Genomic DNA, 92304 nt, shown 5'->3' with positions numbered 1-92304 from the left:
GTAACAACCAAGTTTGACCTTTTGTTTTCACATCAATTGGAACTGGATTTGCTGGCATAGTTATCTCCTTAAAAATCTAGACGACAACTATGCTGACACAGGGGGTTCCGCGATTATCCGATCGCTTTTAACCTAACTCCGAAATCGGTGATCGGAATAGCGAAAACCGCGATCGGAAAGCCCGAAATCCTACCTTTTTCTCTTTTAAATCAATAGCTCGCTATTCTTTACTTCTTAAACAAGAAGGTAAGGAAGCGACAATGGCAAAAAAGAGAACTCCAATGAACAAAATCAAAGAGGTATTACGCCTTAAGTACGACTGCGGTCTTTCAAATCGCAGCATCGCTTCTTGCCTTAAACTCGGCCCTTCCACCATATCGGAACTCCTTACTCGCTTTAAACAAAGCCAACTTGGTTGGCCTCTACCTCAATGTTGTAGCGATGCTGACATCACTCAAGCTCTGTATCACGGCAAGAAAGCCAGTCGCGATAAAGTCATGCCAGACTTCACGCAATACGCAGTCGAACTCAGACGTAAAGGCATGACGAAGATGTTGCTCTGGCAGGAGTATCATGAGCAATATCAAGAGCAAGCTTACGCTTACACTCAGTTCTGCGAGCACTTCACTCGCTGGTTCAAAACCCAAAAGCGCAGCATGCGCCAGCTCCATGTTGCAGGTGACAAGCTGTTTATCGATTACTGTGGACCTCGACTTCAAGTGGTCAACCCTGATACAGGTGAAGTGCGCGAAGCAGAAGTGTTCGTGGCGACCTTAGGTGCGTCCAATTACACCTATGTTGAAGCCTTCCCGAGCCAAGGTAAGTCCTACTGGTTAGAGGCGCATGCAAATGCGTTCGAACACTTCGGCGGCGTACCACAACTCTTGGTTCCCGATAATCTGCGCAGCGCGGTCACCAAAGCTAACCGTTATGAGCCAAGGCTTAACGATAGTTATCAGAAACTGGCGAATCACTATCAAACTGCCGTAATGCCAGCTCGCCCCTACAAACCAAAAGACAAAGCCAAGGCCGAGAATGCCGTGCTCTTAGTGGAGCGCTGGATCATGATGCGGCTACGACACCAAACCTTCCATACCTTCAAGGAACTGAATCTCGCCATCCGTCAGCTTATGAACGACTTAAACCAACGTGAGATGAAACAGTATGGTGCAAGTCGTAAAGCGCTGCTCGACAAACTCGATAAGCCTGCGTTAAAGCCCCTCCCCAAACAGCGTTACCTGTATACCGAAACCAAACGAGCCAAAGTCGGGCCTGATTATCACATCGAATATCGCCGCCACTACTACTCGGTGCCACATCAACTTGTTGGTCACCATGTCGAACTGGAAGCCTCCAACCGTCTGGTGCAGATCTACCATCAAGGTAACTTGGTCGCCCAACATCCACGTAGCCAAAGAGAACGCGGAAACAGCACCCAGCCAGAGCACATGCCGAGTAATCATCAACATCAGAAGTGGTCGCCTGGACGCCTGCTCAACTGGGGAGCCAATATCGGTCCAGCTACACGAGAAGTCGTCAATAAGATGCTCAACTCCAAGCCTCATCCAGAGCAGTCGTATCGCTCCTGCCTTGGTCTGCTCAATCTGAGCAAAGCGCATGGCGAATCGCGCTTAGAGCAAGCCTGTAAAGATGCGCTGATGCTGACAAAACCGAACTACACCTTCATCAGCAATCTGCTGAAAAATAATCGTGAAGGACAGCTAAGCAAAGACAAGGCAAGCACGCCGAACCTTGTTCATAGCAATGTCCGTGGCCCGAACTGTTATCACTAGGAGAAAAGATATGAACGCACTGAACGACCAACTCAAAACCCTCCGCTTGAGCCATGCAGTGAAAGCGTTAGAGCAGCAACAAGAACAACTGAGCACCTACGCAGAGCTGGACTTCGAGGAAAGGCTAAGCCTGCTTCTGGAAAGTGAAATCTTGAATCGTAATCAAACCAAAATCCAACGCCTGAAACGACAAGCCAAGCTGAGAGTGGATGCGCAGCCAAGCCAACTCATCTATAAAGAAGGACGAAATCTCAATCGCAAACAGATGAGCGAACTTCTGACGGGCAGTTATCTGCACAAGCACCAGAACATCTTGATCACAGGCCCAACAGGTGCAGGCAAAACCTATCTTGGTTGCGCACTGGCAACCAGTGCCTGCGACCAACAACACACGGTCAGATACTACCGATTAACTCGCTTGCTTGATGACCTGACCGCAGGTCGTCTGGATGGTAGCTATCAAAAACAACTCCAATCGCTGGCGAAAAAAGCCTTACTGATCCTTGATGACTGGGGGATGGAAAAACTGACCCAAGAACATGCAGGTCACTTGTTAGAAGTGCTTGAAGACCGTTACCAAAACAGCAGCACAATCGTCATCAGTCAATTACCAGTAAAGGAATGGTACAACATGATCGGAAACGCCACAGTCGCAGACGCTCTAATGGATCGGCTGGTACACAATAGTCATCGAATAGAACTGGGAGGTGAGTCGATGAGAAAATTGGCGCAATCCGATCACTTAGAGTAAAAATAGGTAGAGAGAAAAACGGCAGGATCAAGTGATCGGAATAAACCGAAACGAGCGTTCGCAATCACCGAAATACGCATCACATTTACTTTGGAAGCTTAGAGAGGTTTATGAGTTTTGTTTTGTTACGAAAAACAAGAAGAAATATTTGGATGAACATTTTGTTGATTGTAATTGCGATTTACACATGTTTTATGCTGAAACACTATCACCTTGCTTGGCTTATGAGTCCCTTCTTCGCATTGGTGTTTTGGAGACAGGATATTCAGCAGATAAAATTAATCGATTTTTCATAACATTCATTGCAAATCTAAAAATGATTTTTGGCGGTTTACCTGATTACTATCATGGTATATCTGGAGACTTTAAGTTGAGTCTGCCGTATGACCATATTGAGAGTCTTGGTCTTCATCTTGAACACTTCAGTTTCCGTGAATTAACACTGCTCGGTGGCTATCAAACTGAACGCGCGGTAAGGAACCTAGCTTCACCTTCTACGCCAGAGCACCGCCGACTTTCAGTTATAAAGGAAGGAAGGTTTACCTACGTAACTCGCGAAGAAGCGATGAGATGGCTAAGTCGACTAAACCGCAACTAAAGCCAATACAGACAGGGAGGACTTATGGCTAATTCAAAACAACATGTGCCAACGAAACAAGTCTCAAAAGATGCTTCGCTTATTTTAAAAGCCTTAGGACTGAAATAGGAGCATATGATGAATTTAACTGAACATGCAAAACTCAGATCCGCCCAGCGAGGAATTTGTGAAGATGAAATTAATGTTTTGTCTTCTATAGGCCGACACTTTTATCAAAAAGGAGGTACTTCTCTATGTGCGATCTCGAACAAAGAGAAAAGCCGATGGCTGAACGCGCTCAAAGAAGTTTTGATTTACCTGCGGAGTTCAGATGAATATCCCCAAAGAACTAAAAAGCGAAAACTGAAAGTTATTAGACGCTTAATAGATAAGCTCAGTGCAAAGAATCCCCCTTATCTAGTCATCAGCGTTGATGGTAATTCTATGATCACATGTGGCTATTATTTTAGCGGAAAGATTAAACGAAACTAAGTAGGGAATTTATGGAATGCAACTTTGAAAGATTCAAATCATGCTTGTCAAACTATGTAAAAAATCAACCTTTCACTCCTGAGTTGAGAATGATGAGTGATGGTACGATAGACGTTTATTATTCCCCTTTTGATGCTATAAAACCGAGAGCCAAAATCTGCATCGTTGGAATCTCTCCCGGAAAGACCCAAGCAGAAAATGCGAATTTGTGCGCCAGTGAATTGATAAATAATGGCGAGACTTCATCGATCATCCTAGAGAAAGTAAAAGATACAGCCAGCTTTTCTGGCGCGCTTCGTAGTAACTTGATAAACCTTTTGGACTACCTAGGATTGAATACCCATTGGGGGCTAGAATCCGCAAGTCAACTGTTTTCAACAGATCAGCATTTACTGCACAGTACATCTGTATTTCGTTATCCAGTCTTGGTGAATGGTGAACCCATCAGCTCAGCCAAGCAGGGACTTACAAATCCTATCTTAAAACAGATGGTCGACACGTACTTAGCTAGTGAGTGTCAGCGCCTTCCTGATGACGTATTGTTTATTCCGCTCGGCAAAGGAACTAGTGACATCCTTGCATACCTAGCCCAGCAAGGTTTCATTAAGTCCGAGCAAATTTTGAAGGGGCTGCCTCACCCCTCGGGCGCGAACGCTGAACGATTGGCTTATTTCATGGAAAATAAAAGTAAAGAAAGCTTGTCGAGCAAAACCAATAGTAAGATATTGAATGAGATGAAATCGGAGTTATTCCAGCAATTAACAGATCTAGGTGTTAAATTGCCACGTGGTGACCGACCAATCCACCCGATGGTTGACCCTAGTCAGCATTCGTCAAGCAAACGAATTAGCTCGGTGGCCAGTGGGAGTAAAAAATCCATGCGAACTTTAAGTAAGGATGTGCAAGCTAGCGATCTGCGCTCACCAATTGACAAATTTATACGAGACGATGTGGAGCAACAGTTAAGGGCCTTGTTGGCTGAGATGGGTTTGGATACTAACCCCAACAAGTCTCGCACGTCGAAAGAACTTGCCGTGAGTTCAGATGGAGCTATTTTAGCTTACATCAGCAGGAAGACCGGACTCAAAGACGCTAGATTAACTGTTTGCGTGCATCCAAAGCATAAAAAAGAGATGGATCACCGAGTACAGCAGATCGATAACGTATCCATTAAAACGGGCAGGAATTCGCGTTATATATCCAGCTCAAACTATTCCGGCTTCAACAGTAAAGGTTACTGTGCTGACATTGATACCAATGAGCATATTGCTATTGCTTATATCATTGAAGTGTCGGGTGGTTATCAGCCGATAATTTCATTTTTTAATCAGTACCTTGAAGTGAAATAAGTCATCATCATGAGTAGAAAACCCTAAGCAGACAACTGTGAATGACCTGCCTAATTATGACGACCTAGAAGAAATTTTTCTTAGTCACTGAGCTAGCTATTTTAGCTAGCTCGGAAATGATGTGATGGACGCCCCCATTAACGGCTTCGATGAGCCAGAATTAAGGTGTTAGCACTTAATTACGAAGGAGCATCCATCATGAACATTAAAGTTGTTGGTATCGATTGCCAAATCCGTCTTTCAGGTTTGTGTTCTACTTCATGATAACAAGGTGGCATGGAACAGAAAGATCACCAGAAGCGATTTGATGACTAAGCTGACTCAGCTTCCAGAGAACACTCTCATCGCAATGGAAGCTTGTGCATCATCCCACCACTGGGCTCGGCAAATGAAGCAGCACGGGTTTGAAGTTATGCTAATACCAGCTCAATTCGTTAAACCGTTTGTGGGGCATCAGAAGAACGATGCTAATGATGCAAGAGCAATATGCGAAGCTTCCCAACGACCAGACGTTCACCCAGTACAAGTAAAAACTATTGAGCAGCAAGATATCAAAGCATTGCGAAATGTCCGTCAACGCCTCGTCGATAATCGCATTGCTTTAGTTAATCAATCTCGTGCTATGGCCGCTGAATACGGAGTGATATTTCCTAAGCATGTGACTAAGTTTCAAGAACTTTTACCATTAGCTATTGAAGATGCGAGTAATCAGCTATCCCATATTATGAGACGTCTATTGATTGAAAACTACGATGAGCTTAGGCAGTTAAATCGAGATATTCAGCAAGTAGAACACGACCTAATTGAGCTGTGTAAAACCAACCACCGTTTTAAGGCATTACAAGAAGTACCGGGATTTGGCCCCATTATCAGCTCTGCATTAATCAGTGAACTCGGTACCGGAAAACAATTCACTAATGGCCGTCAGTTTTCTGCTTGGTGTGGTTTAGTCCCTAAGCAGCATAGCTCAGGAGGTAAATCCTGCCTGAAAGGTATTACCAAAAACGGCAATAAACAGCTACGAACGCTAATCTTGCATGGCGCACGAGCGGTTGTTCGGTATGCAGATAAACGTCAGGATAAGATGGGAATGTGGTTACGGGAGCTTATTGCCAGAAGAGGCAAAGTCAAAGCTGTTGTCGCCTTGGCTAATAAGCTATGTCGAATTGGATGGCATCTTCTAAGCTCAGGTGAACAGTTCAATGTGAATAAAGCCTTTGCGTAACAGTTAATATATAGAATTTTCTACAGTTAAACAGCAGTACCCGAGTTTGCAAGTATTGATGAACTAACGGTCAACGTCTCTGCGAAAACCTAGTTTTGGACAAGGCATTACTGATGCCGTGGAAATGTAAAGGAAGTAGAGAGCAGATTACATCATGGCGCGAGCAGTAAAAGCTCATAGAGACGTCGGATATATGTCAGCGAGCCGAACCTAATCAGTTCTTGCAATCACAGGGGCGTCCATATATGTCCAAAAGTTTCGGTCGGCTTACTTTTGTGACAGTCTGAAATAAATGTTACGAAGGTCCAATTAATGTGCATCGTCATTCTTCAGAAGGAAGACTGGCGATAATCTCGGCAATTTTCTTCTTCTGGTCGGCAGAGAGTTTAGAGATTGCAATTGCTAACTCTGCTGACGCCTCATCTTCACAAAAAAAGTAATTCAGTGGCACATCAAGCGCATCAGCGATGAGCTTCAACGTTCGCACATCTGGCGTGTGTCTTCCTTTCTCGTATTGGTTCATTCTCGCACTCGCCGTACTTTCATCCATGCCTATACAGACACCCAAGGCTTTTTGGGACAAGTTCGCTTGCTTACGGGCCTCTCTGAGGCGCTGTGGAAATGGGTTTTGGAATGGCACGTAGTCATCATACTGGTAGTCTTTATCTAACTAAGATTTTCTTAGTTTTACTGATTTGCGCATACTAAGCAATCCTTAGTTTTAGTAGTTGTTTGAGTTACCAATGAGACGATCTAGAAAAATTGATGCGTTAATGCACAAGCTATTGATTGAAAAAAGAATGGATGGCTTTTCAGTCGTCGAATTACGGGATGCATCCTTGCCTTATGTTGAGCAAACTTGTGATTTAGCGAATCTGCGTTTGCGGCTCTATCGTCAATTGCTGCGCTTTGAACGTAACAATTGGTTGAGAGTTGAAGGCTCACGAGCCAACAAGCGCTATTTTCAAACGGAGTTGTTACATGTTTATGAGTTTGCACCTAAACCTACGTCTGTCGAGGTAATTGAGGCAGAAGTACTCACTTGGTCGGTATTAGCCAGTGAGCGGAATGAGTCGCGTGGCGAGTTGGAGATTGCACTTGGTGAAGTGGGAGAATACCAGTCATTAATTCAACGCTTTCCTGAGCTTGAGCCTAAACTTGCTCTGTTGCTGAATCAAGCCAGAGAGCGCTCTGCACAGTTGTTAGGTAAGGTGAATGTGTTGACGACGGTCCTTGATACGATCGCGAGTGAGCAAAAGGCATGTTGAGGGGGTGGCAACAAGAATGCGCAACAGCGGCCATCAATAAATACCTCAGTGGAGAAAGCCATTTCTTCTGTCAGGCAACGCCAGGAGCAGGTAAAACAGTGCTTGCTGCTACCATAGCATCAAGGCTTCTGGAACTGAATTTTGTTGACCTCGTTCTTTGCTTTTCTCCTTCACGGACTATATCGGATGGGATGAAAACAACCTTTTCAGCAATATTACAGCGACCTTTTAGTGGCACATTGGGTTCGGTAGGTCAATCAATGACCTACCAATCACTGCAGTTTGTTGATGATGAATTCTTGCATGCTCTTAAGCGTTATCGAGTATTCGCTATTTTTGATGAGATTCATCATTGCGCAGGCTCAGAAACCGGTGCGGGAACGTATGGGGCAAACAAGTTCTAGCGAAAATCCAAAACCTAGCATCTTACACCCTCGCATTATCAGGTACTCCATGGCGATCCGATACCTTACCGATCGCAATGGCTGATTACACCAATGATCTTGGAACCTTGCGTGTAGATTATCAATACTCTTTAAAACAAGCTGTTGCCGACAATGTATGCCGCTCTCCAAAAATTGTACTGGTTGATAGCAATCAACTGTCGGTGGTTGGTAAAGAGACCTCTCAATCATTTACTTCTATCGCAGAAATGTTGAAGCGAACAGGTAATTCATACCTGCATGTCATCCACAATCATGATGCGATGGAATACTTGCTGAGATTAGCCTGTGAGAAGCTAGAGCATTTGAGATCGCAAACTCCAAACGCAGCAGGTCTTGTTGTTGCAGCGTCAGTTGAGCATGCCTTACATATAAAGCAGCTACTCACCAATAAGTTTGGGCAATCTACAGCAATCGTCACTTACAAGCACGAGCAGCCATTAGCGGAAATTGAGCGATTTAGAAATAGCAATCAGCAGTGGATCGTCAGTGTCGGGATGATCAGCGAAGGTACCGATATTCCAAGACTTCAGGTTTGTTGCCATTTAAGTGCAGTAAAGACGGAATTGTATTTTAGGCAAGTGCTTGGCCGAGTGCTACGCGTTAATAGTGCTGCACCGCAAGAGGCTTGGTTGTTCACGTTTGCAGAGCAAAGCTTGATAGAGTTTGCGGAACGTATCGAGCAGGATATTCCAGAGGCGTGTGTATGGATGGAGCGAGAGGTTAGCGCAAGTACAGGCGCTGACGAGTCGGTGTTTAACTTGGTCACCGGTAATGCAGCTAGCGAAAATGATCCAACAGGCATTGTCGCTTGGAAAGCAGGTAGTAGCGATTTATTGTCGAAGCAAGATGGCAAACATTCCGATGAACTCTCACTTCAAGCGTTCAAGCAACGTGTTATATCTGCGTTTGGTTAGGTTGCGTAATGCTTGTATAGCCCATTTATGCCCCAGACACATTGTGTACGCACATAATCATGATGAGATTTATTTGGGCAACAATCTGTTGCCCAATTGTGTAAGAAGGTCTCGAACAATAGCGAAACTAGTTGTTTCGTCAATTTACTTGATACTTCTAGTAGAGGATGTCGAGCACGCCATTTCTACCCTCCAAAAATCAGACTCAGGTTGTGATCAGGAAATCCTAACACTCTGATACTTTCATCCTCGCAGATAATGATCTCAACCTCATTTTGAAGTTGTTGATTCTGTTGCTCCCGTGAATTCAATGGGTAGAGTAATTTTTGGTTATCTGAGCCTATCCATTGCTGTTGGATATTTCTCTGGTTAATATCAAAGCGCCCTATGGCCGCGATATCACATAGCGACTCAATTTTGTGCATGTTTCCTTGCTCGGTCAGCTCTTCTTCTTCATAACCAGTAAACAAAAATATGGTCAAATCAGAGTGTTGCCTGATTTGCTCCATTAACCACCAGAGGTTTTCTGATTGATGTAGCGGCTCGCCGCCAAGAAAAGTGACGCCTTGAATCTCTGTCTCAGACAGGATCTGTTGTAGTAATGCAGTTCTGTGCACTTTTTCTTTAAACGAAAACGACCACATGTCGGTATTCCAGCATCCTGGGCAGGCCAATCGGCAGCCCTGTAGCCAAACAACAAAACGCTGACCAGGGCCATAGATATGTGACAATGGCTCCACATGAGCCAGATTAAAATATTCGCCGTAATTTACCGCCATCATTCAAACCGTCCGCACCAAAACCAACTGGATTTGATTTCCTTTGAGCGTTTCTTTGACTGAGTAGCCCTGTGCTTTGGCTTTTTCAATCGCCTTTCGTTTCGTTGCTTCTACCCGAGCTTTACGCTCTTCTTCTAGGCGGATACGTTCTTGCTCGGCAACTTTTTCTAGGTGCTGCTCGTAATATTTTAAATAACAAGATGAAAGTTCATGCAGGAAGTTACGAACAGGTTTGTAGTGACTATTGTTTAAATTTTCCACTCGCCCGTTCATCTCACTTGAGTCGTGGCGTAAAAGCCACTTTCCATTTTCTTGCCGGAAATGTTGTCTCCCATAATAGTCTGAACGGTTGGTCAGAATATCACCGATAACCAAGCCGCCACTATGGTGGGTTTGCGCGATATTCTGTTGATTAATTTTAACCGGCTCTGCTCCAATCGACTCCAAAGCCTGAAATAAAATCTCCTCCATGACAAAAGGGGTTGTGGTTTTAATCACTGCACTCATCGGTTATCTCCGCTTTACTTCAAGCTTATTGCGCTGGACTAAAGTCTGTCGCTGGTGATACTCATCTGTCTTTTTGACACTGCTAACATTACTCTCCAGATCCAACAAATCATCTAGGGCTTCGAGGCAACTTTCGCCTTTAAAGCCACTGGTTTTGGCTGTAATAGCCCCCTCTTCATCAATGAGCAGGGTGATCTTCTGTTCAGGCATGTTCACTCTCCTTGTGACACACAATTTCAGCGTTTAAACGTTGAGCGTCTAACTTAGCTTGATCAATCTGGTGGTACTCAAAGACCACTAGATACCGTTTCTGTTGGTGTTCGCGCAGTTCTGTACCATTGGTTGGTAGCTCATCAGATGGCCATTGAAATTCACTGTCTCCTGATTTACTCTCGGAAAGTCCTAGTTGTTTGGCAAAGGCATCGGTTGCTTGTTTAGATTTATACACAAACGATGAGCCATGCTCATCGAGCGCTTTTTTTGAATGGCCTTGTTCCGCTTTGATATTATCTAAAGCCTTTGTCGCCGCCTGAATCTCACGTTCGACTTTGTTAAGGCCCTGTTCATAAGTCGCTATGCAGCGCTCAAAGTTTTTATAGTGCTTTCTCCAAATCTTATCTTTAATCGATGCTTTCCAATGGTTTGCCTGATCAAGCGTCATATTACGAATCGACAGACGTTTGGCTTCGCGCCAACCTTGTTGGGCTGCTTGGTGGATTTTTTCCCTGTCTGCTTGTGCTTGATTGATCGCTTGCTGATTTGCTTGCTTTGTTTCCTGATCCGCATTTTTGGGGCTTGGCTCGGGGAGTGCGGGCAGTGTATCTGGCATAAACTGTTCGAGCGTTAAACCACCTATCTGAACCGAATCCAGTTGTTGGTCAGTCAATTTCTCTGTTTCGGATACCCAGTTCGAGTGAAATTCTTCGGTAACGCGGCCGCGGGCTTCTGACTCATTGTCTTTCAACTGTTTAAGCTCAGCAGTTTTCTCGTTCAACTGGTCAGTGTTATTATCAACATCTTGCTGAAGATTGGATCGCTGTTGCTCCCAGCGCTGATTTTGTTCGGCCATATCCATATTCCGGGCGGTATCAGTCCCTCGCTTACGAATATTCAATGCTAAGGTTGTTAGACGTTGACGATATTCTGTCCGCTCTGCTGGTGTCGCGGTAATGACAGACCAAGCCTTAAGGGTGTCGATTTCTCGATTCAGCCCTTTGGTAGATTGCCCTTGTCCTAGTAAGAAACCCTTGATGAAACCTTTCAATTTATCTGAGATGCGGGCTTGCTGTTGATCAATGTTTGACTGTTCATTGAGTAAATCATCCAGTCGCTTCTGCCAGTCTCTTTCGGTATTTTCCCATAACTTATACAAGTTATCTGGCTTTGCCTCATTCGGACAGTAGGGTGGATGTATCAGCACGTTGTAGTGAATTGCATGGGCTAATTGCTCATATTTCCACGCTGTAAATTCTGATGCGAGTGCATTGGCATCGTCATTCAAAAAGCTATCTATGCTTTGGGTATGGATAGCATCAAGTTCGATTTCACGATTATCCTCAACGATGCATTCGAGCTCGGGGTGTGCGGCAAAGCGCAATCGCTGTTGAGAGGCAAACTCACCGATTGCCGTTTCATCTTGATACTGCCAGGCGGCGTCTTCAAATGCCTGATCGTAAGCTTGCTCGAGCTTTTCGCTTTGAGTTACTGATAACTTTAGGCACCAGTTGGTAACGGCAAAGTCGGTTTCATCGGGCAAAAGCCAGTGGCCATCGCTTGACAACAACAGGGATGGAAGAGGCTTGTTGGTCAACGCAACACCATGGCGTGCCAACGTTGCTATTTGATTTGACTGGCTATCCAATAGTAAGCGCCAGTTATCGCCATCAGCGCCAAACCCAGAGTGAGTCGCGGCACGCAACTGATCCAGCGTATCGCTCAGACAATCTTTTAATGTTCCACCCAAGTGATGAGAGTGGTTTGTCAAAACCGCTCCATCAGGATGTTGAACACTGGATTTAGGTTGGTTTTGATGCAGATATTCTTCGCTGCTGGATTGCCAAAACAACTTACAGAAACTACGAAAACTGTCCTCGATTTGCGGCAACTCCAGTTGAATACCCCAGGCATATTCACTTTTCGTCACCAAAGGCGAATGCGACATTAACAGAAGGCCTTGCGCGTCGGTGGTGGCGTGATCGACTAGTATCAATGCCCCTTGTTGTTGAACGCCAGTGCGAATGAGGCAGCGGCCGGATAGGGCATCAATTGCTGCTTTGTTCATCGCTTTGGCACCTAATAACAGGTAAACACGAATGCCTTTGTCTGCTTGCGCTTTAATAGACTGAATCAGAGACTCTTCTTTCAGCTGTTCACTGGCAATCAAGACGGTTTGGCGCGAGTTTGATACTAAAGCGTTTAAATGGCCGGAATCATGCTGAGGTAAACTTTCACTGATATCAGCATCGGAATACTGCTTTTTGAACAAAGCGGGTAGCTGCTCGTGGTGATAGGTCGTCGTGAAGTGTTCATGACGAGGTGCGATCCGTGTCATTAGAGAGCCTCCGCTGCGATGTTTTTTCTCATACTGTGTACATGACTAATCTGATGTTGGAGATATTGAGGGAGTTCAGTGATTTCTTTCGGGGTGAAAGTTGGGGAGCCATCAACGTAGAAAGTCGAGTCAATATCACGAATAAAATCCAATCCGCTGCTGCATTCCCAACACCAAGTCTGCTTGCTACCAATCAAAATCCAGTACCTCCCGTGGTTGTCACTTTCCTTACGCAAGGTTTCGTGAGACCAATTAGTAGGCAGTTTTGCTATTTTTCCATGCGGCTTGTCTAGGGTCAGGAGCAAGCCGTCAGCGTGTATTAGGCAATCGGCAATGGACTTTAAGTTACGACTGTGACGTGGTGTATGAACATAGCGATCAGAGTAAATGACTTGATAGATAGGCCCCTCATTCGTCAATTTTTGCAGCAACATGTTGATGTCTAGCGTATCACCATTGACCAAACTGATTGGCATGCGTAACTTGCTGCTGCTAGATGGAGTCAAATCCGCCATGGTAGCAATATGCCAGTAAGCTTCTGGTTGAGTTTCTCTTTTTAGCTCAGATAACAAAGAGTGATGTTCTTTTAATGGCAACTCGAAATCATTCAAGGCCGTGTTATTCAGCCATTCAGATTGTTGTTTTCGGGCAGTTTCTGATGAGTGATATTGTTTACGGTAAAACTCTTGCAGCCAGAAGCGATGCCAATCTTCAGCATCGTTTTGATCAACAGGTTGAACCGGAATGTACGTGGCTTGGATAGAGCGGAACACATCCATACTCGTGTTGAGGTTCGAACAACTAAAACGGTTAATCTGAAATTTCTCTACCGCGGCGGGATCGTGGTCAATTTGATTTAGCGGAGCCGTCAGACATTGTTTTTCTGGCTGCCACTGGCCATTAAACTCACTGGCAACAGCCATCATGACATCATTGATACGATCACCAAAATCATTAATGGAGAGTTCAAGAACTTCTGGACGAGGGCTGGATTTGTGATAGCCATTTTGGGCTTGAAAACACAACATATCCAACGAACCTTTCAAATTGACCGTTGAATTCGATATCCCCAACTGCCATATAAGCTCAATCTCTGCTGATTTTTCAGATGAACAAATCACTTCAGGCTCTAGTGAGGACAAGGGTAAGGTAATACTTTTCAATGCAGATCGGTTGCGATCGGCAAAGGACTCTTCAAGTACATTCAGCTGCAAAAGCTGATCGACTCGGAATTCTGACCGAGCGGCATCAACCCCTTTCTTCCAGCTTGCCTTACTCGGCTCAAAAATTGCGGTATCCCTTTGCATCATCACTGGGCGAGTTCCCAGCAACCGGTCGTTGTTTGTGTACCAGATATGATATAGGCCACGTTCTTTGGCTTCGAACAGGCCAGTATCAATGACGCGTTGACCCTTTTCAGTGATTCCTGACGGATCCCATAATGCTTCTTGTTTGAGATAGGCTTTCAATCGGGGGGGCATATCTGTTGGGTTATGCAAAATAGCATTTAATAAGGTCTGAAGGTCTGGCCGCTCTCGCAGGAAAGTGACTTTAGCAATCACGGGATAGCGTTTAAGACTGACGGTTCTGCTGAGTGTTAATGCCAGTGAGCCTGTATTGCCGTCGAGGTTTTTAACAGATGCCGTGCGACGGTTAGCCCCTTTCTCCGACTGATTCTGGCGGGAGTGTTTGTTTCTTGATTGATTCTTCATCGACGAGACTTCCGTTTCTTGTCAGCATTTTTGCTAGAGTGACTTTGGGTGCTTGGCGCGATAACATGACAGGATTTAGCGAGATTATTTAACTCCGGCGTTCGCGAACGCTGAGAGAAATATTCATGGTGGCCTACAATCACAAGCTGGTAACGGGCGCGGGTAATGGAAACATTAAGACGATTCGGTGAGTCCATAAAGCCATCACGATGTGTGTTCACCATTGACAGAAAGACCACATCCGCTTCTTGGCCCTGGAAATAATCCACCGTGGCCAGCTTTATCGATATGCCCTTGACGTTAAATCTTGCGTATCGTTTGGCGTTACCTGGCAAATTTTGCAAAGCTTCCCTTAAGGCTTTTTCTTGGCCTTTGTAGAAAGTTAGAATCGCCACATCAAAGGGCTCACCTTTTTTGTTTTTACTATTACTTTCCGCCCAAGTGCAGAAATCCTGCAACTCGCGAATCAAGCCTTGTATTTCTTGTTTGTTACTGTTGCCCCGCAAAGTGGTTCCACGGACATCCAGCCAGATATTACGGGAATGGTACTTCTGATAGTTCCATGCTCGATCTGATCGCGTTTTACCGCCATCATCCAGTACACCTTTTGGATAAAATTGCTGTCGAGGGAATGCCGAAATATCCGGATGCATACGGTGTTGAAAGGTTAGTGTCGTATAACGTTGACGTTTCTCAGCCGAATCAAAACCCTGGTTCAATGTCGTTGGCTCATCGTGTTTGCGTTTTACCAGTCCATCCCCAGAAAGTGCCTCCAAAATGGATGGAAAAGCGATGTTTTTAAGTACGTGGATCCGGCCATCAGCCGATACAGACTTTGGAAACAGGCGTTCTAGCGTATCGCGTAGATAACCCGTTTTCCTGTTTCGATTGGCGGATAACCGCAGCCAATACTCTCGCTCCAGACGCCAGCACACCTCTTCAGACCATTTGGTGCTATCGAGACGCTCGAATAACTCGTTATGGATTATCTTGGTGTCAGTATAATCTGTTGTTTTAACCTTGAACCGCTTGGTCGAAGTCCCTAACCGCCGATGCTGCGCTGCCTGCGATGTACGACTCCAATCCGGATGCAGGATCAACATATCATTCGGAACCCAGTGAGACAGAGCTCCCAAACAGCTTTCTTCGACAAAATACACATTGTAGTGATAAAGCAGTTCAGGGCTTTGTTGAACCTGACGTAAGCCAAAACAGTACAGGTTACCGTCACGACAGGCGTTGTCCATTATGACCTGTAACTTGTCCATACCGTTAGCCATGGATTGTATTGAAGCGCGTGTTCGAATTTCTGCAGCCAAAGCGTTGGCGACATCACGTGTTACAGGTACCAGCATTGGCTGGGAGTAGGGAGCGTCGTGATCTCCACGTAGTTCTTCTAATAAAAAACACGCTTGCTGAACTGCAGCAGCAAGGTTCTGACTTGGAGCTTTGCCTTTTGGCGGGACGAGCATCAGATTATCGAGATTGGCAACGATTTGCTCTCGGTCGGTAAAAGGCGATAACTGGCGCACGTCACCTACCAATACCCAGCGTTTGGCAAAGCGTGCAGGAACAAGAAACTCTTGAAAGGTGGTTTTACTGCATTCATCGATGATCATCACATCAAACGGCGGTTCGCCGGTCTCCAGAGAGATATCGCGTTCGTTAAAAAGTCTCAAAATGCCGATGGTGGTACCGCAGACCAGATTGGAAGAGTCCACCATTAACTGCTTACTCAGTTGTTCACAGCCCTGAACTTGTTGAAGTTCATTTAGCAGGTTATCGAACTGGAATTCCTCAACGCCAATGGCGTTGTTTTCATCACCGATACGTAAGGGAAAGATTTTTGCTGAGAGTGCCGCATTTTCTTTGATACGTTCTAGAACATTGTTTATCGCAGCATGAGTCGAGGCCGATAACAGAATACGTTTGCCTTGTTGCACCAACTGCATAATTAACTCTAGAATTGTGGTGGTTTTCCCCGTCCCTGGAGGGCCATCAAGAATAGTGAAATCTCTGTTTGCCAAGGCCTTGAGAACAAACTCTCGCTGGCGATCACAGCCATCAAAGTTTGGATCTGTGAGTACCGTCCAACTTGATTCAGGGAGCTGAGCTGCGGTTACCTCTGGCCAACGCGTTTGCTTGCGTGTCTGCAACATCTGGATCAGCGGCCAATGACCTGCAGAGGGTCTACTCATCAGCTGGTTGATAGCATCTTTCTGACGCATCAACTGACTCGTATCCACACTCACTCGGATCTCGCAGGATTTCCCTTGTTGAGATGGGTACTCACTAAGCGAGTTTCTCTTCCCTTTGATATTTCTAGCCAGAAGTATTTGACGTTCATCAGGACGAGCTTTGAGGACACGAAAGCCATCGTCAAACTTACGCTGAGTCGAATCCAGTATCTTGATGTTCTGGTTATCACCAAAGAAGTAATCCAGATCGGATTTTCCAGTGTCGTCGCCATTGTTTTTTTCTATAAGCTGAATCCATTTTTCTTCGACTGAGGTTTTTTCCAGTTGCCAGTTTAGTGCGGGAAATGCATTGCAGGTAAGTGAGCCAGAATCCTTTAGTACTTTATTGATATGACTTTCAAGTATCAGGCTTTTCGCTTTTTGTGTACCCTCTATCCGCAGCTCCCACTGATCACTTTGCAAAGGGTGCCCATGCAACTGAAAGTGACCACAACTGAGCTCAGCAAGTCGCTTGTCGGTCACATCTTCCAGTTTATGGCCATCTAGTTGTGGAGGTGACTCAGAAAATAGCAACCAGCCATTGTTTTCTGTCTTGGCTTGCCATTGTTTCAGGCCGGATTCATCCAATCCTTTCTGCAACAAGAAAGAGGTGTCTTGACCCTTGATAGAAAGTTTACTGTCCGCTTTAACATGCCCTTGTAGCATGAGTTGATTATTAATCTGATGGGTGACTTTGCACTCTTGACCGTCAATATGAACCGAATCCAACCGATCCAGTTGCACTGCTAAAGGCCGTAGTTCGAGGTGGTAACCGCTCCATGAAATTGGTTCATCATCTAACTCAAGATCAGGCAAATAAAGTTGATAATCAAGGTCATTATAACCACCATCGGGTATGCTAGTCTTGCGCCTACCCTTGCCTTTCCCTTGCCAAATAGGGTCGTCTTCATCAGGGAAAAAATTTGTGTCAGGTAGCTCACCATCAACCGACAGGATCTGGTAATAGTGTTCCTTTCCAGCGGCAACCTCAATCTCGCATATCGGCATGAATTGCCAGATACGTTTGTCCGGTCGAAGCTGGTAGCGTTTATTGGCGACAGGTTTCCATTCACAACTGACTTCTTTGTTCTTTAGCGCCTCAATACTGTTGTTGAGATAATGTCGAAAAGGCATAAGAACTTTCTGAGTCTGATCGGCCAAAGTTTGCGAATCAACGCCATTGCCCGCAAGGGCAGTAAAAAACGGATTTTCCATATTTTACACTCAATCAATGAAAGGATTTTCACCCTCTTGTTTCAGACGAGGTTTTTTGCTGGATGTTTTCTCCATAGCCTCCGGCTCCGCGCTGCTTGCAGGGACAGCTCGACCTTTTGCCCACGCACGTGTTTGGTGGATCATCTCTTCCATGGTTTGTGACAGAGGCGTCGTTAACTCAATAGCACGGCTAATGTCTTCTTTATTGAGTGGGTGGCCATCATCAAAGGCGATAAACATCGCTTCTTTAATTGCTTCTTCGAGCTCTGCGCCGGTAAAACCTTTACTCTCTGTGGCAAGTTGGTTCAGCTCTTCATCCGTAAAGTCATCACGTCTATTTCGTCGTTGTAGATGAATCGAGATAATGTCTTTTCTGTCAGCATGCACTGGCAGATCAACAAAAAAGATTTCATCAACCCGGCCTTTTCTCAGAAGCTCTGGAGGGAGTTGTGCTATATGGTTTGCCGTCGCCACGACAAAAACAGGTTTTTCTTTTTCCTGCATCCACGTAAGAAAGGTACCCAATACGCGAGATGTCGTTCCACCGTCGGTTGATCCGGAGCTTTGCATTCCCGACATGCCTTTTTCAATCTCATCTACCCATAGAATGCTGGGTGACAGAGCTTCGGCCATATGTAGCGCCGAGCGAATATTTTCTTCAGACTGCCCGACTATCCCACCGTATATTTTCCCCATATCGAGTCGCAGCAGTGGGAGCTGCCATGCATTGGCAACCGCTTTAGCCGCTAGGCTTTTGCCCGTTCCAGGCAGACCGAGAAGCAGAACACCTCTAGGTGTTTCTAGCCCAAATTCTCTTGCGTGTTCGCTAAACGCCTGTTGGCGACGACCTAGCCAAGCCTTGAGATTATTGAGGCCACCAATATCGTTCAGTGTGGCTTTAGGGTGAAAATACTCCAAGTGACCACTTTTTCGGATGACTTGTTCTTTCTCTTTGACGATAAATGGAATTTCGGATTCTGTCAGGCGCTGAAACTGACAAGCGGCTTTGGAAAAGGCTAGCTGCGCTTCACTGGTCGATAAGCCCAGTGCAGATTCAAGAAGGTTCGGTGTAGGGTTATAATCACGCTCATCAATGTCGTAGCGCTGTTTAGCCTGCTCAAGAATTTTGTGTAGATCGCCTGTATCCGGTAGTGGCATTTCGAGGATCTGAGTTTCTTTATCTAATTCTGGCGGCAGCAACGCTATTGGTTGTGACAGTACTATGGAGCAGCCAGAGATTTCCCGCCCCGCAACGGCAACGGCAAAAGCTCGCAGCCTGCCAATAAGTCTGTGATTATCAGATGTTAAAAATGGGTGAAAATCTTCAAGTAGCAAAATGAAGCCTTTCCGCTCGACCTCTTGGCTGTGCTCTAACAGCCAGTTAAGAACTTCATGGGGCTCTTCATGATCATCTATCTCATTCAATTCGCCGTTATGAAAATGCTGAAGGCCAGATTGACTGTTCCAGATATACAGTTCACGTTCAAGCTCTTCAGCAACACGATTGCAAGAGGCTCTGATCCTGAGCGTCTCATGACTGATGATTTGGTTTATAGCGGCTGAAGACTCGATATTCGTTTTCAGATGATCGTGAAAATCCAGTTTGCCATTTTGGGTAGTGTCCATTCTGTCAATTGCCTGTAAAAAATTCCATTTAATCAACTTATTAAAATGACGTATCGCATTTAAGAGATCAAGCTTTTAGAGTGAATCTAACGCCTATTAGTGAACCTGACACGCAATAAGAAATCCATTTGCTAACATATTCCGACAAGTTGCAACGTAACCGCAGTTTTGGTCTGCAAACTTTTGGCCATACTACATATGATTTTTAAAACAAAATTACGGCAATAGATTACAGTCACATACAAAGCAATGAGATGTACGCGCGTCTCTTTTTGAATGACTTTATGAGCGAGTGCAATACTCAGCTCAAGGCTTTTGAGGCGGGAAAGTATTTTTTGCCCATTGGCGAATTACATTTTTACACTATTCGCAATGTAAATATTCGTGATTACACTCAAGTGCAAGTAGAATAATCGGTTTTAGCTGAATTCTAGCCCTTCAGTTCGGAGCCCCTTGCTAATTATTAGCTTCACCATGCAATTTAGCCAAGCTAAATCACATTAGCTTTTATAGGAAAGTTGCGTATATGGGCGATTGCGATCACTCGATTTACGCAACAAAGCAGTAGTAATGGTTAAGTCGCTGAATCGGCGTAGGTCAACTCGTTTGCCTTATTTGCTTCCACTTGGCTATCGTTTCCCCATCAATCCAAAAGGTCAGAGAGCCTGAGTTGATTCGTGCTTTGTTGTACCGCTTCCAGTTGGTTGTTTTGCAACGAGGTTTAGGCATGACGCTACGTCGATTAATCGGTGTAGCCGATCAGATCATAGCTACCTGATTTGGTTCCGTCGATTTGAGCAGCAAAGCCCATTCTAGTTGACCGCTACACATCGAACTACGCAACATAACCGATACGTGTCTCGCATGTCGGTGAAATCACTAATTTTATCAACACTTTTTTTTACGTTGTGACACGAAGATAAATGCTAGTAAAGGTGTGATTATTTTATTCCTAATTTTTAATAGAAGAAGTAATAGATAAAACTACCCTGTAGGTTGTAATGAACAAAACTTCTGTTTCCTTAGCTAATAGTCAAATTTCCGGGCTACCTTATGGGCCTTTATCAAAGGTAGAGGTAACTCATGAACTAGGACAGTTTTTAGAGGTAATGACCAAATGTGCCAAACGCAGGGAACTTAACCTAGCTTCATTCCTGCATTGGATCAAACCAGCAGTAATTCACAGGCAATACAAGTTCTTAAAGCTATCAAGTGACATTGGATTTACGGGATACGTTATATGGGCTTGGGTTGATGATTTAACGCTGTCTCATTATATGACTCAGACTAGATTCTCACTTAAACCAATGAATTGGAATGAGGGAAGTAACCTGATTATTGTTGACTGGTTCGTCGAAAAAAATAGATCAAGTCAGTTGAAAGAGCTTTATAAGCATGTTGTTTCCTCAACAAAAATAAGTAGAGATGAAATCAATGTTTGTATTCGAGATGAAAAAGGAAATGTCATCAAAACGAATAAACGGAGTATATATGGCTACTGAACTCCTAAAAACACATAAGTGTGTTGGAAAAGACAATACTCCTTATGTTGACAAATATTTGCCTAAAGAATCCTTTGTTTTATTTGATACCTACAAACTAAAAGACTGTGAAGTCGTTTGGATCAATAAAGATCTCATTAAAGAGTATGAAATCGAACTTGATGAAGGCTCGATTAAAAATGAGTTGCTCGAGAATTTTAGTTACGTTTCTAAGGGATATGCCAAGAAAACAAGAATTATTACTAACGACAAAAAGCAGTTTATGGCAGATCAATACGGTTCTCGACATGAAATATGCAATGGTGGTAGCGCAAGGTGTGGATTAAATGGCCATTTTCAAATCAAAGGGATTGGGCGTAACCCGTTAGTAGCCGCAAATATGTCTGAAAGCCATTCACACGGTAAGTTATTTATCGATGAAGCGATCAGTGAAGCAATTTGGGGCGAAATCTGCAACAAGCACCTGCCTTATGGATCTATAAGAACACTCGCCATAATCAAAACGAACGTAAAGCATAAGTTTGGATACTTAAATGACACACCTAACAAGCATTGCGCCTTAGCGATCAGGGAAGTATCTGTACGCCCTGCCCATTTTGAGCGTTGCACCTTCTTTTGGCCAGAGGAAAGATACCGTTACCTTCGTGATAATGATGCCAATCGCATAAGAAAGGCGGCGCCCTATCTCTCTAATTTGATGTTAGGTGAAAACCATAATACTTCCCTTGGCGATGCCCTCAATACAATGATTGATCGACTCGCTTGCCAGATTGCTGCATCGAGAGTGAAAGGCATCCCACACGGATCTTTAACGAGCTCAAATATCTCGGTTGATGGTCGGTTCTTAGATTTTGGCACCATAACAGCGGTGCCTGATTTCGGTAACTATGTACTCGCAAATGGTGTCGGGGCCGTATGGGATGACCATGAGCTCATAGAGTCCTGGTTAGTTAACTTTATTGACACGCTTAACCACTACTCGCAAGGCGAACTGACACCAAATCAAATAAGAGAATATTCATCAGATTTTTCGAGGTTACTTGATGAATATGAGAACAAGTTTCTGTTATTTGAGTTAAGTATTGAGGATCACTCACAATCGAATATTGATAAAGCGAGCCTTTTAAAAGAGCGCCTAAAACACGAAGAGCGAAGGTTTATTACTCGCTTTAATGACGAAGACTTTCGTCAGGATGTACTCGCTGAAGCAAAAGCCCTCGGTTTAGATGTTAAGTCTGTAGGATTTCCTTTGCGAAGGGTCAAATATTCATCCTTTACCATGCTTCAGGGGCATTTGCATACAAATTATGACTATCAATCTGTTAGTCAGCTTATTAACGATTATTTATCATAAGTGAGATGAACATGATTGATGTTATAGAAGTAATATTAATTTCTACGTCTTTATTGTCGTTTGTAACAACACTAGTTTTGTTCGTTTGCTATAAGTTCAGAAAGTCAAAGTCCACAAATAGAGATGACCCAAAAGTTTCGGTATTTTTGCCTTTTTATAACGAAAAGGAACAGCATTTAATCTGTGCATTGAACAAGTTAAATGAACAAGACTATTCAAGCCGAATTCAGGTTATTGTTATTGATGATGGCTCGACAAATAATGTAATTACTGGAGTTAAAGAGTGGATATCTAACACTAAAGCTAATCACGACTTTCAGATTGTTGAAAGAGCGGTCAACGGTGGGAGGAAAGGCTTTGCTTTAGATCATGTCTTGGAACTTGGAGTCGCTACTGGGGAGGTGTATGTCGTTGTAGATAGCGATACCTATATTGAGCCCAACGGTATCTATGAACTGGTTACCAAACTTTGGTCTGATGATAAATATGCTGCTGTTTGTGGCTATATTACGCCGGAAAATCATAAAGACAGTTTTATAGGTAAATTGCAACATTATGAACATATTAGCTTTTATGGCGCGATAAGAGCCGCACAAGACAAACTCGGCTGTGTTCCAGTATTAGCAGGCGCATTTGTCGCGCACCGAGCTTCAGCAGTGGAAAAACTAGGAGGCTGGAGCGAGTGGTTAGTCGAAGACATCGCATGGTGTTGGAAGGCAATATCAAATGGCTATCGAACAGGTTACGCTCCTAAAGCAAAGGCAACTACGCAGTGCCCAACTGATGCTAAGGGTTTGTTTAATCAACGTCGGCGTTGGGCTCGTGGGCGAGTAGAAGCTTATATGGAAGCTTGGAAGACACATTGGATAGCGGGTTTGTGTGCATCTCCTTGGTTTCTATTGACTGCAGCACAATACATATTTCCTTCTAGCATCATTTTATTTGGATTTATGATTGTAATGGGTATTTGGATTCCAATAGTGTTCGGGGTTGCCAATATAATGATCTACTTTTTACTCGTGAAGTCTTATATCAGAGATTTTGATTTGTATGGTGACTTATCAAATAGGCAGGTGTTCAAAGCACCAATATATTCAGCCCTGTTGGAGTCTATTACATGGCTACCAAACTTACTTGGATATTCTGATGAGATTCTAGGTAAGAAAAAAGGCTGGCTAACAAGATAGTTTTTATGAGCGCAGTACTCTTTTACTGTAATTTAAATATAAGGAAATAATTTATGTATAATTTAAGTGTTGATGAAATTTCAATGGTTTATGGTGGCGGAGATGGTAATAGCAGTGGTTACCCGGCCTCTCCTAGTGCAGTTAAGCAACAAGCAAACTCGCCAAGCCAAGGCTGTGCGCAAGCCGTTGCTGGAGGCGCAATTACAGGTGCATTAAATGGAGGGCTGTCCGGAGGGTTAGGTGGAGCCGTAGTTGGGGCTGGACTTGGTGGTTTCGGTGCGGCAATAAGCGGCTCTTGTAATATGTAGTAGAATATAGTTCCTAGTAGCGTAATTGCTACTAGGTTATAAATAAAATATGGTGACATATATGAATTTATCTAGAGTAACGACCATTGGAATATCTATTTTTGTTGGTGTTTCATTATTTTTTTTTAATGTAAATACTGATGAAATGAAAGGCGTTAAAGGGGTGGCATTTTATGCAATGTTGTATTTTACAGTTTCAGGAATTGAAAGTACCTTAAATTTAATTTATAAGAAAATGGGAGGGGGGTGTAGTAATGGAAATTAAGAAAAACATAAAGAAACCTGATTTACTTAAGATAAATAGCTTAGGAGGTGTTTTTAATGTGAACTGGGCTTTAACAAACAATTGTAACTACAAATGCAATTATTGTCATCCTGACCTAAGAAATGGCTCTATTAAAGCACCACCGTATGATGTCGCAGTTGATTTTGTTGAATTGATCCTTATGCGTTCGAATATATTGGGAATGACGCCAAACTTTGAATTTGGGGGTGGAGAAGTAACTTTGTTGCGGTATTTCCCAAAACTATTAAAACATATTTCTGAAAATAATGGTCTGGTTAACATTGTTTCCAATGCTTCCAAACGGTTGTCCTGGTGGCAAGAAAATTTTAAATATTTGTCGGGAGTGAGTCTTAGTTATCATATTAATGATATCAAAAATGAGTCTCATTTTATTGAGGTTTCCAAAGTTCTCGAGTCCTCACAAAATACTCGCTTTCACGTCAATATCATGATGGTTCCCGAGCGGTTTGATGATTGTCTCGCGTTTGCAAAGAGGCTACAACAAGAAGTTCGTTGTTCTATTGCCCTTCAACCACTTTTTGAAGGCTTCGGCCATGGTGGAATTACTAAGAAGTATCCGTATACACCTGAACAAGAACAAATAATGAAAGACTTTCGTGGTCGGCCGGAGCTAAAAAAACATCCGCCATCAATGGCTGAATTAGAAGTCAATTATGCAGATGGTACAACCAAGAATCTGTCGACTTTTGATTTAATCGCTAATGATCAAACAAATTTTATTGGCTGGGACTGTTACTCTGGTATTGATAGCTTAGTTGTTACATTCAGCGGTGATATTTATCGCTCTTGGTGTATGCAGGATGGCCCGATTGGCTCCATCTATGATGAAAATATTGAGCTTCCAACTCATCCTACGAAATGCAGAACAAAAATTTGCCAATGCGGTGTTGATTTGTCGGCGAAAAAAGTGAATACAACGTTGATTCCAAATAAACGACAAGAAATCGCAGTGACTCAGCTCTAGTCCGTTTGTGTAGGGAAAGGATGACCCGTGGTAGCAAGAGCCAAACATTTATATCGGCCAGAGTATTTCGAGGCGCAGAAATCAGACCAGCAAGGATCTATTTTAATTGATGCATCATTGAATCAGTACCTATTCTTAGGTGCATCTGTGTTCGTTTTGATGACTATTATCTTTTTCGTTGTTTTTGCCGAGTACACCCGTAGAGATACTCTAAACGGTGTGGTTAGTCCGACAGGGGGCATTGTCAAAGTGCAGGCAAATGATGAAGGATACGCCGAAAAAGTCTTTGTAAGTGAAGGTCAGACAATACTCGCTGGTGAACCGTTGTATGAGATAAAAACTGAGCGATATGATGAGTTTGGTCAAGGTGTTAAACAGCGAATTGTCTCCACAATTGATAATCAAATTATTTTGTTAAATGAACGCCGAAATAAAGAAGTAGAGAAATCGCAACACCAGCTAGAGGTCATTGATGATGACCTGGTACGTTTGTCTGAAGAGGTGGGCATACTTAATGTGGTAGTTGATTTATCTGAACAGGAGCTAACTCTTGCTCAAAGTTTGGTTGATAAACAGCAAGTGTTGGTTAATAAGCAGTTCATCTCCACTATTGAACTTCAAAGGCAAAAGCTTGAGCTAATAACACTAGAAGCTAAGGTGCAAACCCAGCGGCTAAGTTTACAACGGTTGGTGAGAGAACAAGCTAAGCTAGAAGAAACGAAAGACACGCTCCAGCTAGAGCTCGACATTACCCTGCAAGAAATTGATCGCCAGCTTCAGCAAATTGCTCAAAACAAAATTGAGTACTTTTACCAAACGGATACCCAGGTAGTATCGCCGATTAACGGTGTGGTTGCGTCAATTTTCGTTAAGGAAGGTCATTCAGTTAACACAGGTCAACCGCTTCTTGTTGTTATCCCAGAGGGAGAAAAGCCAGTTGTTGTTGAGTTGTACGCACCGAGTCGCAGCATAGGTTTTATTCAAGAAGGCCAAGATGTCCGCTTACGGTTCGATGCGTTCCCTTATGAAAAGTTTGGCGTACAACAAGGTGTTATCTCATCAATATCAAAATCTGCTGTCACCGCTGAGATGCTGCCCAATAGCCCATTGATACAAAGCCAGCTTTCGCGCACTCATGGTGGCGTTGGCTTGTACCAAGTGAGAGTAAAACTCGATAAGCCGACTATTACGGTTTATGGGGAAGAGCAAATGTTTGTGCCAGGAATGACATTGACCGCAGATATTGAACTGGACACACGTAAGGTTTACGAGTGGCTGTTAGAGCCTTTGTATACCATCAAGGGACGAATGTAATCATGCATGCAGAAGGGTTGATAGACTGGGGGTGGGGAAAGAAGCTCCCTTTAATCCGACAAACAGAAAAGGCGGAATGCGGTATTGCATGCCTCGCGATGGTTGCTGATTGGCATGGTTACAAAACTGATTTGCGATCGCTAAGAGCAAAATGCGGTATTACCCAGCATGGGATGTCATTTGCACGGCTCATTGAGTGCGGTGCACTTCTTAAGCTTTCAGGTCGCGCAGTACGTTTAGATCTACATGAATTGGAGCAATTAGCAACACCTTGCATTTTGCATTGGAATCTCAATCATTTCGTTGTGTTAAAAAAAGTGAGTGGCAAGAAAATTGAAATTCACGATCCAGCCAACGGTGCATTGACACTGAGTCATGATGAGGTCAATAAGCATTTCACAGGCATCGCGCTTGAACTAACACCGACCCACGACTTTGAGGAAAAAGTTGAAAGCAAAGCGGTTCAGCTATCAACTCTAATTGGTAAAACCGTTGGCCTTAAAGGAGCACTAGGTCGAATCTTTGTGTTCGCATTGGTTTTAGAGGTGTTAGCGCTTACTTTGCCGATCTTTAACCAGATTGTGATCGATGAAGTGTTGGTTGGGTATGACAAAAATCTTCTTGTACTTGTCATTGGATCCATACTTATGGTTACCGCGACGCAAACCTTAATCGGCCTTGCTCAGCAATGGGCGACCATCAAGCTGTCCGTGAATTTCAACATGCAGTGGGCGGCAAATGTTTTCCATCATTTGTTTCGATTACCTATAGATTGGTTTGAAAAAAGGGATATCGGGAGCATTAGTGCTAAATTCTCAGCTGTGGATGTCATTCAACAAACGTTAACGACGAGCGCTATTCAAGCCCTACTCGATTTAGTTTTAGTGGTTGGTACTCTGTCGGTTATGTTGGTTTACAGTCCTCAGCTCTCATTCATAGCGATTGCTGCGGCGCTAGGCTACATCGCTCTCAGGTTTGCGTGGTTTGGTGCTTTTAAGCGCGCCGAAGAAAATACTTGGGAAGCCAGTACGCAAGAAGAAAGCTACTTCATAGAGACAGTTCGCGGTGTATTGAGCTTAAGAGTTAACGGGACGCTGCCATGGCGTGAGTCGTCTTGGCGGAACCTCAATATTAATCGCAGAAACGCTCAGCTACACGAGCAAAAGCTTGGGATGATCTACAACACAATGAATGTGACGATTGTTAGTCTTGTTTCCTCGACGGTTCTCTGGTTCGGTGCAAATTTAGTACTGGATGGACTATTTACAATCGGCATGCTTATGGCTTTTCTTTCATATCAAGGTCGGTTTTCTGCCAGTATTAGTTCATTAATCGATAAGTATTTCGAATTTAAGATGTTATCTGTGTACAACGAACGTTTAGCGGATATCGTTTTAACTGAGAAAGAAACGGAAAGTGTTCCTGATGCCCTAGGGTTGCCCGTTGTAACCAATAATCCAAGCAATACTGTTATCGAGTTTGACAATGTTTTCTTCTCCTACGGAAAAGATCAGCCTCCAATTCTTAACGGCGCAAGTTTTAGTGTAAAAAGGGATGAGGTTGTTGCGTTAGTTGGGCCGTCTGGTTGTGGTAAGTCAACAATTTCTAAACTGTTATTAGGTATCTATTCAGTTACATCGGGCAGCATTAACTACTTTGGTAATAAATCGACAGCCTCCAAATCTCTTAGAACTCAAGTTGGTGCAGTTTTGCAAGAAGACCAGCTATTTAGTGGTTCAATAATCGAAAATATTACGTTCTTCGCTAGTGATCTAGACGAAGATTGGCTAGTTGAGTGCGCACGTAGGGCGGGTGTCCATGATGATATCGAACGATTAAACATGGGCTATCACACGCTGGTTGGGGAGATGGGTTCTAGCCTCTCAGGCGGCCAAAAACAAAGAATTCTCATTGCACGAGCATTGTATAAAAAGCCTAAGTTTCTAGTGTTGGACGAAGCGACAAGTAGCTTAGATATCTATACGGAGTCGTTTGTTTGCCAGATGTTTAAAGAAATCAATACGCCTATTTTGATGATTGCGCACCGTCCAGAGACTATAGCATCAGCTGATCGAGTATTGCTTATGGATAGTGGTCTAGTTCAGGAAATCCCAAATAATTTTAAGCAGGAAGCTCAAGATGTATAACCACGAAAGAATACTCTGTCCAGATAATCATTCTGAATTATCTGACGTTGAATTGATGGAACAATATAGTAAATACTTTGGTTCGGAAAATTGGGTAACATTTTCTGGTTGCCCTTCGATTACTCTGACCAAAGTCGGCTCAAATGACTTCGATGCTTTACCAAACGGGAATGAGGTGATCGCTATCGATTCAGGCTGTTACATTGAATCATCCCACTTTCCTGCCTTTCCTTCTGGTGTCACCAAGCTGACAAGTGTTTCAGTTAAAGACAAACCTTTTGGAAAAATAGTCATTGGCAAAGGGTGTGTGCTCCAAGGTACTGCCATCTGTGCTTACGACAAAGTTTCAATAGGAAACAATGTGATTTTTGGCCCAAATACCGTGATTATGGATTGCAGCGGCCATGCGCTTACAAAGCGAGGCCATCCGGATGAACTTGACAATATTAAAGCTGAGCCAGTCATCATTGGCAATGACGTTTGGATCGGTTACGGATGTATTGTTCTTCCTGGAGTGCGCATTGGAGAAGGTGCAGTTATTGGGGCAGGTAGCGTCGTTACGAAAGATATTCCTGCTAACTGTATGGCTGCTGGCAACCCATGCACCGTCAAAAAGATAGAATTAAACTAACTGAAAACGGAGTTCAAAAAATGAGATTTCTTTGTCTCACACTAGTATCACTAGCCGTGTTGTCTGGTTGTAAAAGTATTCCAGTTATTTTCATGCCCGAACATAATGTATCGGTCACAGGAAAAACCCTTAACTTTGACGGTCCAATATCTGGCGATAGCGTTTTGGAAGCATTAAGAGTTGTGCGAAACTCTGGTGCAGAGATTGAAAAGCTTAGAATCACTAGCCCTGGCGGTGATGTGCTTTCAGGCATCGAACTTGGGTATTTTGTCAAAGAAAATAACCTAGACATAGAAGTTGATACGCTTTGTTTTTCTGCATGTGCAAATTATGTTATTCCAGCTGCCAAAACGGTCTTGATTAAGAATGGTTCTCTTATTGGTTGGCATGGAGGCCCAAGGCAGTCAGATGAGATTTGGAAAGCGATGGCCCCTTCTGGTGATAAAGAAGGCTTAATGAAGTTTGTAGCACGACTGCGTGAAAAAGAAGATGCATTTTTTAAGTACATTGATGTTGACCCAGACATCACAGTCTATGGTCAAACCAGTTCAAAAAAATGTCAATTAATAAAGGAAACGCATGGGTGGTACTACTCAACACGCGACTTGGCAAAAATGGGCGTTCCTAACGTGGTTATAAATGGTGAGCTAGCTTCTTCGATAGAGTATCAAGGAGAGACAATTTCTGCTTGTTTGATGCCAAATTTCAAAGATATATGAAATGTAAAAGCTCTGTGATTAACACTTGTTTAAAGTGGACCGACTTACAACGCGATCCGAACTACCAGTCGGGACGCAGAGTAAAGTAACTCCAACTACTAGCGAGGTAAATTCTGCGACCTTAATATGAATCTATGATCTACTGTTGGTTTAAAGCTGGTCTTCGACATCAGTTTTGGACACACCAATTAAGAACTTTCCATACTTGAGCTATTTGATGTGGTGCTAAATTAGCAAAGTTCCCGAAGTGGTTCTGTCAAAGAGTTTTCTGAAATACCTCAACACTGAACCTTGGGCAAATCCGCCCAGCGCGTAGTGTACTGCGGCGTTAAAAACTGACGCCGCATTTGCCATTTCTGCTCAATCCCTTGGGCGCCTAAAAACACCGTGTTCTGCCCATAGCGCTGATTTAAACCATCAAATATCGACATCAGTGGTGCATTGTTTGGGGTAGGGTTAAACAAATCGGCTTGCTCATTGCGCCCATCAAGCAAATCCAACAACCCAACGCCCACTTTATAAAAACGCACACCCTCAGAGAATAACTGGTTAGCGAACTCCGATACGACCTTAGAAATTTGCGTCACATCTGCAGTTGGGTAGGGGAAACGATGGATCATGCGTTTACTGTAGGGGGTATCATCAAATGGTGAACTAGAAGCAAAACAGACCAATACCTTACACAGAGAACCTTGTCGCCTTGCCTTGCGTGATGCAATTCCGGCATGCTGACAAAGCGCTTCACGTAACGCGACGTCATCAATGATCCGCTCACCAAAACTGCGCGTTGAGAAAATCTGCTTTTTATCTGCTCTTGCTTCATCCCATTGCTTGCATACCTGGCCGTTAAGCTCTCGCACCGTTCGCTCTAACTCCACATTAAACACCTTTCGCGCTAAAGGGGCAGGGTAGTTGGCCAACTGCAATGCTGTCGTTATACCAAGGTGCTTTAAATGTAATGTAAGCTTTTTACCAATTCCCCAAACATCATTAACAGAGAGCTGTGCTAACACCTTTTCTCGTTCGTCTTTGCTGTCCAGTACACATACACCGTCATAACCGGCAATTTTTTTAGCAGCATGGTTAGCGATTTTAGCCAGCGTCAATGTTGGCCCCACGCCGACACAAACGGGTAATCGACATTCTCGCCAAACCGCTTTACGCAATAACATCCCGTGTTCACGCAAACAAGAGATAGCAGGAGCACAGCGATGAAACGACAAAAAAGATTCATCAATCGAGTAGACATGCTGCTCTGGCGCAAAGCGGCCAATCACTTCCATCATTTTTGAAGAGAGATCTGCATAAAGCTCATAATTAGAAGATAACGCCACCACGCCACGCTGCTCGCAGAGAGCTTTCATTTGAAAGTAGGGTTTGAACTTCTCGACACCGGCCTCTTTTGCTTGTCGGTTAGCCGCCACGATACAGCCATCATTATTAGATAGCACGATTAACGGCTTACCACGCCATTCAGGTCGAAAGACTTGCTCTGCACTGCAATAGAACGCATTGGCATCGACTAGGGCGAACATCACTCTTGCCTTAATAAGTGGCTTGCTCGGTGGCAACGAATAGAACGAATCACCACACCCTCAACCGAAAAGGTATCGCAATCTTGCACCAGAACCGGCGCATGAACCGGATTAGCTGAAAGTAACTGGCGATGCTTTATATCAAGCAGTTTGCAGACAAACTCACCGTTTAAGTTCGCCACGATGACATCCATATTATTGAGTGCCACATGGCGATCTACGATCAAGATATCACCATCAAAAATACCGACGCCTTGCATCGAGTCACCACTGGCACGCCCAAGAAAAGTGGCACTTGGATGCTCGATCAATAACTCATCGAGATCGAGAGATAGCTGGCGGTACTCAGCAGCAGGGGATTCAAAACCGGTGATACCGGCACTGGCAGAAATAGGAATAACGTTCATAAATAGTACTGTTTATATATACAGTGTTATTTTGGTTTAAAATAGGCAGTTTGACAATAGCAGCCAGTTCGATTGTGCTTTTAGTAGGCAAAGGGGAAGTCTAGCCAAACTAATTCACTGTGAAATGACAATGTTCAACTCACAATACCTGACCTTTCCCCCAAAGTGAGGGGTTGAACATGCTTTCTAAATTCTTTGAATTTGACTTATATTTCCTCATGCTAGCACTTTAGCTAAGTGTTCAAGTTTTCCAACCCACTACCGGTCGACCGATTTCGGTTACAGCACCGAATGAGAGCTGGGTGGCTGATGTGACGTATATTTGGACGGGAAATCGTTGGATGTATTTAGCAGTTGTTATCGACCTTTTTGCCCGAAAATTGGTTGGTCAATGCCTTTATCACCAGATACTCGACTAACAAGCAAAGCCCTTTTGATGGCGTATGAGGCTTGTGGTAAGCCTAAAGGCGTCATGTTCCATAGCGATCAATACAGTCACTATACCAACCGTAAAAACCGTCAATTACTGTGGCGTTTCAAATAAAACAGAGTTTATCTCGCAGAGAAAATTGTTGGGGTAATGATAATGCACCGATGGAGCGTTTCTTTAGAAGTCTGAAAACAGGATGGGTGCCAACAGTGGGTTATCGTAGTTTCGTTGAGGCTCAACAAGATACATTATTGGATATTACAGCCAACTCAGGCTACATAAGTATAACGGTGGTCTAACTGCCAATGAATCAGAACGATTATATTGGGAAAATTCTAAAACTGTGGTCAATTTTAGTTTACCACTATAATTAGGAAATCCACGCATAAAACATGCCTGCTCGCATGGGGCGCAAGGCATTTTTATACAATTAGTCGAATTAAGGACAGTAACGATGAATCGAGTCATGTTTATTATTGGTGTTATGTCCAGTTTGATCTCATGCAAAGTATTAGCAGAAGAGATAAAACTGACTGGTAACACTGTTGAGGCGGCATCAATAAATAACCTTAAGTTCAAAGTCGATGCTTTTGTCGTAGAAAAAAATGATAAAGGCGTAGTCACCTCAATGAATCAGGGGAAGTTTGAATTTGATAGAGGTTATGATGATGGCTTCATTGGTCCTGCGGGTATATTCCAGACTGACAGTATTGTCACGTGCTCTCAACCGTTGGTAAAAATTACGTCTCTTGCGGATTTCAACAAGTTTCCTGATGATCTCGACCCTTTTCCTATCTATGGTATTACGACGTATAACAGTCAACCTTTGCAAGACATAAAGGATGGGATAACTCGCGCAGGTTTTCGTCTCTACAAAGGTAAGTCTGTCATGGATTTTTCAGGCTTAGTTAAGTTAACTGCTGAGAGTAATTCAGCGGTACTGTCCGCAATAGAGACTCAGTTTGGTCAGCCGTCGTTTGTACTGAAACGTGATAATGGATGGCGAGTGCTCTATCTAGGCGATAACGTAAACGCACAAGCACTACAATTGGCATACGAGAACGCTTTAAATCCAGAGAAAAAGGCGAATTATCTTAATATGACACCATCGACGGTGTTGTATGGCGTGATGCTTGATGCCTCATTCAATAGTGATCTCACACTTAATATTGAGGGGGACGTCTTGGAGTTTTTCGTTAATCAGGGTGACGGTTTTATGGTGTTTACTAAGTACGAGGATACAGGAACGTTTATCCAACGTTTTAACGCGGAACTGGAAAAATGTGATTCTAAAGCCGATTAATAGGCTGTTTGTAATGGATTTACTGTTGTAAAGGTAGGGTATAACCACCAAGCTCAAATAGATGATTGAGCTTGGTGGTTGGATTGATTAATGTTTTTTGTTCACACCGTTACGAATGATATCTTTACCGTTGTCGTAAACGTGTTGGGAAATCCAGCGACCAAGTAGAAGTTGATGTTTGTCGCCTAGTACCGCAACAAATGGTCGGCCATCGGTATTGCTGGTAGCAAGAGCAACGCCAGTTACGCCGTCAAGGCCTAGTGCGCCGCTCTCTATCAAATGAAGAAACGCTTCTAGCTCTTCTAGGGTTTCGATAATGTGGTTATCAATGTTCATTGTATTCCATCTCTTCGGATTGTAGATACATAATGGTCGCGTACTCTAACGAAGTTATTAAGATAAACCAATACCTCTCCCTCAATAACCTTATCACGCAAACAATTTTATACTCAACTCACTCTTTTAGGGCAAGTATCTCGATGTTACTTGGGCATAACCTTGCGGATAAATAACGCTAAATGATTTATGTACTTTGTGCACCATCGTAAAGATGATGCTCTCAGAACACATGCAATTGGTTAACGTTATTGCGTATTGTATTGGTATGATGCGGTTTATGGCTGTGCCAAATAAGGCAATTGTGACCTTTAAGGTTTTTGTTATATTCCCCTTTGCGTTTTGAGAATAATGATGAAAAAAATACTAATTACGGGTTTTGAGCCTTTTGGTGGTGAGTCAATTAACCCTGCACTAGAAGCAGTGAATAAACTGGCGAACGCAAAGATTGATGGTGGCGAGATCGTTGTGTGTGAAGTCCCGGTAACACGTTATGAATCTTTAGATACCATCATTACTGCAATTGAGATACACCAACCAGACTATGTGATTACCATCGGCCAAGCCGCAGGTCGTGCTGGCATCACACCTGAGCGTGTTGCAATCAACGTGGATGATTTCCGAATTCCGGATAACGGCGGAAACCAACCCATTGATGAACCCGTCGTCATGGATGGACCTGATGCTTATTTCTCGACGTTGCCAATAAAAGCAATCACGCGAACGTTGCAAGAGCAAGGGATCCCGTGTCAGGTATCAAACACAGCAGGTACGTTTGTTTGTAACCACGTTTTTTACGGCATTCAGCATTACTTACGTGATAAAAATATTGGCCATGGCTTTGTGCATATCCCATTGTTGCCCGAACAAGATACGACGGGAAATCAGCCAACTATGTCTTTAGATGTGATTGTTGAAGGTTTGCGTTTGGTTGCTCAGGCTACGTTAGAGAATGAAAAAGACCTTGCCATCATGGCAGGACAAATTTGCTAATCATTGCTTGCCATAACATAAGATTACACCGAGTGAGAGCTCGGTGTTTTTGCTTTGGCTATTGCTAGCCTGAAATATGAAGATACGCTTGGGCTGTTTCCTATTCTCATTGCCATCGTGGCGTTTTTTACCTGTGTGATTCACACCAGTGTGTGTTTGTCTGGTGTTAAAAGTGTGGATGCATTGGGTTACTATGAGCAATATCAACAAACGAAAGCAAGTGCTCTACGAAAAGGCTTAGATCCTGGTAAGAAAAAGCGTTGAAGCAAACGACATTCTCCGTATACTTCCGCAGAGTATTAATGCGCAAGCGTGTCGGAGAAAAGCATGTCAAATCGAGTTCCTACCAACATACTGACGGGATTTCTAGGCGTTGGTAAAACGACCACTATTCTCAATTTACTGAAAAATAAACCAGAGAATGAAAATTGGGCGGTATTGGTCAACGAGTTTGGTGAAATCGGTATTGATGGTGCCTTGATGACAGACCAAGGTGCGTTGATCAAAGAAGTGCCAGGAGGCTGTATGTGTTGCACTGCAGGTGTGCCGATGTCAGTTGGTATTACTGCATTGCTACGTCAAAAACCAGATCGCCTGCTTATTGAACCAACAGGTTTAGGTCACCCAAAACAGGTGGTTGCAACACTGACTTCAGAACAATACCTTCCTTATGTTGATCTAAAAGCTACGATCGCGCTGGTGGACCCACGCAACTTGAGTAATGAAAAGTACTTATCAAACCAAAATTTTGTTGATCAGCTAGACAGTTCCGATGTGGTGATCGGCAGTAAAGTTGACTTGTGTTCTAGTCATGATATTGACGTGTTTAACGATTGGATCATCGAACAATCTCCGGCAAAAGTGTTCAGCAAATTGATTCACGATGGTGACTTGCCAATAGAAGTGTTGGATATTGAACGTGTGCAAGGTAGTGCGTCTTCGCATATTGAATCCCATCATCATGAACATGCAGAGCAAGAACCACAGTTCCAGTTGCCGCCGGGTAAAGCGTTCATCCGTAAGGAAAATAAAGGCCAAGGTTACTTTAGTTGTGGTTGGTTGGTTGGTGCGGAGTACCAATTCGATTTTGACCAACTGTTCTTAATGCTTTCTGATTTGACTGCTGAACGTGTCAAAGCGGTGGTTAATACAGACCAAGGCTGCTATGCATTCAACGTTGCCAATGGGGTAGTATCAGTGAATCAGATTAGCCTTGAAGGTTTTGAATCTCGATTAGAGGTCATTGACTCACAACTTATGCCTTGGGAACAATTAGAAGGTATCTTGTTAAAGCTGTGCGGTATCAAATAGCCGAAGCCCCGAGTCACTGCTCGGGATTTAGTCCGGCATCTCATGCTCTCTAAACGTGATGAATGACGAGGGGAGAGCGCTTAATAGAGAGACTTTGGTGTTGCTCTCTTGTCGTCCCAATAGTTTTTGCGCTAACAGATGAAAAAGTGAGATAAATCACTTAAATTCAGTTATAGTGCACGGCTAAAATTTTTAACGCTATTTAAGTGGTTTGTTTAAGGAATACGCTCAATGTCATTTTCATCTCAAGGTTTTGCGCCAGAAGTGGTTAAAGCACTGGCAGAATGCGGTTATGAGAAGTTAACGCCAATTCAACAGAAGGCGATTCCAATGGCTCGCAAAGGCCATGATATCTTCGCTACCGCACAAACAGGTACAGGTAAAACCGCAGCCTTTTCTTTACCAATGATCCAACAATTGTTGGATAGTGGTCGTAGTGCTTCTCGCAAAACCGCGCGTGCACTTATCTTGGCACCAACTCGTGAACTAGCGGAACAAATCGCTGACAATATTAAGGCGTACACCCAATACACCAATCTCTCTGTCGCGGCTATCTTTGGTGGTCGTAAGATGTCTTCTCAGGTTACCGCATTAGAAAATGGCGTTGATATTTTGGTAGCAACACCTGGACGTTTGGAAGAACACATTGAACAGGGTAACGTGTCAGTTGCTCAGCTAGAATTCCTAGTTTTTGATGAAGCAGACCGTATTTTGGATATGGGTTTCATCCACGCTGTTCGTAAGATCATGCTAGATGTGGATACAGATCCACAAATCATGATGTTCTCTGCAACAACCTCTAGCCAACTTAACCTTTTGGCAAAAGATATTCTGCGTAAGCCAAAGCGTATCGAAGTAGAGCGTGCAAACACCACTGCACACACGGTTGCACACGTTCTTTACCCAGTGGATCAAGAGCGTAAAACCGAATTACTTTCTGAACTGATTGGGCGTAAAAACTGGCAACAAGTGTTGGTTTTTGTGAACTACAAAGAAACGGCGAACGACGTAGTAAAAGAGCTTAAGCTGGATGGAATCAAGGCAGTAGTGTGCCATGGTGACCGCGCGCAAAGTGCTCGTCGTCGTGCGCTAGAAGAATTTAAAACAGGCAAAGTACGCGTGATGGTGGCAACAGATGTTGCTGCTCGTGGTCTGGATATTGAAAGCTTACCTCACGTAGTAAACTACGACATGCCATTCCTAGCGGAAGATTACGTTCACCGCATTGGGCGTACTGGTCGTGCTGGCAAACAAGGTCATGCGGTCTCTTTCGTTAACCGAGAAGAAGAGCTAACGGTAGTTCAGGTTGAAAACCTGATCCAACAGCGTATTCGTCGCATTGAGCTTGCAGGCTATGAGCCTAAACAGCGTGAGTCATACATTGACAAGTTGAATTCAAAACCTGCGTTTAAGAATCGCCAAGGCCGCCGCAATAATCCAAACCAGTCGGCGACAGACCAAGGCTCAGCAGAGCGTCGTTTAGCGATGGTGAAACGACTTAAAGCACGTCGCGACGTTAAATAAAGTTTATTTACAATGCCCCTCAAGTTGAGGGGCATTTTTTTTTGGTTGTGAATCGTTCAGGTTGCAGTTTAGTGATGCCATCAGGGTAGGCCGTCAGCGTATTGCGCCAACCAATGACTCAACTAGACTGTTAGTGATAACTATGTCATTAACAAAGAGCGTTCTCAGTATAGGAGTGCCGCTATGAAACGATCAACCCTCATGAAATACGCAGTGTGTCTGTGTTATGCACTCACTTTTTCAGTTTACGCAAATTCGCCATTTTCAAATATTGATATTAATGAGACCAATTTGGTCGATAAGCCTTATTTCCAAATTAGTGCTGATTTTTCGTCTGACTTTGTTCGTCCCGATGGCTCTCAAGGTTACTTTACGGTTCCTATTACAGCGTTAGTGCCTAGGGGAAAGTGTAATAACACGGCCATAATCGATGTCGTTAATAGCGTACTATTTGAATTCCCTATTACTCCCCTTGGCTATACACCACTTAACTTTGCTCAATTGTTCCTAGGGGAAGACATAATCTCTGGTAGAAGCACTGGCCAGAGTTTTACTTATTTCGGTATCCAGTGGAATAAAAATGTTATTGACCATATTTCAAACGGTTATATGGAGCGAAGCACAGATGGATATATCGTCTTGCAAGCGTTTTCTGAAGCGATTCGCAAAGGAAAACTTACCAAGCACCTTCCCTCAATACGTGCTTGTAAAATCCATCAGACCATCGGCTTTGGTTGGTCTCAAACTGGGAAATTACTTGCGGATATGTTAACCATGGAGCTCAATGGCAAACCGTCGGATCCTATCTTTGATGGCCTGTTTTTGGGCGTTGCCGGAGGCATTTGTCGATCACTTCAAGACGCCGACTTTCCTTGGCTTTACCGAGATTGTACGGAACCACCGAAGAAGCATGTCCCGACTGTAGCATTTAACACTCAAAGTGAGATTGAACTCTCTTTAGGCCGCGGGGCATTAAGGCAGCCTTCCGAGTCCCTTACTATTTATGATTATGCTGGTCTCGCTCACATTGACGCCAATTTTTTACCATTTGATATTTTATTTGGTGGTTTAGGGCTTGATTTTAAGCAAAACCCTATTTCTGTCGTTCCTGCTGTCAGAGCGTCATTTTGGAACCTGTATTTACAGGTTAAACATGGGGTGACACCAGCCAAGAGCCGACTTATGCACTCATCTCCTGTGCACGCTGCACCAGTGTCATTTTTGGATTTAAGAAATGATGCTACGGCGATGAGTTGGAGCGGTGGGGATATCTATACAGCGGATGAAAATGGTGATGGAAGCGCAGACAGAGGTATTCGTTTACCTCATATGTCCACGACCTTCGAACAGAGTTTATTGACTAGTGTGGGAGGGCCGCTAGGAAAGTATGGAGGAATCGATTTCACCTATGCGGGAGGTGGCGGAATATTCTTTGCTAATGGAGGGACGTTTGAGCCATTTTCATCTGAAGAACTTGCCCAGCGCTACCCTAGCAAAGAGGATTATGTGAACAAGGTTCGCAGTGCCGTAATCTATTTAGTTCTCAATCGATATCTTTTAGCTGAGGATGGCGTACAACTCGTGGAAGAGGCTGAGTCACTATCTATGTCACATTGGGACTGAGGCGGTTTTCATAAAATATCTACGCCTCTTACAAATGAGAGGCGTATTCCTAACGCTACTTCTGACGGTCATTGATTGCCGTGAAAAGCATTCGCTTTATCTGGTAAGCCGACAACAAAGTGTGGACTAGCCATGCCATCTCTGCAGCGTTGGTTACAGGGGCTCTAGTTTAGCGGGTCATACCTATAAAGTTCGGTTCACCTCGATAGATAATTCGGTCATTGCCTCGGTGAATGCCAAACGTGACAACGGTCGGCGGGTTATCTTCCTCAATGCTGTTTTTATCCCAGTTATATTTGAGCCAAGGTAAATTGTTCCCAGCGATGCTTAAATCAAGATGGAAACGAACTTGCTCCCGTGCAGAATCAATTTGATTGGCGACAATGCCATAAGTTCGGCCTGCTAGCATAGTGCCACTGCCGGTGAGAAGGGTGTTGTCCGCTGAGGAGTTTGACCAAATTGGTGTACGGGTATAATGCTCACCATTGACCGTTGTCGCATTATCATTGAAGTGAGTAACAAACCGACCATTTTTCCAAACCTCAACGTCAAGCGGTACACGGATCGTCATCCCTTGGTTACCACCAACATCTTTAAAATTGAGTCGACCAAAGCGCACATCAGGTTGTTTATCGAACACGTGTTGACCATCAAAAAAATGGATCGTATCAACGACATTAGTCTCGTCGTACGTTAAACCAATTTTACTTACAGACACGTTATTCGCATGGTTAAACGGGCCATCTGGATATTGCCCATCGGTTTCGTCTTTCTCCCAACAAGGGCTATTCAAGCATGTTGCGCTCGATGCGGCTTTGGCAACGGTAAACGTTCCAATGCTTGCGTTACCGACCTTATTCCATTCCCCTTGAGTTGAACGAGGTGGGATAAAGCGGTCGCTATAACTGCTTAACTCTCCCAAGTTAAAGTGCTCACGTAAATGAGGTGTAAAATGAATGTAATTGAGGATATTTTGATTTTTTGCGTTCAGAGCCACGACGTCATAAGAGATCTTTTCTAATAGTTGATTCATATAGACAAAATCTTGATTGGTAGGGTAGGTCCAGTGGACATTGTGTGCCTTAAAGTATTTCGCATAAAAACGACCAATATCGCGGTAACCCTCGTTAACGGTCAATCCCAAATATTGACCACTTAGATTTGTTTTAACACGCAAGCTACCGACTTCTTCCCAATAGAGTTGGGAAAAAGTGTACGCGTTGTCAGTAGTATCAGTGTGTGATTTTACCAACCCATGCGTGCTTTTTAGCAATCTACTCTGACCCGCAGCGGTCTGAATGGGTGTTTCCTGTTGGCTAGAAAGCACAATGCTCGCAGCAGGCGCATCCTCCAGCATAAAGTTACGGGTGACCTCTGCATTGCAGTAGCGGTGAGTGTCGACAGGGCCTGCCAGTGAGCCTCCGGATTGCCAGATAATCGGTTTAACGGTGACAGAAAACTCTTCGCCAGCCGCAATAAAGCCCTCTCCGGAATCCGCAGTGCCAGAGGTAAGGGGATGCGAGCCATCACAAATCGCTAAAGTCCATGGGCGTGATTTCACATCAAACGTACCGCTGACCTTTACCGTACCTTCTTCTGGACACTCTTGATAGCCTTCACAAGCAAAAGTGTCGGACAATTTGACGTTGAATAAACCGGATTCATTCGTAATCAGGCCATGACTTGATACGCCATCAGTAAAATCCGCGGAGTATGCGAAATGACCGTTCTGCCCCTTGGCTGGTTTGATGACTTTGTTGGTCACTGTTGGCACGCCATCATAGTTTGTCGCGATTATTTGCTCTCCGGTTGCTGAGCAAGCTAAAAGACGCGTATTGACGATTTGTGATTTACCTGCCACGACGATTATCTCATCACCCGATGCGCCAGAGTCTTTTGAATAGGCCTCAAACATGAACGGTTTAAACATGAACCTGACCGTTTGGGTTTTCTCAAGATCATCCGCCATGGTGAAGGTTAGGGTGTAGTTCTCCCCAAGTTCCAGTTGATCAATATTATTTGGAATGACTTCCAGTAATAATGCCCCCTCGCTAGTTGAAAGGTAGCTGTCGCCATCTCGTTCCCCCTCTATCATTTTTAGCGTAAATAGACGAGGGTGAGAGAGGGCTGCGGTTATTTTCGCACGAGCGGGTTCCCCGTTGTTGTTGGTTGCAACGGCAAATTGTGGCAGAGTGTCCCCGCACATTAATGCCATGTCGTCTGTTGGAGTGACCACTAAATCAAAGTCATCGTCAGTGGGTAGTTTAATTTCACACACGGGTCCCTCTATCTCTGGGCAGGTACTAGAAGCGTATGAGCAACTTGGGTCGTTAATACCACAATAACGTGTGATGGCACTATCAATGCTATAGGCATTTATATCCCCACACACAACGCCACTACCGTTGACGGCACTTGCCGTTTGAAATACGTCAATAGCCTTATTATTCGCATATACGAAACTCGAGTCTAACTTTACACTGGCACCATCTGAGTCAATAAAACCAAAGACTTCCGTATTTTGGAGTTCAACATCTTGCTTGGTTGCGATTTCGCCTACAATTAAGTTGGAAGCAGACTTTGTATATAAGGAACCACCTTCAGATTCAGCTCTGCCACAAACAGCGGTGTTCTCAAGCGTAATATGTTGTTTAGCGTAAATGGGCCCATTTACCACATTATATTGACCGCTGGTGTCAATTTGCATGCCTTTAGATGTAACAGCCCCATCGATGAGTGTATTCTGTAAAGAAATCGAATAGGCAGCTAGTACATCGCCGTAAACAATAGAGTATTCATCGGCTTTGTTTGAAAAAATGACCGGGTCGAACTGTGAATCAAGACTGATAGGAATATCAGCAGAGCCAATAACATTTTTTCCATGCAAGTTCATACCGTGCGAGGATCTTAATAGTGACTTGTTATCTGCTGAGTTGATGACAATGTCACCTGATTTTAGGGTAATCGCAGCGGTACATAAGTAGACTTTGTCATAGAGAGCATTTTCAGGCGGGTCAACACGCATAGGGTAAGGGCAAAACTCGACGCTATCCCCAGCATTGATCGTTGCCAAATCATAAACTGTCGCATGAGCGACAATCGAAAAAAGAGCGAAAAACGCAGTAAGAGTGTATTTACACATCCTCAACAGTCCTAAATCTGATGAAACGTAATGGCATCAAGCAAAGGTGAGTAAAACACTCGAAATATGAAACAGTGGGGGTGGGGCTATCTTGCTAGCTCATCTATTGAAAAAACATTTTATTTACAGAACGTTAAACTATTTGATTTTTTAGGGTATTAGAGCTCAAACGAGATCTGAGCTCAATAGTTGTTGATGGATCTGCGTCGCATTTATGGTCTATTTATCTGGCTGGAAGTCGTTCTAAAGTATGTATTTTTGGAGTCGGCACGGAGTGTGCCGACTTTTGCTCAATTTAGAAAGTGTTAAGCGGCATGATCAATCAGCGGCGCCATTTGGTACAGCTCTTCCAAAATCGCCTTGGTTTGCTTTGAGTACACAAGGTGCTCACTATCTCCAACGAGCTGAATCGTTTTTACCTTCCCGGATACTAAGCAGAGACGAATAGTTCTAAGCATCATTTGCAAGTCGAGAGCAGGGGCTCCATCTAGGTTACTTTTGACCAGTAACGAGGCAAGATCGATGGTAATGATTGCACTGTCACAGTGATCAAGGTAGTTGGCTATCTGCTGCTTTAAATGATTGCGGTGACGAAAAGTAAACTCACGATCGGTTACCCAGTCACATCCTTGATCTTCTGCATATTCCAACGTTGACTGCTTGGTGTGTTGTGTACTGACGCCTGCGAAAAACAGGCGAACATTTTGATATCGTGATAGGGCAAAGTGATAAGCAGAACCAAGGCAAGGCTCAAGCGTTGGCTTAAGGTTCATTTTATGCCCGATATTGATGATGCCAATCTCATCTTGGTCAGATACCACAATCGGTAGCATAGAGAGAATAGCTTCGGTACAGTTGGACAATATGACAGGGATGGAATGGCGCGAGAGTGAAAGACTCAGCGCTTCTTGGAAGTATCCTTGCTCGATCTGCTTATGGGAAAAGTGGCCTAGGTTAGCCGCGCAATTTTGATCATGCTGTTGGTATAGCCAGTCACTGGCATTTTCTAGGCTCTGGTCCGCTAATTCAAACGCGTTATTAGTCATCGGTGTTATGCGTTCACATACCGTCATAAATGAAAAAGGGTAGTGGTGAATCTGTTTTTTTTCTCGATGAAGTTTGTAGCGTTTGAAAAAGCTCAACATGATGAATTACCTTTCTGGTGGCAACGCCCTTGCTGCCTGCAACACATGTAAAATAATACGTTGTTTGTCTTTTTCGACTCGGTGAGCCGGGGCCATCACTGAGACCGCTCCAATCAATTTACTTCCTTTCATGACTGGTGCGCTGATGCCTGAAACCCCCGGGTCGATTTCTGATGTACTAACCGCGTATCCGTTTTTTCTTATGATGTTGAGCTCCTGCTCCCAATCGCTGAGGCGATGATCTTGGCCAAAATGGCGTAAAATTTTCTCACAACGGCTTTGAGGCATGAAAGCCAACATCACTTTAGATGAGGCACCACGAAGCAATGGTTGACTTTGTCCTTGGACATAGCTGCATCGAAGCGCCTGCATACTCTCTTTTTGTCTGACACAAAGTGCACGATAACCTGATGGCACCATATAGGCTGCCATTTCACCGGTCTGCTGAACTAATCGAGCCAAAATGGTTTCGACCATATCTAGGCCATGTTGCGCAGTTTCGTAGCTGTGCATCAATAGTAAAGCCGCCGGGCCGACGACAAAGGTTTTATCGTGTACGCTTTCCTCTATCAGGTTCCACTCTTTTAGTAGTTTTAAGTGCCGATAAAGACTACTAAGAGGCACGTTCAGTTGTTCACTGAGCGTTTTTGCTGAGACTGGGAATGAGCTAACCGCAACTTGCATTAGCAACTGCAGCGCCTTTTCATTTACCTGATTAGCGTTGGCTTTGTTTATCGTCATGAGAGTGTTGTAACGTGATAATGAGTATGCAACAACTATAATTCTTAGTTGCTGAGAAAAGGAAAATAATTAAATCAGGATATTCTCATAAAATGAGAAAGTGGGAAATGAAAACGAATCCCTAGAAACGAACCGCACTCGTTTGCTTAATCAGAGGTGTTATCGTGCGGTTAGTCTAGGTAGCAAACGGTTGAAAATGAGAAAAACAAGAAACGAATCAAGCGATCTCATTGTTTGATTCGATATCTGGCGTCAGCCATGTTCAGTTTATTGGGATGTAATGTAGCCTTTATAAGCCCCTGTATCCTTGTCATATTTAAACTCTAAAAAGTTACGAATACTAGATAACGCATCTTCTTGATAGTGAGAAACATAGAGGAGCTGACTCAGGTTTTCTTTCGCGATCAACTCCAGTGTATTTTTCACTAAAATACGGCCTAAGTAATCTAAACCTTGGTATGGCTCATCCAGAATCAGTAGGGTAGGTTGCTTGACGATTGCACGAGCGATTAAAAGTAGGCGTTGTTGCCCATATTCCAATTGTTTAAATGGCGTTTTGTCGTATTGAGTCATATGTAAAATCGCTAGCCATTCTTTAGCTATATTGATCTCTTTCTTACTCGGTTTCGAGTACAAGCCGATTGAGTCATAGAAACCAGAAAGAATGACTTCTAGCGCAGTGCAATTTACTCGATATTGTAAATGCAAAACAGAAGAGACCATGCCGATGTGTTGCTTTATCTCCCAAATGCTTTCACCGCTGCCACGCTTTTTACCAAAAATGTGAATGTTGTTGCTGTAGCACTGCGGGTGATCACCAAATATTAGACCCAGTAAGGTACTCTTTCCGCAGCCATTTGGTCCTTTTACTTGCCAGTGTTTGCCTTTGTCGATACGCCAGTTGAGATCGGTAAAAATGGTTTTATCGATATACTCGACTTTGCCGTTCTCCAGTTTGAATAGTGGGTTATCAAAATGCGTTGAGTGCTGGTGGTGACGGATCAGGCTTATCATCTCTTCACTCTGTTTTTCAGACTGAGATTTAATTTGAGCAATAATTGGGTGCTTATCCCAACTTGCTTTGTCCATCGTGCTGTCGAGTTTGCCGTTGTTGAATAGCGCAATGCGATCTATCCAAACAGGCATGTCTGTTTCTCGAGAGAAGGTGATCAGCATCTGCACTGATTTGGACAGAGATTCTAGGTAGGCAGCCAATGAAGCACGGTGCGCGATATCTAAACCAGCAAAGGGATTGTCTAATAGTACGAGGTTGGGTTTGGTGGCGAGTGCCCTTGCCAGCATTAATCGTCGTGTTTCACCTGTTGATAGCACGCGAAATCCACTTGACTTAAGGTGTACAAGGTCAAGTTCATCGAGCAGTTGGAGAGCCAATGCCTCATCCTGACAGACATCAAAAACGAGCTGGTATACGCTGCTACCTTGGTCAATTCTATCTAAAAAATCAGAGTCATCTTTTTCAATTTCTTGTTCGAGCAAGCGTTGCTGCTCTGATAACGAAACCTGTGCTACACGGAAACCCTTGATAGCGAGTACGCCAGATTCGGGTTTGATTTCGCCACAGATTAAATCACCGAGTAAAGAGCCGATGTCTCCCTCTGAGCTGAATATGCCCCAAGAGTGTCCAGTGTCGATGAGCCAGGATTCGATCGAGAGCGCAGAGGCACTCCCTTTTGCTGCAAGTTGCTGAAAATGAATAGGCATTGTGTATCTTCCATGATTTATATACGCCTAGTTATAACAATGATTACCAAACAACTTCAACTAACAAGGGCATTCTTGGGCTTTGTCGGAATGTGCGTCACAACGCGTCAATAAGAAAAAGCCATAAAGTTATCACGGACGCTTTTTAAGCGTAATTAAGGTAGGGCGAAATGCGCTGATGTAAGGCTAACTGATAAGCTATAACTTTGCCTTATAAATCATTCTTGTGCTATTACTTGAGATGTAAGATAAAAAAGGGATGTAAACCGACTTCTCATACTCGCTAGATATGATACTGAGAGGTAAGGGCTAATGGAAGAAAGGACATGATAGTTTTCGTATGAGCCATTTATAGAATTTAGTCAACCGCTTCAGGTCATAGGTATATCGTTTTTCACTTAATTCAAATTATTGTTTTGTAAGGAAAATGAATGCACTGGATGCTCAATAATCAATACCCCTATAGCGCAAGTTTCTGGCGTAATCCCTCTGTATTTCGTAAGAGCAAAATAGTATGTCAGCCACTTTTATTCTTTGTGATGGCGACAGAAATACTACTCAGTCCGCCTGCGATAGCAACGGAATCGACAGTGTCAGATCCCATGTTGTTTGTTGACACTAAACAGTTGACTGTTCGTGGGCACTTTCAATTTGGTGTGAACGCAGTGGCTGAGCGTAACCTCTTTTGGGACCTTGCAGAGTTGGCAACTGGAAACACGGAATACAATGCAAACGAAAAATGGTTAGAAGTTTATACTGAGCCCGGCATCAGTTTTGAGCGACGTTTCGCATCAGAATCCGCTTGGTTCGGAAAGATCTCGGCAGTCGGGTCTTATACCGCAGGAACGGACGCGTTCGATGCAAGCAACACAGGTAAAGTCACTCCAGAGGAGCTCTACCTCGGTTATCGGACCAACTTTTCTAGTGATTGGAATTTAGAGGTTTCGCTTGGGCCTAGAATACTCAAACTTGGGACGGGAATGTTGATAGCCAATGGTGGCTCCGATGGTTTTGAGCGTGGCGCATTGAAGTTCGGTCCGCGAGAAGCATGGGAAAAAGCCGCTATTGCAAAGTTGACCGGAAGAGGCATCACAACAACGGCCTTCTACATGGCTCCAAATGAACTACCTTCCAATGACACTAAAAACTTACTCAATGGGTTAGACTTGCGTTGGGATGGAGAACAAGGTGAGTATGCTGGACTTAGCTATATTCATGTTCTTAAATCTGACGCGGCTTATCCCAAGGCTGCACCAGGCGGCAACGGAGCTCCCATAATTATTCCTAACGCGCGCGCTAAACTGAACGCGCTTAATTTCTATGGGAAAATGGATGGTTTCGACGGTGCGTTGAGCAACTTAAGTTTAGCGCTAGACCTCGCCTATGAGTGGAACGACCGCATTGACCTTCGTGCTTGGGGGGGGCGTATCAAGTCCGAATACACGTTATCGGACGACTCGTGGCAACCTACTTTAGGCTACTCTTATCAGATCTTCTCGGGTGATGACCCAAACACCACTCGTATTGAACGCTTCGACCCACTTTATTACGATGGCTCACCAAGCACTTGGGCTACAGGTTCAAAGTCCGCAATGGTGTTTATCAACTCGAACGTAATGTCACATAACCTGAGCTTTAGAATCATGCCAACAATGCGAGATACTGTTACATTGCGTTATGCACATGTACGTGCGGCTGTACTTCGAAGTCCGTTACAGTTTGGACAAGCCACCAGGTTAGATTTTTCTGATGGGCTATCAACCGTGGTATCTGGCGTTACAAATGCGCACCTATCGGATGATTTTTTTATTGAATACAATCGTATTGTTACCCCTAACATTTATCTAACCGCAGGATTAAGCATCTCAATTCCTGGTGAGGGCATAAAAAGTGCCGCAGGAGGATATGCCCCAAATTGGAAAGGAGGATTCATTAATGTCGTCTTCAACTACTAAAGCTGCGACCACCCTCGCAGCATTGGCCGCTACTTTTTCCCCATTCATCTCAGCGAGTGGGGAGGGGGCGCCTGTTCTGAGCGCTAGCGAATCCAACCCTGTCAAGCTTGGTTGGATGCAGGGATTTCCAGTCCCTGATGATAAGCTCATTATGCAGCCAGAGTCAGACTTTTTCAGTTTTCCAAAGATGCGCTGGACTGTTTGTCATATTCGTGAATTGATGCCGACGAAAGAAGTCAGTCGCGGAATAGGCGCGCCGGTTCCAATGACCTATGCTCTGGATAGCGCTATCGATGAGGTGAAGTTCAAACCATTAGGTAGCGAAAAAACAATGAGTTGGAAAGATTCGTTATCGGCTAATTATACTGATGGTATGCTCATTCTTCACAAGGGTAAGATTGTATACGAGACCTATTCTGGCTGTCTTAACGATATGGGAAAGCACGCCGCGATGTCGATGACCAAGTCCCTCACTGGTCTGCTTGCTGAAATTCTTGTTGTCGAAGGAAAATTGGATCCTAATGCGAAAGTCGAGACGATTGTCCCAGACCTCAAAGGGAGTGCGTTTGCTAGTGCCACGGTAAGGCAAGTCATGGATATGACTACTTCGCTCAAGTACAGTGAGGACTATGCTGATCCAAACGCAGATATCTGGGTTTATTCAAAGGCTGCGAGCCCGTTGCCAAAAGCAAAAGATTATGATGGCCCTAACGGTTACTTTGAGTATCTGAAAACGGTTAAAAAGGACACTATTAGTCATGGTGAGGCTTTCGGCTACAAAACCGTTAATTCGGACACTTTAGGTTGGATCATATCCAAAGTCACTGGAAAGGATATGGCGACCTTACTGTCAGAGCGGATCTGGTTAAAAATGGGTGCAGAGCAAGATGGGTACATGACGGTGGATGCCAAGGGTGTTCCTTTCGCGGGTGGTGGTCTTAGTGCTGGTCTACGTGACCTAGGACGAATTGGTCTATTGATGTTGAACGGTGGAGAAATCAATGGCCAACAGCTGTTCCCCAAAAAGGTGGTAACAAACATACAGGCCGGTGGAGATAAAAAAGCGTTTGCAAAGGCTGGGTACAAAACACTTGAAGGCGGCAGTTATCGCAGTATGTGGTGGGTTATGCACAACGAGCATGGTGCTTTCGCTGCTCGTGGTGTTCATGGGCAGACAATATACGTCGATCCGACCGCTGAAATGGTTATTGTACGATTCTCATCTTTTCCTTCGGCCGCAAACTCAAAGATAGATCCAACGTCATTGCCAGCGTATCAAGCTGTTGCTAGTTATCTTATGAAGAAGTAACTCAGTGATTTTTTAAGTCGCTCAGAAATGAAAAAGCCCGCCGACTCATTAGCGGGCTTTTTTACATCGCAAACGACAGGGACAAATTATCGGTACATTTGTCGCAGTAAGGGCTTATGTTTGTCTGATGGGCAACTTATTCTTTGCTTCCTAACTTACTTAAGTAAACACGGCGGAGAATCATTTAAATATCGGGAACTGGCGCATATGGCAGACAGGGTCACAATGCGATACGGATTAAGCGAGCTTTTGCTTTGATAAGATAAGAGTCAATGAAGCCATCATGGACTCTTATATTGATTTTAGAGATGTGGCTAATGAACGCTTAAATCATGCGACAGCAAAGCGAAAATGATGAATGACTTAATGCTCAGGTGTTTCAATTACTCTCATTGCAATGCTTAGCGCGTTATCAATATCGCTACTGTCTTCAAGTTTTCCTGAGCTCGCTGGGGCCAGAACTTGTGCGTATAACGTCAGTTGCTTGTTAAATGGCAAGTTAAGTTGATCGTATAGGTTCTGACGAATTTTAGCGTGTTCATCTGGCGCGGTCTTAGTGAGATCCATCAATGTGTCATATACAAGTATGGTGGTCCTATCCATATTTATCCCTTTTGTTGTAGAGGTTCCTAAAGGGTATAGTCGGAAGTGTGTCATTTTTATATGACTTGGATCTCACAAAATAGAGTGGAATCTAATAAATGCAATCAGATCGTAATTGAACGTTCGCGATGATGAAAAGTGAGCAAGAAAATGACCAAGGCGTTGTGCATGCCATTTAGTGCTCTGTCGAAGAGAGAGCAGATAGCACTGGCTAAACGAGTGTTGCGTTTAATCGCTTCACGACGCGTTTTGGTGAGCAAAGAGAAGCGAACTTCCTTTGGATAGTCATGGGAGTTTTGTAGAAAAACAGGGGTGGCAATACGTGTGTAGTACACGCCAGAAGCCAATTTTATCAAATACATATGTATCACCTATCTGTGTTAGGTGACTTTTCTATGCTTCAGATACGAAAAAAGCCTTTGATAATCAAAGGCTTTTTTCTAAGAATAAGTGGCGGAGAGATAGGGATTTGAACCCTAGGTACGCTATTAACGTACGCCGGTTTTCAAGACCGGTGCTTTCAACCACTCAGCCATCTCTCCGTTGTGTGGCGTATGATAGGGGGTGTTTGGGACGTTGTAAAGTACTGATTTGTACAAAAAGTTTCGTTTGCTTGTTTTATGTGCATTTTAAAGGGGTGGAAGTGATAAAACTACGTAAGCTAACAAGCAAAATACGCAATATGGTAGAATTTATACTTTATATCGTGCATGTTTAATAAAATGGCGTTTTATTGAAATCTTATTGAAAATAAAGAAACTAAAAGCTTTGGGGATACAGCTGTACGCCCGAAAGTATTTGCAACATAGTGTGAACTCATTCAAAATTCACTGGTATAGCCAGTTGTGCGAGTTTATCTAAGGGGTCTTATGAAGGTCACAAATCTATTTAAAGACAAAGTTGGTGCGATCTCTACACATCAATCAGAGTTTATGAATTGGATGTCTCCAACGCTACGCGATTACTGGAGTGACTTTTTGGGTAAGGCACAAAGTAGCTTCTTATTTTCAAAGGTTCGAGATCACCAACAGCCAGCAGTGAACGAAGAAGTTATTCCGCAACCTGAGCCAATCGTACTAAAACCAGAAGCTCAAGTGCTTTTTGATGAGTTGAGCGATAAAGTGGGCGAGGTGATTCACGTTGGTGACTGGGTAAGTGTTTCTCAAGAACGTATTAATCAATTTGGCACAGTTACTGAAGATATGCAATGGATTCATACTGATCCGGAGCGAGCTTCTACAGAATCCCCATTTAAAACGACAATTGCACATGGCTTCTTAACGCTAGCACTATTGCCAAAATTGACAGATTCTGTTGATCCAGATAAACCACTGTTTCCGACAGCAAAGCTTGTTGTTAATCTAGGTTTGAACCAAGTCCGTTTCCCGTACCCAGTCAAAGCGGGCAACAATGTCCGAGCATCAAGTACACTGACCAAGATTACGCCGATCAAAAAGGGCTTAGAGATCGAGCGTGAAATTAAAGTAGAAATCGAAGGCGTTCGCCGCCCTGGTGCGGTAGTGGTATCTGTGATTCAGTTGCATTTCTAATAGTTAAACCTTTCGAAAAGCAAGATTCAAACAAAAAAGAGAGCCGAATTTGGCTCTCTTTTTTATGCATTTTTTATTGCTCAAAGTTTTTTACAGGCGTGTAGCCGTAATCAGCAATCGCTTTTTGGCCTTCTTTAGACTTCAGGAATCTCATAAAGTTTTTGCCTACTTTGTCTAGGCTGTCAACTTTGTAGAGGATCAAAAAGGGACGAGCCAACTTATATTTGTGAGCGGCGATATTGTTTGGTGTTGGGGCAATACCTTCGAACTGAATTGCTTTCACAGAACGATCTATGGAACCGACCGAGATAAAGCCAATGGCATGAGGGTTGTGATTCACAATGGTTTTCACCATGCTGTTACTGTTTACGACGAGGCTGTTCGGATTGATGTCAGAGACCAAACGGTCGTTTACGATTTTGGTCAATCCTAGCAGGCTTTCAAAGCTATAACGTGACCCAGATGATCCTTCACGCGTAACGACCGCGATCGGTTGGTCAGTGCCGCCGACTTGTTTCCAGTTATTCACTTTACCCTTATATATGTCAAACAGTTGTTGTTCAGAAAGATTGTCAACAGAGTTGGTACGGTTAACAACAACGGCAAGACCGTCGAAAGCAATAGGGAATACATTTAAGTCTTCTCCTTTTTCACTCTCAGTTAAATAACGTGAACTCATGCCAAGTTCTACTACACCTTTGTTCACCATTGTGATGCCTGCACTTGAACCAATGCCCTGTACGGCGATGTAATCATTAGGGTGCGTTTTATTATATTTTTCAGCCAGCACATCCATTACACGAGCAACAGAAGTAGAACCTGAGATGCTCACTTCTTTTGCCATTGCAGAAGGAAGAGAGAGTACCATGGCGAATAACGTCGCCATAGAAAGACGTAACATAATGAACTCCACTTACGGTAGATAGCAGCGATCATCATATTTCGTTGAAGTTACATTTTTGTGAATGCGCTCGAATAACTGAACGAGGTGGTTGATTATCAAAACGATGGCAGGGCATGGGGGAGTTCGATTGTCATATGGTCAGTAGGTAAAGCGGTGACTTGGTCGCTATTTCAGCAATTTTGGACATGTTAATCTAAGGAGTGGTGGGGAAGTGTCTCTTTGGGTAATTCTGCCGCGCCAAGGCACTTGGGTGTATACTAAGAACAATGAATGGGGAGTAAACTCATGTCCGTATCTCAAATGGCGACAAGCCGTCTGTACAAGTTGATTGAGTCTCTATGTTCTAAGCGAAATGTAAATTTGCCCGTAGAGTTAGGAAAATGCTTATACGAACCCGTAGAGAACGGTGTAGAGCTATATCTTGCCCATTTTTTGTTAGATTCTCAACATATCGACTACACGTCACCAATAGCGAAAATTACCTTTAATGTAAATGCTCAGGGGTGGTGTTTTTACGTCCCCCAATATCAAGGTGAAGAACTTCACTGGACACCATACCCACACTTACCTTACAGCCACTCGCTTGAGGTACTTATAAGGGAATTGGAAAGCGATCCTCAAGCTTACTTTTGGGCAGATAACTAACCTATTTCATGATTTGGCCGCGAAACGCTTTAGGGGTCATGCTATAGATGGATTTGAACGCGGTACTAAAATGGGCCGCACTCTTAAACCCCGACTCAAAAGCAATTTGAGTAATCGAATTTTTGGACGTACGCAGTTGGGTTGCAGCATGGTTAATACGCTTCACTTTTAAAATATGTGAAAAGGAAAGGTTCTCTGCTGCGAGTCTACGTTTTAGTGTCGCGATAGACATGCTCATATGGGTTGCTAGAGTTTCTAACGTAATATCTTTTTCAATATTGTCTTCAATGTACTTAATCGCTTTTTGAGAGGTGGTTAGAGTGCTGGCGTCATCAATAATTGAGAGAATCTTAGGCTGAATCTCTGCCATTAACGAGAGTAATGCCATTGCAATATGTGCTTGTGCATACTGTGACGCTTGTTGGTCAGCGAGTTCGATTAACGTGTCCTTGAGTTTACTAATGCGCTTGTTTGATTGAGCTGAAAAGGCATAAAAACGACGTTCATCTGCTTCTATCTGGATGCTTGGATGAGCGGTTTTAAATTGAGTAAATAGATGAATATCAAACACCAAGGCGATTGCACGAAAAGGACCTGGTTTGGCGTAAGCATCTTTTAAATCTGAAGAGTTGTATAAAATAAAGTCGCCAGTAGTGAGTTCGAATTGTTCGCCACTTGGTTGATTGATGGTTAGTGAACCTTCTTCAACAATATATAAGCCGTGGTTAGTAGCGGAATAGCGCTCACTTTTTCGTGCCGTGAAGTGATTAAAGTGAATGATCTCAATGTTCAGCATAGTTATTCTTATTTTTGATTATAAAAAAGGCGCTCATATGAGCGCCTTCACCTTAATCGGTATTATTCACTAACAGGTTCTTCTGTTTGTGTTGCTGCTACATCAGCAAATACCCGGGTCGGCTTGGCCACTAAACTGCGGTTCTCTTGGTTTACGTCAGCCAAAACGATTTCCAATGTGTCACCCAGTTTGTATACCACCTCTTTATCAATAGAGATGGTGCCGTTGTCGCCGTTGCACTCGATCCTTTCTTTATTATCAAGGATCAGACTACCCGGAATAAAGGCTGCAGCGCCATTTTCGAGAAGTCGAACACGTGCGCCTGCTCGATTAATATCAAAAATCTCACCTGTGAAACAAGTTTGCTTTGTAGGCTCCTCGGCTAATGTGCGAGCGTATAGCCAATCAGACACGTTTCGTTCGGCAATTTTGTGGTGTTTGCGATGTATAGCAAGCTCTTCACCAACTTGGTCATCCGGTGTTTGAATTGGATCTTTGCCAAGAATGACCGCTTTAAGCATGCGGTGGTTGATCATATCGCCGTACTTACGAATAGGTGAAGTCCACGTTGCGTAAATATCTAAGCCCATAGCGTAGTGAGGCAGAGGTTGATTTTCAACTTCACTGTACGTTTGGAATTTACGAATGCGGTTATCGAGATAGGCAGTTTCTTGCTCACCTAACCAACGACGCAATGCCGCAAAACCCTCTAATGTAGAGATCGATTCAACGGTGAATTGCGTTGCACCTGATTGAGTCACTAGCTCTACAACTTCTTCAAGTTTTTCCGCTTTAATGCCTGCATGAGTGTTAAACACGCCAGTTTCGAAGTTGTCACGAAGGGTGCGTCCGGCACAGATGTTTGCTGTGATCATCGATTCTTCAACGAGGCGGTTTGCACAACGACGCATGTCTGCATGAATAGCAACAACGTCGTTATCTTCGCTAAGTTCGAAACGGTAGTCTGGGCGATCTGGGAACACAACCGCGTTTTTCTCACGCCAATCTGCACGAGCAAGAGAGAAATCGTATAGATCACGAACAATCACCGCGATTTCTTCACTTGGTTGCCATGCATCACAATGGCCACTCTCCAGCCAATCTGAAACGTTGTTGTATGCAAGACGCGAGTGTGATTTGATGTTTGCCGCGAAGAATTTGATATCGTCGCCAATTATACCGTCTTTGCTAACCGTTACGGTGCAGCAGATAGCTGGGCGAATCTCACCCTCAATCAATGAACATAGGTTATCAGCAAGATCGCGAGGTAGCATTGGTATGTTACGACCTGGCAGGTAGATAGTGTAACCGCGTTCACGCGCTACTTTATCCATCTCATCTTCAGGGGTGATGTATGCAGTCGGATCGGCGATAGCGATCGTTAGCTCGAAATCACCAGATTCGGTCTTCTTCGCGTATAATGCATCGTCCATATCTTTGGTTGATTCACCATCGATAGTGACAAAAGGAACATGAGTCATGTCAACGCGCTCTAGGTCAGCGTCGTCTTTTAGTTCCCAGTTCTCAATGCCTGCTGGCTCAGAATTTGGTAGGTCATTTTGTGCAAGTGTCACCCACCATGGTGCAATCTTGTCGTTCGCGTCAGTAATCTTTTCTGAAATTTCAACGAAGAAACCGTTATCATCTTTTAGCGGATGACGGATTAGGTGAGCGACAACCCAATCACCTTCAGCGAAGTCATCCGGCTTTAGGCCTTTCTTTAGCTTTGCTTTTAGGGATAGTTTTTTCAGCTGCGGATGATCTGGAGTGACATTAAGTTTGCCTTTGAACATTTTTACTCGGCCGATAAAGCGAGTAACAGACTGTTCTAGCAGTTCTTGTGGTTCTGCAACTTCACGGTCTTTTTCCGTACGGATGATAGCGACCACTTTGTCACCGTGCATGCACTTTTTCATGTATGCAGGTGGGATGAAGAAGCTGGTTTTGCTGTCCACTTCCAGAAAGCCAAAGCCTTTATCTGTCGCTTTGACTGAACCTTCTTTTTTAGGCAGGTTTTCTTGGATTTGCTGCTTAAGCTGAGCTAATAGCGGGTTATCTTGAAACATGTTTAAATTCTATCTAATTGTTTTTTAACTAATTTATCGCTCTCTCCAAAATCTCCCCAAAATTCTTACCCAAAATGAGAGCGAATCTATGTAGGTCTTTGGTCGCTGCAACAAATTTACAGAAAGTGTGACTGCGTCACATGTTACTTGGCATGTGCTGGATTGTATAGTGATCATTGCGGTCATTATTGAGCCGAACCACTATCCCTTCGTTTATTCGTATCCTTGTAGGGTAAAAGTAACGACGTTACTGGGCTAGCTTTAGCAATGAGTAACGTATGCGCATGATCGTTGAGTATGTGTGATTCCTCTCCCTTATCAAGCACCTTTAGCTCAGTCTGATATCCGCGAACTCAAGGTGCATATGGTGCTTCGAGCATCAGTGGCGATTCACTGGACGTAAAAGAGTCTCACAACATTGGGCGGCAGGAAAGATACCAGCCTACAGATCTAGCCTCAATAAGAGCACTTTGGGAAGGTTGGTTTAAACTGCAAACCATCTTTGAAGGCTATGAACTCCCGATATCTCTTGAGCACTGACTTTTGATCAAGAGACAGACGTTAGGAGGGTTTTGTTTCGATGAATTAACGGTGTTGGATTTTTTTTGTTTGCCAAGAAATGCTTTAACTACAATTTAAAGTAATAGGTCTAATTAGCGAAATCGTATGGATATGATGCTTGTTTGGTGCTTCAGTGCTCTTATTCCTGTCACTACGTCGTTCTTTCATTCGTGAATTCCTACCAATAACGGCGACAGTTAAGATTCTGAAGCGCAAGCTAACAGTCGAAATGACATCGGAGGGTAATATGGAACGTTACGATTACATTATTATTGGTGGAGGTTCAGCAGGTTGTGTGCTGGCTTCACGCCTTACTGAGGATGAAACTATCTCAGTATGTCTGCTGGAGGCAGGTGGCAAAGATGACAGTGCCATTATCCACACACCAGTGGGTATAGTGGTCATGACGCCGACTAAAATTAATAATTGGGCATTTGAAACTGTGCCACAGCCGGGTCTTAATGGCCGTAAAGGGTATCAGCCTAGAGGGAAAACTTTAGGTGGCTCAAGCTCAATTAACGCGATGATGTATGCTCGAGGTCATAAGTACGATTATGACCTTTGGGCAAGCTTAGGTAACGAAGGGTGGAGCTTTGATGAGTGTTTGCCTTACTTTAAAAAGGCGGAAAACAATGAAGAGTTGAAAGATGAGTTTCATGGTCAAGGTGGACCATTGAATGTCGCTAACCTGCGCTCACCTAGTCCGATGGTTGATCGCTATCTTGATGCCTGTGAAGAGGTCGGCATTCCGCGTAATCCAGATGTGAACGGCGCCGAGCAATTCGGTGCCATGAGGACCCAAGTGACCCAATTAAATGGTGAGCGTTGTAGCGCAGCAAAAGCTTACCTTACCCCGAATCTTGATCGCCCTAATCTAACTGTTGTGACCAAAGCCACCACGCATAAAGTGCTGACAGAAGGTAAGCGGGCGGTGGGTGTGGAGTATGGCTCAAAAGGCAAGGTGTTTCGCATCTATTGCAAACATGAAGTGATATTATCTGCAGGTGCGTTTGGGTCTCCGCAGATTCTGCAGCTTTCTGGTATTGGCGATAAGGCCGATCTAGAACCACACGGCATTGAGCAGGTACACCAGCTTTCAGGTGTAGGCAAGAACTTACAAGACCACATCGACCTAATACATAGCTATAAAACCTCAGCCAAGCATGAGACGTTTGGTATTTCACTGCAAATGCTCAACGATATCTGCGAGGCGTTACCCGAGTGGAAGATGGAGCGCAAAGGCAAACTGAGTAGTAACATTGCTGAAGGGATTGGCTTTTTCCGCTCTGGAGAAGGGGTAGATGTACCCGACCTGGAGTTTGTCTTTTTGGTGGGAGTGGCTGACGATCATGCAAGAAAGGTTCATACTAGTCATGGGTTTAGCTGCCATGTGACGCTGCTAAGACCCAAGAGTCGTGGCACAGTTACCATCCAAAGTAGCGATCCATATGAGGCTCCATTGATTGATCCCAACTTTTTCAGTCACCCTGATGACATGCCGTTAATGATCAAAGGGTGGAAAAAGCAGTATCAGATGTTAAATAGCTCAGCCTTTGATGATGTGCGTGGTGACAACTTCTACCCTGTTGACCCTAATGATGATAAGGCGATTGAGCAAGACATCCGTAACCGAGCCGATACTCAGTATCACCCGGTCGGTACTTGTAAAATGGGGTTAATAGAGGATGAGCAAGCGGTAGTCGATAATCAAGGCCGAGTGTATGGTATCGAGCAACTGCGTGTAATTGACGCTTCTATCATGCCAACCTTGGTTGGTGCAAATACCAATGCCCCAACCATCATGATGGCAGAGAAGATCGTTGAGCAAATCAAAGAAAGACACGCAGGCACTGTGAATAATTTGAACCTTCGAATTGGTTTACCTGTACATCAAAACGGGAATCTACCGGAAAGGGATTTTCCCTAGTTTCTGGTCTGGGTCACTTTTTGAGCTATTGTGTAAGCATTTATGACTGCAGTATACTGGTCGGAGCACTGCTTGGCGGTAACCTTCAATTATCGAGAAAAAGGACCTTACTATGAGTGAACTCTCTTCCCAATTCGAAGCGGCAGCCGAAGCCGTAAAAACGTTGAAGCAACGGCCTGATGATGAAACGTTGTTGTCACTCTACGCCTACTACAAACAAGGCTGCACTGGCGATGTACAGGGCAGGCGGCCTGGTCTGTTCGACTTTAAAGGCGGCGCCAAGTATGCTGCGTGGGAGCGCTTGCGTGGCATGGAATCAGATAAGGCTAAACAGGCATACGTCGACCTTGTCGAGCGTTTGGCCAACACCTGATCGAGAAGATGCAGATCCCCGGATCGGGCCTCTAATTTATTCTTCGCCGGGTTGCAGCCGTAAATCGCACAGACATGTCTGATTGACTGACAGGTATAGCTCAAGGCAACACCACCGGATCCCGAACCGTTTTAGGGTGCCCTTTCCAATTTGTTCAGCTTTACATATTAAAGGGATTAAAACCAAGTCAATGTGAACGTTATGATTCACACAGCGTAAGAGCAGGTCTCCCATTTTCTAAACCAGAGGGACTTTTGATGTTTAGTAAAATCCAATATTTCGCTGCTTTAGTCACTGTTCCTTGGCAAAGTCGCGAAGGCAATGCTCACGATTTCAGTTTCGATACCATCGCTGGTGATGCGTTGTCACTAGCCGATTACGAGGGCAGAGTAGTGCTGGTGGTCAATACAGCCTCAGAGTGCGGTTTTACCCCGCAGTACAAGCAATTGCAGAGTTTGTGGGAAACCTATCGTGATCAGGGGTTAGTGATCGTCGGGGTGCCGTGCAACGATTTTGGTGGTCAGGAAAAAGCCTCCAATGCCAGTATCAATAGTTTCTGTGAATTTAACTTCGGGGTGACGTTCCCACTAGCTGCAAAAACAAAGGTGAAAGGCAGAGATCAGCACCCATTCTATACCTGGGCCGGACAACAGGTCGGTTTCTTGGGTAAACCACGCTGGAACTTTCACAAATTCCTAGTGAATAAAGACGGCCAACTGGTTGACTGGTTTTCGTCGACAACCAAACCCGATGCCCGGAAACTGGTGAGAGCGATTGAGCGTGAGCTAGCCAAATAGTTCAATAACTGGGCGGTCTTATCCACCGCGAGTGTAATATGGTCGGCTATACCCGGCCAGACTTCCTTTTCACGCCCTTTCCAAAGCCCTTTTGATCAGGGGTCGTAAGGCTGTCTTCTTTGATGACACAGTGAAGTCCGAATCTCGGGTTTGTTCTGCTCTCAAGAGTGCCCTGTTGATGGCAGAAGCGGGTTTTCTTGCAAGTTACTGTCCGGCAATATTTTTAAAACAACCTGCTCCTTGATCATTTCATCTGGTCCAGCATTGCTTGGTACATATCATAGACTTGTGCAGCTTTTTGGCGTTTGTGTGTCCTAGTTAACACAAAGTGGTCGTACCAGTTTGCTATACTTAAATGGCACAGAGAAATAATGTTGCCAAGCGTTATTGGCAGAGTTAAAGAAATATTGCGGAGGCTGCTCAAGGAATGAATATGAACTACTTTATCACCGGAGCCAGCGGATTTATTGGCTTAAACCTCTTACAACGACTGACTAAACGGCCAGGAACCTTTTACCTTTTGGTTCGCAATGACGATAGCCGGATTAAGATCCTGAATGCGGCAAAACAGTTTGGGTTCCCAACGGATCACTTGGTGTTTGTTCAAGGCGATTTAACCCAACCGAAGCTGGGAATCGCACCCCAGTGGATCGATCAACTCAGTAATTCAGTGACACATTTCTTCCATCTTGCCGCGGTTTATTCGTTCGAAGCCGACAGTGACACTATCGACAAAGTCAACATCGACGGAACTCGTCATGCGCTTCAGCTAGCCGAAAAACTGGGTGCAGGCTGTTTTCACCATGTCAGCTCAATTGCCGTCGCTGGCCAGTATCGTGGCTGGTTCCATGAAGATATGTTCGATCAAGCTCATCCCGAGGGTCATAGCTACCTGACCAGTAAACTGGCCTCCGAGGCGCTGGTGCGTGAACAGAGCGCATTGCCATGGAGAATTTATCGGCCAGGGGTGGTGATCGGAGACTCGAAAACTGGTGCGGCCATGCGTATCGATGGGCCTTATTATTTCTTCAAGTTAATTCAGAAAATGCGCGATTCCTTGCCGCAGTGGATGCCTATGCTAGGGCTTGAAGGGGGGCGCCTGAATCTGGTGCCGGTCGATTTTGTCACCGACGCCATGGATCATATTTCCCATAAGCCGGAGTTGAACGGCCAGTGCTTTCATCTGACCGATCCTGAGCCATTCCGTGCCGGCGAGATAGTGAATATCTTCGCCCGCGCAGGACATGCGCCTCGGATGGCGATGCGGATTGACCTGCGTCTGTTGGAACTACTGCCCGAGACGCTACGTAAAGAGCTAGGCAATCAGCCTCTGTTAAAGCGATTGGGACAATCCCTGTGTCAGGAGTTCGGGATCCCGCCAGCGGTGGCCTCGTTCTTTACCACGCCAACGCTGTTTGACTGCCGTAATACTCAACGAGCCCTAGAAGGTACGGACATTAGCTGTCCAAGGCTTGAGGATTACGCCCCAGCGATCTGGGATTACTGGGAGCGAAACCTGGACCCTGACCTGCATCTGGCGCGTAGTCTAAAAGCGCGGCTGAAGGGTAAAACGGTGATGATCACGGGCGCCTCATCAGGCATAGGTAAAGCCGTGGCCCTTAAGCTAGCGAAGGCAGGGGGACAGATGTTGCTGGTGGCGCGTAACCCCGAACGATTGCAGGAGACGGTTCGAGAAGTCGAAGAGCTAGGTGGCAATGCGGCGGCATATTATTGCGACATTGCCGACCTTGAAGCCGTGGATGTCATGCTACAATTGGTTGAACAGCAGTTCGGTAAGGTCGATGTGTTGATCAATAACGCCGGTCATTCGATCCGCCGTCCTGTGATCAACTCGCTAAACCGTTTCCACGATTATGAGCGCTTGATGCAGATAAACTATTTCGGCGCACTGAGGCTTATAAACGGTTTTCTGCCAGGCATGATCGCCAATAACGGTGGCCACATTATCAATATTTCGTCGATTTCAGTGCTGACCAATCCGCCACGCTTTGCTGCTTATGCTGCGTCTAAAGCTGCGTTGGAAAGCTTTACCCGCTGTGCGGCTCCAGAGCTGATTGACTACAACGTGCACATGACGACGATCCATATGCCCTTGGTCGACACGCCGATGCTGGAACCGGTGGAAACCTATCGGTCGGTCTCAACCCTCAGCCCTGAAGAAGCAGCAGAGATGGTTGCCAAAGCTGTTATCGATCGGCCGAAGCGCGTCGCTACCCGGCTGGGGATGTTCGGTGCCTTGGTTCACGGGCTATTCCCGAAACTGGGTGAGCTGATCATGAACACTTATTTTCATATGTACCCAGACAAGCTGGATGAAAAGTACCGACCGGATCTGCCCGAAGTTCAGGCTGCCCATGAAAATCAGCAGCAGATACAGCGGGAGATCCAGGCCCTGTCCAGTTTTATCCGGGATATTCATCTGTAAGCCTGTGCTAGATTAAGCAGCAGGATAATCAGTAGACAGAAAATAGACAACCAAGGAGTGGGAATGAAACGAATCGAATTGGTTCATGCCTACGCGGCCCCCCTAGATGAGGTGATCCGGTTTTTTAGCGAAACCGATCTGATCGAAGAGAAATATTCAAAGCTCGGAGCACGATATACCCGGGTCCGGGAGTTGGTAGAAACTGATGATGGGTTTAGGACTCGCACCGAACGCGAAGTGCCGGCCCAGGTGCCATCGGTACTGAAAGCGGTGCTTGGCGCTTCGAATCAGATCCGCCAACAGGAGCAGTGGCACTGGTTGGACGACGACACCATCTCCTGTGATCTGGTGGTGGAGATCGTCGGCGTGCCGGTGACGGTGCAAGGTGAAATGCGACTGATCGCCTTTGATGACAATCAGCGCTGTGAAAACCACGTCACCATCTCGGTATCATCGTCGCTGCCGTTTGTTGGCAGCACACTGCGGGATTTTGTTGCCAAGGATATCAAGCGTCTGGCCGAGGCTGAATATGAACATATTCAGCAGCAGGTTGCAGTCAGCGCTGCGTAGCCAGGTATATACCCGCGTTAACATAACTAGTGCATGGAGGCCGCGTGAAAACCAAATCTAGGATCCTTGAGGTAAGTCGATGTCTGTTCAATCAGCATGGGGTTGAGCCCATTTCCAGCCTACAGATCGCAACTGAGCTTGGGATCAGCCCTGGTAACCTATATTACCACTTTCGCGGCAAGGACGAGATCCTCGCGGTGTTGGTTAGCGAATGTGACCAGCTATTTGCCGACGATAGTCAGGCGTTTTTACGAGAGGTTGAAAGCCTGGAGCACTATTGGGCATTTTTGCACCGCCTGATGGAGCACTTCTTGCGTTACCAGTTTATCTTCAGGAGTCTGGATCACCTGCATTGTGATTCGCCGGCCCTTGGCCGGCGGATCCGTGCCCTGGTTCGTCGATTGAAGGGACTGATCATGACCATGCTGGAGCGTCTGGCCAGTCTAGGCGTTTTACATGTCGATCAAGCCGAGCAGGCTATTCTGGCTGACAATCTGTTGTTGGTTGGTCTGCACTGGGCGCATTACCAGATTCTGCAGGATCCTGGCCTCAACGAGTCGGCACTGCTGCGCAAAGGCGTGATTCGCATGCTGACTCTAGTTTCTCCCTACATCGCGCCTGAGCATGGGGCGGCACTAGTTCAGCATCAGCGCTGGGCTGAGCAACTCATGGGTTAGGCAAAATTATTATCATCGAGAGTCGAACTCCCGTTCGCTGAGCCTCCGATACTAGAGTGCTTTTTTGGAAGCGGGATATTCGCCTTTTATCACGTCGTGTTGCCATAGAAACTGGGCAATGCTGTTAATCGCTTCTCCCGCTTCCCGGATCTGACTAAATAACGGATAAACATGGGGCATACCGTTCCCCACGATTAGCTCGATCGGGTGTTTGGCCTGAGTCAGTTTGTCAGCCAGACGAGTTGAGTCATCCAGCAGGACCTCCTCAGAGCCCACCACGATCAGCGTGGGAGGGAGTTTCATGTAGTCGGCGTAAATGGGAGAAACCAAGGGATCCCGGGGCGGAGCACCGTTGAGATAGGTATTGCGCATCAGCAGTAGAGAGGGCAGATCGAAAAACGGGTCGTCATTACGTTTTTCATAGGCGCTGTTTCCTGTCATCTCCATATCTGACACTGGCGAGAGTAGCACAGCAGCGGCGGGTAGTGGCAGCTTATCCTGCTGGACCCGCAGCAAGGTGCCGAGTACTAGGTTGCCGCCAGCGGAATCGCCCATCAGGACGATCTGGCGGCTGTCGTAGCCCTCTTTCAGCAGCGCGCGGTAGACCATGTAGCAGTCATCGTGGGCAGCGGGATACGTATGCTCCGGCGCCAGACGGTAATCAACCATCAGGCCGCGGGCAGAGATCTTCTGGCACACCCGACCGATGAAGCTGCTGTGGGTATTCGGACTGACAAAACAGAAGCCGCCGCCATGGAAATAGAGCAGCAACATGTTGCCGTCGGATGCTGGCATGTCAACCCATTCACAGGGAATATCAGCCCAACGGCACGGGGAACGCTTGATTTGTTTGGGGGCGTTGATGAGCGCGCCATACTGGTCGATGTTGGTGATTAGTTCTCGCATCTCATGTACATCGTTGCAGCGAGCTATGCGTTGGCGCATAACGCGCTCAAGCACTTTGTTAAATGCCCGACTTGTCCAATGTGCCATGTTTACCTCCATGAACTGAGTAGGGGAACCCGTGCAGTCTTTCAATCTTCTCAATAGTATAGATGAACAAATCTGACCTTTAGTCTTACTCCTTCGCTGGCTCGGTTTTTCTGCTTACCCTGCGGTGTTGCCGAGGAAGAGGGGATACCTTGAACTGTTTCAGTTCGGCAAGCAGCATCTCGACCTCGTATGCTAGGTTTTGTGAATGATCGTCGGCCAAGGGGTTGAACAGTCCGCCATTCACCGCAGACATCGCGGTATCCATCACGTCCTGCTCGAGGGACGCCAGTGCCTCTTCCAGGTAGTCGGGAATTTTCTCGACATGGGGCAAGTTAGACGGGCAACTGACCAGTCCGAAATGCAGGTGGTCATCGTAACCGAACATGGTGATGTTAATAGTCTGGCCTGGGATCAGCAGAGACAGCGGATAGCATTCCTGCACTTCGGCGCCGAAGAAATAGCGCCGCTGCACTGGTCCTGGCACATTGGAGATGATCAGGTTAGTGGCTGGCGGTACCACGTGGTTGATATTCAGTTTGCCGCCTAACAATGCCAGCCCGTTGACCAGAATCGAATAATTGGTATACCCCCCGGGTGACACCTCCTGCGCCTGGTGCTTCACATTGTGGGTCGACTGTTGGATCGCTGCCAAGCGCCTAGTCGGCGTATCTAGGGCATGACCCAGTTCAACCAAGCCAACCGCGAACTTGTTGCCACCTTTTTTGATCGCACCCTCTTCCCGCAGGTCAATCGGCATCAGCGCAACGAGGGGCTTCTCAAGACACAAACGGTGATCCTGCAGGTGGCGGTTCAACGCAATATCACACACGCATAGCATCACGTCGTTCAGTGATGCGCCGGTGAGGCGGCTGATTTGGCGAAACTGGCTGATAGGTAGCCGGCCCAGGCCAACCGCACGCGATTTGTGATGCTTCTGGTTGAATGGGGTCTTGGGTGCGGTAAAGGGGATTTTTAGATTGGGTCGTTTGCCGCAAAATAGCTTCGATAGCATACCTGTGCTCAGGCTGATCAAGCCCAGTGATGCACTGAGTTGACGTCTCAGTTCACCGACCGAGCCAAACAACTGGGTGATTAGCTGCTGACTTTCTTCCTGCTGACGCTTGTGCGATTTTCCCAGATCCTGCTGCCAGAATGGCGTACCCGGCTCAGTAGGGTCCTGTGATGTGCAGAAATCAAAAAGTTTGCCGACTTTCATACCATCGGCAATGGCGTGGTGCACCTTGAGGCAGATCACCACCTGGTTGTTCTCTAGGCCACCAATCACCCACATTTCCCACAATGGTCGGAAGCGATCCAGTTGATGACTGTGGATCCTTCCCACCAGATCCAGAAGTTGTTCACGGCTACCTGGTTGAGGCAGCATCGATAAATGAACATGTTGGGTGATATCCACGTTCGGGACTTCCTGCCAGTTTGGCCATTCGGTCAACGACAGGTTCAAGCGCCAGTTGAACGGTGATTTGACCTCGGTATAAGAGAGCAGCTGGCTGTACAAGTCACATGCGAATTCTGCGCTCTCGGTATCTGTTGGTGGCTGCAGATGGACTAATCCAGTGACATGCATCGGTGTGTCACCAGATTCAAACAATACAAACGCAAGATCGATAAGAGAGAGTTGATTCATAGACACCTGCCGCCCCAGATTATTATTCAAATGAAAAAGGGTGGGGGCTGCCCCCCCACCTGTTTACCAGCAAGTTGCTGACTATTTTTTCGCTTGCTGTTCCAACATTGCTTCCACGATGGTGGTTAGCTTTTCGATTTTTTCATCTAACCGATCAAGTTTGCTCCGGTCGATACCGCTAACGCGATACATTACGTCGTTCATCTGGTCTTCAAGATGATCGGCGGTTTTATCGCGAGTTAGATCGATCTTGTCTTTCGCAGCCTGTTCTACTTCTTTGCCACGCTCTACCAGTTCGTCAAACATGCGGTTGGTTTTCTGGTTAATAGACTGGGCTTCTTCGACACTGCGGCTATACATGCCCAGCCCGGCTAGCCAGATGTTGCGTGTCATAGACTCACCGCTTTCAATGATTTGAGTGGCGGTTTGGTCAACTGTGCTCAATTTGCTCATGATGTCCTCCCAATGAACTGGTGTGTCGGGTTATTCCGCTTTTTCGGTTGTTGCCGTTTTTGGCTTATGTTCCGGTGAATGAGTGGCTTTTTCCTTGCTAACCGGAGCTTTTCGCCTTGCTACACCTGAGGTTGTGCGCGGCTTAGCCTTGGTGGTTTTAACAGCCGGTATGGCAGGTGACGCTTTAACTGCAGTATCTGCAGCGCTAATCGCAGCAGGCGAGCTTTCTTCCGGATTCTGGCTCTGTTTGAGCAACAGTTCGACTTGTTCGGTCAGTCTGTCAAGCTTGTCATCAACTTGGTTCAGCTTGTCGCTGTCGACACCGGTAAGTTTCTGCACCATTTGATGCAGTCGCTCTTCCATTGCCACGGCGGCTCGGCTGTGGCTGGTATATGCACGCTCTTTCTGCTGTTTTTCGATGGCGCGTCCGCGCTCGAGCAGGTCTTCGAATACCGAGCGGCCGCGGCCTGAGATCTCGTTGACCTCCTCGGCACTCTTGGCATAGGCGCCGAGTCCGGCTAGCCAGATATTATACATCATAGTTTCGCGCATGCTTTCGATGCTTTTTTCATCGTCGGCTGCGCTGCGTGAGAAGATCCCCATCTTTCCCTCCTTAAAATGAATAAGACTGAATTCTCATTCCAGTTTCATGATAGGTAGAGAAGTTAGAGTCAGCTTTCTAATAGCTAGTCAGCGCACAATAAAATCGAAAAAATCTTGATGGGATTTGTGCTGGATCAATTTTTCATGGGGGCTAGCCGAGCAGTTCGTCTAGGCGCAGGGAAATATGTTGTTCGATGGAGTATGCAAACAGGCTGGCGGCAAAGCCGAGGCGGATATTTAAGCTCAGTTTACCGGAGGTTGGTAACAACCACCCACGGGCAGAATGGTGCTGAAAGTGCAGGTGTTCTTCGTCCCAGTGCCAGAGCAGGCCAAATTCCTGCTCCAGTTCATTGGCTACTTGTTCGGCAACATTTCTAGCCTGGATGTGTGACAATTCGTGATTACGTTCGATAAAAATCACCATAGTTAATCAGACCGCCTCTTACCTTCTTGGTTTCGATAAATCACTGTTAACTATTCATAGCGCAAAGCATGGTAAAGATCCAGCGAGCTGCTTTTCAGATAGGGCAAAACCTGAAGAAGATCCCAATGTTAAAGACACTCTCTAGGTATGAAGAAAAATAGGGATACCTGAGATTTTCTTGCAAGATAGCCAAGTTGTTTCTAGAAAGATGTATGGAATCCACTCGCTTTGCCAAATTAAATTTAGCAGAGTGAAACTAAATCTGAGGGTGCCAATATGTTGACTAGTAACGTTATCGCTATTGACTTAACAATCAAGCCTGTCATATCAGCATTCATGGTGAGCGGCTATCCAATAAGCCTCGAAGTCACAAGAAAATGAAAGAGTTTCTCGGCAAAGCCAAGCCCTCTAATGTCGCTATGGAAGGGGGGGGGCTGATATTATTTGGATTGGCAGCGCATTCTGCACAATTGCCAGCGGCGTTGCTGCGTGACTTGAAGACAAGTTTAAAATGGATACCATTAATGTACTGAGTTGTTCGAGCGCCATAGAAATGGGGGGAATATTGCTGGCATCTCAAGGTTGCAATGATTAATGTGCCACCTAACCCAGAGAATTGTTTGCAGCGTTCGGGTCGTAGTGGTGAAACAAAGTTTGTTGCGTTAACCTTGTGTAAAAATGATCCGCATGGTGAACATATCTTCTGTAATACGCGATGGGCATTTGAAACATCTTTTCTTAACTTACCAATGGAACTGCACGCACGATACTCATTGCGAGCTATTATTACTACTTATAGCACGCAATTTCGATGTGAATTCTATATGAAATAGTCACGTGTTGCGGTGTGCTTTTTTCTTTAAAATGGGTGGAGAGGTGGAAAATTATGCATATTATACCGTTTAAGAAATAAATTGTGATGTAATTCAATTTTTTCTGGCTTTTTTTATGCATTTAGGGAATAATCCGCCTCCCTTAGTCGTCCCTAATGGCTTATCGCGGTTGAGTACTGTGCTAATTCCTATCTGAATGGATTTAGTATCTGGAAGAATCAGTATCGAATTAGAAGAGCATATGGGACTGTTTTTTTGTTAAATTAAGTAGGATCCCAATGCAAGATTCTGTTATTCAGTTCAGTGATTTGTCACTGAATGATTCTATCCTTTCTGCTCTAGACGGAATGGGTTTCGTGTCACCAACTCCAATTCAGGCTGCGGCAATCCCTCACCTATTGGAAGGTGCTGACGCGCTGGGCAAGGCACAAACGGGTACAGGTAAAACGGCAGCGTTCTCTCTGCCTCTGCTAAACAAGCTAGATCTTAATCAACGTAAACCACAAGCTATCGTACTTGCTCCAACTCGTGAGCTAGCGATTCAGGTTGCGGCTGAAATGAAAAACCTTGGTAAAAACATCCAAGGTCTTAAAGTTCTAGAGATTTACGGTGGTGCTTCTATCGTAGATCAAATGCGTGCACTGAAAAACGGTGCTCACGTTATTGTTGGTACACCTGGCCGTGTTCAAGACCTTATCAACCGTGAACGTCTACACCTAGACGAAGTACACACATTCGTACTAGATGAAGCAGACGAAATGCTAAACATGGGTTTCGTTGACGACGTAACTAATATCATGGAACACGCTCCATCTTCTGCACAACGTGTATTGTTCTCTGCAACAATGCCGCCAATGCTGAAAAACATTGTAGAGCGTTTCCTACGTGATCCTATCACTGTTGACGTAGCAGGTAAGAACCACACTGTAGACAAAGTTCAACAGCAGTTCTGGGTAGTAAAAGGTGTAGAGAAAGATGAAGCAATGTCTCGTCTTCTTGAAACTGAAGAAACTGACGCGTCAATCGTATTCGTACGTACACGTCAAGATACCGAGCGCCTAGCTGATTGGCTATCTGCACGTGGCTTTAAAGCTGCGGCTCTGCACGGTGATATTCCTCAGTCTCTACGTGAGCGTACTGTTGATCACATCAAACAAGGTGTTATCGACATCCTAGTTGCAACTGACGTTGTTGCACGTGGTCTTGACGTTCCACGTATTACACACGTATTTAACTACGACATCCCATTCGATGTTGAGTCTTACATCCACCGTATCGGTCGTACAGGTCGTGCTGGACGTAAAGGTAAAGCTATCCTTCTCGTTCGTACTAACCAAATCCGTATGCTTCGCACTATCGAGCGTGTAACTAAGTCATCTATGGAAGAAATCCAACTTCCTCTACGTGACCAAGTTGCAGAAGCTCGTCTAAGCAAGCTAGCGGCTGAGCTAGAAGCTGAGAAAGAGCACAAAGCACTCGATAAGTTTGCTGAACTTGTAGAGAAACTACAAACTTCTCTAGAAATTGACCCAGCAATGCTAGCGGCTATGCTGCTTAAGCGTCAGCAAGGTAAACGTCCTCTATTCTATATTGGTGAAGACCCAATGGTAGAAGCGATTGAGCGTGATAAGCAACGTCGTAAAGATCGTCGTGAAGGCGGTCGTGAAGGTGGTCGTGAAGGTGGTCGCAGCTTTAATACTCAAGATTGGGATACTTACCAACTACAAGTTGGCCGTGAGCAAGGTGTTCAAGTTAAAGACATCGTTGGTGCTCTAGCGAACGAACTAGGTCTTGGTAAAGGTTCTATCGGTGCAATCAAGCTAGCACAAGGTCACACTTTTGTTCAGCTACCAAAAGCAATGACATCTGATGCGGCAACTAAGCTAAGTAAGCTACGTATCCGTCAACAAGATGTTGGTGCTGTAGTATGTGATTTCGATGACTTCCGTGAGTCTCGTGGTGGTCGCCGTGACGGTGGTCGTCGCGATGGCGGTCGTCGTGAAGGTGGCTTCCGTGGCAATCGTGATGGTAACCGCGAAGGTGGTGCGCGTCGTGAAGGTGGTGGCTACCGTGGTAACCGCGATGGTAACCGCGATGGCAACCGCGAGGGTAACCGCGAAGGTGGTGAACGTCGTTTCGATCGTAACCGTGGTGGCGATCACCGTGGTGCGCACCGTGGCGAACGTGGTCACAGCCGTCCTCGTCGTACACAAGACGCATAATTGATTTCGCGCTTTCGCGAATTGAACTGATAAAAAAGCCGAGCGAAATGCTCGGCTTTTTCTATGCGCTTAAAATATTACGTTGTTTGTTATCGTGTTCATTCACCCAAGTAATCACTTCATTCAAGGGTAGGGCAGGGCTGAATAGGTAGCCTTGGATGATGTCGCAGCCTTTGCTACGAAGAAAGTGCAATGTATCCATATCCTGAACACCTTCTGCTACCACGGAATACCCTAGGCCATGAGCTAATGCGATGGTATTTTCTACGATTGAACGTGAGCCAGTTGTCCGGCTAGCTGAGTTTAGAAACGAGCGATCGATCTTAATTTGATCAACGGGAAGATCTCTCAGTAACGAGAGCGATGAATAGCCGGTTCCAAAATCATCCAGACTAATTTTGATGCCTAATGATTTGATCTTATCAATCAACGGAGTGAGTTCCGACAGGCGATCAATTGCCATTGTTTCTGTAATTTCTAAATTGATTAGGGAAGAAAATGCAGGGTTGTCGGAGAGCAGTTTGTCTAGACGGGAGAACAGCAAGTTTGAGGAGAGGTCTTTGGCCGATAAGTTAATATGCACAGGTAACTGAATGTCATATTTGAAAAGTTCATTTAGGTCTTTCTCAACCTGACCGATGACCCACATGGTAATGTAGTTGACTTGGTTACTGCGCTCAGCAATAGGAATGAAATCGTCCGGCGAAAAAATGATATTCCCACTAGTATCTTTCCACCGAATCACGGCTTCAAATCCCACCACGAGATTTGAGTTCGCATCGATTAAAGGCTGGTAGTACAATTTGAACTCTTTTTTATCCAATGCGGATTGAATACGAGATGATATTTCAAGTTGGTATTTGGCGCCGACATTCATGTCTTCGTGATAAAAAGAGAACAGTTTCCCATCGTTTTTTGCACAATACATTGCGATGTCTGCTCGTTTTATCAGAGAGTCGCTTTTCTCTGAGTCGTTAGGAAAAGTACTGACACCAAAAACGGCGCTTGAAGAGAATTCAAACTCATCGATTGAAAACTTCTTGGACAGCGTTGCGTCGAGTTTTTCAATTAAGTTCGCAATCTCATGATGCACACTTAAGGCAGTGAGAATCACAAATTCGTCACCTCCCACTCTGAATATTTTGTCTTTTTTAGATAGAACGGATTGCAATCGCTGGCCAATTTGAACCAAAAGTTGATCACCGCAATTATGTCCCATCGCATCGTTAACTTGCTTGAAGTTGACCACATCAAACAAAATGACGGAAAACGCCTTAGTATCGTTTATGTTTTGGTCAATGATATCAAAACAATATTTCCGATTTGGTAGCCCAGTTAGGGTATCATGTGTGGCGTTACGCTTTTCTTTGTCAGCCAGCTTATGCAACTCATTGATAGAGTCGTTGCTCCATTTGAGAACCAGAACTACGAATATACTGCCGCCGAAGAGACTTAAAGAAACGGCCATATCTAACAAAGAGACGAACTCTTTTTTAGTGATTGAATGTAGGTAAAGTGCGTAAGAGGCGATAAAACCAGTGATGAGCAGCAACAGCCATCCCCAACCAGAGACATCAGTTTTCGAGCATATACTTTTAGTTTTTATCCAGCCCCAACATAGTAAAAGCATCCCAATGGACACGAATATAAATGCAAAATCAGACACGTCTCTATTCCATTAGTTTTATTTATATAAAATTCATACAGTTGACATAAACAACTTAGCGCATACTTTTGGTTTTGAAAAGACTTATTAATACCACTTTTGTTGTAACAACTCTTTTTTTTCATCTTCAAATAAAATCCAAACTTGTTGTAGATCAACTAAACTTACTCAAGTCAGAGGTCTATGCTAAAAGATAGTTGAAAGATTAAAAAATTATTGAATAATAGGGCCGCAAACAAGAAGCACACAGCGCATCAGCGCAATCACAACCTCTGCTCCACAACAGGAAAACTATTTCATGTCTAATTCGTTTGTACTGGTGATCAACTCTGGTAGCTCATCACTAAAATTTGCAGTTATCGATTCAACTTCTGGCGATGCTGTGCTAAGTGGTTTAGGCGAATGCTTTGGTCTGTCAGACGCTCGTATGAGTTGGAAATTCAACGGTGAAAAAACAGAAATCGCAATCGAAGGCGACGATAGCCATCATAAAATTGCTATTGGTAAGCTGGTTGATTTAACCGAAGAATTTGGCCTAGCTAAAGACATCGTAGCGGTGGGTCACCGTATCGTTCACGGCGGTGAGAAATTCACAAAGACAGTTCGCATTACTGAAGAAGTTACAGCAGAAATTGAAAAACTTGCCGATCTTGCTCCACTACATAACCCTGCAGGTGCTATTGGTATTCGTGCTGCTATCGAAGCGTTTCCAACCCTTCCTCAGTTTGCTGTATTCGATACTGCCTTCCACCAAACGATGCCTCAGCGCGCATTCACAGGTGCAATTGCGAAAGAGCTATACACAGACTTCGGCATTCGTCGATACGGTTTCCACGGTACTAGTCACTACTTCGTAAGCCGTGAAGCTGCGAAGATGTTGAACAAACCCGTTGAAGAATCAAGCTTCATCTCGGTACACCTAGGTAACGGTGCTTCTGTTTGTGCAATTAATAAAGGTGAATCTGTAGATACGTCTATGGGCTTTACCCCACTGTCAGGTCTAATGATGGGGACACGTTGTGGTGACCTGGACCCAGGCATTATTGAGTTCCTACTGAAAAAAGGTTGGTCTCAAGAGAAAGTATTTGGTTCATTGAACAAAGCTTCAGGCTTCTTAGGTGTTTCTGGCCTAACAAGTGATGCTCGCGGTATTTTGGAAGCGATGGAAGAGGGGCACGAAGGCGCGACGCTAGCATTCCAAGTGTTTACATACCGTGTATCTAAATACATTGCTTCTTACCTTGCTGCCCTTGATTCATTCGATGGCATCATCTTCACTGGCGGCATCGGCGAGAACTCTCTGCCAATTCGTCGCGAAATTCTGAAAAACCTAAAATTGTTGGGTTTTGTTGAAGATGTGAAAGGTAACGAAGAAGCACGCTTTGGCAACGCAGGTGTTGTTGCTACATCTGAGTTACTTGGTGCGAAAGCACTGGTTATTCCTACCAATGAAGAGTGGGTTATCGCTCAACAGTCGGTAGAACTGCTGTAAAACGGCAAAAATTTTGGGAACTAAGTCAAAGCCCTTTCCGCTTGGAAAGGGCTTTTTTTCGTAAGTCATTATGCTCAACTCTGAACGCAAAGCGGCACTTGTGCTTGTCGCAACAACGATGATCGCCGCACTCGGCTGGATTTTTCCAAAGAAACGATTCAGGGGCTTCCACCTTTTGGATTTATTGGATTGCGATTTACCATCGCTTCAATCTGTTTACTGCCTTTGTGTATCAGGCCGCTCCTTACTGCGAACGTGAAAGACGTGCTGTCAGCAAGTGGTGTCGGCTTACTGATTGGTAGTGCGGTGATGACCTGGATATATGCCATTTCGGTCAGTGATACTCTCGGTGAAGGGGCGTTCATCATGAGTTTGTCGATGTTGTTTGTTCCGATTGTTGCATGGGCGTAATTTCGTCAGCGTCCTCAAAGGATATTTTGGGTGTCGCTGCCCATCGCCGTTTGGGACTGTTCGTTTCGTTCTGTTTGGAGTCTCGGCCAACAGAGGTTGATTCCTCGATTTGGGTTTGGTTTGCGCTTAGTACATTGTTAGCCACCAGTTTGCGCGATGTGATGCAGACCATGGGACAAAAATTTGTGCAGGCAGGAAACGCCGCATTCATTATGATCCTAGAACCAGTTTGGACGGTGATGCTCAGTGTTTCTTGGTACGGTGAGGTGTTGACGGCAAAGAAGCTAGTCGGTTGCGCACTCATCTTATTTTCGCTGATTGTTTATCGGACAGGCGGTAAATTCAGTTTTAGCGTTGGCCGATAGAAGTGGCATTAGTGGGAGAGGTGGGTATCCTTAATTTAAGCACTTTGGTTTTTGAAATGCATTAGTACTCTGCAGTTCTTGGCAAGTGACTTTACGAAGAAAAGCGAACCGAAGAAGGTCAATGCGGATTAGTAAGGCAATAGAGCATGGCAAATATTGAACATCAAGAAACGCTCGATTCTCTGGATAAACTCAGCGTATGTTTATATCGCCTAGGTATTAGTTTATTTGCGTTGACCTTGATGGCGCTTTCTATGGTTGTTTATGGTGCTTTTTTACAAGGTTACCAATGGACCATCACTGGTATTTGTGTTGCCGGTGCATTGTCCGCTGCCAATGTTCATATTTACAGTAAACGTGTACGAGTCGTGATCTGTTGGTCTTCGTGGATTGGGCTTGTTTTGTTGGCGAGTGATTTTGAACGGAGCCTCGTTTGGCTGGCATTAGGTTTTATCTTCGTGACGTTTTCTGGCATCGCCTTGAAAGAATCGTTCTGCTTTAAAGTTCCGGGATTAAAGCTCGTCCCAGTTTTACTCGCCATCGCAACATTTTCTATTTGGTATGAGTTATCCACTTTTGCCGCGCTCTCCTTGTTGATTGCTGGGGTGATCATGGGGTACCTGTCCATATTGAAGTGGCGAATGCCATTACACTTTGATATCGGTATTAAGGATAATTATGAGGTGTAGGAATCGCTGCGACGCCGCAAAGCCAACGACACTTTAGACGTTGGCTGGCGGTTAAGCTCTTCACTGATCATCCATCCGGCCTTCGCCAATAACTCCAAATCGACACCCGTTTCTATTCCTAAACCTTGACAGAGATAAAGTACATCTTCAGTCGCTACATTCCCAGAAGCACCATGAGCGTATGGGCAGCCACCAAGCCCAGCAACACTGCTATCAATAGTATCAATGCCCATGGTTAACGCTTGGTAGATATTTGCCAATGCTTGTCCCCACGTATCGTGGAAATGAACGGCCAACTGGTGAGTTGGAATGACGGCTTGCGCGGTTTCTAACATATGGGCAACGCCTTTTGGGGTGCCAGTTCCGATGGTATCCCCCAGTGATACCTGATAGCAGCCTAAGTCGATTAATGCTTTTGCCACTTTGGCGACTTGATTTGGGCGGGTAGGGCCATCATATGGGCAATCGATAACACACGAGAGGTATCCCCTCACAGGGATATTTTGCTTGGTCGCCATTTCCATGATAGGTTCGAATCGCTTCAGGCTTTCTGTAATGGAACAATTGATATTATGTTGGCAAAACCCTTCCGAGCAAGAGGTAAAAATCGCGACTTGGTTTGCACCCGCTTTTAATGCTTGCTCAAGACCTTTAAAGTTGGGAGTGAGTGCCGAATATATGACATTGCCACGGCGAGTAATCGCGTTCATTACTTCAAGTGAGTCCGCCATTTGAGGTACCCATTTTGGAGAAACAAACGCTCCCGCCTCAATGTGCGTCAAACCCGTATCAGATAGAAGGTTGATTAATCGGATTTTGGTATGGGTTGAAACTGGCTCTTCATTTTGCAATCCATCTCTGGCGCCAACTTCTACGATATTTACTTTACGGGGCAGTATCATCGTGCATCCTTAGAGGGCTTCGTTACCCAGCTTGGAGTCTGTTTTTCTAGAAACGCTTGCAAGCCATCTTGCCCTTGGGGAGAAACGCGAACATCTGCGATCAATTGGCTGGTGTAGTGGATAAGGTCTGCGTCGATTGGGTTCTGGTGGCATTGATGACAGAGGGCTTTGGCTTTGCGCATGGCGTCGGGGCTATTCAGAAGCAGTGAGTCTATAAGCGTGTCAATGGTATCGTCAATCTTATCCAATTTATGTACTTCATGTATGATGCCGAACTTTTCAGCGTTTTGGGCACTGATCACCTCTGCGCTAAGAATGTAGCGACGTGCTTGCCGATTCCCCATCGCACGCATTACGTATGGTGCTATCGTTGCGGGGACCAAACCCAATTTCACTTCACTTAGACAAAACTGAGTATCGTCTGCGGCAATGGCGATATCACAGCAGCAAATTAACCCCAATGCCCCCCCGAATGCAGAGCCTTGAACGACGGCTACCGTTGGCTGGGGAAACGAATCGAGTGTGTGCATCAGCCTGGCAAGGTTCGTCGCATCATCGAGGTTTTGTTTTCGTGTACTGGTTGCCATAGACTTCATCCAATTAAGATCAGCACCGGACGAGAAGTGTTTACCACTGCCACGCAAGACTAAGCAGCGAACATCGGTACGCAGAGCAAGGTAGTCGAGACGGTGGATCAGCAAGTCGATCATGCAGGCATCAAAGGCGTTGTGTTTATCGGTACGGTTGAGAGTCAATGTCGCAACACCATGTTTATCAACGTGCCAAAGTACATCATTTTGTCGGTTTGCATTTGGTGTGATGCTAGGTTGTAGCTCCTGCATAGCGTGTCCTTCCCATTTACATTCTGAATATACCAAATTCACTGTCAGGAATTGGCGCATTGAGCGTGGCTTTCAATGCTTGCGCCAGTACATGACGTGTCTCTTTAGGGTCAATAATGCCGTCATCCCATAATCGTGCACTGGCATAGTAGGGATGCCCCTGAGACTCATACAAGTCTAAGATAGATTCTCGAAATGTCCTTTCTTCTTGTTCAGGCCAAACTTCACCTTGGCGCTTTTTTACTTCTCTTCGAACTTTGGTGAGTACGCCTGCCGCTTGCTCTCCCCCCATCACCGAGATACGTGCATTTGGCCACATCCACATCATGGTGGGGTCATAGGCTCGTCCGCACATGCCATAATTTCCTGCACCATAGGAACCACCGATGATGACAGTAAATTTAGGTACATCGGCACATGCCACCGCCATTACCAGCTTTGCACCGTGTTTAGCAATACCCTCCGCCTCGAGTTTTTTACCGACCATGAACCCGGTAATGTTTTGGAGAAACAGGAGGGGAATTTTACGTTTGGCACACAGTTCGATAAAGTGCGTTCCTTTTTGTGATGATTCTGAGAATAAGATGCCATTATTGGCCACAATCCCAATCAGGTGGCCATGAAGCCTCGCAAATCCGCACACTAACGTTTTTCCATATAGTGCTTTGAACTCGTCAAAGTCGGAGTCATCCACGATGCGCGCAATGATCTCTCTAACATCAAAAGTGAGACGAAGGTTCGCATTGACGATCCCGTACATCTCTTTGGCGTCGTAGCGAGGAGGTAAAATGGTTTTATTACAGACGACAGGGCTCGGTTGGTTGCTGTTTGAAATCGCTTCTCTAGCAAGTTGTAAAGCATGCTTGTCATTATCGGCGTAATAGTCGGCCACACCCGATTTACGGCAATGGACATCAGCACCGCCAAGCTCTTCTTCGCTTACCACCTCTCCAGTCGCTGCTTTGACCAGAGGTGGGCCAGCTAAAAAGATGGTGCCTTGTTGTTTCACCATAATCGATACGTCGGCCATGGCTGGCACATAGGCTCCGCCTGCGGTGCAAAGCCCCATCACGACGGCAACTTGCGGAATGCCTTTGGCGGACATTCTGGCCTGATTGAAGAAGATGCGTCCAAAATGGTCTCTATCAGGAAAAACCTCCGCTTGGTGTGGGAGATTTGCCCCGCCTGAGTCGACCAAGTACACGCAAGGCAACTGGCAACGCTGTGCAATTTCTTGAGCACGTAAATGTTTTTTCACCGTGAGTGGATAATACGTCCCGCCCTTGACCGAAGGGTCGTTGGCAATCACCATACATTGAATGCCCTCGATGGTGCCAATGCCAGCAACCACGCCGGCGCAAGGGATCGATTCATCGTACACTTGCCATGCGGCGAATTGACCAATTTCTAGAAATTCACTGTCATCGTCGAGCAAGCACGCCAAACGTTCACGAACGGGCAATTTTCCTTTTAATCTTTGACGTTCGATCGCTTTGTTGCCGCCACCTTGTTTGATGATTTCGATGTTTGCATTGAGGTTTTTCACCAACTCAGTCATGACGATTTTGTTAGACTGAAACAACTCACTCGTTGGCTTGGTTTTACTTTTAATGATGGCCATGGAGATTTCCTTGTTGGAGGATTAACGAGACTCTTCAAACAGTTCACGACCAATCAGCATTCGACGTATTTCCGAGGTTCCGGCACCAATTTCGTACAACTTGGCGTCTCGCAGTAATCGTCCTGTCGCGTATTCGTTGACGTAACCATTGCCACCTAGCAATTGAATGGCGTCTAAAGCCATTTGCGTCGCCAATTCTGCGCTATATAGGATTACTCCAGCGGCATCCTTTCGAGTGCATTCGCCTCGGTCGCACGCAGCTGCAACGGTATAGACATACGCTTTCGCGGCATTCATGCGTGAGTACATGTCTGCGAGTTTGCCTTGCACCAATTGGAACTCACCAATGGATTTGCCAAACTGTTTTCGTTCGTGAACGTAGGGGATAACCTCATCCATACAGGCTTGCATAATGCCGAGTGGGCCTGCCGCGAGGACGACTCGTTCGTAATCGAGACCACTCATGAGAACTTTGATACCTTGATTGACGTCTCCAAGTACGTTTTCTTTCGGTACTCTGCAGTTTTTGAATATTAATTCACATGTGTTTGAACCACGCATGCCAAGCTTCTCGAGCTTTTGTGCATGACTAAAACCTGCAAAATTACGCTCAATAATAAACGCAGAGAGACCTCGTGACTTTGCACTTGGGTCCGTTTTAGCGTAAACGACGAAGGTATCGGCATCAGGCCCGTTAGTGATCCACATTTTAGTACCATTAAGCAGGAAGTGATCGCCTTTGTCTTCTGCTCGCAATTGCATGCTGACCACATCAGAGCCGGAGTTCGGCTCACTCATCGCTAGTGCGCCAATATGAGTACCGTCAATCAGTTTTGGCAGGTACTTCTCGCGTTGGGTTTGAGTTCCGTTTCGGTAGATTTGGTTAACACAAAGGTTGGAGTGAGCGCCGTAACTCAACCCAACGGAGGCAGACGCGCGGCTGATCTCTTCCATTGCCACAACATGAGCGAGATAGCCCATTCCTGCGCCGCCGAACGCTTCACTTACCGTTACGCCAAGCAAGCCCATTTCTCCAAATAGAGGCCAAAGGTGATTAGGAAATTGATTGTAGTGGTCGATATTGGCAGCGATAGGGGCGATGTGCTCGGACGAAAAGGCATTCACGTGATCGCGGAGCATATCGATGGTTTCACCAAGCCCAAAACTTAATGGGGTGTAGCTTGTCTTCATAACGTTTCCCTGTTTTAAGTACGAAAGAGGTGAGAGTTACACTGCTTGCTTGGGCAAATTTAAGGGTCTGTTTTTTTGTCTTGTTATCGGTTTAGTGCCTGTTGACATCGTTCTTTAGCGGCGTTGAGTTCGGCCATGACAACACCAATATCGTCCAGTTGTTGCTGTAGATGCGCTTGTTTCTCATCGATGATGGTGAGCATTTTAATCAGTTGACTGTCTGTCTGTTGTGTGTCGTAAAGCTCAAATAATTCGCGAATTTCTGCAAGGGAAAAGCCTAAACGCTTACCACGTAAAATCAGTTTGAGACGCGTTTTATCTCGGCGCTGATAGACACGAATGTTGCCTTTGCGCTCTGGTTCAATTAGCCCTACATCCTCATAAAATCGGATACTCCGAGTCGTGATGTCGAACTCCTTCGCTAGGTCACTAATCTTGTATTTTTCCACCGGACACTTCCCCTAATTAAAAATGCAGTTGCTGCAAATTACGTCATGCTTGTTTAAGCGAAAGGCGCTTCCTTTACCTGAGTTTAAAATTTAATTGTTATAAAGTTGTTTGTTAACGTTGACGTAAATGTTAGTGCTATGCTTACGTAAACGTCAAGAAATCACAGTGCGAAAGTTCGTCGCTTTATAAGAGGCTGGAGCTACCATGTAAAATATGTGGAAGCCCGTGGTAGCAGGTGTGAGGGATGAGTTCGTGATCGGTGAATTATCGTCAATAAGGACGGCATCATGAGAAACGACATCTGGATTGTCAGTGCCAAGAGAACGCCAATTGGGCGATTTCAAGGTCAATTACGAAGCTACTCTGCGCCGCAGTTAGGTGCATTGGCGATTAAGGCAACTTTAAAAGCATGTGGTATTAAATCGGTGGATGAAGTCTACATGGGTTGTGTTTTAGCTGCGGGCTGTGGCCAAGCTCCCGCTAGGCAAGCGGCTTTGGGAGCCGGCTTACCACACACCACCGCCTGTACGACGATCAACAAAGTTTGTGGTTCAGGCATGAAGAGCGTCATGCTGGCAAGCGATCTGATTAAAGCGGGTACGATCAATACTGCTATCGCTGGTGGTATGGAAAGTATGACCAATGCGCCATATTTACTCAAAGAAGCAAGGAATGGTATGCGTATGGGGCACAAATCGACGTATGACCATATGTTTCTTGATGGTTTGCAAGACGCTTATGAAGGGCATTTAATGGGCGTGTATGCTCAGCAGACGGCCGATCACTCTGAGTTCACGCGAGAGCAAATGGATGAATGGGCAATGATGTCTGCCAAACGTGCGCTAGATGCACAAGAGCAGCGTTTGTTTGATGATGAAATCTCTCCGATCGACGTAACTACACCAATTGCCTCTTTGACTCTGGATTACGATGAGCATCCACGCTCAATCAAACTCGAAAAAATCCCTAAGCTTAAGCCGGCTTTCGACTCTCTTGGGACCATCACGGCGGCGAATTCCAGCGCGATTTCAGATGGTGCGGCTGCGCTCGTACTTATGGATGAAGAAAGCGCCCGTCATAAAGGCTTAACGCCATTAGCAGTCATTAAGGGTTACTCGACACATGCAAGAAAGCCTTCAGAATTTACCCTTGCACCTGTATTTGCAATTGAGCAATTACTCTCACAGCTCGACTGGTCGGTGGATGAAGTGGATCTTTGGGAAATCAACGAAGCCTTTGCCGTGGTTACCCAAATTGCTGTTCGCCAGTTAAGCCTCGATCAAAACAAAGTCAACATCAAAGGGGGGAGCTGTGCACTTGGTCACCCCATTGGTGCCAGTGGTGCTCGAATCTTAGTCACACTCATTCACAGTCTGCGCCAGCTTCAAGCTTTGGGTGTTGAAGGGAATGCCAATAATAAGACGGTGATGCGAGGTGTAGCATCGTTGTGTATTGGTGGTGGAGAAGCAACCGCCATTGCTGTCGAAATACCGCTTGACTCTGATCAACGGAAATAGGAGCTCATGGCTTTTAGTCAACAGAAGTGGCTCAGGGTTACTTAGATTGGTGTCAGTATCATTACGTTAACAAAGGATTAGCTTATGACTCGTTTGGTTCCCTTATTCATAGATGGTGAATTTCGTGAATCTCAAACCGCAGATTGGATAGAAGTTAATAACCCAGCCACTAATGAGGTGATTGCTTACCTTCCATGTTCAACCGATGAAGAGATGCAAGCTGCAATTGAAAGCGCTAACAAGGCATTTGCTAGCTGGAAGAATGTCGCGGTGTCTGAACGCGCGAGGCTCATGCTTCGCTATCAACATTTGTTAAAAACGCACCATGATGAATTGGCGACACTCCTTTCACACGAAACGGGAAAAATCTTTGCTGACGCAAAAGGGGATGTATGGCGAGGAATTGAAGTGGTAGAGCAAGCCGCCAATATTGCTAGTCATATGATGGGGGAAACGGTTGAAAATGTGGCCACGGATATCGACAGTTATTCTTTGATTCAACCGCTGGGCGTGTGCTGTGGGATCACACCATTTAATTTCCCGGCAATGATTCCTTTATGGATGTTTCCAATTGCGATTGCCAGCGGGAACACATTTGTTCTCAAGCCATCCGAGCAAGTCCCTCTGACCTCAATTCGATTGGCCGAGCTGTTTGAAGAAGCGGGGGCGCCAAAAGGTGTGTTGCAGATCGTGCATGGCCGAAAAGAACAAGTCGATTTCTTATTGGCGAGCCAGACCATTCAAGCGGTGTCGTTTGTTGGTTCCGTGCCTGTCGCGAAATACATTTACACCAAAGCAACACAAAACTTCAAACGCGTCCAAGCTTTTGCAGGGGCGAAAAATCATATGGTGGTGATGCCAGATGCCAACAAAGGGCAGGTCGTGAGTAATCTTGTTGGATCATCGGTGGGTGCTGCTGGTCAACGTTGCATGGCGATATCAGTAGCGGTATTTGTTGGCAGTTCGAAAGGGTGGATAAGCGAACTCAAACAAGAGATGGCCAAAGTGCATCCAGGAGCTTGGGATGATGAAAGTGCGGCTTATGGCCCGCTTATCAGTGCGCAGGCGAAAGCACGTGTGCTGAGACTGATTGAAGAAGGAAAGCAACAAGGTGCGGTATGTGAACTCGATGGTAGCCAATGTGAAGTCGAAGGCTTCCCTGACGGTAATTGGGTTGGGCCAACCCTGTTTAGTGGTGTAACAACGGAGATGTCGATTTACACCCAAGAAATATTTGGTCCGGTACTGGTGTGTATTGAAGTGGATACCTTGCAAGAGGCGATAGCGCTGGTGAATCGTAACTCTTACGGCAACGGTACGTCGATTTTCACGGCGAATGGTGGGGCTGCAAGAAAATACCAACATGAGATTCAAGTTGGTCAGGTTGGCGTGAATGTGCCTATACCTGTTCCGCTGCCTTTCTTCTCATTTACGGGTTGGCGAGGCAGTTTTTATGGCGATCTTCATGCTTATGGTAAACAGGCGGTGCGCTTTTACACCGAGACCAAAACGGTGACTGCCCGTTGGTTTGATGACGATATTCCCACCGGTCCCAATCTCACCATCAATCTGCACTAACTAAGAGTAAGGTGCTCATATGGATTTTGAACTCAATGAAGAGCAACGGATGTTTGCTGATACGGCCGAACAGTTCGCAGCAGAACGGTTAGCACCGATGGCAGCAGAGTGGGATGAGAAGCAAATCTTCCCCAAAGACATATTGCGTGAAGCGGGTGAGTTGGGATTTCTCAGTCTGTACACGCCAGAAGAACAGGGAGGTTTGGGTTTAAGCCGATTAGACGCCTCCATTATCTTTGAACAACTCTCTATGGGGTGCACGTCAACCACGGCATTTATGACGATTCACAATATGGTCACCTGGATGGTAGCAAGCTTTGCAACCGAAGAGGTGAAGAACAAGTTCTGTCCAAAGCTTATTACCGGAGAATACCTAGGGTCTTATTGTTTGACCGAGCCAAATGCAGGATCCGATGCCGCTTCATTGACGACCTCAGCGACGAAGCAAGGTGACTGTTATGTGCTGAATGGCGGCAAGACCTTTATCTCCGGAGCAGGGGATACCGAAGTGTTAGTCGTGATGGCGAGGACAGGTGATGCTGGAGCCAAAGGTGTGTCTGCATTTGTGGTACCCGCTGATGCGCATGGTGTCAGTTACGGGCGAAAAGAGCCGAAAATGGGTTGGAACAGCCAACCGACACGCGCAGTGATGTTCGATAATGTGTCGATTCCGTCGAGTCACTTATTAGGTGAAGAAGGACAGGGGTTTGCCTTCGCTATGAAAGGGCTCGATGGTGGTCGCATCAACATAGCGACTTGCTCGATAGGCACCGCGCAGCAAGCGTTAAATCATGCGGCGCAGTACATGCAAGAACGTAAGCAGTTCGGCAAGCCTTTGGCTCAGTTCCAAGCCCTGCAGTTCAAGCTGGCAGACATGGTGACAGAGCTTGTGGCGGCAAGGCAATTGGTTCGCTATGCCGCCAGTAAGCTCGATCGAGGCGATCCCGATGCCACCACTTACTGTGCGATGGCAAAACGCTTTGCAACGGATGTCGGTTTTCAAGTCTGCGACCAAGCCTTACAACTCTATGGTGGATACGGTTACATCAAAGAATATCCAATGGAGCGTTACTTTCGCGACGTTCGTGTGCACCAAATCTTGGAAGGTACGAATGAGATCATGCGGTTAATCATTGCTCGCCGGTTTCTGGTCAACCAATCATCACTTATTTGATTTTGCTCCGATCATTTTCACTGAGAAAGGATTCAGCGATATGTCATTAACAGAACAACAAGCGATTAACTACACCATCAGTAATCATGTGGCGGTGGTGACGATGAATAACCCCCCCGCAAATACTTGGACGTCAGATAGCCTAATTGCTCTAAAAGAGTTGGTGTTGGCACTGAATGAAGACAAAGACGTTTATGCACTCGTACTCACGGGTAGAGGTGATAAGTTTTTCTCTGCAGGAGCGGATCTTAAGCTGTTTGCCGATGGAGACAAAGCGGTCGCGTTAGACATGGCAAGAGTATTTGGAGAGGCGTTTGAGTGCTTGTCAGCATTTCGAGGTGTCTCCATTGCAGCCATCAACGGCTATGCCATGGGCGGCGGGTTAGAAGTTGCCTTAGCGTGTGACATTCGCGTTGCTGAAAAGCAAGCTGTTTTGGCGTTACCAGAAGCGAAAGTTGGGCTGCTCCCTTGTGCTGGTGGCACGCAAAACCTAACTGCATTAGTGGGTGAAGGTTGGGCGAAACGTATCATTCTATGTGGCGAACAAGTCGGGGCCGAGAAAGCGTACGAACTTGGGTTAGTAGAAGAAGTGGTCGAAACGGGTCAAGCGCTCAATAAATCCATTGAACTGGCAAAGTCGGTGGCAAGCCAATCACCTTCATCTGTCGCGGCTTGTAAAATTTTGATTCAGAACATGCGCTCTGCACCGCTTAAACACGGCCTCATCAAAGAGCGAGAGTTGTTCCTCAATTTATTTGACACCGAGGATCAAACTGAAGGGGTTCGCGCCTTTTTGGAAAAACGCAAACCAAACTGGAAAAACCAATAGGAGGCGGCATGACAGGGAAGGTAACCCTAACGGAAATGCAATGCATGGATGGTGTTCATCGTATCGGTATCGCAACCTTGGATAATGCTTCATCACTTAATGCACTGACCTACGACATGCTTTTCCAACTTAATCAGCAGTTGATCAAATGGCAAGACGATCCACATTTGGTGTGTGTCATCCTTAACGGTGCGGGTGGAAAAGCCTTTTGTGCCGGCGGCGATGTGCGAACCATGTATCACGTCATGCACAACGAGAGTAAAGAAGCGACGGCGGAATTTTGCACCAACTATTTCGCGCTTGAATACGAATGTGATTACCTGATCCACACGTATACAAAGCCGATCATTGGTTGGGGAGAAGGCATCGTCATGGGCGGCGGTATGGGGCTGTTTATGGGCACGAGCCATCGAGTGGTGACGCCAAAGTCTCGACTTGCTATGCCTGAAATCAATATTGGCTTGTATCCCGATGTTGGTGGGACGTGGTTTTTGAGCCAAATAGATCCCGAAGTTGGGTTGTTTCTCGGACTCACCGGAGCAATGGTTAATTCAAGTGACGCTGTCACGATTGGCTTGGCGGAATGGCTACTTTTGGAGGAGCAATACCCCGCGTTGTTGGAAGAATTACAGCAAGTGAAGTGGGGAACCGCCGGAGCGAAGGAGCTTGTCAGTGCCTTGCTACAATTGATGGAGGAGCAAGTGATTGACAGTAAACCGACGACCCAAATATGCCCTTATCTCTCTCAAATTAAAGAAGCGTGTAAAGGCAACGATCTTGAGCTGATTTCACAGCGGATATTAGCGCTAGAGTCGAGCAATCAATGGCTTGAAAATGCAAAGCAGACGTTCGCTGCAGGAAGCCCTATTACCGCTCATATCTGTTTTAGGCAAGTTAAAGACTACCACAGACTATTATTGGCTGATTGTTTTCGTTTGGAGCTCACTTTATCAGTACGAAGCGCATTGCTTGGTGAATTTGAAGAAGGAGTACGATCAAGGCTTATGGATAAAGATGGTGCGCCGAAATGGATGTTCAACAGCATTACTGACGTTGATGAAAGGGTCATTGATGGTTTGTTTACGTCGTTGTGGTCAGACGAAGATCATCCGCTTGCACAGTTAGGAAAATAAGGAGAACAGCATGAGTACCATCGCATTTATTGGTCTAGGGAATATGGGAAGCCCAATGGCACAAAACTTACTGGCTTCAGGATTTAATGTGCAGGTGTTTGACTTGGATGTAAACGCCGCCAAACAGCTTGAACCTTTTGGTGCCATAGTTGCTCAGTCATTAGAAGAGGTCGTGGATGGCGCGAGCACCGTCATCACCATGTTGCCGACCGGCATTCATGTAAGATCGGTATATTTAGGAGACTTACATGGCGGAGTAGGAGTACTTAACCTCGTGTCAGAAAAAACCTTGTTGATTGACTGTTCAACGGTCGACCCAGATTCAGCACGTTTAGTCGCAAATGAGGCCGCGAATAAGCACTTGCTGTTTGTCGATTCACCAGTGTCTGGCGGGGTCGCTGGTGCAAATGCCGCAACGTTAACCTTTATTGTTGGTGGTACCGATGAGGCGTTCTCCAAAGCCAATGCGATATTGCGCTACATGGGCAAAAATGTGTTTCATGCTGGTAAAGCCGGTGATGGGCAGATGGCAAAAATCTGCAATAACTTGATGCTTGGCATCTTAATGTCAGGAACCTGTGAGGCGCTGAATCTTGGTATTGATCATGGGCTGGATCCTAAAGTGCTCTCTAATATCATGCTGCAGAGCTCGGGTCGAAATTGGGCGCTAGAGCTGTACAATCCGTGTCCAGGTGTGATGGACAATGCGCCAGCAAGTAATCAATACCAACCAGGCTTTATGAGTAAGTTGATGCTGAAAGACTTGGGGCTAGGTTTAGATGCGGCACTGCAAACGCACTCTTCAGTTCCGATGGGTTCGTTAGCGCGTAACCTCTACGCATTTCACAATGCCAGTGGGAATGCCGATCTTGATTTCTCTAGTTTGTTTGAATTTTATAAGCATCAGGAGGGTTAACAGCATATGGACTTAAAAAACAGCGTGATCGCGATTACCGGAGCGGGACAAGGGCTTGGGCAAATGATGGCCGTTAGCCTTGCACAAGCTGGGGCTGATATTGCGTTATTAGATGTGAATGAGACCGGGTTGCTTAACACGCAGGAGCAATGCCGAATGTTGAGTGCCAAAGCGCTGATATACCGATTGGATGTCACCAACGAATCAGAAGTTGAAGAAACCTTTAATGAGATCCTTCAAGATTTTGGAAAGCTTAACGGGTTGATAAACAATGCAGGTGTACTGCGTGATGGTTTATTGGTCAAAGCAAAAGATGGCGAGATCAGTAAGATGTCACTTGAGCAATTCAACCTCGTTATGAATGTGAATGTTACAGGTACATTCCTGTGTGGTAGAGAAGCCGCCGTTAAGATGATTGCGAGTAACTCTAAAGGTGTGATCATCAACATTTCCAGCGTTGCAAGGGCGGGTAACATTGGGCAGACCAATTATTCAGCGTCTAAAGCAGCGGTCGCAACCATGGCAACCACTTGGGCACGAGAGCTTGCTCGATACGGTATTCGGGCGGCAGCCATTGCACCTGGTGTGGTGAAGACGGCGATGGCGGCGCAAATGAAACCAGAGGCAATAGAGCGGCTACAAAACATGATTCCTGCTGGTAGAATGGGGGATGCGAGTGAGATTGCTCACGCCGTTAAGTACATTCTAGAAAATGACTATTTTACAGGGCGAGTATTAGAAGTGGATGGGGGAATGCGGATGTGAAGCCATCAATCTCACTAAAGCTTAATCCAGATTAAAGATCTCCCCCCTTATCGGCGGTAAGGTGCGCGTCGATTACTGGACGTAATGCGAATTTAGACAAGGAACAGCCATACTTTGTGTGGCTGTTCCTTTTTCGTTCTAGCAATAATACAAAGATCAATTTAAGAGGACTCGCATTGAGCATTTTGTTTTCCGAAGCCCGCATTGGCAACATGACACTAAAGAACCGCTTTGTACGTAGTGCAACGTGGGAAAATATGGCGACAGAAGATGGCCATATGACCGACAAGCTGTACGACATTTATGAAGAGCTTGCCCAAGGTGAAGTGGGTCTGATTGTCACTGGTTACGCCAACATCGTTGAAGAAGAAAAGCCAAACGCAGGCATGATGGGGATCTACAATGATTCTTTCATCGATGAATACAAAAAGCTGACTGAGCTTGTCCATGATCACGACTCCAAAATCGTGATGCAAATTGCTTACGGTGGCACTAAAACCACTTACAACGTAGGTGAGCGTGTGATTTTTGCCCCGAGTGAAGTGCCAGAGCGCGGCACGAAAACCGAAGGCAAAGCGATGACCAAAGACGAGATCGACTACATCGTTAAGGCATTTGCACTGGCAAGTAAACGAGCACAAGATTCTGGCTTTGATGGTGTAGAAATCCACGCGGCGCACACGTATCTCATCAACCAATTCTTAAGCCCATATTACAACCGTCGTGAAGACCAATACGGTGGCAGCCTAGAGAATCGCATGCGTTTCCTAATGGAAATCTATGCAGAAACGCGTCAGTTAGTTGGTGATGAATTCCCCATTTTAGTGAAGCTTACGGCGACTGAATTCTTTGAAGGCGGCTTAACCTTCGATGAAACGCGCATCGTATGTAAGACGCTAGAAGAAGTGGGCGTGGATGCAATCATTGTATCGGGTAACATTCACGGCAACGCAAATACCATGGTTGGCGACTCGTTTGATGGCTACACGCTACAGCAAGAAGGTTACTTCCACGAATACGGCCAAGTGATCAGCCAAGATGTGAATGTGCCAGTGATTACGGTCGGTGGCTTAAACGATTTGAGCGCGATTGAAGACCTAGCTGAAAACACCAACATCCAGTTCTTTGCGCTTTCCCGTCCGTTGTTAGCGGAGCCACAACTGATCAAACGTTGGAAAGAAGGTAATCGCGCCGAAGTGGATTGTGAACGTTGTTCTAAGTGTCGTACAAAGCGCGGCAACTTCTGTGTGGTTTACAAGCGTAGAAAGTAACACCTAGTCGTTTATTGACTTTCTAACCGAATTTAATCAAGCCTCCTTCTATGTTTACGATAGTTGGAGGCTTTCTGTATGCGGATAAAACGCACCTACGATACGCTATAACGAGTGATTTCGATGATACACGGTATAGCTCTGTAGCAGCTAATAAATTGCATATGATTCACAACAAAGAGACAACCTATAGGTAGATAAGCTTCTAGGCTCATATTAGGTACATAAATAAAGAGGGATCGCTATGTTATTTATTACTAACCGCACGCCTAAACAGTCCGCAAGATCGAGGCGTGGAAGAAGCCTCAGCTTTGATTACAACAATGTCTCAGTCTCCCAAAATCTGTACTTCTGTGAACGAAACAGCAAAGACGACTATGTCGAAATCTTAAGCGATAGCTTCTTTGAAAGACTAAAAGCTTTGCCAAATGAAACACAACTTTTGTTTTATATCCATGGATTTAATAACAACATGGAAGGTGATGTTTTTGAAAATACAGAGAAGCTACAACAATTGATGGATAAGCAGTCTCCATCGCTCGTATATGTCATTCCTCTTATCTGGCCTTGTGATGACGATTGGACAGGAGCGATCATTGACGATTATTGGGACGATCAAGATGCAGCTGATTTTAGTGGTCCAGCTTTTGCTCGCTTATTAGGTAAGTTTGATACATGGCGTAGAGATGAGTTGCAGCAAAAGGAGCCCTGTTACAAACGCATCAATGTTTTAGCGCATTCGATGGGCAACCGAGTCATGAAAAATGCCTTACAGGAATGGGCGAGTAAATACGCTGCGGGCAATATGCCACAGCTATTTCGCAATGTCTTTATGATCGCGGCAGACGTGAAAAATGAAATCCTAGAGGAAGGCGAAGATGGTCGCTTCATCGTTGATTCTGGTCGTAATATCGTTGTTTATTTTGCTAACGATGATTTTGCAATGCCGGCATCGAAAGTTGCCAATGTGAAAAATAGAACGTTGTCTCGCCGAATGGGGATGACTGGGCCAGAAGACATGTCGAAGTTGCCGAGTAAAGTGTATGAAGTGGACTGTGATGACTTTAATAATCAGTTTGATATTAAAGGGCACACCTATTTTATGGAAAACGACAAAGGTAAAGTGAGTCCTATCATCAAGCATATGGCGGATGCAATTAAAACAGGTCGAGTCACACCTAAAGATCGAAGCACAATTTTGAAATAACGGTTCCGTTACTTAAGCCTGAGTTGAACAATTCGATTCAGGCTTTTCTATCCTTAGTCAAATGCTTCGAACCACCCTTACACACTCAGCTACTATGGATAGAGGTAACACTGGTTAACATGAGCCACTAAGGTGGGTTGTCTGCGCTGAGACCGAAACAGGAGAACACCATGAACACGATGCAAATCGACACGGAAGAGAACAAACGGAGCGCGATTGCGTTCTACGAGATGGCCTATCGAGGGAATCCGAGAAAAGCCGTTGAACTGTTTGTTGGTGATGAATATATTCAGCACAACCCTTTAGTCGGTAATGGTACATTACCATTTATTGAATATTTCGAACGCATGCAAAACGAGTATCCAAATAAAGATATTACCTTTGTTCGTGCCGTTTCCGAAGGAAATTTAGTTGCGCTACATACTCATCAGACATGGCCAGATAATGTGGAATACGTAACGATGGATTTCTTTCGCTTTGATCTTAATGGAAAAATTGTCGAGCACTGGGACGCGCTACAAGAAATCCCCAAAGAGACGCTAAACGGTAATACGATGTATTAAACCTGATAATTTCATTGTGTTTTCTTTGATATTGGGTAAATAGGTAGAATTAATCGATAATACTGTTCTGAGTAACATAATGAATCGTAAAACATCAATATGTGCTAGTATTTAAATTAATATTAATGGCTTCGTTAGAGTAGGTTCTCATGAGGAAGTTCATAGCAGAAAATTTTGATTTAATATTGCTCCTGTCTTTTACTTTTCTCTTAGGAATTGTCATTGGCTTTTCAATCCAGTCTAGGAATGATGGTTTGTTTGTTGATTTCGAAGTCGGGGAAAGCCGATTCGCAATTGGCAAAAATAATAAAAACTTACTTATCCTAGACTTGGGGTCGTTAAGTAGTTCGTCTGCAAAACAAATATCTTCCGAGATAGAGAAGTTGCCGGCGACGGAGAACCCACTGAGTTTAGAAATGAGGATCATGGTAAGAGAAGCCAAAGGCCCTTTTGAGCCGATTGAAAGTACCGTCACGTTAAGGTTAACTGATAGTCCTTTTGGTGATGGTGGCGTGGTTTGTCCTGATTCACCCATATTAAACCATGCGGTTCTTGCTGCGCCTCCGGAACAATATCAAACAAAGGAATTGCGAGCATTTAAAGCGTTTTCGCATAAACTAATTTGTACAGAAGACAATGTCAGTGATATGTGGGTAAGCAGGAAATTTGTTGAATCATGGCTAGGTGAAGATGTAAGTAAAGATACTATAGTTGTTACCGCATACTTAATTCCATCGAGTCTATAAAGGAACATGACATGAGAATTATTATTCTATTTGGACTGTTATTTTCATCCTCGATATATGCTGATTGTATATATAATGGGACCTCCTATCCTACAGGAACCGTAATAGGAGGACTTGTTTGTAAAGAAGACGGAACGTGGGGGAAGAAAGAAGACGATTGAAAAATTACCGTGCTCAAAAGGAATGATATCGATGCCGAAAGCGTAAACCCGTCAATGGTATTCACTAGGATCGATCTGGTACTTCAATTAGCACGGGTTATATATCGGTTATGTACCCAACCCACGATATCCATTTCGTCATTAACCGTGTCTAAAACATCCACTCGACGCCATACGTTATGATGTTCCAAAACCGATAGACGTGTTCCTTTTGGAAGAGGGGACACATCTTCAAATTTTTCGTACTCGGTGCCAGGGCCAAGACGAATGTTGAGAGCCGTTGTGGTTTTGAACATTTCCTCTTCATCGTCACTATTACGCCCATCGAGCAAACTCTGAAAGGTGGACATCGGAAATGCAGGACCAGGATCGTTTT

At 45.1% G+C, this 92304-nt stretch carries 78 protein-coding genes, 1 tRNA gene and 6 pseudogenes (1 of these 85 running past the window's edge); 51 read left to right on the top strand and 34 right to left on the bottom strand.

Annotated features, from left to right (window positions below):
• The first annotated feature begins 260 nt into the window (after positions 1-260).
• The 6 genes and pseudogenes from istA (at position 261) to AK966_RS08850 (ending at position 6187) form a co-directional block, all read left to right on the top strand.
• The gene (gene istA / locus AK966_RS08875; RefSeq protein WP_119463976.1) at positions 261-1793 is read left to right on the top strand and encodes an IS21 family transposase; all 1533 of its coding nucleotides are present in this window, start codon (positions 261-263) and stop codon (positions 1791-1793) included.
• A gap of 10 nt (positions 1794-1803) precedes the next feature.
• The gene (gene istB, locus AK966_RS08870) at positions 1804-2544 is read left to right on the top strand and encodes an IS21-like element ISVch3 family helper ATPase IstB (protein WP_011988345.1); all 741 of its coding nucleotides are present in this window, start codon (positions 1804-1806) and stop codon (positions 2542-2544) included.
• Positions 2545-2575: 31 nt separating this feature from the next.
• Positions 2576-3142, top strand: a complete 567-nt coding sequence (locus tag AK966_RS08865) for a hypothetical protein (protein WP_182852630.1) — start codon at positions 2576-2578, stop codon at positions 3140-3142.
• A gap of 117 nt (positions 3143-3259) precedes the next feature.
• Positions 3260-3613 carry a hypothetical protein gene (locus tag AK966_RS08860; protein ID WP_119463974.1) on the top strand — a complete coding sequence of 118 codons (354 nt, stop codon included), beginning with the start codon at positions 3260-3262 and terminating at the stop codon, positions 3611-3613.
• Positions 3614-3702: 89 nt separating this feature from the next.
• Positions 3703-4962 (top strand): hypothetical protein, encoded by a 1260-nt coding sequence (locus AK966_RS08855; RefSeq protein ID WP_220473350.1) that lies wholly within the window; start codon positions 3703-3705, stop codon positions 4960-4962.
• Between the two features lie 198 nt (positions 4963-5160).
• Positions 5161-6187, top strand: a pseudogene (locus AK966_RS08850) (IS110 family transposase).
• Between the two features lie 322 nt (positions 6188-6509).
• Here AK966_RS08850 and AK966_RS08845 read toward each other — a convergent pair.
• Positions 6510-6827, bottom strand: a complete 318-nt coding sequence (locus tag AK966_RS08845; RefSeq protein ID WP_119463972.1) for a helix-turn-helix domain-containing protein — start codon at positions 6825-6827, stop codon at positions 6510-6512.
• Positions 6828-6930: 103 nt separating this feature from the next.
• Between AK966_RS08845 and AK966_RS08840 the strand changes: the two genes are divergently transcribed.
• On the top strand, positions 6931-7455 hold the full coding sequence (locus tag AK966_RS08840; RefSeq protein WP_099080656.1) for a hypothetical protein: 525 nt from the start codon (positions 6931-6933) through the stop codon (positions 7453-7455).
• Positions 7449-8815: pseudogene (locus AK966_RS08835) on the top strand (DEAD/DEAH box helicase). The gene AK966_RS08840 and the pseudogene AK966_RS08835 overlap by 7 nt, the downstream one beginning before the upstream one ends.
• Positions 8816-9000: 185 nt before the next feature.
• Here the strand turns inward: AK966_RS08835 and AK966_RS08830 are convergent.
• The 8 genes and pseudogenes from AK966_RS08830 to AK966_RS08795 form a co-directional block, all read right to left on the bottom strand.
• Entirely contained in the window at positions 9001-9597 is a 597-nt protein-coding gene (locus AK966_RS08830) for a 4Fe-4S single cluster domain-containing protein (RefSeq protein WP_099080657.1), read from the bottom strand.
• Entirely contained in the window at positions 9598-10101 is a 504-nt protein-coding gene (locus AK966_RS08825) for a hypothetical protein (RefSeq protein ID WP_099080658.1), read from the bottom strand.
• A gap of 3 nt (positions 10102-10104) precedes the next feature.
• On the bottom strand, positions 10105-10311 hold the full coding sequence (locus tag AK966_RS08820) for a DUF2997 domain-containing protein (protein WP_099080659.1): 207 nt from the start codon (positions 10309-10311) through the stop codon (positions 10105-10107).
• Positions 10304-12652 (bottom strand): hypothetical protein, encoded by a 2349-nt coding sequence (locus AK966_RS08815; RefSeq protein WP_119463971.1) that lies wholly within the window; start codon positions 12650-12652, stop codon positions 10304-10306. Before AK966_RS08815 ends, AK966_RS08820 begins: the two co-directional genes overlap by 8 nt.
• A complete protein-coding gene (locus AK966_RS08810) occupies positions 12652-14364 on the bottom strand; it encodes a hypothetical protein (protein ID WP_119463970.1) in 1713 nt (570 codons plus the stop codon). The genes AK966_RS08815 and AK966_RS08810 overlap by 1 nt, the downstream gene beginning before the upstream one ends.
• On the bottom strand, positions 14361-17816 hold the full coding sequence (locus AK966_RS08805; protein WP_119463969.1) for a DEAD/DEAH box helicase: 3456 nt from the start codon (positions 17814-17816) through the stop codon (positions 14361-14363). Before AK966_RS08805 ends, AK966_RS08810 begins: the two co-directional genes overlap by 4 nt.
• A 9-nt stretch (positions 17817-17825) precedes the next feature.
• The gene (locus tag AK966_RS08800) at positions 17826-19442 is read right to left on the bottom strand and encodes an AAA family ATPase (protein WP_099080663.1); all 1617 of its coding nucleotides are present in this window, start codon (positions 19440-19442) and stop codon (positions 17826-17828) included.
• 548 nt (positions 19443-19990) lie between these two features.
• Positions 19991-20171 (bottom strand): annotated as a pseudogene (locus AK966_RS08795) (IS5/IS1182 family transposase); the annotation flags it as partial.
• Positions 20172-20443: 272 nt separating this feature from the next.
• Here AK966_RS08795 and AK966_RS08790 point away from each other — a divergent pair.
• From AK966_RS08790 to AK966_RS08745, 10 genes are all read left to right on the top strand, one after another.
• Complete coding sequence (locus AK966_RS08790; RefSeq protein ID WP_119463968.1) at positions 20444-20944, top strand: toxin-activating lysine-acyltransferase; 501 nt, start codon at positions 20444-20446, stop codon at positions 20942-20944.
• Positions 20934-22298: a protein adenylyltransferase SelO family protein gene (locus tag AK966_RS08785; RefSeq protein ID WP_119463967.1), complete on the top strand. Its 1365-nt coding sequence runs from the start codon at positions 20934-20936 to the stop codon at positions 22296-22298. The genes AK966_RS08790 and AK966_RS08785 overlap by 11 nt, the downstream gene beginning before the upstream one ends.
• An 11-nt stretch (positions 22299-22309) precedes the next feature.
• Positions 22310-23485 (top strand): glycosyltransferase family 2 protein, encoded by a 1176-nt coding sequence (locus AK966_RS08780; protein WP_099080666.1) that lies wholly within the window; start codon positions 22310-22312, stop codon positions 23483-23485.
• 53 nt (positions 23486-23538) lie between these two features.
• Complete coding sequence (locus AK966_RS08775; protein WP_119463966.1) at positions 23539-23793, top strand: hypothetical protein; 255 nt, start codon at positions 23539-23541, stop codon at positions 23791-23793.
• A 61-nt stretch (positions 23794-23854) separates the two neighbouring features.
• On the top strand, positions 23855-24058 hold the full coding sequence (locus AK966_RS08770) for a hypothetical protein (RefSeq protein WP_119463965.1): 204 nt from the start codon (positions 23855-23857) through the stop codon (positions 24056-24058).
• A complete protein-coding gene (locus AK966_RS08765) occupies positions 24048-25064 on the top strand; it encodes a radical SAM protein (protein ID WP_259343749.1) in 1017 nt (338 codons plus the stop codon). Before AK966_RS08770 ends, AK966_RS08765 begins: the two co-directional genes overlap by 11 nt.
• Before the next feature lie 27 nt (positions 25065-25091).
• Positions 25092-26378, top strand: a complete 1287-nt coding sequence (locus tag AK966_RS08760; RefSeq protein ID WP_119463964.1) for an HlyD family secretion protein — start codon at positions 25092-25094, stop codon at positions 26376-26378.
• Positions 26379-26380: 2 nt separating this feature from the next.
• Complete coding sequence (locus AK966_RS08755; RefSeq protein ID WP_099080671.1) at positions 26381-28525, top strand: peptidase domain-containing ABC transporter; 2145 nt, start codon at positions 26381-26383, stop codon at positions 28523-28525.
• Complete coding sequence (locus tag AK966_RS08750) at positions 28518-29156, top strand: DapH/DapD/GlmU-related protein (protein WP_099080703.1); 639 nt, start codon at positions 28518-28520, stop codon at positions 29154-29156. Before AK966_RS08755 ends, AK966_RS08750 begins: the two co-directional genes overlap by 8 nt.
• Complete coding sequence (locus AK966_RS08745) at positions 29126-29875, top strand: hypothetical protein (RefSeq protein ID WP_099080672.1); 750 nt, start codon at positions 29126-29128, stop codon at positions 29873-29875. The genes AK966_RS08750 and AK966_RS08745 overlap by 31 nt, the downstream gene beginning before the upstream one ends.
• 278 nt (positions 29876-30153) lie before the next feature.
• On the opposite strand, the gene AK966_RS08740 is transcribed toward AK966_RS08745, so the two are convergent.
• Positions 30154-31410 (bottom strand): Y-family DNA polymerase, encoded by a 1257-nt coding sequence (locus AK966_RS08740; RefSeq protein WP_119463963.1) that lies wholly within the window; start codon positions 31408-31410, stop codon positions 30154-30156.
• Positions 31410-31817, bottom strand: coding sequence for a LexA family transcriptional regulator (locus AK966_RS08735; protein ID WP_119463962.1), 408 nt, complete (start codon positions 31815-31817; stop codon positions 31410-31412). The genes AK966_RS08740 and AK966_RS08735 overlap by 1 nt, the downstream gene beginning before the upstream one ends.
• Before the next feature lie 266 nt (positions 31818-32083).
• Here AK966_RS08735 and AK966_RS08730 point away from each other — a divergent pair.
• Both AK966_RS08730 and AK966_RS08725 read left to right on the top strand, forming a co-directional pair.
• A pseudogene (locus AK966_RS08730) lies at positions 32084-32617 on the top strand (DDE-type integrase/transposase/recombinase); the annotation flags it as partial.
• An 84-nt stretch (positions 32618-32701) separates the two neighbouring features.
• Positions 32702-33550, top strand: a complete 849-nt coding sequence (locus tag AK966_RS08725) for a hypothetical protein (RefSeq protein ID WP_119463961.1) — start codon at positions 32702-32704, stop codon at positions 33548-33550.
• Positions 33551-33637: 87 nt separating this feature from the next.
• On the opposite strand, the gene AK966_RS08720 is transcribed toward AK966_RS08725, so the two are convergent.
• Positions 33638-33886, bottom strand: a complete 249-nt coding sequence (locus AK966_RS08720; protein ID WP_119463960.1) for a hypothetical protein — start codon at positions 33884-33886, stop codon at positions 33638-33640.
• Between the two features lie 354 nt (positions 33887-34240).
• Between AK966_RS08720 and pcp the strand changes: the two genes are divergently transcribed.
• The 5 genes from pcp to AK966_RS08695 all read left to right on the top strand — a co-directional run bounded on the left by pcp (position 34241) and on the right by AK966_RS08695 (position 39337).
• A complete protein-coding gene (gene pcp, locus AK966_RS08715) occupies positions 34241-34879 on the top strand; it encodes a pyroglutamyl-peptidase I (protein ID WP_119463959.1) in 639 nt (212 codons plus the stop codon).
• A gap of 54 nt (positions 34880-34933) precedes the next feature.
• Positions 34934-35143, top strand: coding sequence for a hypothetical protein (locus AK966_RS08710; protein ID WP_099080678.1), 210 nt, complete (start codon positions 34934-34936; stop codon positions 35141-35143).
• A 63-nt stretch (positions 35144-35206) separates the two neighbouring features.
• Entirely contained in the window at positions 35207-36190 is a 984-nt protein-coding gene (locus AK966_RS08705; protein ID WP_099080679.1) for a GTP-binding protein, read from the top strand.
• Between the two features lie 231 nt (positions 36191-36421).
• On the top strand, positions 36422-37714 hold the full coding sequence (locus tag AK966_RS08700) for a DEAD/DEAH box helicase (protein WP_099080680.1): 1293 nt from the start codon (positions 36422-36424) through the stop codon (positions 37712-37714).
• 183 nt (positions 37715-37897) lie between these two features.
• Positions 37898-39337: an alpha/beta hydrolase domain-containing protein gene (locus AK966_RS08695; protein WP_119463958.1), complete on the top strand. Its 1440-nt coding sequence runs from the start codon at positions 37898-37900 to the stop codon at positions 39335-39337.
• A gap of 169 nt (positions 39338-39506) precedes the next feature.
• On the opposite strand, the gene AK966_RS08690 is transcribed toward AK966_RS08695, so the two are convergent.
• From AK966_RS08690 to AK966_RS08675, 4 genes are all read right to left on the bottom strand, one after another.
• Positions 39507-42479, bottom strand: a complete 2973-nt coding sequence (locus AK966_RS08690; protein ID WP_119463957.1) for a DUF6701 domain-containing protein — start codon at positions 42477-42479, stop codon at positions 39507-39509.
• 305 nt (positions 42480-42784) lie between these two features.
• Positions 42785-43624: an arginase gene (locus AK966_RS08685; protein WP_099080683.1), complete on the bottom strand. Its 840-nt coding sequence runs from the start codon at positions 43622-43624 to the stop codon at positions 42785-42787.
• Positions 43625-43630: 6 nt separating this feature from the next.
• A complete protein-coding gene (locus AK966_RS08680; RefSeq protein WP_099080684.1) occupies positions 43631-44365 on the bottom strand; it encodes an IclR family transcriptional regulator in 735 nt (244 codons plus the stop codon).
• 267 nt (positions 44366-44632) lie between these two features.
• A complete protein-coding gene (locus AK966_RS08675; RefSeq protein WP_119463956.1) occupies positions 44633-46087 on the bottom strand; it encodes an ATP-binding cassette domain-containing protein in 1455 nt (484 codons plus the stop codon).
• A gap of 431 nt (positions 46088-46518) precedes the next feature.
• On the opposite strand from AK966_RS08675, the gene AK966_RS08670 reads away from it, so the two are divergent.
• Together AK966_RS08670 and AK966_RS08665 are read left to right on the top strand one after the other, a co-directional pair.
• On the top strand, positions 46519-48042 hold the full coding sequence (locus AK966_RS08670; protein WP_220473349.1) for an alginate export family protein: 1524 nt from the start codon (positions 46519-46521) through the stop codon (positions 48040-48042).
• Positions 48023-49351, top strand: coding sequence for a serine hydrolase (locus tag AK966_RS08665; RefSeq protein WP_099080686.1), 1329 nt, complete (start codon positions 48023-48025; stop codon positions 49349-49351). The genes AK966_RS08670 and AK966_RS08665 overlap by 20 nt, the downstream gene beginning before the upstream one ends.
• 363 nt (positions 49352-49714) lie before the next feature.
• On the opposite strand, the gene AK966_RS08660 is transcribed toward AK966_RS08665, so the two are convergent.
• The 3 genes from AK966_RS08660 to AK966_RS08650 form a co-directional block, all read right to left on the bottom strand.
• A complete protein-coding gene (locus AK966_RS08660) occupies positions 49715-49954 on the bottom strand; it encodes a PAS factor family protein (RefSeq protein WP_099080687.1) in 240 nt (79 codons plus the stop codon).
• A 104-nt stretch (positions 49955-50058) separates the two neighbouring features.
• Complete coding sequence (locus AK966_RS08655) at positions 50059-50316, bottom strand: DUF6538 domain-containing protein (RefSeq protein WP_259343748.1); 258 nt, start codon at positions 50314-50316, stop codon at positions 50059-50061.
• 89 nt (positions 50317-50405) lie between these two features.
• Positions 50406-50496 (bottom strand) — tRNA-Ser (locus AK966_RS08650).
• 327 nt (positions 50497-50823) lie between these two features.
• Here AK966_RS08650 and AK966_RS08645 point away from each other — a divergent pair.
• The gene (locus AK966_RS08645; protein ID WP_099080702.1) at positions 50824-51504 is read left to right on the top strand and encodes a MaoC family dehydratase; all 681 of its coding nucleotides are present in this window, start codon (positions 50824-50826) and stop codon (positions 51502-51504) included.
• 73 nt (positions 51505-51577) lie between these two features.
• Here AK966_RS08645 and AK966_RS08640 read toward each other — a convergent pair whose 3' ends face one another.
• Complete coding sequence (locus AK966_RS08640; protein WP_119463955.1) at positions 51578-52405, bottom strand: phosphate ABC transporter substrate-binding protein; 828 nt, start codon at positions 52403-52405, stop codon at positions 51578-51580.
• Between the two features lie 288 nt (positions 52406-52693).
• Between AK966_RS08640 and AK966_RS08635 the strand changes: the two genes are divergently transcribed.
• Entirely contained in the window at positions 52694-53053 is a 360-nt protein-coding gene (locus AK966_RS08635; RefSeq protein ID WP_099080794.1) for a DUF3024 domain-containing protein, read from the top strand.
• A gap of 1 nt (position 53054) precedes the next feature.
• Here the strand turns inward: AK966_RS08635 and AK966_RS08630 are convergent, their stop codons facing one another.
• Together AK966_RS08630 and rnb are read right to left on the bottom strand one after the other, a co-directional pair.
• Positions 53055-53849: an AraC family transcriptional regulator gene (locus tag AK966_RS08630; RefSeq protein WP_099080754.1), complete on the bottom strand. Its 795-nt coding sequence runs from the start codon at positions 53847-53849 to the stop codon at positions 53055-53057.
• 62 nt (positions 53850-53911) lie between these two features.
• Positions 53912-55915, bottom strand: coding sequence for an exoribonuclease II (rnb, locus tag AK966_RS08625; protein WP_119463954.1), 2004 nt, complete (start codon positions 55913-55915; stop codon positions 53912-53914).
• Between the two features lie 808 nt (positions 55916-56723).
• Here rnb and AK966_RS08620 point away from each other — a divergent pair.
• The 6 genes from AK966_RS08620 (at position 56724) to AK966_RS08595 (ending at position 63266) form a co-directional block, all read left to right on the top strand.
• Positions 56724-58403: a GMC family oxidoreductase gene (locus AK966_RS08620; RefSeq protein WP_099080795.1), complete on the top strand. Its 1680-nt coding sequence runs from the start codon at positions 56724-56726 to the stop codon at positions 58401-58403.
• Between the two features lie 112 nt (positions 58404-58515).
• Positions 58516-58776 carry an acyl-CoA-binding protein gene (locus AK966_RS08615; protein ID WP_099080756.1) on the top strand — a complete coding sequence of 87 codons (261 nt, stop codon included), beginning with the start codon at positions 58516-58518 and terminating at the stop codon, positions 58774-58776.
• 257 nt (positions 58777-59033) lie between these two features.
• Positions 59034-59573, top strand: a complete 540-nt coding sequence (locus AK966_RS08610) for a glutathione peroxidase (protein ID WP_099080757.1) — start codon at positions 59034-59036, stop codon at positions 59571-59573.
• Between the two features lie 433 nt (positions 59574-60006).
• Positions 60007-62019, top strand: coding sequence for an SDR family oxidoreductase (locus AK966_RS08605; protein WP_119463953.1), 2013 nt, complete (start codon positions 60007-60009; stop codon positions 62017-62019).
• Between the two features lie 63 nt (positions 62020-62082).
• Positions 62083-62589 (top strand): DUF2505 domain-containing protein, encoded by a 507-nt coding sequence (locus AK966_RS08600; RefSeq protein WP_099080759.1) that lies wholly within the window; start codon positions 62083-62085, stop codon positions 62587-62589.
• 44 nt (positions 62590-62633) lie between these two features.
• Positions 62634-63266 carry a TetR/AcrR family transcriptional regulator gene (locus tag AK966_RS08595; RefSeq protein WP_172438181.1) on the top strand — a complete coding sequence of 211 codons (633 nt, stop codon included), beginning with the start codon at positions 62634-62636 and terminating at the stop codon, positions 63264-63266.
• A 51-nt stretch (positions 63267-63317) separates the two neighbouring features.
• Here AK966_RS08595 and AK966_RS08590 read toward each other — a convergent pair whose 3' ends face one another.
• The 5 genes from AK966_RS08590 to AK966_RS08570 all read right to left on the bottom strand — a co-directional run bounded on the left by AK966_RS08590 (position 63318) and on the right by AK966_RS08570 (position 67384).
• Positions 63318-64259, bottom strand: a complete 942-nt coding sequence (locus AK966_RS08590) for an alpha/beta hydrolase (RefSeq protein WP_119463952.1) — start codon at positions 64257-64259, stop codon at positions 63318-63320.
• Between the two features lie 85 nt (positions 64260-64344).
• The gene (locus tag AK966_RS08585) at positions 64345-65904 is read right to left on the bottom strand and encodes a wax ester/triacylglycerol synthase family O-acyltransferase (RefSeq protein WP_099080762.1); all 1560 of its coding nucleotides are present in this window, start codon (positions 65902-65904) and stop codon (positions 64345-64347) included.
• Between the two features lie 81 nt (positions 65905-65985).
• The gene (locus AK966_RS08580; RefSeq protein ID WP_253252712.1) at positions 65986-66357 is read right to left on the bottom strand and encodes a phasin family protein; all 372 of its coding nucleotides are present in this window, start codon (positions 66355-66357) and stop codon (positions 65986-65988) included.
• A 30-nt stretch (positions 66358-66387) separates the two neighbouring features.
• Positions 66388-66960 carry a phasin family protein gene (locus tag AK966_RS08575; protein ID WP_119463951.1) on the bottom strand — a complete coding sequence of 191 codons (573 nt, stop codon included), beginning with the start codon at positions 66958-66960 and terminating at the stop codon, positions 66388-66390.
• A gap of 151 nt (positions 66961-67111) precedes the next feature.
• The gene (locus AK966_RS08570; protein WP_099080765.1) at positions 67112-67384 is read right to left on the bottom strand and encodes a polyhydroxyalkanoic acid system family protein; all 273 of its coding nucleotides are present in this window, start codon (positions 67382-67384) and stop codon (positions 67112-67114) included.
• A gap of 276 nt (positions 67385-67660) precedes the next feature.
• Between AK966_RS08570 and AK966_RS20315 the strand changes: the two are divergent.
• A pseudogene (locus tag AK966_RS20315) lies at positions 67661-67812 on the top strand (IS110 family transposase); the annotation flags it as partial.
• Positions 67813-68495: 683 nt separating this feature from the next.
• Positions 68496-70439, top strand: coding sequence for a DEAD/DEAH box helicase (locus AK966_RS08555; RefSeq protein ID WP_099080766.1), 1944 nt, complete (start codon positions 68496-68498; stop codon positions 70437-70439).
• A 61-nt stretch (positions 70440-70500) separates the two neighbouring features.
• On the opposite strand, the gene AK966_RS08550 is transcribed toward AK966_RS08555, so the two are convergent.
• Complete coding sequence (locus tag AK966_RS08550; RefSeq protein ID WP_119463989.1) at positions 70501-72069, bottom strand: bifunctional diguanylate cyclase/phosphodiesterase; 1569 nt, start codon at positions 72067-72069, stop codon at positions 70501-70503.
• Positions 72070-72403: 334 nt separating this feature from the next.
• On the opposite strand from AK966_RS08550, the gene AK966_RS08545 reads away from it, so the two are divergent.
• From AK966_RS08545 to AK966_RS08535, 3 genes and pseudogenes are all read left to right on the top strand, one after another.
• Positions 72404-73597 (top strand): acetate/propionate family kinase, encoded by a 1194-nt coding sequence (locus AK966_RS08545; RefSeq protein WP_099080767.1) that lies wholly within the window; start codon positions 72404-72406, stop codon positions 73595-73597.
• 70 nt (positions 73598-73667) lie between these two features.
• A pseudogene (locus AK966_RS08540) lies at positions 73668-74373 on the top strand (DMT family transporter).
• A gap of 146 nt (positions 74374-74519) precedes the next feature.
• Positions 74520-75062: a DUF2301 domain-containing membrane protein gene (locus AK966_RS08535; RefSeq protein WP_119463950.1), complete on the top strand. Its 543-nt coding sequence runs from the start codon at positions 74520-74522 to the stop codon at positions 75060-75062.
• On the opposite strand, the gene AK966_RS08530 is transcribed toward AK966_RS08535, so the two are convergent.
• From AK966_RS08530 to AK966_RS08510, 5 genes are all read right to left on the bottom strand, one after another.
• Complete coding sequence (locus tag AK966_RS08530) at positions 75050-75964, bottom strand: hydroxymethylglutaryl-CoA lyase (RefSeq protein ID WP_099080769.1); 915 nt, start codon at positions 75962-75964, stop codon at positions 75050-75052. The genes AK966_RS08535 and AK966_RS08530 overlap by 13 nt on opposite strands.
• Entirely contained in the window at positions 75961-76806 is an 846-nt protein-coding gene (locus AK966_RS08525; protein ID WP_099080770.1) for an enoyl-CoA hydratase-related protein, read from the bottom strand. Before AK966_RS08525 ends, AK966_RS08530 begins: the two co-directional genes overlap by 4 nt.
• 16 nt (positions 76807-76822) lie before the next feature.
• The gene (locus AK966_RS08520; RefSeq protein ID WP_119463949.1) at positions 76823-78427 is read right to left on the bottom strand and encodes a carboxyl transferase domain-containing protein; all 1605 of its coding nucleotides are present in this window, start codon (positions 78425-78427) and stop codon (positions 76823-76825) included.
• Between the two features lie 21 nt (positions 78428-78448).
• The gene (locus AK966_RS08515; RefSeq protein WP_119463948.1) at positions 78449-79618 is read right to left on the bottom strand and encodes an isovaleryl-CoA dehydrogenase; all 1170 of its coding nucleotides are present in this window, start codon (positions 79616-79618) and stop codon (positions 78449-78451) included.
• Between the two features lie 83 nt (positions 79619-79701).
• On the bottom strand, positions 79702-80067 hold the full coding sequence (locus tag AK966_RS08510) for a MerR family DNA-binding transcriptional regulator (protein ID WP_099080773.1): 366 nt from the start codon (positions 80065-80067) through the stop codon (positions 79702-79704).
• Between the two features lie 288 nt (positions 80068-80355).
• Between AK966_RS08510 and AK966_RS08505 the strand changes: the two genes are divergently transcribed.
• The 11 genes from AK966_RS08505 to AK966_RS08455 all read left to right on the top strand — a co-directional run bounded on the left by AK966_RS08505 (position 80356) and on the right by AK966_RS08455 (position 91767).
• Complete coding sequence (locus AK966_RS08505) at positions 80356-81585, top strand: thiolase family protein (RefSeq protein ID WP_119463947.1); 1230 nt, start codon at positions 80356-80358, stop codon at positions 81583-81585.
• 84 nt (positions 81586-81669) lie between these two features.
• Positions 81670-83163 carry a CoA-acylating methylmalonate-semialdehyde dehydrogenase gene (locus AK966_RS08500; protein WP_119463946.1) on the top strand — a complete coding sequence of 498 codons (1494 nt, stop codon included), beginning with the start codon at positions 81670-81672 and terminating at the stop codon, positions 83161-83163.
• A gap of 19 nt (positions 83164-83182) precedes the next feature.
• The gene (locus AK966_RS08495; RefSeq protein WP_099080776.1) at positions 83183-84337 is read left to right on the top strand and encodes an acyl-CoA dehydrogenase family protein; all 1155 of its coding nucleotides are present in this window, start codon (positions 83183-83185) and stop codon (positions 84335-84337) included.
• Positions 84338-84377: 40 nt separating this feature from the next.
• Positions 84378-85166, top strand: a complete 789-nt coding sequence (locus tag AK966_RS08490; protein WP_119463945.1) for an enoyl-CoA hydratase — start codon at positions 84378-84380, stop codon at positions 85164-85166.
• 8 nt (positions 85167-85174) lie between these two features.
• Positions 85175-86299 carry an enoyl-CoA hydratase/isomerase family protein gene (locus AK966_RS08485; RefSeq protein ID WP_119463944.1) on the top strand — a complete coding sequence of 375 codons (1125 nt, stop codon included), beginning with the start codon at positions 85175-85177 and terminating at the stop codon, positions 86297-86299.
• 10 nt (positions 86300-86309) lie between these two features.
• Complete coding sequence (mmsB, locus tag AK966_RS08480; protein ID WP_099080779.1) at positions 86310-87215, top strand: 3-hydroxyisobutyrate dehydrogenase; 906 nt, start codon at positions 86310-86312, stop codon at positions 87213-87215.
• A 6-nt stretch (positions 87216-87221) separates the two neighbouring features.
• Positions 87222-87980 (top strand): SDR family oxidoreductase, encoded by a 759-nt coding sequence (locus tag AK966_RS08475; protein ID WP_099080780.1) that lies wholly within the window; start codon positions 87222-87224, stop codon positions 87978-87980.
• 176 nt (positions 87981-88156) lie between these two features.
• Positions 88157-89251, top strand: coding sequence for an NADH:flavin oxidoreductase (locus AK966_RS08470; protein WP_119463988.1), 1095 nt, complete (start codon positions 88157-88159; stop codon positions 89249-89251).
• A 244-nt stretch (positions 89252-89495) separates the two neighbouring features.
• Complete coding sequence (locus tag AK966_RS08465) at positions 89496-90458, top strand: alpha/beta hydrolase (protein ID WP_099080781.1); 963 nt, start codon at positions 89496-89498, stop codon at positions 90456-90458.
• A gap of 170 nt (positions 90459-90628) precedes the next feature.
• Positions 90629-91021 carry a nuclear transport factor 2 family protein gene (locus AK966_RS08460; protein ID WP_099080782.1) on the top strand — a complete coding sequence of 131 codons (393 nt, stop codon included), beginning with the start codon at positions 90629-90631 and terminating at the stop codon, positions 91019-91021.
• Positions 91022-91170: 149 nt separating this feature from the next.
• On the top strand, positions 91171-91767 hold the full coding sequence (locus tag AK966_RS08455) for a hypothetical protein (protein ID WP_119463943.1): 597 nt from the start codon (positions 91171-91173) through the stop codon (positions 91765-91767).
• A gap of 244 nt (positions 91768-92011) precedes the next feature.
• On the opposite strand, the gene AK966_RS08450 is transcribed toward AK966_RS08455, so the two are convergent.
• Positions 92012-92304: the 3' portion of an N-acetylmuramoyl-L-alanine amidase gene (locus AK966_RS08450; protein WP_119463942.1), read on the bottom strand. It continues 526 nt past the right edge of the window; the window shows 293 of its 819 coding nt (coding positions 527-819); its start codon lies beyond the right edge, outside the window; it ends in the stop codon at positions 92012-92014.

The sequence above is a fragment of the Vibrio sp. PID23_8 genome (assembly GCF_003584965.1).
In the GTDB taxonomy this organism is placed as follows: Bacteria; Pseudomonadota; Gammaproteobacteria; order Enterobacterales; family Vibrionaceae; genus Vibrio.
The sequence above is the reverse complement of the archived record's forward strand: the minus strand, read 5'-3'. Positions and strand labels throughout refer to the sequence as shown.

Excerpts from the sequence above, each read along its gene's own strand:
- istA (WP_119463976.1), top strand. The coding sequence starts at position 261 with ATGGCAAAAAAGAGAACTCCAATGAACAAAATCAAAGAGGTATTACGC.
- istB (WP_011988345.1), top strand. The coding sequence starts at position 1,804 with ATGAACGCACTGAACGACCAACTCAAAACCCTCCGCTTGAGCCATGCA.
- AK966_RS08860 (WP_119463974.1), top strand. The coding sequence starts at position 3,260 with ATGAATTTAACTGAACATGCAAAACTCAGATCCGCCCAGCGAGGAATT.
- AK966_RS08855 (WP_220473350.1), top strand. The coding sequence starts at position 3,703 with ATGATGAGTGATGGTACGATAGACGTTTATTATTCCCCTTTTGATGCT.
- AK966_RS08840 (WP_099080656.1), top strand. The coding sequence starts at position 6,931 with ATGAGACGATCTAGAAAAATTGATGCGTTAATGCACAAGCTATTGATT.
- AK966_RS08830 (WP_099080657.1), bottom strand. The coding sequence starts at position 9,597 with ATGATGGCGGTAAATTACGGCGAATATTTTAATCTGGCTCATGTGGAG.
- AK966_RS08825 (WP_099080658.1), bottom strand. The coding sequence starts at position 10,101 with ATGAGTGCAGTGATTAAAACCACAACCCCTTTTGTCATGGAGGAGATT.
- AK966_RS08820 (WP_099080659.1), bottom strand. The coding sequence starts at position 10,311 with ATGCCTGAACAGAAGATCACCCTGCTCATTGATGAAGAGGGGGCTATT.
- AK966_RS08815 (WP_119463971.1), bottom strand. The coding sequence starts at position 12,652 with ATGACACGGATCGCACCTCGTCATGAACACTTCACGACGACCTATCAC.
- AK966_RS08810 (WP_119463970.1), bottom strand. The coding sequence starts at position 14,364 with ATGAAGAATCAATCAAGAAACAAACACTCCCGCCAGAATCAGTCGGAG.
- AK966_RS08805 (WP_119463969.1), bottom strand. The coding sequence starts at position 17,816 with ATGGAAAATCCGTTTTTTACTGCCCTTGCGGGCAATGGCGTTGATTCG.
- AK966_RS08800 (WP_099080663.1), bottom strand. The coding sequence starts at position 19,442 with ATGGACACTACCCAAAATGGCAAACTGGATTTTCACGATCATCTGAAA.
- AK966_RS08790 (WP_119463968.1), top strand. The coding sequence starts at position 20,444 with ATGAACAAAACTTCTGTTTCCTTAGCTAATAGTCAAATTTCCGGGCTA.
- AK966_RS08785 (WP_119463967.1), top strand. The coding sequence starts at position 20,934 with ATGGCTACTGAACTCCTAAAAACACATAAGTGTGTTGGAAAAGACAAT.
- AK966_RS08780 (WP_099080666.1), top strand. The coding sequence starts at position 22,310 with ATGATTGATGTTATAGAAGTAATATTAATTTCTACGTCTTTATTGTCG.
- AK966_RS08775 (WP_119463966.1), top strand. The coding sequence starts at position 23,539 with ATGTATAATTTAAGTGTTGATGAAATTTCAATGGTTTATGGTGGCGGA.
- AK966_RS08770 (WP_119463965.1), top strand. The coding sequence starts at position 23,855 with ATGAATTTATCTAGAGTAACGACCATTGGAATATCTATTTTTGTTGGT.
- AK966_RS08765 (WP_259343749.1), top strand. The coding sequence starts at position 24,048 with ATGGAAATTAAGAAAAACATAAAGAAACCTGATTTACTTAAGATAAAT.
- AK966_RS08755 (WP_099080671.1), top strand. The coding sequence starts at position 26,381 with ATGCATGCAGAAGGGTTGATAGACTGGGGGTGGGGAAAGAAGCTCCCT.
- AK966_RS08750 (WP_099080703.1), top strand. The coding sequence starts at position 28,518 with ATGTATAACCACGAAAGAATACTCTGTCCAGATAATCATTCTGAATTA.
- AK966_RS08745 (WP_099080672.1), top strand. The coding sequence starts at position 29,126 with ATGCACCGTCAAAAAGATAGAATTAAACTAACTGAAAACGGAGTTCAA.
- AK966_RS08740 (WP_119463963.1), bottom strand. The coding sequence starts at position 31,410 with ATGTTCGCCCTAGTCGATGCCAATGCGTTCTATTGCAGTGCAGAGCAA.
- AK966_RS08735 (WP_119463962.1), bottom strand. The coding sequence starts at position 31,817 with ATGAACGTTATTCCTATTTCTGCCAGTGCCGGTATCACCGGTTTTGAA.
- AK966_RS08725 (WP_119463961.1), top strand. The coding sequence starts at position 32,702 with ATGAATCGAGTCATGTTTATTATTGGTGTTATGTCCAGTTTGATCTCA.
- AK966_RS08720 (WP_119463960.1), bottom strand. The coding sequence starts at position 33,886 with ATGAACATTGATAACCACATTATCGAAACCCTAGAAGAGCTAGAAGCG.
- pcp (WP_119463959.1), top strand. The coding sequence starts at position 34,241 with ATGAAAAAAATACTAATTACGGGTTTTGAGCCTTTTGGTGGTGAGTCA.
- AK966_RS08705 (WP_099080679.1), top strand. The coding sequence starts at position 35,207 with ATGTCAAATCGAGTTCCTACCAACATACTGACGGGATTTCTAGGCGTT.
- AK966_RS08700 (WP_099080680.1), top strand. The coding sequence starts at position 36,422 with ATGTCATTTTCATCTCAAGGTTTTGCGCCAGAAGTGGTTAAAGCACTG.
- AK966_RS08695 (WP_119463958.1), top strand. The coding sequence starts at position 37,898 with ATGAAACGATCAACCCTCATGAAATACGCAGTGTGTCTGTGTTATGCA.
- AK966_RS08690 (WP_119463957.1), bottom strand. The coding sequence starts at position 42,479 with ATGTGTAAATACACTCTTACTGCGTTTTTCGCTCTTTTTTCGATTGTC.
- AK966_RS08685 (WP_099080683.1), bottom strand. The coding sequence starts at position 43,624 with ATGTTGAGCTTTTTCAAACGCTACAAACTTCATCGAGAAAAAAAACAG.
- AK966_RS08680 (WP_099080684.1), bottom strand. The coding sequence starts at position 44,365 with ATGACGATAAACAAAGCCAACGCTAATCAGGTAAATGAAAAGGCGCTG.
- AK966_RS08675 (WP_119463956.1), bottom strand. The coding sequence starts at position 46,087 with ATGCCTATTCATTTTCAGCAACTTGCAGCAAAAGGGAGTGCCTCTGCG.
- AK966_RS08670 (WP_220473349.1), top strand. The coding sequence starts at position 46,519 with ATGCACTGGATGCTCAATAATCAATACCCCTATAGCGCAAGTTTCTGG.
- AK966_RS08665 (WP_099080686.1), top strand. The coding sequence starts at position 48,023 with ATGTCGTCTTCAACTACTAAAGCTGCGACCACCCTCGCAGCATTGGCC.
- AK966_RS08660 (WP_099080687.1), bottom strand. The coding sequence starts at position 49,954 with ATGGATAGGACCACCATACTTGTATATGACACATTGATGGATCTCACT.
- AK966_RS08655 (WP_259343748.1), bottom strand. The coding sequence starts at position 50,316 with ATGTATTTGATAAAATTGGCTTCTGGCGTGTACTACACACGTATTGCC.
- AK966_RS08645 (WP_099080702.1), top strand. The coding sequence starts at position 50,824 with ATGAAGGTCACAAATCTATTTAAAGACAAAGTTGGTGCGATCTCTACA.
- AK966_RS08640 (WP_119463955.1), bottom strand. The coding sequence starts at position 52,405 with ATGTTACGTCTTTCTATGGCGACGTTATTCGCCATGGTACTCTCTCTT.
- AK966_RS08635 (WP_099080794.1), top strand. The coding sequence starts at position 52,694 with ATGTCCGTATCTCAAATGGCGACAAGCCGTCTGTACAAGTTGATTGAG.
- AK966_RS08630 (WP_099080754.1), bottom strand. The coding sequence starts at position 53,849 with ATGCTGAACATTGAGATCATTCACTTTAATCACTTCACGGCACGAAAA.
- rnb (WP_119463954.1), bottom strand. The coding sequence starts at position 55,915 with ATGTTTCAAGATAACCCGCTATTAGCTCAGCTTAAGCAGCAAATCCAA.
- AK966_RS08620 (WP_099080795.1), top strand. The coding sequence starts at position 56,724 with ATGGAACGTTACGATTACATTATTATTGGTGGAGGTTCAGCAGGTTGT.
- AK966_RS08615 (WP_099080756.1), top strand. The coding sequence starts at position 58,516 with ATGAGTGAACTCTCTTCCCAATTCGAAGCGGCAGCCGAAGCCGTAAAA.
- AK966_RS08610 (WP_099080757.1), top strand. The coding sequence starts at position 59,034 with ATGTTTAGTAAAATCCAATATTTCGCTGCTTTAGTCACTGTTCCTTGG.
- AK966_RS08605 (WP_119463953.1), top strand. The coding sequence starts at position 60,007 with ATGAACTACTTTATCACCGGAGCCAGCGGATTTATTGGCTTAAACCTC.
- AK966_RS08600 (WP_099080759.1), top strand. The coding sequence starts at position 62,083 with ATGAAACGAATCGAATTGGTTCATGCCTACGCGGCCCCCCTAGATGAG.
- AK966_RS08590 (WP_119463952.1), bottom strand. The coding sequence starts at position 64,259 with ATGGCACATTGGACAAGTCGGGCATTTAACAAAGTGCTTGAGCGCGTT.
- AK966_RS08585 (WP_099080762.1), bottom strand. The coding sequence starts at position 65,904 with ATGAATCAACTCTCTCTTATCGATCTTGCGTTTGTATTGTTTGAATCT.
- AK966_RS08580 (WP_253252712.1), bottom strand. The coding sequence starts at position 66,357 with ATGAGCAAATTGAGCACAGTTGACCAAACCGCCACTCAAATCATTGAA.
- AK966_RS08575 (WP_119463951.1), bottom strand. The coding sequence starts at position 66,960 with ATGGGGATCTTCTCACGCAGCGCAGCCGACGATGAAAAAAGCATCGAA.
- AK966_RS08570 (WP_099080765.1), bottom strand. The coding sequence starts at position 67,384 with ATGGTGATTTTTATCGAACGTAATCACGAATTGTCACACATCCAGGCT.
- AK966_RS08555 (WP_099080766.1), top strand. The coding sequence starts at position 68,496 with ATGCAAGATTCTGTTATTCAGTTCAGTGATTTGTCACTGAATGATTCT.
- AK966_RS08550 (WP_119463989.1), bottom strand. The coding sequence starts at position 72,069 with ATGCTTTTACTATGTTGGGGCTGGATAAAAACTAAAAGTATATGCTCG.
- AK966_RS08545 (WP_099080767.1), top strand. The coding sequence starts at position 72,404 with ATGTCTAATTCGTTTGTACTGGTGATCAACTCTGGTAGCTCATCACTA.
- AK966_RS08535 (WP_119463950.1), top strand. The coding sequence starts at position 74,520 with ATGGCAAATATTGAACATCAAGAAACGCTCGATTCTCTGGATAAACTC.
- AK966_RS08530 (WP_099080769.1), bottom strand. The coding sequence starts at position 75,964 with ATGATACTGCCCCGTAAAGTAAATATCGTAGAAGTTGGCGCCAGAGAT.
- AK966_RS08525 (WP_099080770.1), bottom strand. The coding sequence starts at position 76,806 with ATGCAGGAGCTACAACCTAGCATCACACCAAATGCAAACCGACAAAAT.
- AK966_RS08520 (WP_119463949.1), bottom strand. The coding sequence starts at position 78,427 with ATGGCCATCATTAAAAGTAAAACCAAGCCAACGAGTGAGTTGTTTCAG.
- AK966_RS08515 (WP_119463948.1), bottom strand. The coding sequence starts at position 79,618 with ATGAAGACAAGCTACACCCCATTAAGTTTTGGGCTTGGTGAAACCATC.
- AK966_RS08505 (WP_119463947.1), top strand. The coding sequence starts at position 80,356 with ATGAGAAACGACATCTGGATTGTCAGTGCCAAGAGAACGCCAATTGGG.
- AK966_RS08500 (WP_119463946.1), top strand. The coding sequence starts at position 81,670 with ATGACTCGTTTGGTTCCCTTATTCATAGATGGTGAATTTCGTGAATCT.
- AK966_RS08495 (WP_099080776.1), top strand. The coding sequence starts at position 83,183 with ATGGATTTTGAACTCAATGAAGAGCAACGGATGTTTGCTGATACGGCC.
- AK966_RS08490 (WP_119463945.1), top strand. The coding sequence starts at position 84,378 with ATGTCATTAACAGAACAACAAGCGATTAACTACACCATCAGTAATCAT.
- AK966_RS08485 (WP_119463944.1), top strand. The coding sequence starts at position 85,175 with ATGACAGGGAAGGTAACCCTAACGGAAATGCAATGCATGGATGGTGTT.
- mmsB (WP_099080779.1), top strand. The coding sequence starts at position 86,310 with ATGAGTACCATCGCATTTATTGGTCTAGGGAATATGGGAAGCCCAATG.
- AK966_RS08475 (WP_099080780.1), top strand. The coding sequence starts at position 87,222 with ATGGACTTAAAAAACAGCGTGATCGCGATTACCGGAGCGGGACAAGGG.
- AK966_RS08465 (WP_099080781.1), top strand. The coding sequence starts at position 89,496 with ATGTTATTTATTACTAACCGCACGCCTAAACAGTCCGCAAGATCGAGG.
- AK966_RS08460 (WP_099080782.1), top strand. The coding sequence starts at position 90,629 with ATGAACACGATGCAAATCGACACGGAAGAGAACAAACGGAGCGCGATT.
- AK966_RS08455 (WP_119463943.1), top strand. The coding sequence starts at position 91,171 with ATGAGGAAGTTCATAGCAGAAAATTTTGATTTAATATTGCTCCTGTCT.